The sequence below is a fragment of the Mesorhizobium sp. CNPSo 4689 genome (assembly GCF_057784325.1).
This window is the reverse complement of the sequence record NZ_JBWLUZ010000020.1, coordinates 1-96,379: the sequence shown is the minus strand read 5'-3', so window position 1 is coordinate 96,379 and position 96,379 is coordinate 1. Positions and strand designations below refer to the sequence as shown.

At 61.8% G+C, this 96,379-nt stretch carries 102 protein-coding genes, 3 tRNA genes and 5 pseudogenes; 61 read left to right on the top strand and 49 right to left on the bottom strand.

All coding sequences use genetic code 11. The features are described 5' to 3' along the window. From AC04SI_RS22565 to AC04SI_RS22555, 3 genes and pseudogenes are all read left to right on the top strand, one after another. A pseudogene (locus AC04SI_RS22565) lies at positions 1–203 on the top strand (hypothetical protein); the annotation flags it as partial. Positions 204–245: 42 nt separating this feature from the next. Beyond that, positions 246–545: a DUF1236 domain-containing protein gene (locus AC04SI_RS22560; RefSeq protein ID WP_488474928.1), complete on the top strand. Its 300-nt coding sequence runs from the start codon at positions 246–248 to the stop codon at positions 543–545. Between the two features lie 522 nt (positions 546–1,067). Beyond that, entirely contained in the window at positions 1,068–1,535 is a 468-nt protein-coding gene (locus AC04SI_RS22555; RefSeq protein WP_488474927.1) for a hypothetical protein, read from the top strand. Positions 1,536–1,676: 141 nt separating this feature from the next. On the opposite strand, the gene AC04SI_RS22550 is transcribed toward AC04SI_RS22555, so the two are convergent. The 3 genes and pseudogenes from AC04SI_RS22550 to AC04SI_RS22540 all read right to left on the bottom strand — a co-directional run bounded on the left by AC04SI_RS22550 (position 1,677) and on the right by AC04SI_RS22540 (position 3,022). Continuing rightward, on the bottom strand, positions 1,677–2,315 hold the full coding sequence (locus AC04SI_RS22550; protein ID WP_192177459.1) for an outer-membrane lipoprotein carrier protein LolA: 639 nt from the start codon (positions 2,313–2,315) through the stop codon (positions 1,677–1,679). Positions 2,316–2,370: 55 nt separating this feature from the next. After that, positions 2,371–2,590 (bottom strand): annotated as a pseudogene (locus AC04SI_RS22545) (hypothetical protein). A gap of 180 nt (positions 2,591–2,770) precedes the next feature. Further along, positions 2,771–3,022 (bottom strand): GlsB/YeaQ/YmgE family stress response membrane protein, encoded by a 252-nt coding sequence (locus AC04SI_RS22540; RefSeq protein ID WP_192177488.1) that lies wholly within the window; start codon positions 3,020–3,022, stop codon positions 2,771–2,773. A 343-nt stretch (positions 3,023–3,365) separates the two neighbouring features. Between AC04SI_RS22540 and AC04SI_RS22535 the strand changes: the two genes are divergently transcribed. After that, positions 3,366–4,229 carry a PRC-barrel domain-containing protein gene (locus AC04SI_RS22535; RefSeq protein WP_192177460.1) on the top strand — a complete coding sequence of 288 codons (864 nt, stop codon included), beginning with the start codon at positions 3,366–3,368 and terminating at the stop codon, positions 4,227–4,229. A gap of 638 nt (positions 4,230–4,867) precedes the next feature. On the opposite strand, the pseudogene AC04SI_RS22530 reads toward AC04SI_RS22535, so the two are convergent. Next, positions 4,868–5,367: pseudogene (locus AC04SI_RS22530) on the bottom strand (alpha-hydroxy-acid oxidizing protein). A gap of 17 nt (positions 5,368–5,384) precedes the next feature. On the opposite strand from AC04SI_RS22530, the gene AC04SI_RS22525 reads away from it, so the two are divergent. Together AC04SI_RS22525 and AC04SI_RS22520 are read left to right on the top strand one after the other, a co-directional pair. Further along, a complete protein-coding gene (locus AC04SI_RS22525; protein WP_488474926.1) occupies positions 5,385–5,606 on the top strand; it encodes a DUF768 domain-containing protein in 222 nt (73 codons plus the stop codon). Between the two features lie 266 nt (positions 5,607–5,872). Continuing rightward, positions 5,873–6,067: a hypothetical protein gene (locus tag AC04SI_RS22520; protein ID WP_488474925.1), complete on the top strand. Its 195-nt coding sequence runs from the start codon at positions 5,873–5,875 to the stop codon at positions 6,065–6,067. Between the two features lie 452 nt (positions 6,068–6,519). Here AC04SI_RS22520 and AC04SI_RS22515 read toward each other — a convergent pair whose 3' ends face one another. Both AC04SI_RS22515 and AC04SI_RS22510 read right to left on the bottom strand, forming a co-directional pair. After that, positions 6,520–6,663: a DUF1330 domain-containing protein gene (locus tag AC04SI_RS22515; protein ID WP_192177463.1), complete on the bottom strand. Its 144-nt coding sequence runs from the start codon at positions 6,661–6,663 to the stop codon at positions 6,520–6,522. A gap of 646 nt (positions 6,664–7,309) precedes the next feature. Then, positions 7,310–7,384 (bottom strand) — tRNA-Asn (locus AC04SI_RS22510). Positions 7,385–7,604: 220 nt separating this feature from the next. On the opposite strand from AC04SI_RS22510, the gene AC04SI_RS22505 reads away from it, so the two are divergent. The 9 genes from AC04SI_RS22505 to AC04SI_RS22465 all read left to right on the top strand — a co-directional run bounded on the left by AC04SI_RS22505 (position 7,605) and on the right by AC04SI_RS22465 (position 19,011). Further along, complete coding sequence (locus AC04SI_RS22505) at positions 7,605–7,862, top strand: hypothetical protein (RefSeq protein WP_192177464.1); 258 nt, start codon at positions 7,605–7,607, stop codon at positions 7,860–7,862. 137 nt (positions 7,863–7,999) lie between these two features. Continuing rightward, positions 8,000–8,073 (top strand) — tRNA-Cys (locus AC04SI_RS22500). Positions 8,074–8,181: 108 nt separating this feature from the next. Continuing rightward, positions 8,182–8,853, top strand: a complete 672-nt coding sequence (locus AC04SI_RS22495; RefSeq protein ID WP_404280632.1) for a protein-L-isoaspartate O-methyltransferase family protein — start codon at positions 8,182–8,184, stop codon at positions 8,851–8,853. 182 nt (positions 8,854–9,035) lie between these two features. Continuing rightward, positions 9,036–10,424 (top strand): TolC family outer membrane protein, encoded by a 1,389-nt coding sequence (locus tag AC04SI_RS22490; protein WP_404280633.1) that lies wholly within the window; start codon positions 9,036–9,038, stop codon positions 10,422–10,424. Between the two features lie 248 nt (positions 10,425–10,672). Beyond that, positions 10,673–11,521, top strand: coding sequence for a PopZ family protein (locus tag AC04SI_RS22485; protein ID WP_404280634.1), 849 nt, complete (start codon positions 10,673–10,675; stop codon positions 11,519–11,521). A 280-nt stretch (positions 11,522–11,801) separates the two neighbouring features. Further along, a complete protein-coding gene (locus tag AC04SI_RS22480) occupies positions 11,802–14,585 on the top strand; it encodes a valine--tRNA ligase (RefSeq protein WP_404280635.1) in 2,784 nt (927 codons plus the stop codon). 362 nt (positions 14,586–14,947) lie between these two features. Next, positions 14,948–16,186: an outer membrane protein transport protein gene (locus AC04SI_RS22475; RefSeq protein ID WP_404280636.1), complete on the top strand. Its 1,239-nt coding sequence runs from the start codon at positions 14,948–14,950 to the stop codon at positions 16,184–16,186. A gap of 289 nt (positions 16,187–16,475) precedes the next feature. Then, positions 16,476–18,200 carry a dihydroxy-acid dehydratase gene (gene ilvD / locus AC04SI_RS22470; RefSeq protein WP_404280637.1) on the top strand — a complete coding sequence of 575 codons (1,725 nt, stop codon included), beginning with the start codon at positions 16,476–16,478 and terminating at the stop codon, positions 18,198–18,200. Next, complete coding sequence (locus AC04SI_RS22465; RefSeq protein ID WP_404280638.1) at positions 18,187–19,011, top strand: tetratricopeptide repeat protein; 825 nt, start codon at positions 18,187–18,189, stop codon at positions 19,009–19,011. The genes ilvD and AC04SI_RS22465 overlap by 14 nt, the downstream gene beginning before the upstream one ends. A 46-nt stretch (positions 19,012–19,057) precedes the next feature. Here the strand turns inward: AC04SI_RS22465 and AC04SI_RS22460 are convergent, their stop codons facing one another. From AC04SI_RS22460 to erpA, 5 genes are all read right to left on the bottom strand, one after another. Beyond that, entirely contained in the window at positions 19,058–19,411 is a 354-nt protein-coding gene (locus AC04SI_RS22460) for a hypothetical protein (protein ID WP_404280639.1), read from the bottom strand. Positions 19,412–19,491: 80 nt separating this feature from the next. Next, the gene (gene xth, locus AC04SI_RS22455) at positions 19,492–20,286 is read right to left on the bottom strand and encodes an exodeoxyribonuclease III (RefSeq protein ID WP_404280641.1); all 795 of its coding nucleotides are present in this window, start codon (positions 20,284–20,286) and stop codon (positions 19,492–19,494) included. Between the two features lie 7 nt (positions 20,287–20,293). Further along, complete coding sequence (locus AC04SI_RS22450; protein WP_404280642.1) at positions 20,294–20,683, bottom strand: VOC family protein; 390 nt, start codon at positions 20,681–20,683, stop codon at positions 20,294–20,296. Then, positions 20,680–21,195 (bottom strand): hypothetical protein, encoded by a 516-nt coding sequence (locus AC04SI_RS22445; RefSeq protein ID WP_404280644.1) that lies wholly within the window; start codon positions 21,193–21,195, stop codon positions 20,680–20,682. The genes AC04SI_RS22450 and AC04SI_RS22445 overlap by 4 nt, the downstream gene beginning before the upstream one ends. Before the next feature lie 4 nt (positions 21,196–21,199). Beyond that, complete coding sequence (gene erpA / locus AC04SI_RS22440; RefSeq protein ID WP_404280646.1) at positions 21,200–21,547, bottom strand: iron-sulfur cluster insertion protein ErpA; 348 nt, start codon at positions 21,545–21,547, stop codon at positions 21,200–21,202. A gap of 76 nt (positions 21,548–21,623) precedes the next feature. On the opposite strand from erpA, the gene AC04SI_RS22435 reads away from it, so the two are divergent. The 13 genes from AC04SI_RS22435 (at position 21,624) to AC04SI_RS22375 (ending at position 37,582) form a co-directional block, all read left to right on the top strand. Beyond that, positions 21,624–22,838 carry a deoxyguanosinetriphosphate triphosphohydrolase gene (locus AC04SI_RS22435; protein ID WP_488474924.1) on the top strand — a complete coding sequence of 405 codons (1,215 nt, stop codon included), beginning with the start codon at positions 21,624–21,626 and terminating at the stop codon, positions 22,836–22,838. A gap of 62 nt (positions 22,839–22,900) precedes the next feature. Beyond that, on the top strand, positions 22,901–24,658 hold the full coding sequence (gene argS, locus AC04SI_RS22430) for an arginine--tRNA ligase (protein WP_488474923.1): 1,758 nt from the start codon (positions 22,901–22,903) through the stop codon (positions 24,656–24,658). 103 nt (positions 24,659–24,761) lie between these two features. Beyond that, complete coding sequence (locus tag AC04SI_RS22425) at positions 24,762–28,214, top strand: SPOR domain-containing protein (protein WP_488474922.1); 3,453 nt, start codon at positions 24,762–24,764, stop codon at positions 28,212–28,214. Positions 28,215–28,349: 135 nt separating this feature from the next. Continuing rightward, complete coding sequence (gene nagZ / locus AC04SI_RS22420; protein ID WP_488474921.1) at positions 28,350–29,369, top strand: beta-N-acetylhexosaminidase; 1,020 nt, start codon at positions 28,350–28,352, stop codon at positions 29,367–29,369. A 63-nt stretch (positions 29,370–29,432) separates the two neighbouring features. Next, positions 29,433–30,233: a segregation and condensation protein A gene (locus tag AC04SI_RS22415; protein ID WP_488474931.1), complete on the top strand. Its 801-nt coding sequence runs from the start codon at positions 29,433–29,435 to the stop codon at positions 30,231–30,233. Then, the gene (gene scpB, locus AC04SI_RS22410) at positions 30,230–30,985 is read left to right on the top strand and encodes an SMC-Scp complex subunit ScpB (RefSeq protein ID WP_488474920.1); all 756 of its coding nucleotides are present in this window, start codon (positions 30,230–30,232) and stop codon (positions 30,983–30,985) included. The genes AC04SI_RS22415 and scpB overlap by 4 nt, the downstream gene beginning before the upstream one ends. Positions 30,986–31,164: 179 nt before the next feature. Continuing rightward, complete coding sequence (locus AC04SI_RS22405; protein ID WP_006203465.1) at positions 31,165–31,386, top strand: twin-arginine translocase TatA/TatE family subunit; 222 nt, start codon at positions 31,165–31,167, stop codon at positions 31,384–31,386. Between the two features lie 85 nt (positions 31,387–31,471). Then, positions 31,472–32,152, top strand: coding sequence for a Sec-independent protein translocase protein TatB (gene tatB / locus AC04SI_RS22400; RefSeq protein ID WP_488474919.1), 681 nt, complete (start codon positions 31,472–31,474; stop codon positions 32,150–32,152). Beyond that, positions 32,149–33,024 carry a twin-arginine translocase subunit TatC gene (gene tatC / locus AC04SI_RS22395; protein ID WP_120018682.1) on the top strand — a complete coding sequence of 292 codons (876 nt, stop codon included), beginning with the start codon at positions 32,149–32,151 and terminating at the stop codon, positions 33,022–33,024. Before tatB ends, tatC begins: the two co-directional genes overlap by 4 nt. An 87-nt stretch (positions 33,025–33,111) precedes the next feature. Then, positions 33,112–34,416 (top strand): serine--tRNA ligase, encoded by a 1,305-nt coding sequence (serS, locus tag AC04SI_RS22390; RefSeq protein WP_404280660.1) that lies wholly within the window; start codon positions 33,112–33,114, stop codon positions 34,414–34,416. After that, positions 34,416–35,174, top strand: coding sequence for a 5'/3'-nucleotidase SurE (gene surE, locus AC04SI_RS22385; RefSeq protein ID WP_404280662.1), 759 nt, complete (start codon positions 34,416–34,418; stop codon positions 35,172–35,174). The genes serS and surE overlap by 1 nt, the downstream gene beginning before the upstream one ends. Continuing rightward, positions 35,171–35,824, top strand: coding sequence for a protein-L-isoaspartate(D-aspartate) O-methyltransferase (locus tag AC04SI_RS22380; RefSeq protein ID WP_488474918.1), 654 nt, complete (start codon positions 35,171–35,173; stop codon positions 35,822–35,824). Before surE ends, AC04SI_RS22380 begins: the two co-directional genes overlap by 4 nt. Positions 35,825–36,052: 228 nt before the next feature. Further along, the gene (locus tag AC04SI_RS22375) at positions 36,053–37,582 is read left to right on the top strand and encodes a peptidoglycan DD-metalloendopeptidase family protein (RefSeq protein WP_488474917.1); all 1,530 of its coding nucleotides are present in this window, start codon (positions 36,053–36,055) and stop codon (positions 37,580–37,582) included. Between the two features lie 144 nt (positions 37,583–37,726). On the opposite strand, the gene AC04SI_RS22370 is transcribed toward AC04SI_RS22375, so the two are convergent. Together AC04SI_RS22370 and AC04SI_RS22365 are read right to left on the bottom strand one after the other, a co-directional pair. Beyond that, positions 37,727–38,557, bottom strand: a complete 831-nt coding sequence (locus AC04SI_RS22370; protein ID WP_488474916.1) for an isocitrate lyase/PEP mutase family protein — start codon at positions 38,555–38,557, stop codon at positions 37,727–37,729. A 131-nt stretch (positions 38,558–38,688) separates the two neighbouring features. Continuing rightward, positions 38,689–39,564 carry an ATP-binding protein gene (locus AC04SI_RS22365; RefSeq protein WP_192177732.1) on the bottom strand — a complete coding sequence of 292 codons (876 nt, stop codon included), beginning with the start codon at positions 39,562–39,564 and terminating at the stop codon, positions 38,689–38,691. A 275-nt stretch (positions 39,565–39,839) separates the two neighbouring features. On the opposite strand from AC04SI_RS22365, the gene yajC reads away from it, so the two are divergent. From yajC to AC04SI_RS22335, 6 genes are all read left to right on the top strand, one after another. Continuing rightward, positions 39,840–40,175, top strand: coding sequence for a preprotein translocase subunit YajC (yajC, locus tag AC04SI_RS22360; RefSeq protein ID WP_120017843.1), 336 nt, complete (start codon positions 39,840–39,842; stop codon positions 40,173–40,175). Positions 40,176–40,226: 51 nt separating this feature from the next. After that, on the top strand, positions 40,227–42,779 hold the full coding sequence (gene secDF / locus AC04SI_RS22355; RefSeq protein WP_404280666.1) for a protein translocase subunit SecDF: 2,553 nt from the start codon (positions 40,227–40,229) through the stop codon (positions 42,777–42,779). A gap of 11 nt (positions 42,780–42,790) precedes the next feature. Beyond that, complete coding sequence (locus tag AC04SI_RS22350) at positions 42,791–43,180, top strand: Mth938-like domain-containing protein (RefSeq protein WP_006203476.1); 390 nt, start codon at positions 42,791–42,793, stop codon at positions 43,178–43,180. A gap of 26 nt (positions 43,181–43,206) precedes the next feature. Further along, positions 43,207–44,022, top strand: coding sequence for a phytoene/squalene synthase family protein (locus tag AC04SI_RS22345; protein ID WP_488474930.1), 816 nt, complete (start codon positions 43,207–43,209; stop codon positions 44,020–44,022). 81 nt (positions 44,023–44,103) lie between these two features. Beyond that, positions 44,104–44,538, top strand: a complete 435-nt coding sequence (locus AC04SI_RS22340) for a hypothetical protein (RefSeq protein WP_488474915.1) — start codon at positions 44,104–44,106, stop codon at positions 44,536–44,538. Then, positions 44,538–45,488: a sterol desaturase family protein gene (locus AC04SI_RS22335; protein ID WP_488474914.1), complete on the top strand. Its 951-nt coding sequence runs from the start codon at positions 44,538–44,540 to the stop codon at positions 45,486–45,488. The genes AC04SI_RS22340 and AC04SI_RS22335 overlap by 1 nt, the downstream gene beginning before the upstream one ends. On the opposite strand, the gene trmFO is transcribed toward AC04SI_RS22335, so the two are convergent. Then, on the bottom strand, positions 45,489–46,901 hold the full coding sequence (gene trmFO, locus AC04SI_RS22330; RefSeq protein ID WP_488474913.1) for a methylenetetrahydrofolate--tRNA-(uracil(54)-C(5))-methyltransferase (FADH(2)-oxidizing) TrmFO: 1,413 nt from the start codon (positions 46,899–46,901) through the stop codon (positions 45,489–45,491). Here trmFO and AC04SI_RS22325 point away from each other — a divergent pair. Next, on the top strand, positions 46,900–47,592 hold the full coding sequence (locus AC04SI_RS22325) for a hypothetical protein (RefSeq protein WP_488474929.1): 693 nt from the start codon (positions 46,900–46,902) through the stop codon (positions 47,590–47,592). The genes trmFO and AC04SI_RS22325 overlap by 2 nt on opposite strands. Before the next feature lie 354 nt (positions 47,593–47,946). On the opposite strand, the gene AC04SI_RS22320 is transcribed toward AC04SI_RS22325, so the two are convergent. Both AC04SI_RS22320 and AC04SI_RS22315 read right to left on the bottom strand, forming a co-directional pair. Next, entirely contained in the window at positions 47,947–48,087 is a 141-nt protein-coding gene (locus AC04SI_RS22320; RefSeq protein ID WP_258601318.1) for a DUF1127 domain-containing protein, read from the bottom strand. A gap of 49 nt (positions 48,088–48,136) precedes the next feature. Then, a complete protein-coding gene (locus AC04SI_RS22315) occupies positions 48,137–48,277 on the bottom strand; it encodes a DUF1127 domain-containing protein (RefSeq protein WP_006203483.1) in 141 nt (46 codons plus the stop codon). 235 nt (positions 48,278–48,512) lie between these two features. Here AC04SI_RS22315 and AC04SI_RS22310 point away from each other — a divergent pair, with 235 nt between their 5' ends. Further along, complete coding sequence (locus AC04SI_RS22310; RefSeq protein ID WP_404280675.1) at positions 48,513–49,631, top strand: DUF2157 domain-containing protein; 1,119 nt, start codon at positions 48,513–48,515, stop codon at positions 49,629–49,631. Next, entirely contained in the window at positions 49,628–50,212 is a 585-nt protein-coding gene (locus AC04SI_RS22305) for a GDYXXLXY domain-containing protein (RefSeq protein WP_488474912.1), read from the top strand. Before AC04SI_RS22310 ends, AC04SI_RS22305 begins: the two co-directional genes overlap by 4 nt. Before the next feature lie 180 nt (positions 50,213–50,392). On the opposite strand, the gene AC04SI_RS22300 is transcribed toward AC04SI_RS22305, so the two are convergent. Then, positions 50,393–50,477, bottom strand: a tRNA-Leu gene (locus AC04SI_RS22300). A gap of 332 nt (positions 50,478–50,809) precedes the next feature. Between AC04SI_RS22300 and tig the strand changes: the two genes are divergently transcribed. The 5 genes from tig (at position 50,810) to AC04SI_RS22275 (ending at position 55,656) form a co-directional block, all read left to right on the top strand. Continuing rightward, entirely contained in the window at positions 50,810–52,276 is a 1,467-nt protein-coding gene (gene tig, locus AC04SI_RS22295) for a trigger factor (protein WP_404280679.1), read from the top strand. 173 nt (positions 52,277–52,449) lie between these two features. Next, positions 52,450–52,971 (top strand): hypothetical protein, encoded by a 522-nt coding sequence (locus tag AC04SI_RS22290; RefSeq protein WP_404280681.1) that lies wholly within the window; start codon positions 52,450–52,452, stop codon positions 52,969–52,971. 175 nt (positions 52,972–53,146) lie between these two features. Further along, positions 53,147–53,527, top strand: coding sequence for a c-type cytochrome (locus AC04SI_RS22285; RefSeq protein WP_404280683.1), 381 nt, complete (start codon positions 53,147–53,149; stop codon positions 53,525–53,527). Positions 53,528–53,549: 22 nt separating this feature from the next. After that, a complete protein-coding gene (locus AC04SI_RS22280) occupies positions 53,550–54,485 on the top strand; it encodes a heme o synthase (RefSeq protein WP_404280685.1) in 936 nt (311 codons plus the stop codon). 352 nt (positions 54,486–54,837) lie between these two features. Continuing rightward, on the top strand, positions 54,838–55,656 hold the full coding sequence (locus AC04SI_RS22275) for a DUF2189 domain-containing protein (RefSeq protein WP_404280687.1): 819 nt from the start codon (positions 54,838–54,840) through the stop codon (positions 55,654–55,656). Positions 55,657–55,715: 59 nt separating this feature from the next. On the opposite strand, the gene AC04SI_RS22270 is transcribed toward AC04SI_RS22275, so the two are convergent. From AC04SI_RS22270 to AC04SI_RS22225, 10 genes and pseudogenes are all read right to left on the bottom strand, one after another. Next, on the bottom strand, positions 55,716–56,189 hold the full coding sequence (locus tag AC04SI_RS22270) for an aminoacyl-tRNA deacylase (protein ID WP_404280690.1): 474 nt from the start codon (positions 56,187–56,189) through the stop codon (positions 55,716–55,718). A gap of 181 nt (positions 56,190–56,370) precedes the next feature. Then, positions 56,371–56,775 (bottom strand): cytochrome C oxidase subunit IV family protein, encoded by a 405-nt coding sequence (locus AC04SI_RS22265; RefSeq protein ID WP_404280691.1) that lies wholly within the window; start codon positions 56,773–56,775, stop codon positions 56,371–56,373. Positions 56,776–56,784: 9 nt separating this feature from the next. Next, the gene (locus AC04SI_RS22260) at positions 56,785–57,507 is read right to left on the bottom strand and encodes a heme-copper oxidase subunit III family protein (protein WP_404280693.1); all 723 of its coding nucleotides are present in this window, start codon (positions 57,505–57,507) and stop codon (positions 56,785–56,787) included. Positions 57,508–57,519: 12 nt separating this feature from the next. Next, positions 57,520–58,224: a cytochrome c oxidase subunit 3 gene (locus tag AC04SI_RS22255; protein ID WP_404280695.1), complete on the bottom strand. Its 705-nt coding sequence runs from the start codon at positions 58,222–58,224 to the stop codon at positions 57,520–57,522. Continuing rightward, positions 58,221–59,990, bottom strand: coding sequence for a cytochrome c oxidase subunit I (ctaD, locus tag AC04SI_RS22250; RefSeq protein ID WP_404280697.1), 1,770 nt, complete (start codon positions 59,988–59,990; stop codon positions 58,221–58,223). The genes AC04SI_RS22255 and ctaD overlap by 4 nt, the downstream gene beginning before the upstream one ends. Before the next feature lie 20 nt (positions 59,991–60,010). Next, entirely contained in the window at positions 60,011–60,895 is an 885-nt protein-coding gene (gene coxB, locus AC04SI_RS22245; RefSeq protein ID WP_404280698.1) for a cytochrome c oxidase subunit II, read from the bottom strand. Between the two features lie 141 nt (positions 60,896–61,036). Beyond that, positions 61,037–61,345: pseudogene (gene radC / locus AC04SI_RS22240) on the bottom strand (RadC family protein); the annotation flags it as partial. 71 nt (positions 61,346–61,416) lie between these two features. Then, positions 61,417–62,634 (bottom strand): integrase, encoded by a 1,218-nt coding sequence (locus AC04SI_RS22235; RefSeq protein ID WP_488474911.1) that lies wholly within the window; start codon positions 62,632–62,634, stop codon positions 61,417–61,419. Continuing rightward, a complete protein-coding gene (locus AC04SI_RS22230) occupies positions 62,631–62,888 on the bottom strand; it encodes a hypothetical protein (RefSeq protein WP_488474910.1) in 258 nt (85 codons plus the stop codon). Before AC04SI_RS22230 ends, AC04SI_RS22235 begins: the two co-directional genes overlap by 4 nt. Before the next feature lie 91 nt (positions 62,889–62,979). Next, a complete protein-coding gene (locus tag AC04SI_RS22225) occupies positions 62,980–63,228 on the bottom strand; it encodes a hypothetical protein (protein WP_488474909.1) in 249 nt (82 codons plus the stop codon). Between the two features lie 41 nt (positions 63,229–63,269). Between AC04SI_RS22225 and AC04SI_RS22220 the strand changes: the two genes are divergently transcribed. From AC04SI_RS22220 to AC04SI_RS22205, 4 genes are all read left to right on the top strand, one after another. After that, positions 63,270–63,545 (top strand): transcriptional regulator, encoded by a 276-nt coding sequence (locus AC04SI_RS22220; protein ID WP_488474908.1) that lies wholly within the window; start codon positions 63,270–63,272, stop codon positions 63,543–63,545. A 117-nt stretch (positions 63,546–63,662) separates the two neighbouring features. Continuing rightward, positions 63,663–63,953, top strand: a complete 291-nt coding sequence (locus tag AC04SI_RS22215) for a hypothetical protein (RefSeq protein ID WP_488474907.1) — start codon at positions 63,663–63,665, stop codon at positions 63,951–63,953. Positions 63,954–64,208: 255 nt separating this feature from the next. After that, positions 64,209–64,460 carry a hypothetical protein gene (locus AC04SI_RS22210; RefSeq protein WP_488474906.1) on the top strand — a complete coding sequence of 84 codons (252 nt, stop codon included), beginning with the start codon at positions 64,209–64,211 and terminating at the stop codon, positions 64,458–64,460. 320 nt (positions 64,461–64,780) lie between these two features. Beyond that, positions 64,781–65,086 carry a hypothetical protein gene (locus AC04SI_RS22205; RefSeq protein WP_488474905.1) on the top strand — a complete coding sequence of 102 codons (306 nt, stop codon included), beginning with the start codon at positions 64,781–64,783 and terminating at the stop codon, positions 65,084–65,086. A 125-nt stretch (positions 65,087–65,211) separates the two neighbouring features. On the opposite strand, the gene AC04SI_RS22200 is transcribed toward AC04SI_RS22205, so the two are convergent. Beyond that, positions 65,212–65,457 carry a hypothetical protein gene (locus tag AC04SI_RS22200; protein WP_488474904.1) on the bottom strand — a complete coding sequence of 82 codons (246 nt, stop codon included), beginning with the start codon at positions 65,455–65,457 and terminating at the stop codon, positions 65,212–65,214. 172 nt (positions 65,458–65,629) lie between these two features. Between AC04SI_RS22200 and AC04SI_RS22195 the strand changes: the two genes are divergently transcribed. After that, positions 65,630–66,151 (top strand): hypothetical protein, encoded by a 522-nt coding sequence (locus AC04SI_RS22195; RefSeq protein ID WP_488474903.1) that lies wholly within the window; start codon positions 65,630–65,632, stop codon positions 66,149–66,151. Positions 66,152–66,776: 625 nt separating this feature from the next. Here AC04SI_RS22195 and AC04SI_RS22190 read toward each other — a convergent pair. Further along, positions 66,777–66,956, bottom strand: coding sequence for a hypothetical protein (locus tag AC04SI_RS22190; protein ID WP_488474902.1), 180 nt, complete (start codon positions 66,954–66,956; stop codon positions 66,777–66,779). 308 nt (positions 66,957–67,264) lie between these two features. Between AC04SI_RS22190 and AC04SI_RS22185 the strand changes: the two genes are divergently transcribed. Then, entirely contained in the window at positions 67,265–67,453 is a 189-nt protein-coding gene (locus AC04SI_RS22185) for a DUF1059 domain-containing protein (protein ID WP_488474901.1), read from the top strand. On the opposite strand, the gene AC04SI_RS22180 is transcribed toward AC04SI_RS22185, so the two are convergent. After that, a complete protein-coding gene (locus tag AC04SI_RS22180; RefSeq protein WP_488474900.1) occupies positions 67,443–68,093 on the bottom strand; it encodes a cation efflux transmembrane domain-containing protein in 651 nt (216 codons plus the stop codon). The genes AC04SI_RS22185 and AC04SI_RS22180 overlap by 11 nt on opposite strands. A gap of 577 nt (positions 68,094–68,670) precedes the next feature. Between AC04SI_RS22180 and AC04SI_RS22175 the strand changes: the two genes are divergently transcribed. Further along, positions 68,671–69,084, top strand: a complete 414-nt coding sequence (locus AC04SI_RS22175) for a hypothetical protein (protein ID WP_488474899.1) — start codon at positions 68,671–68,673, stop codon at positions 69,082–69,084. 261 nt (positions 69,085–69,345) lie between these two features. On the opposite strand, the gene AC04SI_RS22170 is transcribed toward AC04SI_RS22175, so the two are convergent. Then, positions 69,346–70,035 (bottom strand): hypothetical protein, encoded by a 690-nt coding sequence (locus AC04SI_RS22170; RefSeq protein WP_488474898.1) that lies wholly within the window; start codon positions 70,033–70,035, stop codon positions 69,346–69,348. A gap of 176 nt (positions 70,036–70,211) precedes the next feature. On the opposite strand from AC04SI_RS22170, the gene AC04SI_RS22165 reads away from it, so the two are divergent. The 3 genes from AC04SI_RS22165 to AC04SI_RS22155 all read left to right on the top strand — a co-directional run bounded on the left by AC04SI_RS22165 (position 70,212) and on the right by AC04SI_RS22155 (position 72,319). Next, positions 70,212–70,598, top strand: coding sequence for a hypothetical protein (locus AC04SI_RS22165; protein WP_488474897.1), 387 nt, complete (start codon positions 70,212–70,214; stop codon positions 70,596–70,598). Between the two features lie 198 nt (positions 70,599–70,796). Beyond that, on the top strand, positions 70,797–71,273 hold the full coding sequence (locus tag AC04SI_RS22160) for a hypothetical protein (RefSeq protein ID WP_488474896.1): 477 nt from the start codon (positions 70,797–70,799) through the stop codon (positions 71,271–71,273). Further along, positions 71,270–72,319: a serine/threonine-protein kinase gene (locus tag AC04SI_RS22155; protein WP_488474895.1), complete on the top strand. Its 1,050-nt coding sequence runs from the start codon at positions 71,270–71,272 to the stop codon at positions 72,317–72,319. The genes AC04SI_RS22160 and AC04SI_RS22155 overlap by 4 nt, the downstream gene beginning before the upstream one ends. A 324-nt stretch (positions 72,320–72,643) precedes the next feature. On the opposite strand, the gene AC04SI_RS22150 is transcribed toward AC04SI_RS22155, so the two are convergent. The 13 genes and pseudogenes from AC04SI_RS22150 to map all read right to left on the bottom strand — a co-directional run bounded on the left by AC04SI_RS22150 (position 72,644) and on the right by map (position 82,001). Continuing rightward, positions 72,644–72,937 carry a hypothetical protein gene (locus AC04SI_RS22150; RefSeq protein ID WP_488474894.1) on the bottom strand — a complete coding sequence of 98 codons (294 nt, stop codon included), beginning with the start codon at positions 72,935–72,937 and terminating at the stop codon, positions 72,644–72,646. Next, positions 72,937–73,272 carry a P27 family phage terminase small subunit gene (locus AC04SI_RS22145; protein ID WP_488474893.1) on the bottom strand — a complete coding sequence of 112 codons (336 nt, stop codon included), beginning with the start codon at positions 73,270–73,272 and terminating at the stop codon, positions 72,937–72,939. Before AC04SI_RS22145 ends, AC04SI_RS22150 begins: the two co-directional genes overlap by 1 nt. 120 nt (positions 73,273–73,392) lie before the next feature. Beyond that, entirely contained in the window at positions 73,393–73,863 is a 471-nt protein-coding gene (locus tag AC04SI_RS22140; protein WP_488474892.1) for an HK97 family phage prohead protease, read from the bottom strand. Next, positions 73,850–74,062 carry a hypothetical protein gene (locus AC04SI_RS22135; RefSeq protein ID WP_488474891.1) on the bottom strand — a complete coding sequence of 71 codons (213 nt, stop codon included), beginning with the start codon at positions 74,060–74,062 and terminating at the stop codon, positions 73,850–73,852. The genes AC04SI_RS22140 and AC04SI_RS22135 overlap by 14 nt, the downstream gene beginning before the upstream one ends. Then, complete coding sequence (locus AC04SI_RS22130) at positions 74,059–74,700, bottom strand: hypothetical protein (RefSeq protein WP_488474890.1); 642 nt, start codon at positions 74,698–74,700, stop codon at positions 74,059–74,061. The genes AC04SI_RS22135 and AC04SI_RS22130 overlap by 4 nt, the downstream gene beginning before the upstream one ends. Before the next feature lie 12 nt (positions 74,701–74,712). Further along, positions 74,713–75,261, bottom strand: a complete 549-nt coding sequence (locus AC04SI_RS22125; RefSeq protein WP_488474889.1) for a hypothetical protein — start codon at positions 75,259–75,261, stop codon at positions 74,713–74,715. Between the two features lie 229 nt (positions 75,262–75,490). Beyond that, a complete protein-coding gene (locus AC04SI_RS22120; RefSeq protein ID WP_488474888.1) occupies positions 75,491–76,561 on the bottom strand; it encodes a hypothetical protein in 1,071 nt (356 codons plus the stop codon). Between the two features lie 1,483 nt (positions 76,562–78,044). Then, entirely contained in the window at positions 78,045–78,296 is a 252-nt protein-coding gene (locus AC04SI_RS22115; protein WP_488474887.1) for a hypothetical protein, read from the bottom strand. Beyond that, entirely contained in the window at positions 78,296–79,462 is a 1,167-nt protein-coding gene (locus tag AC04SI_RS22110; RefSeq protein WP_488474886.1) for a hypothetical protein, read from the bottom strand. Before AC04SI_RS22110 ends, AC04SI_RS22115 begins: the two co-directional genes overlap by 1 nt. Further along, complete coding sequence (locus tag AC04SI_RS22105) at positions 79,449–79,691, bottom strand: hypothetical protein (protein WP_488474885.1); 243 nt, start codon at positions 79,689–79,691, stop codon at positions 79,449–79,451. Before AC04SI_RS22105 ends, AC04SI_RS22110 begins: the two co-directional genes overlap by 14 nt. A gap of 66 nt (positions 79,692–79,757) precedes the next feature. Continuing rightward, a pseudogene (locus AC04SI_RS22100) lies at positions 79,758–80,219 on the bottom strand (UPF0758 domain-containing protein); the annotation flags it as partial. 109 nt (positions 80,220–80,328) lie between these two features. Beyond that, a complete protein-coding gene (locus AC04SI_RS22095; protein WP_404281906.1) occupies positions 80,329–81,099 on the bottom strand; it encodes a TIGR01458 family HAD-type hydrolase in 771 nt (256 codons plus the stop codon). Between the two features lie 74 nt (positions 81,100–81,173). Beyond that, positions 81,174–82,001, bottom strand: a complete 828-nt coding sequence (gene map / locus AC04SI_RS22090; RefSeq protein ID WP_192177701.1) for a type I methionyl aminopeptidase — start codon at positions 81,999–82,001, stop codon at positions 81,174–81,176. A gap of 215 nt (positions 82,002–82,216) precedes the next feature. On the opposite strand from map, the gene AC04SI_RS22085 reads away from it, so the two are divergent. The 4 genes from AC04SI_RS22085 (at position 82,217) to AC04SI_RS22070 (ending at position 83,836) form a co-directional block, all read left to right on the top strand. Continuing rightward, a complete protein-coding gene (locus AC04SI_RS22085) occupies positions 82,217–82,609 on the top strand; it encodes a hypothetical protein (RefSeq protein WP_404281908.1) in 393 nt (130 codons plus the stop codon). Positions 82,610–82,724: 115 nt separating this feature from the next. Next, positions 82,725–82,961 (top strand): hypothetical protein, encoded by a 237-nt coding sequence (locus tag AC04SI_RS22080; RefSeq protein ID WP_404281910.1) that lies wholly within the window; start codon positions 82,725–82,727, stop codon positions 82,959–82,961. Positions 82,962–83,094: 133 nt separating this feature from the next. Then, positions 83,095–83,391, top strand: a complete 297-nt coding sequence (locus tag AC04SI_RS22075) for a DUF982 domain-containing protein (RefSeq protein WP_006201677.1) — start codon at positions 83,095–83,097, stop codon at positions 83,389–83,391. Between the two features lie 121 nt (positions 83,392–83,512). After that, complete coding sequence (locus AC04SI_RS22070; protein ID WP_488474884.1) at positions 83,513–83,836, top strand: DUF6074 family protein; 324 nt, start codon at positions 83,513–83,515, stop codon at positions 83,834–83,836. Between the two features lie 36 nt (positions 83,837–83,872). Here AC04SI_RS22070 and AC04SI_RS22065 read toward each other — a convergent pair whose 3' ends face one another. From AC04SI_RS22065 to AC04SI_RS22045, 5 genes are all read right to left on the bottom strand, one after another. Then, on the bottom strand, positions 83,873–85,414 hold the full coding sequence (locus AC04SI_RS22065) for an efflux transporter outer membrane subunit (protein WP_404281912.1): 1,542 nt from the start codon (positions 85,412–85,414) through the stop codon (positions 83,873–83,875). A gap of 130 nt (positions 85,415–85,544) precedes the next feature. Beyond that, entirely contained in the window at positions 85,545–88,667 is a 3,123-nt protein-coding gene (locus AC04SI_RS22060; protein WP_488474883.1) for an efflux RND transporter permease subunit, read from the bottom strand. Further along, positions 88,664–89,815 carry an efflux RND transporter periplasmic adaptor subunit gene (locus AC04SI_RS22055; RefSeq protein WP_404281915.1) on the bottom strand — a complete coding sequence of 384 codons (1,152 nt, stop codon included), beginning with the start codon at positions 89,813–89,815 and terminating at the stop codon, positions 88,664–88,666. Before AC04SI_RS22055 ends, AC04SI_RS22060 begins: the two co-directional genes overlap by 4 nt. Then, complete coding sequence (locus AC04SI_RS22050) at positions 89,796–89,987, bottom strand: hypothetical protein (RefSeq protein ID WP_404281917.1); 192 nt, start codon at positions 89,985–89,987, stop codon at positions 89,796–89,798. Before AC04SI_RS22050 ends, AC04SI_RS22055 begins: the two co-directional genes overlap by 20 nt. Before the next feature lie 126 nt (positions 89,988–90,113). Beyond that, complete coding sequence (locus AC04SI_RS22045) at positions 90,114–90,809, bottom strand: hypothetical protein (protein WP_404281919.1); 696 nt, start codon at positions 90,807–90,809, stop codon at positions 90,114–90,116. 212 nt (positions 90,810–91,021) lie between these two features. Here AC04SI_RS22045 and AC04SI_RS22040 point away from each other — a divergent pair, with 212 nt between their 5' ends. From AC04SI_RS22040 to AC04SI_RS22020, 5 genes are all read left to right on the top strand, one after another. Continuing rightward, positions 91,022–91,747: a response regulator gene (locus AC04SI_RS22040; protein ID WP_404281921.1), complete on the top strand. Its 726-nt coding sequence runs from the start codon at positions 91,022–91,024 to the stop codon at positions 91,745–91,747. Next, positions 91,744–92,991, top strand: coding sequence for an ATP-binding protein (locus tag AC04SI_RS22035; protein WP_404281923.1), 1,248 nt, complete (start codon positions 91,744–91,746; stop codon positions 92,989–92,991). Before AC04SI_RS22040 ends, AC04SI_RS22035 begins: the two co-directional genes overlap by 4 nt. A 125-nt stretch (positions 92,992–93,116) precedes the next feature. Beyond that, positions 93,117–93,410, top strand: a complete 294-nt coding sequence (locus tag AC04SI_RS22030) for a hypothetical protein (protein ID WP_404281925.1) — start codon at positions 93,117–93,119, stop codon at positions 93,408–93,410. 976 nt (positions 93,411–94,386) lie between these two features. Further along, positions 94,387–94,632, top strand: coding sequence for a hypothetical protein (locus AC04SI_RS22025; protein ID WP_404281928.1), 246 nt, complete (start codon positions 94,387–94,389; stop codon positions 94,630–94,632). An 860-nt stretch (positions 94,633–95,492) separates the two neighbouring features. Continuing rightward, positions 95,493–96,173, top strand: a complete 681-nt coding sequence (locus AC04SI_RS22020; protein WP_488474882.1) for a Crp/Fnr family transcriptional regulator — start codon at positions 95,493–95,495, stop codon at positions 96,171–96,173. Positions 96,174–96,379: the final 206 nt, after the last annotated feature.

Here is a 96,379-nt window from a genome sequence, read left to right as displayed (position 1 = left end):
TGGACTTCGGTCCGGCGCCCTATCGGACCATGGCCCATCGGGGGAACGAACCCATTGTGGCCTCGTTGTGCACCAGTGAAGTCGGCATGAGGAGCAAGGAAATGGACGATCGAGATAACAGCGTTATGGAGGCTGGATGGCTTCTTGCTGTCCCCGCTTCGCTTGCCCTTACCGTCCTTTTGGCTGGCCTCTTGCTGACGTAACCAGCCCAAGTTTTGGCTCACAGCCCAACACAGGAGAAAACTATGAGAATGCATCTTACCGCAGCTGCTGCAGGGTTTTTGCTGGTTGCCGGCATTGGTGCGGCCGCAGCCGACACTGTGGTCATCCAACCGGAACAGGAAACGGTCATTAGGGAATATGTGAAGAAACAGCCTCTGGCGTCAGTGAAGCTTCCTGGTGTGGAGCTCAACATCGGAACGGCTCTCCCCGATACGGTCGAGCTTCATGAAGTTCCCAATGTGAAATACCGGTACACTGTGATCGACAACCGCACAGTCGTCGTGGATCCGGACACCCGTACGGTCATCAAAGTCTACGACTGAACCAAGAGCTTCGGCTGAAGGCCCGCCGCACCGAAATGGGTGGCGGGCTTTCAAACAAAAGCAGGGACGTCGCAAATGAAAAAGGGCTACCAAAAGCCCACGCTTGTGAAGCGCGAGAAGCTCGGCGACTTGACGGTCAGATTGCTATTTCGGGCCGAAACTATGTCAGTGATTCTGAAATCGAGATGGCCCCTGTCGCGTCATCCATCTCATTGCCTGCCTTATATGACCCCTGGAATTTGCCCTTCAAGCACTGAACCGACTGAATTGCCGATAGCTGCTTCCAGCGGCCCAGCGGCCGGGGCTGCTGGGGGCGGGGTTCGGCCGCCGGGCCTAACCGGAAAACGGAGAGATGGTTCGCCTGCTGGCGAGGTATAGGCCGGCTCGCGCCGCTGCTCCCGGCAGCGGGCCGCTTCTTTCGGGCACGAGGCTGACATCAGCGACAAGTCGTCTGCGACTTTTTCTTTGTCGCCAATCTTGTCCGGTCTGGACGGTATGTGACGCAACGCTAATCTAATGCCAATGGCACGTTTTCTGTTGAGCCTCGTTTCGATTTTATTTTGCAGCACGCTTCTCCAAGCGCAAGCGTGGCAGCCTTTCGGCGTCAGGCAGTTTGGCTTTATATTCAATGTTCCCCCTGGCTTTGTCCTGACGCAGCGTTCGGACCAGGGCGCGGAATTTCGGGGCGAAAACGATGCCCTTCTTACCGTGTGGGGCACAAGGCTCGGCAAGCACAGTTTTCGCGCCGAGATCGAGCACCGCATGGTCGAGGATGAAAAGGACGGCTGGAAGCTGACCTATAGGCGCGTCATGCCTAGATGGGCCAGCTTCTCGGGTATCAAGGACGAACAGATCCGATATGTCCGCGCCATTGCGGTCTGCAACGACCGTGCCGCACTCTTTACCATCAATTACAGCAGCGACGAAAAAATCCAGTACGACCCGGTTGTGGTGCGTATGGTGCGATCCCTGAGGGCGGAAGGCTGCTGAAACCGTAAACAGCCCATCCATCTGGAACCCGGAGCGCAAGGTCATGGCGCTTTCCGCGGTCGCTTCGAAGCCACAGATCCACCACCTACGGACGCGATCTGCCAAGAACTCATATTGCGCCAGCGATTCAAAACTACGGCTTCAACGCGGCTTAGTGGTGTTGTACTCCCGGTTTGCCGCGTAATCGATAGTGAAGGTTCCCCCAGCAACGCGAACGCCCTGCTTCACGTTGAAAATAGTAACCGTTGTGGTCAGTCCTTTCTCGTCGGTAAGGCTCCATTTGCGTAAATCGAGCGTTTTCCTGTCGAACATCATAGAAATATTTGAATTGCCGAAGGCTGACTTGTCAGCTAGCTTAATAATTACGAGATCGCCTTGTTCTCTGATGCTTTTGAGGCGGCTGCCAGAGAAGTCGACCTTATTGTCGAGTAGCACCTTGAGCGGTGTCTTCGAGAGCGAATAAAGCCGCGATGTCTTAAGCTTCTTGTTATGAACGACCAGCGATTTGCCATCGGCAATTACGCTGAGCCCTGATTGGCCGGCATAGTTGAATCTGATCTTTCCCGGGCGTTGTAGAAAAAACCTGCCGCTAGACTTTTCCGCCTTCGGGCCGGACTGAACGAAGTCCCCGGACATGGATTTTACCGATGAGAAGTGATCGGCAATCGTCTGCGCTTCCATAGGTGCGGCCGAAAGCGAGGGCGAAAGTTCGACACTTGTCGCGACAGCGCTGACGAGGACCAGCCAAAAACCAAGCAGTCTTTTCGCCCTAGAGACCATACAATTATCCTTGCCTTGGGAAGACGTGTGATCTGCAAGAGATCACGCGTCGAAATCAATAGCCGTCCGGGCACCGTGCAATGTAAACGCGGCCATGACGATCGCGATACCTGCATTGGCCGGCCTCGCTGGCGTGCCCGATCACCGCACTGGCTATGCGCCGACTGCACCGCCAACAACAGCCCCTTGCACCGGATCGCCGGCCACTGCAGCTCCTATTGCTGGCCTTGTTCGGTGCGAGAGCATGCCCCGAGCGGGATGAGCAAGCTCAATATGAGAAGTGTTCTTTCATTAGTTCTCTCCTGAGGCCGTTATTAGCCGGAGAATAAATGCGCCACTGAGTTTTTCGATCCGATGATGCCAACTGCCATTCCGGGGGGCTGCCGAAGCGATTGGCTACTGAACCCTCGTCAATCCGAGGGTTCAGCTTGAGTGAGGTAACAGAAGTTCGCTGCTCAGCGTTTAATTAGTCGGGCCACTGCAATCAAAATACACGCGCCAATGAAGCCGGCGACCAGATAGCCGAGCCAGCCAGCCAACGATATGCCAAGCAGCCCAAGGAGGAGGTTGGCAACAATGGCGCCCACAATCCCCAATACGATGTTCATGAGCAGGCCCATGTTGCTTTTCATAAACATCTCGGCGAGCCATCCGGCGATACCGCCGATGATGATGGCAGCGATCCAACCGACGCCAGGATTCTCCATATTTTCCCCTTTGCTCGAACCGCAATTGGTTCGGCGGAGGAACGTTTCATAAGCCAACTAGGTTCCGCAGCAAGGTGCCGTCCGTCCTTGAAAAAACGCGCTATTGCGGCTGATCAATCGAAGGGATGTTGCCGGAGGCGTTTTGTAGGCGACAGAAACTCCGCTGTCGCGTGGGGTTGCTGTGCCAAAACTTGTTCGGGCCATCCAGCCGAAACACAACATTCCTCTGGAACTTCGGATCATACGGCCCGTTGTGACGTGGCAAAGATGCCGCGTTCAGCCACCCTTGCAATGGTTAAGCCGAACGCGGCGTGCATCAACGTAACGCACAAGGAAACGTATCATGATCCGCAAACTTTTGGCTACCACAGCAATGGCTACGCTTCTGACGTCTGGACTGTGGGTCACCGGCGCCATAGCCGAAGACGCTACCAAACCTGCCAGCGCTACTCAGACTGCAGCGCCGGCGTCCGTGGCTGACGGCAGCCTCGTCACCAAGATCATCGGTGCTGACGTCTATGACAGCGCCGCAGACAATGCCCAGAAGATCGGCGATGTAAAAGACATCGTGCTCTCCAAAGATGGCAACGCCAAGTATATCATCATCGGCGTAGGCGGGTTTTTGGGTATAGGCGAAAAGAACGTCGCCTATGATTTCAGCAAGGCCGAATGGGTCGAGAAGAAGGGTGACCGCTGGTTGGTCGCAAAGACCACCAAGGGAGACCTTGAGGCGCAGGCCGATTTTGACTTGAAGGCCTACGACACCGCATCGGCAACGAACACCAACGATGTCGCCGCTACCGCTGCAAACAACGAACCGGCGGCAGCCACTACCGACCAGACGGCCACCGCCGCCATCGACAAGTCTTCCCTGACCGAGATGCCGATGGACAAAATCAGCACCAAGGATTTCATCGGCACCACCGTCTACGGTGCAGATGATGCAAAAGTCGGAGAGATTGGAGACGTGGTCCTAGGCGACGACAAGAAGGTGGATGCCGTAGTCGTTGACGTCGGCGGGTTCCTCGGCATGGGCGAAAAAGAGGTGGCCGTAGGTTTGGAGAAATTGAAGTTCCTGTCCGACAAGGACGGAAACCGGTATCTCTACACCAATTTTACCAAAGCCCAGCTTGAAGCGCAGACTGCTTATGACAAGGGCACGTACGCCCAGAATCGCGACAAACAGCGGATCGTTATTGGTCAGTAACTCGAATAGCCCGCGCTGGCGGCACTGTGGGCCGGCGCGGGTCACACTCCTATGTTTTTCGATGAGCGATCTTTCGTGAGCAAGAGAGCGGCTGGCAAACATCATGGTTGGTAAACCAGCATCAGACGAGAGGGCGAGGTTTCGTCTAGGACGGGCGACTCGCGTGGCGGTGCCGCGGCACGAGTTAGACTTCATCTGCAAGGTCGGTCGCATAGAGAGGCGGTCTTTTCGGAACTGGTGTCTCGGCAGAAGCGCTAGTCGTTCACTCGGTTTGCGTTTCCCCGCCGCCCCCCGCCCAGCATTGAGCGCTTGAGCCTGTGCCATCGCTGGCAGCGGGCTTTCTGTGGCCAGCGCCGGAACATTAATGGCGGCTAATGTTCTCTCATCCGCAACAGACACATCGCCCTCCGGTGGCTGTTGAAGATCGGGCCTCCGATCGGCCCGCGTTCTCCGCAAGGGCCCGGGCTTTCTGCACCCTCGGCAACCAAAGCCCATCCGCCTCGTTATTTTTACCAGGATGGCTCCTGGCTACTCCAGACCAATGCGCCCGCTGGCTCGCGCCGGCGGGCTTTTTTCGTTTCAGGTTAGGGTCTGTTGAGATTCATCTCGAATGAATCACCGAGGAATAGGTTCGGGCTTCACCAGATTACCGACCGGTCGATCTCGCCGATGCGCGCCCGGCCGGTTAGCGCCATCGCCGCCGCGAAGTCCCGGTGAAGCAGGCTGACACAATGGGCTACGCCCTCAGCGCCAGCCGTCGCCAGTGCGTAGACATAGGGGCGGCCAATCATGACTGCGCTTGCCCCCAGGGAAATCGCTTTCCGCCGTCGAGGATGATGGGAATCCGCCCGGCCACCCGCTCCGCGATGGCAGGCAGGGCGTCGATGGTCGCCGGCAGGGTGTCGAGGTTACGCGAACCGTGGTTCGAGACGACGATGGCATCGGCACCGGTTCCGATCGCCTGCTCGGCGTCGTCAGGATCGAGTATGCCCTTCAGGATAAGTGGCAGGGTTGTCAGCGAACGCAGCCAGGCAATATCCGCCCAGATGCGGAAAAGCAGGGGATTGAAGGCGCAGAAATCGTGGAAGAGACCGGCACGGGTAGCGTCTATGAAGCGATCCTCGACGCCGTAGTTCACCACCACGGCCGGGCCTAATGAGCACACGCGCCGTCAACTTCCTGCACAAATGGATTTCCAACAATGTCCCCGAGACCGTCGCCGCCGACATCATCTCAGTCGCTGAATTGAGCCAGAAGCTATTTGCCGACGCCAAGGCGATCGGCATCGGCAGCGTCGAGATCGAGGAAGAGTTTGGAAGCGTCTACGAGGTGATCCTTGACGCGATCGTTCATCAAGAGGCCGGCTTGTTGGGCTAAGGTCTGCAGTGGCCAAATCCAATCGTTATGCAGCCCATCCGCTGCCTGGATAAACCGATCTCAAATTGGATGAGATCTGTAAGAGCGTACAGGAGCAACGCACCCATGCCCGCCGGACCTAACAGGCCCACCGACGTCCGCCCGCTTGGGTACGGGTTTTACCAATCATGGCGCAGCCACGTTCGGTATATCTTTTTTAATTGAAAGCCGATTGGCGGCGGTCATAAAAATTGACGTTTACCATTGCGTCTAAAGGGAGTGCTGCGATGGATGATGACGTGACGCTAAACGGCAAAATTTGCCCCTGTGTTGAAGTGGTCGAAGCCTGCGGCGAATGGTTCGTCCGGGTGGTCGAGGAAGACCAAGAATTATCCCGATCATTCGAGATTGAATCCTTCGCCTTGGCCTATGCTGAAGGCCAGCGACGGCGATTAGGGCTTGACGATTTCACGCGACTGTAAAGGGGGTGAGGTGGCCGGTGCAGGTTGGGGTAATTGAGGTTGGGGTAATTGGGGTTACCTGCACCGGCCATTTGCGGTTAGCGGCAAACACCCTCGAGTGCGTGGGAACAAAAATTCGCGTCCTTCGTTGAAAATGCTGGCCGTATGCCCTTGTGCCCCACCCCTTTCCGGCCCTGATAGGCCCGCTGCTGTCCCTCGGCAGCGGGCAATTTCGCCGGAACCAAACCACTGCGGCCCCGTTGTCAGTCCGACCGGAGGTTCCCCCCTTTAGCTCACCGGTTGACTGACTACTCCACCACCCCGTGGATAATTAAGGCCCGTTGCTCCCCGCAGCGGGCCTTCCTTTTTGCACCATGTGGTCGCTAGAAGCGCGAGATTGCCTGGCGGCTATACGCCTTCGACGATAACGGAATCGTAATTCGGGGCCGAAGAGCCGCGCGTATGCCGCAAGGCTAAGTACCCGCTGCCGCCGCGCGTGCCGCTTCGATGCTCTCGAACTCAATGACTACGATGCGGTTATGGAGCGTGCCTTCGATGGCTTCAGTCCGGCCGCCGTTCACCAGCAACGTGCCGCCGGCCTCCTGCCTAACTTTCACTGCCGCGTTCTAGTATTCTTCGAAACCGTCTGGATCGGTGACGTTGATACTCGCGACGATGTATGCCTTGGGCATTGCTCGCTCCCCGCCCGCGTGATTTTGGGCGAATTGTAGCATGGGCAGCACCAGCTACAACTAGGCGACGCGCAAGTCGCACGCAGGCCCATGGTGACGTCCCGCTGCCTTTAGCGCCAGACCGCGCCGGCGAGCATCGAGGCGGTTATCGCGGCGATGTAGGGTGGATGGCTGACGATCATCCCGACTGGAGCGGCTTGCCTGCTGACCAATACGCCGCTCGATCCGCGGGTTGTCGCCTAGACCTCCAGACGAAAAAAACCCGCTGCCGAGGGGAGGAGTGGCAGCGGGTTTGATTTCAAGCTCTGCCGCGGCCCGGGGGAGGATGCGTGGCTAGCTTGGCATCGGCCATGCCGTGGGGGAGGAGTAGATGGCCGATCGCTAACAAAGTACCGGCGGCAATGCGGCGCCGCAATTTGCACGAGGGTATTACTGCCCTAAGCGAAGGTGGCATATACAAGGCCCGTTCCGGCGTGGTTTTTCTTGTTGCCTAAAGCGGGGAGAAAAAGAGGGGAAGGCGGTCTGCGCGTTTTGTAAAATCTAACGAAAACAATGCGCTAGACAAGAAAGATGGCTCCCCGGGCCGGATTCGAACCAGCGACCAACCGGTTAACAGCCGGTTGCTCTACCACTGAGCTACCGGGGAACAGCGCTCTCATGTGAGTGGCGCAGCCTATAGCAAACCCGTTTCGCCTTTGCAAAGAAGCATTTCGTATTTTTTCCGGGCTTTTTTGCATGACGATTTCTGGCAATCGCCGGCGGGGGCCCTCATATGAGCGGTTCTGCTCACTGCCGTGGAGCGAAAAGGCGGTTGCGGCATTTACCGGCGGGTGTCTTTAATGATTGGAACTGGGTCTGGCTTCGACATGACTGCAGCAGGCGAACACGCACCGGCGCGGAAAATCACGGTCTTTGGCCGCGAATTCACCATGCCGCGCTCGCGCGCTCTCAGAATCGCCATCGGCGTCGTCCTGATCCTGGGCGGCATCCTCGGCTTCCTGCCTATCCTGGGCTTCTGGATGATTCCGATCGGATTGCTGGTGCTTTCCTATGAATTTGCGCTGGTGCGCCGCCACCGGCGCCGGCTTGTCGTGTGGTGGGAGCGCCGGCGCCGGCCGGATTGACCTGGCCGGCGGACCTTTCCAGATCAGCAGAAGGCGTATCGAGCCTCGACGAGGAAAGCGTCGGGAATGATGTGCGAGCGCTTGACGACTTTCTGCCGCCAACATATTGAGTCCGCTCGGAACGCCGGGAGCAACGAGGCCTCGTGGCGGAGTGGTTACGCAGAGGACTGCAAATCCTTGCACCCCGGTTCGATTCCGGGCGAGGCCTCCAGTTGCCTGGGCTCCCTTGGGAGCAGGGGTTCCGGTCGAATGAGCCGCAATCCTGGCGCGGCAAGCGCATTGGTTTTGGGCGCATTGGTTTGGGCGGATTGGTTGGAACATGAGCGCTGATTTCTCCGAACGACGCGTGAAGATGGTCGACGGCCAGATCCGCACCACGGACGTGACCAGCGCGCCGCTGCTCGATGCCATGCTTTCCGTGCCGCGCGAGGCCTTTGTCGGCGCGGACCAGCGCGATCTCGCCTATATCGACGGGGACATCCGCATTTCCGACGGCGCCAATGGCGGCGCGCGCTACCTGATGGAGCCTTCACCGCTCGCCAAGCTGCTGCAGTTGGCTGAGATCGGCGTTGGCGAATCGGTGCTCGATGTCGGCTGCGGCACCGGTTATTCGGCGGCGCTCCTGTCGCGGCTGGCACGCTCCGTGGTTGCGCTGGAAAGTGATCCGGCGCTGGCGGAAACCGCCAGATCGACGCTCTCGGCGCTGGGCTGCGACAACGTGACGGTAGTCACTGGGCCGCTGCCGCAAGGTCACGCCGCCAAGGCGCCTTATGACGTCATCTTCATCGGCGGCAGTGTCGAGGACGTGCCGGCCTCGCTGTTTGACCAGCTTTCCGAGGGCGGGCGTCTTGTCGCAGTCGAGGGGCAGGGCAATTCGGGCGTTGCCCGGCTGTTTTTCAAAACCGGGGGGGTTGTAACCGGAAGACGGGCCTTTAATGCGGCAATTAAGCCACTACCCGGATTTGAACGTATTCATGCGTTTGAATTCTGAGCGGTTTTGCCTTGCAGCGAAAGCGATGTCATGATCGCTTGCATTTGAACAATCGTTGCTGATTTGCATAACCGGGTATTTTGGGGGCAGTCGGCGGGGGAACGATAAAAGCGCGGCGCTGGCTGATCCTAGGAGAGGCTGGCGTGGCGCAGTTCCCGTGCAAAACGAATGAGGGATATCACGTGCCGTCCTTACGCAAGAGTGTTCTAGCCGCCATCCTGGTTTCCGCGACCGCGCTTTCGCCGCTGAGTGCTTCCGCCGAAACCATGACTGGCGCGCTTGCCAAGGCTTACCAGAACAATTCGCAGTTGAACTCCGCCCGTGCGGGCGTCCGCGTCACCGACGAGGGCGTGGCCATCGCCAAGTCGGGCTGGCGGCCGACCGTTAACGGTTCGGCTGATATCGACTATTCCAGCAGCCATATCGCCGGCACGAACCGGACCGCGCGCATAACCACCGGCAATTTCGGGGTCCAGATCAACCAGATGCTGTTCGACGGCTTCCAGACCAAGAACAATGTCGCGGCCGCAGAAGCGCAGGTTCGCGCTTCTGTCGAAAGCCTGCGCAACACCGAAGAGAACATCCTGTTCAACGCGGCAAGCGCATACATGGATGTGATCCGCGACCGTCAGGTGGCGGTGCTGACCGAGCAGAACCTGCAGTTCCTGACCGAGCAGGCGCGCGCGGCGCGCTCGCGCTTCGAGGTCGGCGAAGGTACGCGCACCGACGTCGCCCAGGCCGACGCTTCGCGTTCTTCGGCCGTGGCGCAGTTGAGTGCGGCCCGCGCGCAGGCGCTGGCCAGTGCCGCGACCTACCACCAGATCGTCGGCGACGAGCCGGGCAAGCTCAGGGCGGCATCGCCGCTGGGCAGGCTTTTGCCGTCGAGCCTCGACGCGGCGATCACCATCGCATCGGTTGAGCACCCGGCCATCCTTGCTACCCAGCACCTGGTCGACGCGGCGTCGTTTTCGGTGAAATCGCAAGAAGGCGCGCTGTTGCCGCAGCTTTCCGCCAATGCAGGCGTTTCCAGCGCCTATCGCAATACAGTTCCCGGTGTCCTGTCGTCGTCGGATGGTACAACCAATTCGGCCAGCATCGGCGCGACGCTCAGCATACCGATCTATTCGGGCGGCCGCACCTCGGCGCTGGTTCGCCAATCGAAGGAGTCGCTCAGCCAGGCCCGCATCGAAGTCGATGTCAGCCGCGACCAGGTGCGCCAGGCCGTGACATCGGCATGGACGCAGTACACCGCCGCGCAGCAAAGTGTCGCCGCCAACAGGGAGGTGATCGCCGCCGCGCAACTGGCGCTTAACGGCGTCATCGAGGAGCGCAATGTCGGCCAGCGCACCACGCTCGACGTGCTGAATGCGCAGAACGCCGTCATCAGTGCCAAGATCAACCTTGCCAGCTCCGAGCGCGACGTGGTGGTGGCAAGCTACGCCATCCTGTCGGCAATGGGCCGGCTGTCGGTCGAGCGCCTGGCGCTGAATGTGGTGAAGTACAAGCCGGAAGAGCACTACAACGCCGTCAAGGACAAGTGGATCGGCTTGCGCACGCCGGACGGCCGCTAACGGCATCACAACCCGGATTTGAGGAGCGCCGCGTATCCATGGGATGCGCGGCGCTTTTTCATTGTTGAGCCCCTGCTCAGCCCGCGGTCTTTTCAGTTGGGCGCTCGAGCTAATCTGTTGAAATCCAACATCTCCCCAGATTGGGGATTCTCGGATGACGATCCGTCGGCTACCCTGTGGCCATGATTCGAATCCGGCTTTGCCGGAACGGAAATCGAGAATAGGTCACAAGGGCGGCGGATGTGACGATGGCAACGGCAAGCAGCGCTCAGCGCGAACCTTCCATGGAAGAAATACTGGCTTCCATCAGAAGGATCATCGAAGACAGCGACACCGGTCGCAAGCAGCCCGGTGATGCCGGCGAGTTGCGACAGGATCTCCAGCCTGCGCCAGCCGCGCCGCCGGTGCCGGAAGTGGATGCGTTCCGCGCCGAGCTGCGCGCCGAAGCAGACACCAGGAAGCCGGTTTCGCTGGCTGAGGTGCAGGCACAGCTGGCGGCCGAGCCGGTCATAGCCCGCATGGAAACAGCCCGCATGGAAACGAAGGTGCGCCCGGAGGCGGCTCCGCCGGTCACGCCAAAGGCGCCCACGACGCTTGCCGAAGTGAGCGCCAGCATCGCCGCCGAGCCGAGTTCGGCCGAGCCGGCGGCTGCCGCCGAAACCAGCGATGCCATCGTAGCCGACTGGCGGCGCGAAATCGCGGCCGTGGGCGAAACGGCGAAGGCTGCGGGTACGGCCAGACCGGACAAGGTCGAGGCGCGGACGTTTGATGCCGCACCGGAGGTCGAGATCGCCGAAGACGAACTCGCAGATGAACCTTTTTTCGAACCTGCCGCTTCCAGCGGCGGCATGGCCCGCCAGTCCGATGCCGTTGCCGCCCGTCCAGCGATCCTTTCGGAACATGCGGGCCGTCAGGTCGCCGCCGCCTTCGGCGAACTTTCCGATGCCTTTGCCAGCCGCAGCAAGAAGACCTTCGACGAGATGGCCGAGGACATGCTGCGGCCGATGCTGCAGGACTGGCTGGACAACAATCTGCCGACGCTGGTCGAGCGGCTGGTGCGCGAGGAAATCGAGCGCGTAGCGCGCGGCGCGCAATAGCGTTGTAGACCGATCTCCGGATCAAGGCGCCGCCCTCGGGCGGCGCTTTTTTTTCGAGGGTTCTCCGCGATCGAGCGATTGAGACGGTGTATCGAAAAGCCGCGCCGACAACGATGCTGACGATCGCGGGACGCAGTCAGATCATCTTCGCGAGTTGCCTTGAGTTGCTCAGCCACTATCTATTGGTCGTCGCCGTCTGTCAGTTGCCCGCGGTTGACTTGCCAACTGCCTTCCGATTTACACCGGACCCAGCAAATCCCGACAGCCCGGACCTCTTTCCATGCTTGAAAAAACCTACGACGCCAAAACCGTCGAGCCGAAGATCGCCAAAATCTGGGAAGAGGCCGACGCCTTTCGCGCCGGCGCAGGCGCGGAGGAGGGGGCGGATGCCTTCACCATCGTCATCCCGCCGCCAAACGTCACCGGCTCGCTGCATATGGGCCACGCGCTCAACAACACGCTGCAGGACATATTGGTGCGCTTCGAGCGCATGCGCGGCAAGAACGTGCTGTGGCAGCCCGGCATGGACCATGCCGGCATCGCCACGCAGATGGTGGTCGAGCGCCAGCTGATGGAAAAGCAGATCCACCGCCGCGATCTTTCGCGCGAGGACTTCATCGAGAAGGTTTGGGAGTGGAAGGCCGAATCCGGTGGCGCGATCTTCAACCAGCTGAAGCGGCTCGGCGCCTCTGCCGACTGGTCGCGCGAACGCTTCACCATGGACGAGGGCCTGTCCAAGGCGGTGCTCGAAGTGTTCGTGACGCTCTACAAGGAAGGGCTAATCTACAAGGACAAGCGCCTTGTGAACTGGGATCCGAAGCTGCTTACGGCGATTTCCGACCTCGAAGTTGAGCAGCAGGAGGTCAACGGCAACCTCTGGCATTTCCGTTATCCGATCGAGGGCGAGGCGTTCGATCCGGAAAACCCGATGACCTTCATCACCGTGGCGACGACGCGTCCGGAGACCATGCTTGGCGACACGGCAGTGGCAGTGCATCCGGACGACGAGCGCTTCCGGCACCTGGTCGGGAAAAATGTCGTGCTGCCAATCGTCGGCCGCAAGATACCGGTGGTGGCGGACGAGTATTCCGATCCGGAAAAGGGCTCGGGCGCGGTCAAGATCACGCCGGCGCATGATTTCAATGACTTCGAGGTCGGCAGGCGCCACAAGCTGCCAGCGATCAACATCCTGACCGCCGAGGCGGCTGTTACGCTCAAGGATAATGAGGATTTCCTCGCTGGCCTCGACGTGACGCCGGAGCGCCAGGCCGTCTGGGACGAACTCGACGGCCTCGACCGTTTCGTCGCGCGCAAGAAGGTCGTCGAACTGATAGAGGCCGGCGGCTTCCTCGACAAGATCGAGCCGCACCGCCACACCGTGCCACATGGCGACCGCGGCGGCGTGCCGATCGAGCCGTTCCTGACCGAGCAGTGGTATGCAAACGCCGCCGAACTCGCCAAGCCGGCGATCGCTTCGGTGCGCGAGGGGCGGACCAATTTCGTGCCCAAGAACTGGGAGAAGACCTATTTCGACTGGATGGAGAACATCCAGCCCTGGTGCATTTCGCGCCAGCTGTGGTGGGGCCATCAGATCCCAGCCTGGTACGGGCCGGACGGGCGCGTCTTCGTCGAGAAGACCGAGGAGGAAGCGCTCGCCTCGGCCATCGAATATTATCTGGCGCTGGAAGGGCCGTGGAAGGCCTGGGTCGAGGACAAGCTCGAGAACTTTAAGCCGGGCGAGATCCTGACCCGCGACGAGGATGTGCTCGACACCTGGTTTTCCTCGGCGCTGTGGCCGTTCTCGACGCTGGGCTGGCCCGATCAGACGCCGGAGCTCAAGACCTACTACCAGACCGACGTGCTGGTGACCGGCTTCGATATCATCTTCTTCTGGGTCGCCCGCATGATGATGATGGGCCTGCATTTCATGGATGAGGAGCCGTTCCACACGGTCTATGTGCATGCGCTGGTGCGCGACAAGAACGGGCAGAAGATGTCGAAGTCGAAAGGCAACGTCATCGATCCGCTCGACCTCATCGACGAGTATGGCGCCGATGCGCTGCGCTTCACCTTGACGGTGATGGCGGCGCAAGGCCGCGACGTGAAGCTCGATCCGGCCCGCATTGCCGGCTACCGCAACTTCGGCACCAAGCTGTGGAACGCGACCCGCTTTGCCGAGATGAACGAGGTCGCGCGCAATGACGATTTCTGGCTGAACGACGCCAAGCTGGCGGTCAACCGCTGGATCCTGACCGAGCTGACGCGTGCCGCGCGTGAGGTCACCGATGGCATCGCCTCATACCGCTTCAACGAGGCGGCGGGCGCTGCCTATCGCTTCGTCTGGAACCTGTTCTGCGACTGGTACCTGGAGCTGCTGAAGCCGGTGTTCATGGGCACAGACGAGGCCGCCAAGGCCGAGAGCCGGGCCTGCGTCGCCTTCGTGCTCGACGAGATCTACAAGCTCCTGCATCCGATGATGCCGTTCATGACCGAGGAACTGTGGGCCGAGACCGCGGGCGAGGGCAAGGAACGCGGCTCGCTACTTTGCCACGCCGCCTGGCCGTCGCCGGACTTCGAGGACGTGGCCGCGGCCGCCGACATCAACTGGCTGGTCGATCTCGTCTCGGGCATCCGCTCTGTGCGTTCGGAGATGAATGTGCCGCCGGCGGCGATCGCGCCGCTGGTGGTGGTCGGCGCCCGTGAGGAAACGCACCAGAGGCTCGACCGCCATGCCTCCGCCATCCAGCGGCTGGCACGGGTCGGTGACATTTCGCTGCAGGATGCCGCCCCCAAGGGCTCGGCGCAGATCGTGCTCAACGAGGCGACGATCTGCCTGCCGCTTGGCAACCTGATCGACCTGACCGCCGAGGCGGCGCGGCTGCAGAAGGAACTGGCCAAGGTGACCGAGGAGATCGCCCGCCTGCACAAGAAGCTGTCCAACGACAGATTCGTTGCCAGTGCACCGGTCGAGATCGTGGAAGCCGAGCGTGAAAAACTCGCCGAATATCGCGAGGCGCAGGAGAAGCTTTCGGTGGCCCTGACGCGGGTGCGCGACGCCGGCTGAGCGGGCAGATTCGTGACCTGCCGGAACGGCCTTGGCCGGCCGTTCCGCTGCCTTAAAAACAGGCATTCCGCTACGTTAATGTTGACGTAAACGGAATGTTTTAGCCCCATTGTTGCCATAATGTAACAATGGAGCCAAACACCCGCAAAACCACCTGTTTTTGGTCTTTTGGGGCCGATTTTCCAAATTTTTTCGATCGATTTGCGTCGGTGAGGCCATTTTAGGCCCATGCCGTAACGTCCACCACTTTGTCGAAAATGCGCTTGGCAAGGGTGTACATGTACGCCCCGCGAATTCGTTGTTGCGCCGTTAACCCGAATTGGTTCTAGCTTGCTGCACCAGTATTTTCGGGGAGGGAATTCATGAACTATTTGCGTCTCAAAGCACTGCTGGGGGCAGGGTGCTTGTCGATGGCTTTGATCGGCTCGGCGCACGCCGGCGGCTTGGAGCGTGGCGGCTACGACATCGATCTTCTATTCGATCCGGCGCCGTTCGCCTCGGAAGCGGAAGCGACCTTCGTGATGCCGGACCGCAAGGTCAAGAACGCGGTGGATACTGACCCCTTTGACGGCAACGTGACGGCTCTGGGCAGCAGCACGAAGGAAAGCGTGGACTATTGGGTGCCGCGCATCGGCGTCAAGGCCGAGGTCGTCAAGGGCGTCGATTGCATGGTCGACTATTCGCAGCCCTGGGGCGCGCACACAAATCCGGGTCTCTGGGCAGGCGCCCAGTCCAACATGGAAACCGACATCAAGAGCGACAACTACGCTGCGACCTGCTCCTACAAGATGGACGCTGGTAAAGGTCAGCTTCGCTTTATCGGCGGTGTATTCTACCAGAAGATCTACGGCTTCAAGGAAAGCCTTGTGTCGCCGCTGGTGCCCGATTTCGGCGGCACGGGCCGCGTCGATCTGTCGACCACGGGCTGGGGTTGGCGCGCCGGCCTCGCTTACGAGATTCCCGAAATCGCGCTGCGTGCAAGCCTTGTCTACAATTCGAAAGTTAAGCTCGACAACATCTCAGGTACGCTGGACCTGACGAACGTTGGTGGGGCCGTTATTCCGATCTACGGCTCAACACAGTATATGCCGGATGTGGTGGAGTTGAAATTGCAGTCGGGCATCGCGCCTGGCTGGCTCGCTTTCGGTTCGCTCAAGTGGGTCAACTGGAGTGTGCTGCAAAGCGTTCCGATCTGTCCGGTAGGTTTTCCCGCATCGACATGCTTTACGGGCAATGCTGTTTCTGGTTCGTCCCAGGTTACCTCGCTCGACCTGATGTACCGCGATGGCTGGACGGTCACGGGCGGTGTCGGCCACAAGTTCAATGATCAGTGGAGCGCTGCCGGCCAGCTTTCCTGGGATCGCGGCACTTCGCACGGCTACGGTTCGCAGACCGATACCTGGACGGTGGGTGGTGGCGTTGCCTACACGCCGACAGCGAACGTCGAAATTCGTCTGGCCGGCGCGATCGGTGTGCTGACCAGCGGCCATTCGGGGACGGTGGCTGGCGAGAACGGCTATGTAGCCGGCACGGACGTCAGCTATGATTTCGGCAACGATCTGGTCACGGCAATTTCGGGTGGTGTCAAGATCAAGTTCTAAGTCACTGAAAATTCGACTAAAAGGCCGGGCATCGCCCGGCCTTTTCGTTTGAAGAGGTGACGCTGGACAGTGCCGGCAAGCGCCTGCGTTGCAAATGCGCCGCACCATCGCCGCCTCCTGCGATTGTGACGTTTTAGCAACAGTTTATGAACAACCCCCGCGCTACAGTTCCGCTCAGAGGCATTGCCCATTTCCCGCCATAAACCCGGCGCACCTCGAATATGTCTCGGGACACGCGCCAAAAGGCTCGGCGATGGGGCAGGCCGCGCCGCCCGCGGCAAGGACGAGTATGGACGCCAAGGTAATCTCCAAGGCCAAGCTTCCCAGTCGCCACGTGACCGTCGGTCCGGAGCGTGCGCCGCATCGTTCCTATCTCTACGCGATGGGATTGTCGGCCGCCGAGATCGCGCAGCCGCTGGTCGGCGTCGCCTCTTGCTGGAACGAGGCGGCGCCCTGCAACATCTCGCTGATGCGCCAGGCGCAGGTGGTCAAGAAGGGCGTGGCGGCCGCCAGCGGCACGCCGCGCGAATTCTGCACCATCACCGTCACCGACGGCATCGCCATGGGCCACCAGGGCATGAAGTCGTCGCTGGTGTCGCGCGAGGTCATTGCCGATTCCGTCGAACTCACCATGCGCGGCCATTGCTACGATGCACTGGTCGGCCTCGCCGGCTGCGACAAGTCGCTGCCCGGCATGATGATGGCCATGGTGCGGCTCAACGTGCCGTCGATCTTCATCTATGGCGGCTCGATCCTGCCCGGCAGCTATCGCGGCCGGCAGATCACCGTGCAGGATGTTTTCGAGGCCGTCGGCCAGCATTCGGTCGGCGCGATCAGTGACGCAGAGCTTCTCGAGATCGAACAGGTTGCCTGTCCTTCGGCTGGCTCCTGCGGCGCCCAGTTCACCGCCAACACCATGGCCACCGTCGCCGAGGCGATCGGCTTGGCACTGCCCTATTCCTGCGGCGCGCCGGCGCCTTACGAGATGCGCGACCGCTTCAATTTCGCCTCCGGCGAAAAGATCGTGGAGCTGATCGCCAAAAACATCCGGCCGCGCGACATCGTCACGCTGAAGGCGCTGGAGAACGCGGCGACCGTGGTGTCTGCCACCGGCGGTTCGACCAATGCGGCGCTACACCTGCCGGCGATCGCGCATGAGGCCGGGATCAAGTTCGACCTGTTCGACGTCGCCGCGATCTTCGAGAAGACGCCCTATATCGCCGACCTCAAGCCGGGCGGCAAATATGTCGCCAAGGACATGTTCGAGGCCGGCGGCATTCCGCTCTTGATGAAGACGCTGCTCGACCACGGCTATCTGCATGGCGATTGCCTGACGGTGACTGGCCGCACTTTGGCCGAAAATATGCAGCATGTTGCCTGGAATGACAGCCAGGATGTGGTCCGTCCCGCCAACCGGCCAATCACCCAGACGGGCGGTGTTGTGGGCTTGAAGGGCAACCTTGCCCCCGAAGGCGCGATCGTGAAGGTCGCGGGCATGTCGGAACTGAAATTCTCGGGTCCGGCGCGTTGCTTCGATTCGGAAGAGGAGTGCTTCGAAGCGGTCACGCAGCGCAATTACAAGGAAGGCGAGGTTCTCGTCATCCGCTACGAGGGGCCGCGCGGCGGTCCGGGCATGCGCGAGATGCTGTCGACGACGGCGGCTCTCTACGGCCAGGGCATGGGCGGCAAGGTGGCCCTGATCACCGACGGACGCTTTTCGGGCGCGACGCGTGGCTTCTGCATCGGCCATGTCGGGCCGGAAGCGGCCGTGGGCGGACCGATCGGGTTGCTGAAGGACGGCGACGTGATCTCGATCGATGCGGTCAACGGCACGATCGAGGTCGATCTGTCCGATGCGGAACTGGAGACGAGGGCGAAGAGTTGGAAGGCGCGCACGACCGACTATCAGTCGGGCGCGATCTGGAAGTATGCGCAGACGGTTGGGTCGGCTCGCGACGGCGCGGTCACCCATCCCGGCGGTGCGAAAGAAACACATTGCTATGCGGATATCTGAGGTGTTGAGGTCGTCTGTCTTTTCGGCACTGGTCGCGGTAGCGACCTTGGGCGCCGTGGGCCAGGCCATGGCCTTCGACGACAAGGTGTTCGACGACAAGACCGGCGTGAAGCCGCAATCCAGCCCATGGGCGGTGTTCCAGTTCGGCTTCTCCGCCTACAAGAGCGGCCACAAGGAGCAGGCGGTCGAGGCCTATAAGTACGCTGCCGAGAACGGCCAGATCGGCGCCACCTGGAAGCTCGCACGCATGTATGCCGAGGGCGACGGCGTGACGCGCGACGACTATGCGGCCTTCAAGTTCTTCTCAGAGATCGTCGACCAGGATGTCGAGCCGGGCTCGCCCGAGGAAAGCTACGTGTCGGACGCCCTGGTGGCGCTGGGCGACTATTTGCGGAAAGGCATTCCCGGCAGCCCGGTCGAGGAAAACGAAATAGCGGCGCAGGAATATTACATGCGCGCGGCCGCCAATTACCGCAATCCGAACGCCCAGTTCGAGATGGGCCAGATGTTCCTGAAAGGCGAGGGCGGCGTCAAGGCAAGCGTCAAGCAGGCCGGACGCTGGTTCCAGCTCGCCGCCGAAAAAGGCCATGCCGGCGCCCAGGCGACGCTCGGCAACCTCCTGTTCCAGAGCGGCAAGATCGTGCGTGGGCTGGCGATGATGACGGCCGCGCTTGAACGCGCGGCACCGGCCGACCAGCCTTGGATCCGCAACATGCAGGAAGAGGCGTTTGCCGCGGCCGGTGAGGCCGACCGCCGGACGGCCATCTCGCTGGCCGACGACATCCTCACCAAGGGCGGCGGCGACCAGTAAGCGGGCTGCCGCTGGTCCAGGACGTCCACTTCTCACTCGCTGGAAATCAGTTCTCGGTCGGTTCCGCCGGCACCATGCTTGGCGCTGGTGTCGAGATCGACGTGGGGTGCAGCGGCGGCTTGGTTGCCGGGCAATCGTCGTGGATCTTGGTCCACGAGGTGTTGTTGAGCACCATCTCGCAGCGTGCAAGGTGGCTCTTCTCACCCAGCGTCAGGCAAGCGACCTGGCCGACCTGGAACGATTTTCCATTGGCAAGGCATTCAGGGGCGGCAAAAGCCGGCGTGGCGCTTGCCATCGCAAGCGCGGCTATTGCCATCGCAAGCGTGGCGTTTGCCATCGCAATCCCGCAGGCGATCGGACAGAGAACGGATCGGATAGTCATGGGAACCCCGGCCACCATGATGATTTCGCATCAAACGCGCGATTTGTGGCGATAAGAGGTCCGCTTGGGTCGTGCTTGCCGGCGCCCGGCCGGACCGCTCAGGCCGGCTGCAGCGCCAGATCGATCGCCACCGGCACATGGTCGGATGGCTTTTCCCAGGCGCGCACGTGTTTCTCGATCGAGGCTGAGGAGAAACGATTGGCAGCTTCGGGCGACAGGAGCAGATGGTCGATGCGGATGCCGTTGTTCTTCTGCCAGGCGCCGGCCTGATAATCCCAGAAGGTGTAGGCATCGCCAGAGTCGGTGACCGCACGTACTGCTTCGGTGAAGCCGAGGTTCTTCAGCCGGCGGAAGGCCTGCCGGGTCTCGGGCTGGAACAGCGCGTCGCCCAGCCAGTTTTCCGGGAATTTTGCGTCGATCGGCTCAGGGATGACGTTGTAGTCTCCGGCGAGCACCAGCGCCTCTTCCAGCAAAAGCCGCTGCTCGGCCCAGCGCTCCAGCCGCGCCATCCAGGACAGCTTGTAGGGAAACTTCTTCTCGTCATCGATCGGATTGCCGTTCGGCAGATAGAGCGAGGCAACGCGCAAGGCGCCCTTGTCGGTCGAGAACACACCTTCGATGAAACGCGCCTGCTCGTCCGCATCGTCGCCCGGCAGGCCCCTGACAACCTCGTCGAAGCGCAGCTTCGACAGGATGGCGACGCCGTTGAAACCCTTCTGGCCATGGGTCTCGACATTGTAGCCCAGCGCCTCGATCTCGGCGCGCGGGAACTGTTCGTCGACGGTCTTGATCTCCTGCAGGCAGACGATGTCGGGCGCACTTTCCGTGAGCCAATGGGTGAGGTTGCCGATGCGGGCGCGAACGCCGTTGATATTCCAGGTGACGATTTTCATGGCAGCCTCAGGAATCCGGCGGAAGACGTTCGACAAGGCCGATCGTATTGCCTGCCGGGTCCTTTAGAAAGGCCATCCATTCGCTTTCCCCTGCCGGCCCGAACTGGCCCTCCGTATCGCGATGGACGAGCGCCGGCGGCGCGGTGAAGGGGATGCCTGATACCTTTGCCTCGGCGTGGAAGGCTTCGAGGCCCGCTATGTCGAGATAGACAATCCCTGCCGGCACGCCATCGGTGAAGAACAGGCGCACGTCGCCGGCCATGATGAAGGCGATGCCGGGTGGATCGTAGCGGGCGTGAACGCTCATGCCAAGCACGTCGCGCCAGAAGGCGAGCGTGGTGTCGAGGTCGCGCCCGGCCGAGAGCGCGACCTGACGGACCGCGCCGACGCCGCTCATTCTATGGCTCCGGGAAGCAGGCTCTCGCCATTGTCCGAGAGTATCTGTTCGATCTCATCCCTGAGATGTGTGGCCTGTTCGCGCGTGGTGCGTTCGTCCATCCAGTCGCAAGCGTCGTAGAGGCTGCCGAGCCAGTGCGGATAGTCGTATTTTTCCTCGACGGGAGAGACCATGCGGCAGATTTGGAGCGGTTCGATGTCGCTATGGAGGTAGGTGCGGAGGCGTCGCAGGAAAACCTTGCGCGCTATTTCCCTGGCTTCTGCGGATGCGTCGTTGAAATCGGGAAACCGTCGCGCGACCAGCAACTTCAGGTGGTCGTGCGCCTTCCCGAGAGCCAAAGCGTTTCTCGGGTTGCACCGAACCAGTTGGAGGTAGTCGCTGTCGTCGGCATAGATCGGGGGCGCCGCATGGCGGCCAGCCCAACCGACAATATCGGCATCGGAAATGGCTTCCATCTCGCGAGCGACGAGGACCGTAATTGGATCCTCATGGCCCTCGAGAAACGGCTTCATATCTTCAAATGCTGAAGCTCGTGCCGCAGCCGCAGGAGGCGACCGCGTTCGGGTTCCTGATCTGGAACGACTGGCCCATCAGGTCGTCGACGAAATCGATCACCGAGCCGCCCATATAGACCAGCGACAGATCGTCGATCAGCACGGTGGCGCCGTCCTTCTCGATGGCAACGTCGTCGTCGTTGCGGATGTCGACCAGGTCGAACTTGTAGGAAAAGCCGGAGCAGCCGCCGCCTTCGACGGACACACGCAACGCCGTCTTGCCGGCTTCGCCCGAAACGATCTTGGCGATCCGCCTGGCAGCGGCGTCGGTCATCTCGACTTTCATGGCAGTCTTGGCATCCGCGCCCATGGGCGTCACCTTGCTTTCGGTTTCACATGATAGGTATGAAGCGGGAAGGGGCAAGTCAACTGCGGCGGCATCAGCCATGACAAATGAGCTTGGCGACATCGGCTTCGGATATCGGCCGCGCGCGGTCTATGCCAGCGATCCGGCACAGTCGCGCGGGCGGCTGTTCGACGAGGTCGAGAGCCCGACCCGCACGCCGTTCCAGCGCGACCGCGACCGCATCATACATTCGACGGCCTTTCGTCGGCTGAAGCACAAGACGCAGGTATTCGTTGCCCATGAAGGCGACCATTACCGCACAAGGCTGACGCATTCGATCGAGGTGGCGCAGATCGCGCGGGCGCTCGCGCGGGCGCTGCGCGGCGACGAGGACCTCGCCGAGGCGGTGGCGCTGGTGCATGATTTCGGCCACACGCCCTTCGGCCACACGGGCGAGGAGGCGCTCAACGAGAAGATGGCCGCCTGGGGCGGCTTCGACCACAATGCGCAGTCGCTGCGCGTGGTGACGCGGCTCGAGCGGCGCTATGCCGAATTCGACGGGCTGAACCTGACCTGGGAAACGCTGGAAGGGCTGGTCAAGCACAATGGCCCGCTGACGGATGCCAAGGGGCAGGGCCTCAAGGGCCTGGTGCCGCAAGCGATCCGCGACTATTCGGAGTTGCATGACTTGGAACTCGACCGCTTCGCCGGCATCGAGGCGCAATGCGCGGCGATTGCCGACGACATTGCTTACAACACCCATGACATCGACGATGGCCTGAGATCGGGCTTCCTGACGCTGGACATGCTGGAAGACGTAACCCTGCCGGGCTCGATCCTGAAAAGCGTACGCGCGCGCTACCCGGCGCTCGATGATGTGCGCACCGGGCACGAGCTGATGCGCCGGCAGATCACCATGATGGTCGAGGACGTGATTGCCTCCACCACCGCCAATCTCAAGCGCCTGAAGCCGGAAAGCGCTGATGCGGTGCGGGCGGCGGGAGAGACGATGGTGACGTTCTCGGCCGATATGGCGGCGACCGAGAAGGGACTGAAGGCCTTCCTCTATAAGCATCTCTACCGCCACAGCGAGGTGATGCGCGTGCGTGGCGACGCCGAACAGATCGTCAGGGACCTGTTCGACGTCTATTTCGCCGACCCGCGTGCCATGCCCGATGGCTGGCGCGAAGGGCTCGATAGGGCGCAGGACCGCATCAAGGCGCGCAGCGTCGCCGATTTCCTGGCGGGCATGACCGACACCTATGCCTTGAAGGAACACCGCCGTTTGTTTGACCATACGCCGGATTTAAGCTAGGGCGGGCGCGATTTTGCCGGCCAACGAGCCGGTCACCCCGCAAAGCCGCCAGAGCCATACCCATGAACATCTTCGCCGATTTCACCGCGCGAATCATCAAAGCTGTCGAAGCGCTTGATTTGAAAGACAAGGAGGGCGCATCGCCCGACCTGTCGCGTATCGCCGTCGAGCCGCCGCGCGACCCCAGCCATGGCGATCTCGCGACCAATGCGGCGATGGTGCTGGCGAAGCCCACCGGGCAGAACCCGCGCGCGCTGGCCGAAAGACTGGCCGAGGCGCTGCGCACCGATGCCGACGTCTCGGCTGCCGACGTCGCCGGTCCCGGCTTCGTCAATCTCCGGCTCAAGGACGGATTCTGGCAGGCGCATCTCACGGCCTTGCTTGGCGAAGGCCGTAATTATGGCCGCTCGACCATCGGCGGCAACAGGAAGGCCAATGTCGAGTATGTCTCGGCCAACCCGACCGGCCCGATGCATGTCGGCCACTGCCGCGGCGCCGTTGTCGGCGACACGCTGGCTAATCTGATGGCCTTCGCCGGCTACGACGTGACCAAGGAATATGTCATCAACGATGCCGGCTCGCAGATCGACGTGCTCGGCCGTTCGGTCTTCATGCGCTACCGCGAAGCGCTGGGCGACGATATTGGCGAGATACCGGCCGGTCTCTATCCCGGCGACTACCTGGTGCCGGTCGGTCAGGCGCTGGTAGCGGAATTCGGCCGCAAGCTACTGCAGATGCCGGAGGACGAGGCGCTGGCCATCGTCAAGGACCGCACGATCGACGCCATGATGGCGATGATCCGCTCGGATCTGGCGTTGCTCAACGTGCATCACGACGTGTTCTTCTCCGAGCGCACGCTGCATGCCGACAATGCCAGGAAGATCCGCGCGGCGATCAGCGATCTGACGCTGAAGGGGCATATCTACAAGGGCAAACTGCCGCCGCCCAAGGGCGAGAAGCCGGACGACTGGGAAGACCGCGAGCAGACGCTGTTCCGCTCGACCGCGGTCGGCGACGACATGGACCGGGCGCTGGTCAAGTCCGACGGCTCGTTCACCTATTTCGCCGCCGACGTCGCCTACCTCAAGGACAAGGTCGACCGCGGCTTCGTCGACCTGATCTACGTGCTCGGCGCCGACCATGGCGGCTACGTCAAGCGGCTCGAAGCGCTGGCGCGCGCGGTTGCCGGCGACGAGGTCAAGCTCACCGTGCTGCTGTGTCAGCTGGTGAAGCTGTTCCGCGACGGCGAACCGGTGCGCATGTCGAAGCGGTCGGGCGATTTCGTGACGCTGCGCGAAGTGGTGGAGGAGGTCGGCCGCGACCCGATCCGCTTCATGATGCTCTACCGCAAGAACGATGCACCGCTCGATTTTGATTTCGCCAAGGTGACCGAGCAGTCCAAGGACAATCCGGTGTTCTACGTGCAGTACGCCTCGGCGCGCTGCCATTCGGTCTTCCGGCAGGCGAGCGAGCAGCTGGGCGAGGCCAATTTCGACCGCAACCGGCTGGCCGCGGCAGTGGCGTCGCTGACCGACGAGGGCGAAATCGGCCTGATCCGGAAGCTGGCTGAATATCCCCGACTAATCGAATCCGCGGCCCTTGCGCTGGAGCCGCACAGGCTGGCATTCTACCTCTACGATCTGGCGTCCAGCTTCCATGGACATTGGAACCGGGGCACTGACAATCCCGACTTACGTTTTGTTAAGGTTAACGACCGACAATTGACGTATGCCAGACTAGGGCTGGTGCAGGCTGTATCGGACGTCTTGACGTCCGGCCTAACGATTATTGGGGCTGATGCGCCCACGGAAATGCGTTAGGTTTGACTAAAAAACCTGTCACCTTTTGCCCACATTGCGCTGGTATGGGCCAACCCTGCGCGACGTCCATGGCGTCCGAATGTGTGCGAGTTCGGGAACAATAATGGCAGACAGAACCCAGCTGAGAACAGCCGACCATAACGACATCGCTGACGATGATCCGTTCGCGGAACTGACCCGGATCATGGGTTTCGACCCGCGCCAGCCGGTAAAGCCGCAGGCGCCTGCAGCAGCGCCGAAGGCTGCTCCGGCCGACCAGCTTGCCGAAGAGGGCGATTTCGATATCGACCTCGAGAAGGAGCTGATGGGCGAATTCGGCGCCGATGAGGCCGCCGCGCAGCGCCAGGAGCCGGCTTTCGAATCTGTTGCCGCCAGGATGAACGACGAGCTTGCGGCATCGCTCGAACAGGATTTCGTATTCGACGACCCGGCGGATCACTTTGCGCCCGTCGCCGAGGTTGCCGCGCCGCAGGTCGAGGCTGCCTTCGGTGATGATTTCGATCAGGCGGTCGCTAGCTCGCTGGAAGACGTGTCGCCGCTCGACGACGACAGGCCGACGGACGCCGAGCTTGCCGCTTCGCTCGATCAGGAATTCCAGCTCGACGATCATCCCACGACCGACACGGCCGAACATGAAGCAGAGCACGCCGCCGCGGAGCAGGTCGCGCCGGCGGTCGAAGCCGCATTCGATGACGATTTGGACAATGCCGTATCCCTGTTGCTTGAGGACGAGCTGACACTCGACGATCACGCGCCGTTCGACGATGAAGTGCCGGCGGAAGATCATCACGCAACTGCTGCCGCTGTCGAACATCCGGCGCCGGTCCAGATTGCCGAGGAAGCCGACCGCCAGATTCCCGAAGCGGAGTTTTCCGACCATTTCGACGAGGCGATGGCCGATGTCGATATGGATATTGCCGACGTCGATATGGATTTCGATGTCCGTGCCGAAGAACCGACCGAAATCGATGAGCCTCTGGCTGTCGAAGCGCCTGTCGAGGCTGTCGAAGCATCTGTCGAAGCGGCTTATGTCGCCGAAGCCGACAATGACGATGTTCCTAAGCTTGCCGCGCGGGACGCGTTTGACGACGATTTCGACCTCGGCATCGACGAGGGGCCGGCCGAGACGGCCGAAGAGCAGGTTGCCGAAAGCGCCGCCGCGGAGCCGACGGCGCCCGCCGCGGTTGCGGCCGAGCCGGCAAAACCGGTTGCCGCAGACGATCGGAGCCTGGAAGACGAACTGAACGCGCTGCTTGGCGCCATGACCGCGCGGCCGGTTCCCGTCGCCGCGAAGGAGCCCGAGCCGGTTCAACAGCCAGCAGTCGTGGCGGAAACGGCCGCTGCCCAGCAGGCCGATCCCATCGAAGAACTCGATTGGGATCTTGACGAACATGAGCCTGCAGAGACGCAGCAGCATCATGAGGCGGCCCAGGCTGCCAACGCCGATCTCGACATTGATCTCGCCGGCGAGCTCGATGGTGAGGATTTCAGGGCTGAGACTGTGGCAGCTGCCGACGTCGCGTTCGACGACGAGGCGTTCGATGCCGCCTTTGCCAAGGGTATCAACCTTGGCCACGAATCGGACCGTGGTCACGATGTATCGGACCCTGGTCACGATGAATCGGACCGTGGTCACGATGAAGCGGGACGCACCGCTGTCGGGGAAGGTTTTGCCCATTCGGCGGACTGGATGCGCTCGACGCCGCCAGAACCGGCCCGTTCGTGGAGCCGGGTGACTCCGGTCGCCGCGCCTCCGGTGCAGGCCTCGTTCTCGGCCCAGCCTATGGCCTCGGCGCCACCTGTTGCTTCAGCGCCGGCTTCCGCCACGCCCGCGTACCAGCAGGAGCCGGTCGAAGAGGTCGCCGCCCAAGTCGAGCCCGAGCCGGTGCGGCACGAACAGCCTCGCTATGACGAGATGCCCGATGTCGAGACGGTCGATGTGCCGGAGCGCGTCGTCGCGCTGGCCGACGACCTCGATATTCCCGAGCTCAATTTCGAGGAAGATCAGCCGGCTGCGTCCGCCTATGACGACCTCGAAGCCGAATTCGCCGGTCTGCTGACCGAGATGAACGCCCCCGAGGTGGCCGCGACGCCGGCGCGCAGCACGGCCTATGAAGACGACACCTACAGTGCCGGGTTCAAGCCGGGCTATGACCGCGACGAGGCACCCGCCTATGCGGCGAAGCCGGCCGAAGTGCTTGCCGCGACGGCGACCGCTTCCCACGCTGCTGCCGCGAGCAGCTTCGACATGGACAATCTGCCCGGCAGCAAGCCGGTTTCGCAGGCTGACGACTTCGCCGTCGACGAGCTCGACTACGATCCTGAACTGGACGAGGCGATGTCGGTGCCCGGTCTGGCCGAGCGCGAGGCTGCAAAGCCGCGCAGTCGCGGCCTGATGGTCGCCGCGATCGTCGGCGCGGTGGCGATCGCCGGTGGCCTCGGCGCCTTTGCCTTGTCGCTCGGCGGCAAGGGCGGCAGCGAAGCGCCCGTGATCGTCAAGGCCGACAACGCGCCGATCAAGGTCAAGCCGGAAAACCCGGGCGGCGCCGTGGTGCCGAACCAGGACAACAAGGTCTATGACGCGGTGGCCAAGGGCACCAAGCCGGCTGAGCCTGTGCAGGAGAAGCTGGTCACCAACACCGAAGAGCCGGTGGACGTGAAAGCCAAGGAGCCGGAAAGCCGCGTCGTCGATCTTTCACCCGACGATACCGATGCCGCTCCCGGCGCGGATGCAGCGGGTAATGCCCCCGCGGTCGCGATGCCAGGCGTGGATACGTCCGGGAATGCCGATGCCGCGCCGGCGCCGAAATCCGAGGACCGCATCGCGCAGGTTCTTCAGGAGGCCGACAAGGGTACCAACCCGGAAGTCGCCGCCGTTGCGCCGCGCAAGGTCAGGACCATGATGGTCAAGCCCGACGGCTCGCTGGTTCCGCGTGAGGATCCGGCGCAGGCGGCGCCGCAGGTTGCCGCAGCCGAGCCGACCGATCCAGCACCGCAACTTGTCGCTCCGGCGGTGCAGTCCGACGCGGAGCAGACCGGCACCGTGGCGCCCGCGACCGATCAGGCAAGCGATCAGCCGACCGATCAGGCTGCTACCGATCAGGCCGAGACCGCCAAGCCGCTCGAGTCGGCGGCAGCCCCCACGCCGAAGGCCGAAGCCAAGGCCCAGTCCGCCAGCGCGCAATCGGCGAATACGTCGGCCACGGTTCCCGTGCCGCCGCAGCGCCCGTCCGATCAGCCGGTCGACGTGGTCGGCGAGGTCAAGCCCGACCAGGTCGCCTCCATATCGCCGACCGCAGCAGCGACAGGCGGTGGTTCGTGGTCGATGCAGATCGCTTCGCAGCCGACGGTCGAGAGCGCCCAGTCGACCTATCAGGACCTGCAGCGCCGCTATGGCAGCGTGCTTTCCGGCCGCACCGCCAACATCGTCAAGGCCGAGATCGCCGGCAAGGGAACCTTCTACCGGGTTCGCGTTCCGGCGCAGTCGCGCAACGATGCGATCAATCTGTGCACCAGCTACAAGGCGGCCGGCGGCAACTGCTTCGTGTCGCGCTGATCAGTTGAAACCACACGAAAACCGGCGCAGCCGAATGGCCGCGCCGGTTTTTTTCATGTGGAAGCTCCCGGGCATTCCGAGGCGGGCGATCCGGGATGATTCCCTTTGTCCGCATGTAGCTCTAAGCTTGTTGTCATGACCGAATCAAAATCCATGATCCTCGGCTGTGCCGGGAAATCGCTGACCCCAGACGAAATCCGCTTCTACCGCGGCGAGCGGCCCTGGGGTTTCATCCTGTTTGCCCGCAACATCGGCGAGCCCGAACAGATCCGCGATCTGGTCGCCTCGATGCGCGACTGCATCGGGCGTCCGGACGCGCCGGTGTTCATCGACCAGGAAGGCGGCCGGGTGCAGCGCCTGCGGCCGCCGCTGGCGCCGAACTATCCGGCCGGCGGCGCGCTTGGCGCACTGTGGCGGAACGACCGTGACGCGGGCACGCGCGCAGCCTGGCTGATGGCGCGGCTGCATGCTTTCGATCTGCTCCGCCTCGGCATCACCGCCGACTGCCTGCCGGTGCTCGACGTGCCGATCGAGGGCGCCAGCGACGTCATCGGCGCGCGCGCCTATGGCAAGGAGCCAGGCGCCGTCATCGAGCTTGGCCGCGCGGCCGCCGAAGGCCTGATGTCGGGCGGTGTGCTGCCGGTGATGAAGCACATTCCCGGGCACGGGCGGGCCTTTGCCGACACGCATTTCGAACTGCCGACCGTCGATACGCCCATGGACGAGTTGCGGCGGCATGATTTCGCCCCGTTCAAGGCGCTCAACCATCTGCCGATGGCGATGACGGCGCATGTCGTCTACAGCGCCATCGATCCGAGCAATCCGGCGACGACCTCGGGCAAGGTCGTCAACGACATTATCCGCGGCGACATCGGCTTCGACGGGCTGTTGATGAGCGACGACACCTCGATGAAGGCACTTTCTGGGGATTTCCCGACAAAGGCGGCCGCGATCCTTGCGGCGGGCTGCGATCTCGTCCTTCACTGCAATGGTGTTTTCGAAGAGATGTCCGGCATTGCATCGCGGACGACGGGGCTTCAAGGCAAGTCGCTTGCGCGCGCGGAGCGGGCACTGACCTATATAAAGGACCGCGACGCGGCCGAAGAAACCGCGATACGCGCCGAGTTTGCCACCTATTTCGACGCGGTGGCCTGAGCAGAGGAAGAGACAAAGGCAGTGGCGGAAACATTGGACAGCAAGGCCGCGAAGGCCGCACCGATGGACCGTCTGTGGGCCGAGAACGACGCTTCCCGGCTGACCGGCGATCCGTCGCTGGTCGTCGACGTTGCCGGCTTCGAAGGCCCGCTCGATCTGCTTCTGCATCTGGCGCGCAACCAGAAGGTCGACCTGGCGCGCATCTCGATCCTGGCGCTGGCCGAGCAATATCTGGCCTTCGTCGAGAAGGTGAGGGCGCTGCGGCTCGAGCTTGCCGCCGACTATCTGGTGATGGCGGCATGGCTTGCCTTCCTCAAGTCGAAGCTTCTGATCCCCAAGCAGCCGGGCGAGGAAGGCGAAAGCGGCGAGGAACTGGCGGCGGTGCTGCAGTTCCGGCTGAAGCGGCTGGAAGCCATGCGCGACGCCTCGGCGAGGCTGGTCAACCGCAACCGGCTCGGCCGCGACGTGTTTGCGCGCGGCATGCCGGAAATGGTCATCATCGAGAAGCGCAACGCCTATTCGGCCTCGCTCTACGATCTCTTGACCGCCTATGCGCAGCAGCGCCAGAAGCAGGCGATCAACAATGTGACGATCGCCAGGCGCGGCGTGTGGTCACTCAAGGACGCGCGCGACATCCTGATCAGACTGGTCGGGACGCTGCGTGACTGGACCGCGCTGGACTCCTTCCTGATCGAGTATCTGTCCACCCCGGAAGATCGGCGCACGGCGGTCGCCAGTTCGTTTGCCGCGACGCTCGAACTGGTGCGTGAAGGCAAGATGGAGATGCGGCAGGACCAGGTGTTCGCGCCGCTCTATCTGCGCGGCCGCGCGCAAGGCATCAAGGCAGTCGAGGTGGTAACATGAGCGAACGCGCCAACGCTTCGGTCATTCCGTTCAAGGTCGACGACGAGACCGAGGAAGGCGCCGTCGAGCAGGGGACGGTCGAGAACCCGGCCGAGCGACTGCTTCTGTCGGAAGCCGTGCGCATGGCCGAGGCGATCATCTTCGCCAGCGCCCAGCCGGTCAGCGAAAAACAACTGGCCGCGCGCCTGCCGGACGGCATCAGCATTGCCGCGGCGATGGCCGATCTGCAGCAGATCTACGCCAAGCGCGGCGTCAATCTGGTGCGCGTCGGCGATGCCTGGGCCTTCCGCACCGCCGGCGACCTCGCCTTCCTGATGAGCCGCGATACCGTTCAGCAGAGGAAGCTTTCGCGCGCGGCGCTCGAAGTGTTGGCGATCATCGCCTACCACCAGCCGGTGACGCGCGCCGAGATAGAAGACATCAGAGGCGTCGAAACGTCAAAGGGCACGCTGGACATGCTGATGGAGACGGAGTGGGTGCGGATGCGCGGCCGGCGCAAGACGCCCGGCCGTCCCGTCACCTACGGCACCACCGAGAGCTTCCTCGACCATTTCGCGCTGGAGGAGATCCGCGATCTTCCCGGCATGGAGGAACTGAAGGGCGCCGGGCTGCTTTCCACCCGTATGCCGTCGAATTTCTCGGTGCCGCTGCCGCCGGCGGACCCGGATGCGCTGACCGAGGACGAGGATCCGCTGACCGACATCGACCTCGAGGAACTCGGCCTGCTGACGCCGCGCGTCACGGAAGATTGACCGCAAGCCGCTGTCAAAAGCCGCTTTCCGCCTGTAGATGCGCCGATTGGTAGCGGGCCGCACCGCCGAAAATGCGTGACATCCGGCGCGCCTTCATAAACTTTGTCGCGGTTCTGTTTGAATCCCAACGCGAATGCGCATAGATCATCGCCAGGGAAAACGTTCGAGAGAGATTTGCAATGGGTTCATTTTCGATTTGGCACTGGCTGATCGTGCTGGTGATCGTGCTGCTGGTGTTCGGCCGCGGCAAGATTCCCGAGCTGATGGGCGACATGGCCAAGGGCATCAAGAGCTTCAAGAAGGGCATGGCCGACGACGAAGTCGCCGACGACAAGCGCACCGTCGAGCACCGGGCCGACGAAACCGTTTCGGCGGCGAAGGAAAAAGCCAGCAAGAGCTGAGCCCAAGGTTGTTGCTTTGTGCATGTCGTTGTCCCAAAACCGCGTCGCACTTTTGAGCGACATGCATTAGTCGGAACAGATTGCCATGTTTGAAGTCGGCTGGACCGAGATGCTGGTGATCGCGATCGTCATGATCGTGGTCGTCGGGCCGAAGGATTTGCCCAATATGCTGCGCACTTTCGGCCGCACGACGGCAAAGCTGCGCGCCATGGCCGCCGACTTCCAGAAGCAGTTCAACGAGGCGCTGAAGGAAGCCGAACTCGACGACGTGAAGAAGTCGGTCGATTCCCTTCGGGGCCTCAACCCGGCGGCCGAGATCCGCAAGCAGCTCAACCCGTTCGAGCAGGCGGCAGCCGATGTCCGCGCCGGCGTCGACGCGGCAATGAAGCCGAAGCCGTCCGTCGATCCTGCAACGCCGGTGGCGGAGACGCCGCAGGCCGCCGAGCCGCTGAAGAACGGCGCCACGGTGATGCCCGGTGTCAACGGACCGGAAACGGTGCCGGCCGCTCCGATCTTTCCGGCGATGACCGACGATGCGGTGGTGACACCTGCAGTGGCTGCAACGCCAGCGCCGCAAAAGGCGCCGGTGAAGAAGGCGGCGGCATCGAAGCAAGCCAAGGCTCCGGCGGCCAAGGCAGCACCGGCAAAGCCAGCGCTTGCAAAAGTTACCAAGCCTGCAGCCGCCAAGACGGCGACAAAGGCTGAGCCGAAGCCTGCGCCGGCGAAAAAGCCGGCGGCCAAGAAGACGGCGGGAGCCGCCAAGTGAGCGTTTCGGATACGGAAAAGGACGAGATCGAAAAGTCGTCGGCTCCGCTGATGGAGCATCTGATCGAGTTGCGCCGGCGGCTGATCTGGTCGATCGGCGGCTTCTTCATCGCCTTCCTCGTTTGCTTCTTCTTCGCCAAGCGGCTGTTCAACCTTCTGGTCGTCCCGTTCAAATGGGCGACGCAATGGGCGGGGCTCGACCCGCACAAGGTCGAGCTGATCTACACGGCGCCGCAGGAATTCTTCTTCACCCAGGTCAAGCTCGCCATGTTTGGCGGCATGGTCATCGCCTTTCCACTGATCGCCACGCAGATCTACAAATTCATCGCGCCCGGCCTCTACAAGAACGAGCGCAACGCCTTCCTGCCGTTCCTGATCGCCTCGCCGATCCTGTTCCTGATGGGCGCGTCGCTGGTCTATTTCTTCTTCACGCCGATGGTGATGTGGTTCTTCCTCGCCATGCAGCAGGCCGGCACCGACGACCAGGTACAGATATCGCTGTTGCCGAAAGTGTCGGAATATCTCAGCCTGATCATGACGCTGATCTTCTCCTTCGGCCTGGTGTTCCAGCTGCCGGTGGTGACCAGCCTGATGACACGCGTCGGCATGCTGTCGTCCAAGGCGTTGGTCGAGAAGCGCAGATGGGCGATCGTCATCGCGTTCGTGGTAGCGGCCGTGCTGACGCCGCCGGATCCGATGAGCCAGATCGGCCTCGCCATTCCGACCATCCTGCTCTACGAGGTCGCCATCTGGTCGGCGCGGCTGATCGAACGCAGCAAGGAACGGGACCGCCTGGCGCGCGAGAAACAGGACGCCGCGGCGGAAGTGGCGGAGAAGGCGGCGGACGCGTCCTCGACGCAGGCTCCCTCCTAGGCTTCCGGAAAAAGACGCCAAGCCCGATCTTGCATCGATCAAGGATGCGGTTTACGCCCACGAGCCTAGCTCAGGAGCGTTCAGACCATGCTTGACATCAAATGGATTCGCGACAACCCGAAGACCCTTGTCGAGGCGCTGGTGAAGCGCTCGTGGTCGGGTGATGACGCGCAATCCACCGTCGATGACCTGATCGCCAGGGATGAGGCGCGGCGCGAGCATCTGACAGAACTGCAGACCAGGCAGGAACGCCGCAACGCCGCCTCGAAAGAGATCGGCAATGCCATGCGTTCGGGCGACGCGGCGCTTGCCGAAAAGCTGAAGGCCGAGGTCGGCGAGATCAAGGCCTTCATCCAGAATGGCGAGGCACGCGAACGCGAACTCGACAAGGCGCTGAACGATGTGTTGGCGGTGCTGCCCAATGTGCCGCTCGACGACGTGCCGGTCGGCAAGGACGAGCACGACAATGTCGTCAAGCGCACTGTCGGCAAGGTGCCGACGCGGCCGAACTGGGTGAAGGAGCATTTCGAGATCGGCGAAGCGCTCGGCATGATGGATTTCGAACGGGCAGCAAAGCTGTCGGGTTCGCGCTTCACGGTGCTGAAGAGCGGGCTGGCGCGCATGGAGCGTGCGCTCGGCCAGTTCATGCTCGACCTGCACACGACCGAGCACGGCTATGAGGAAGTGATCCCGCCGCTGATGGTGCGCGACGAGGTTCTCTATGGCACCGGGCAGCTGCCGAAATTTGAGGATGACCTGTTCTTTACGCCGCACGGAGACGGCAGGCTGGGCTTGATCCCCACCGCCGAAGTCCCGCTCACCAACCTCGTACGCGAGGACATAACCGCGCATGAAAAACTGCCGCTGCGCTATACGGCGCTGACGCCGTGCTTCCGTTCAGAAGCAGGCTCGGCTGGGCGTGATACGCGCGGCATGCTGCGGCAGCACCAGTTCTACAAGGTTGAGCTGGTGTCGATCACCGATCAGGAGTCAGCAAACGCCGAGCATGAGCGGATGACCGCGTGCGCCGAGGAGGTGCTGAAGCGGCTCGGCCTGCCGTTCCGCACCATGACGCTGTGCACCGGCGATATGGGTTTTGGCGCGCGCAAGACTTACGACATCGAGGTCTGGCTGCCCGGCCAGAACGCCTATCGCGAAATCTCGTCCTGCTCGGTCTGCGGCGATTTCCAGGCCAGGCGCATGGACGCGCGCTACAAGGACAGGGACGGCAAGGGCAACCGCTTCGTCCACACGCTGAACGGCTCGGGCACCGCCGTCGGCCGCGCTCTTATTGCTGTCATCGAGAACTACCAGAATGAGGATGGCAGCGTAACCATTCCTGAAGCGCTTCGGCCTTACATGGGCGGTCTGGCAAAGATCGAATCGAAATAATGCGCATCCTGCTCACCAATGACGACGGCATCCATGCCGAGGGCCTGGCGTCGCTCGAGCGCATTGCCCGCACGCTGTCGGACGATGTCTGGGTGGTGGCGCCGGAGCAGGACCAGTCCGGCTACGCGCATTCGCTGTCGATCTCGGAGCCGCTGCGGCTGCGCAAGATCGGCGAAAAGCACTTTGCCGTGCGCGGCACGCCGACCGATTGCGTCATCATGGGCGTGAAGAAGATCCTGCCGGGAGCGCCGGACCTGATCCTGTCCGGCGTCAATTCGGGCGCCAACATCGCTGACGACGTCACCTATTCCGGCACCGTCGCCGGGGCCATGGAAGGCGCGCTGCTTGGCATCCGCTCGATCGCGCTCAGCCAGGCCTACTCCTATGTCGGCGAGGATCGCGTCGTTCCCTACGAGACCACCGAGACGCTGGCGCCGGCGCTCCTCAACAAGCTTGTCGCCTTGCCTCTGCCGGATGGCGTGCTGCTCAACGTCAATTTTCCGAATTGCCTTCCCGAAGAAGTCGCCGGCACCGTCGTGACCTCGCAAGGCAAGCTCGTGCACAGCCTGTGGGTCGACGAGCGCCGTGACGGACGCGGCCTGCCTTACTACTGGCTGCGCTTCGGCCGCGAGCCGGTCGAAGGCAAGAAGGGCACCGATCTCTACGCCATGCGCAACCGGCTGGTGTCGGTGACGCCGCTGCAGCTCGATCTCACCGCCCACGAAATCCGCGACCAACTGACCAAGGCACTTTCATGACCCTGCCACTCGACGACCGCGAAGGTTTTGCCGCCTTCCTGCTGCGCTTGCGCGGCCGGGGCGCGGTGCCGAAGGCATTGATCGCGGCTTTCGAGGCGACGCCGCGGCGCGGCTTCCTCTCCGGACAGTTTCATTCCATCGCTTGGTCGGACGGCATGCTGCCGATCGAGTGCGGCGAGGCGATCGAGGGCGCTGACCTCCAGGCCGCAGTGATCGCGGCTTTGGCCATCGAGCCGGGCAACCGGGTGCTCGAGATCGGCACCGGATCGGGCTACACGGCAGCGGTGATGTCGCGGCTGGCAGCGCGCATCGTCACCATCGACCGCTACAAGACGCTGACCGAGCAGGCCAGGCAGCGCTTCGAGGCGCTCGCCATCGGCAATGTCGTTGCCCGGCAGGCGGACGGTTCCAATGGATTGGCCAATGAGGGACCGTTCGATCGCATCGTCGCCTGGGCGGCCTTCGACAGCCTGCCACGCTTCCTGCTCGACCAACTGTCGAGCGGCGGCATCGTCATCACGCCGATCGGCCCGGAAGAGGGTGAGCAGGTGGTAGCCAAGCTGACCAAGGTCGGCAGCCGTTTCGAGCGCGAGGACATCGGCATCGTGCGGCTGCAGCCGATACTGCGCAGCGTCGCCGCCGTCATTTGATTCCCCGGCGCATCGCGCTCTCGGGAGACCGAAGCCTGTCGTTTCGTCATCCTAGGGTCTTCGCGACGGAGCTTCGCTCTAGGAGGGCTGACGGAAATCTCGACAGGCTCGACGCCTGCTCTAATATTTTAAGAAAATTTTCGCCAGATTCTAAGGGGTTAACCGGCCAGTAACATTAACGCGCTTTAATCATGCCTAGTTTGTACCGGGTCTGTGCGGGTTAGTGCGATGCAATTCAGTGTTTTGAAGGCAAACGGACGCAATCTGGCGCGTGGCTGCGCCGTCCTCATGATTGCAGGCGCCGCCGCGGGATGCAGTTCCCAGGTGGCGCGATTCAACGGTGTCGACGACGTCTTCACCTCCTCGACCAACAACCAGCGCGCCATCATCGACAAACAGGACGCCGCCCAGCCTTATCCGGGCGATGTCGCGGCATCTCCCGCACCGGTCGATGGTAGCCACACCCAGTCGGTCAGCCGCTCCAGCCTGGAACCGGTCTCGGTGCAGCAGTTGCCGCCGGTCTCGCAGCCCGCCCCGGCACTGTCGCCCGCCGCAAAGCCGGTGCGCACCGCCTCGGCCCCGGTGCTGGCGCCTCCCGCCACGCATGTCGACAGGACGACCACCGGCACTGTCGCCCCGGCGGCAAAGCCGTTCAAGGACGCGCAGCCCGATGCGCCGAAAATGGCGACGGCGGGCGGTACGCCGCATGCAACCGAGATCGTGGTCAGGGACGGCGAGACGATTTCCGGCCTGGCGCAGCGCTATAAGGTGCCGGCCGATGCGATCATGAAGGTCAACGGGCTGAGCGCGACCAAGGGATTGAAGACGGGCCAGAAGCTGGTCATCCCGGCCTATGCCTATTCAAGCAAAGCGACGCAGTCGAAAGTTGCCGACACCAAGCCGGCGAACAGCCCCAAGCCGCCGGCTACCGCGCCGGAGAAGCTCGCCGTGCTGCCGCAGCAGCCGAAACTCAAGGACGGCAAGTCCGCCGCGCAGGTCGACGCATCGGCCGCCGCGAGTGACCCGAAGAACGCCAAGCCTGCAACGCAGGTGGCCGCGGCCAAGCCGGCAGGCGCCGGCGGCATCTACACGGTCCAGCAAGGCGACTCGCTGTCTGCCATTGCCAGGAAGACCGGCGTCAGCGTGACCGCGCTCAAGCAGGCGAACGGCATGCAGGACGGCCTGCTCAAGATCGGCCAGACGCTGAAGGTTCCGGCCGGCGGGACAGTGACAGTCGCCGCCGCCAAGCCGGTCAAGGTCGACCCGGTGACGACCGCGACCACGCAGCCGGCGGCCAAGCCGACCGAAACGCTGGCGTCCTACACGCCGCCGAAGAAGGATGCCAAGGTCATCCAGCAGGCCGAGGATGACGACGCGGTGGCGCCGAATGCAACGGGCATCGGCAAGATGCGCTGGCCGGTGCGCGGCCGCGTGATCTCCAGCTTCGGTTCCGGCAAGGACGGCGTCGACATCGCGGTTCCCGAGGGCACGCCAGTCAAGGCGGCCGAGAACGGCGTCGTCATCTATGCCGGCGACGGGCTTAAGGAATTCGGCAACACTGTCCTGGTGCGCCACGAAAACGGGCTGGTCACCGTCTACGGCCATGCCAGCTCGATCGAGGTGCAGCGCGGCCAGAAGGTTAAGCGCGGCCAGGAGATCGCGCTGTCCGGCATGAGCGGCACCACCGACTCGCCGAAGCTGCACTTCGAAGTGCGCAAGAACTCGGCCCCGGTCGATCCGTCGGGCTATCTGGAATAGAACAATAAACGATTGCGGGCCGTCTGACCTCCAGTCCGGCTTGCCGGCTCAGCCCGCTCCGCAAGGGGCGGGCTTTTTCAGTGGCAGACGGCATCGGAGCCGCATTGGGCAAAACGCAGTTTCGCGACAGATCCTCGGCGACTCTCAAGCCTTCGTCGATCCGGTGAAGAAGCCCTCCAGTTCGGCGAAGCCCATGGCTTGTTCGGAAAACCGGAAGGTGCCTGCCGATCTCATCTCGCGCGCGGCGCGGACGAAGCTGCCGAAGGCGAGCCTCGCCAGCGCTGAGCCGACACTGATGCGCTTGACTCCGGCGTCCGCCAGTTCGGCCACGCCAAACGTCGCGCCCGGCATGCCCATCACGACATTGACCGGTTTCGTCACGGCGCCGCAGACGGTGCGGATCATGCCGAGGTCATGCGGGCCGGGCGCATAGAGCACATCGGCTCCCGCCTTCTCGAAAGCCTGCAATCTCAAAACGGTGTCATCCAGATCGGGGCGCCCCCACAGGAAGTTCTCGCAGCGCGCCGTCAGGACGAAATCATCCGACAGTGCGCGACGCGCCTGCGCCGCAGCCTCGATCCGCTCGACGGCGAGCTCAAAGCCGTAGATCGGATCCTCGCGTCTGCCAGTATGATCTTCGAGGGAACATCCGGCCAGGCCAATGCTGGCAGCGGCCTGGATCGTCTCGACGGCACTTTGCGGACTGTCGCCGAAGCCTTTTTCGAGATCGGCCGAGACAGGTAGCGGTGTCGCCGCCACGATGGCCCGGCAATGGCTTAGAGTGTCCTCTCGCGACACCTGCCCCTCGGCGACGCCAAGGGAGAACGCCATGCCGGCGCTGGTGGTGGCGAGGGCACGAAAACCCATGGCTGCCAGAATCCGTGCCGTGCCGATATCCCAGGGATTGGGAATGACGAACGCGCCCGGTTCCTCATGAAGCCTGCGAAACACTGCGCCCTTGCTTTCCAATTGCATCCCCTTCAGCCTTCGAGTCGCCGGAGCCTGATGGAAAATGGCACAAGACCTGGAACAAATAAAGAACATTGGTGCAGCCTCAGGCGCTTGTGACAGCCTGGCCGCCTGCCTTCGGTTTCGGATAACCGTCACTAGTCCTTGAGCGGCTTGCCGAGCCGGCCGGCCAGGTCCTGGGTGAATTGCCAGGCGACGCGGCCCGAGCGGCTGCCGCGCGTGGTTGCCCATTCCAGCGCTTCGGCGCGCAGCGTGTCGGGATCGATTGTCAGCCCATGATGGCGGACATAGCCGTCGATCATGTCGAGATATTCGTCCTGCGAGCATTTGTGGAAGCCGAGCCAGAGGCCGAAACGATCGGAGAGCGAGACCTTTTCCTCGACCGCTTCGGACGGGTTGATGGCGGTGGAACGCTCATTGTCGATCATGTCGCGCGGCAACAGATGCCGCCGATTTGACGTCGCATAGAAGATGACATTGGCCGGGCGGCCCTCGACGCCGCCTTCGAGCGCCGCCTTCAGCGACTTGTAGGACGTGTCGTCATGATCGAACGACAAGTCGTCGCAAAACAGGATGACGCGGAAAGGCGCCGCCTTCAGCAGGCCCATCAGCTTGGGCAGCGTGTCGATGTCTTCGCGGTGGATCTCGATGAGCTTCAGCGGCAGGTCGGACTTGGCTTTGGCGTTGATCTCGGCATGCACCGCCTTGACCAGCGAGGACTTGCCCATTCCGCGCGCGCCCCACAGCAGCACGTTGTTGGCGGCAAAGCCGGCGGCGAAGCGCTCGGTGTTGTCGACAAGGATGTCGCGCACGCGGTCGACGCCACGGATCAGGCCGATGTCGACGCGATTGACCTTGCGCACCGGCTCCAGATAGCCGGGATCGGCCTGCCAGACGAAGCAATCTGCGGCGGCAATATCCGTCTGCGGCACCGGCGGCGGGGCGAGGCGGGCGACCGCCTCGATCAGGCGGTCGAGCTTCCGGTTCAGGGCGTCAATGGTGCTGTCGGTCATGTCTGGTCTTTTTGTTCTGGCTTCAGGGAGCATGCAGAGCACAAAATCCACTCTTTCGCGGCGGGATAAGAACCGGTTCCAACCTTCTGTCGGAGCATGATCTTTTCCAGAAGTCGCGTCCGGCTTTCGGCGACCATGCTCTAACACGGGGCCAACGGCCGGAAAAGCGGCGGATTTGCCCGCTAGCGCAGTTGCATTGGGAACTTTACCGACTATATTCCGGCCAAATTTCGCGGGGCCGCCTTGTGGCGGTTTTCATCATCCAGGAGTTCTTGATGTTCGTTACACCGGCATACGCCCAGGGCGTCGGCGCCTCGCCAGACATGTTCATCAGCATTTTGCCGTTTGTCCTGATTTTCGTGATCATGTATTTTCTAATCATCCGGCCGCAGCGCACGCAGCTGAAGAAGCGCCAGGAAATGCTCGCGGCGGTGCGCCGCGGCGATACGGTCGTGACCGGCGGCGGTTTCGTCGGCAAGGTGACCAAGGTGATCGACGATAACGAGCTCGAGATCGACCTCGGCGGCACCAAGGTGACCGCATTGCGTTCGACGATCGCCGACGTGCGCGTCAAGGGCGAGCCGGTGGCGAACCAGAACGCCAAGAAATAATCCAATTCCAGGCGGAACGCTGCCGCTTGTACGCCTGAACGGACGACAGACATGCTCTATTTCTCGCGCCTGAAGATGATCCTGATCTGGCTGGCCGTGGCCGCCACCGTGGTCCTCGCCGCGCCCAATCTGTTCCCTGCCAGCACATTGGCCAAGCTGCCCGACTGGGTGCCGAAGCGGCAGATGACGCTCGGCCTCGATCTGCAGGGTGGCTCGCACATCCTGCTCAGGATGGATCCGAACGATCTGATCAAGGACAGGCTGCAGACGACACGTGACGAGATCAGGACGCTGCTGCGCGACGCCAAGGTCGGCTATACCGGCCTGTCCGGATCGGGCCGCACCGTGCAGGTCCGCATCTCCGATCCCGCTCAGATCGATGCCGCCAAGACGGCGCTGAAGCCATTGACCACTCCGGTGGCGGCGGGTCTGTTCACCGGCGGCTCCGTCCAGGAGATGACGCTGGATGACTCCGAGCCCGGCCTGCTCAAATTCTCGGTCACCGACGCCGGCATCAAATACCGCACGTCGACGGCGCTGACGCAGTCGATCGAGGTCGTCGAGCGCCGCGTCAACGAACTCGGCACGACGGAGCCGATCGTCCAGCGGCAAGGCGACGACCGCATCCTGGTCCAGGTGCCGGGCCTGCAGGATCCGCAGCGGCTGAAGGAAATCCTCGGCCAGACCGCCAAGCTGACCTTCCAGTTGGTCGACCAGTCGATGCCGGTGCAGGATGCGCTCAACGGCCGTCCGCCGGCTGGCTCCACGGTCCTCTATTCGCAGGACGATCCGCCGGTTCCCTATCTGATCGAGAACCGCGTCATCGTCTCAGGTGAGAACCTGGCCGATGCGCAAGCGACGTTCAACTCCCAGACCAACGAGCCGGTGGTTTCGTTCACCTTCGATTCCAAGGGCGCGTCGCGCTTCGGCCAGGCGACATCCCAGAATGTCGGCAAGCCGTTTGCCATTGTCCTCGACAATCAGGTGATCTCGGCGCCAGTGATCCGTGAGCCGATCCTGGGCGGTTCCGGACAGATTTCCGGCAATTTCACGGCCCAAAGCGCCAACGATCTGGCAGTGCTGCTGCGCGCCGGCGCGCTGCCGGCGACACTGACCGTAATCGAAGAGCGCACCGTCGGTCCGGGCCTCGGTCAGGATTCCATCCATGCCGGCAAGGTTGCCGGTATCATCGGTTCGATCCTGGTGGTGGCGTTCATGTTCGTCGCCTATGGCTTCCTCGGCTTCCTCGCCAACATCGCGCTGGCCGTGCATGTGGCGATGATCATCGCGCTGTTGTCGTTGCTAGGCGCCACACTGACCTTGCCTGGCATCGCCGGCATCGTGCTGACCATCGGCATGGCAGTCGATTCCAACGTTCTCATCTATGAGCGCATTCGCGAGGAGCGACGAAGCGGCCGCTCGGTGATCCAGGCGATCGACACCGGTTTCACCAAGGCTCTGGCGACCATCGTCGATTCGAACGTCACGGCGCTGATCGCGACTGTGGTGCTGTTCTGGATCGGCACCGGACCGGTGAAAGGGTTTGCCATCACCTTCGCCATCGGCATTCTGACCACTGTCTTCACCGCCTTCACCTTCACCCGGCTGCTGGTGTCGATCTGGCTTCGCCGCGCCCGCCCGAAGGAATTGCCGCGGGCACCGGTGACCTTCGTTCCGCCCGGCACGAAAATACCGTTCATGGGCATCCGCCGCTGGACGTTCGCGCTGTCGACGGTGCTGTCGATCCTGTCTGTCGTGCTGTTCATGACCGTCGACATCAATTACGGCATCGACTTCAAGGGCGGCTCGCTGATCGAGGTGCAGGCCAAGAATGGCAACGCCGATCTTGCCGATATCCGGGGCAGGCTGACGGAGCTGAACATCGGCGAGGTGCAGGTGCAGCAGTTCGGCGAGCCGACCGACGTGCTTATACGCGTCGGCACGCAGGACGGCGGCGAGAACGCCGAACAGACGGTTATCGACAAGGTGCGTGGCGAACTGCAGGACCAGTATGATTTCCGCCGCGTCGAAGTGGTGGGGCCGACTGTCTCCGGCGAACTCGCCAAGCAGGGCACCATCGCGATGCTTGTCGCGCTGTTCGGCATCCTGATCTATGTCTGGTTCCGCTTCGAATGGCAGTTCGCGGTCGGCGCCATCATTGCCACCGTGCACGATATCGTCATGACACTTGGCTTCTTCGTCATCACCGGTCTCGAGTTTAACCAGTCGTCGCTGGCGGCGATCCTGACCATCATCGGCTATTCGTTGAACGATACGATCGTCGTTTATGACCGTGTCCGCGAGGATCTGCGAAAATACAAGAAGATGCCGTTGCCGCATTTGTTGAACAACGCCATCAACGAGACGCTGTCGAGAACGACGCTGACAGCGGTGACGACGATCCTGGCGCTTCTGGCGCTGGTGCTGTTCGGCGGCGAGGTGATCCGGTCGTTCACGCTGGCGATGCTGTTCGGCGTGGTCTTCGGCACCTATTCGTCGATCTTCATCGCCGCGCCGCTGCTGATCCTGTTCAAGTTGCGGCCGCAGGCCGCGACCGCCGACGAGGAGAAGCCGGTGAACGGCGGCAAAGCCGTGGCGACCTGACGGCCACGCCAGTGGCCAAGGGGATCGTAATCCGCGAGGCGCATTTCCCTGGCCGGGCGCCGATCGAGGCCTATGGCAATGGCGGCTTCCGCTTCGCCGATATGTCGCATCGTGGCTCGCTGCTGTGCCTGCCGTCCGGCATCCATGGCTGGGAGCCGGCCGATCCGCTGGCGCTGACGGCGGCTGATTTCGACAAGCTCCTGGCCGAGGCCGGCAAGGTCGAGATCCTGCTGGTCGGCACCGGCAAGGATCTGAGGCCACTGCCGGCAGCCCTGCGCGCGGCGCTGAAGGAGGCCGGTATTTCGGCGGACCCGATGTCGACGGGGGCTGCCGTGCGGACCTACAATGTGCTTTTGGCCGAGGAGCGCGCCGTAGCCGCAGCGCTCATCGCCGTCGACTGACCGTGTCCGATACCGCCAAAATCGTCATGGACGCGGTGCGCGCCGCCGACCATGACCGCTATGTCAGTGCGCTCTACGCGCCGGCGGACAGGCGCGACGCGCTGTTTTCGCTCTATGCCTTCAATGCCGAGATCGCTGGTGTCCGCGACCGCATCCACGAGCCGCTTCCCGGCGAAGTGCGGCTGCAATGGTGGCGCGACGTCATCGCCGCTGAGGGCGAAGTCACCGGCAACCCGCTCGCCGATGCGCTGAAGGCGACGATTTCCGCCCACCGCTTGCCGAAATCCGCCTTCGACAACATGCTCGAAGCGCGCATTTTCGATCTCTACGACGATCCGATGCCGTCGCGTACCGACCTCGAAGGCTATTGCGGCGAGACGGCAGCGGCGCTGATTCAGTTCGCGGCGATGGTGCTCTATCCGGTTGAGGCGCCGCGTTTTGCAGAACTCGCGGGCCGGGCCGGCTGTGCGCAGGCAATGACCGGTCTTTTGCTGCTGTTGCCATTGCATCGCAAGCGTGGGCAGTGCTTCGTGCCGATGGATGTGCTTGCGGCGGCGGGCTCCTCGCCGGAAGAGTTCGTCAAAGGCGACGGCGGTCCCGGCGCGCAACGCGCCGTGGCAGCGATGATCGCGCTGGCGCGCGAGCATCTTGCGGCTTTCGAACAGGGCGCTCAGGCCTTGCCGGCGTCGCTGCGCCCGGCCTTCCTGCCGCTTGCCCTGACACGCACCTATCTCGACAGGATGGAAAGGCACTCACCGCTCGATGGCGTGGTGCGGCTGCCAGCCTTGCGCCGGCACTGGCTGCTGCTGCGCCGTGCCTCGAAAGGCTGGCCGCCCCTTTGACGTAAACGTCAATCATGGTAGGACTCCCGCCGGGTCGAAACCGAGTGCGAAAACATCCGCCGGCCTGGAGGAGATCGCTTCATGAGCCTGCCTGTGCTGGTCGCACTTGTCGTCTTCGGCATTGCGCTGTCGGTCGCGGCCGTGCATTTCACGGGCGGCACAAAGACAGCGACGCTCGCCGGTGCCGATCAGGCATTGAGCCGTTTCGCGGAGGACTTTCCCGATGAAGTGGCGACGTTGGTTCGGCTGACGGCGGACGCCAGGACGGGGTTTCTCGATCTTGGGAATGGGCGCACCGGCATCGTCCACAGCATCGGCGACTGCTTTTTGACCCGCATCGTCACAGCCAGCGACATTGTTGCCCTGGATGTCGACGACAGCGGCGCCATCCTGCTCAAGCTCGCAGACTTCACCTGGGAGGGCGGCCGCTTTGCCTTCGCCGACAGAACTGATGCCAAGAGCGTCGCAGCGGCGCTTGGGCTGGACAATCCGGGGCTGGCCAGGGAGGCCGCGTGATGGACGACTACAATTTCCCGCAGGTCACCCAGCTTGCCATTCCGTTCTTCGTCGGCGCGATCCTGATCGAATTGTGGCTGGTGCGCACCGGCCGCGCCAAGGGATCGTTCGAGACGCACGATACGTTGACCAGTTTGATGATGGGGACAGGCAATGTCGTTGCCGGGCTGCTGCTCGGCGTCGTCTCCTATTGGGCGCTGCTGTGGCTCTGGCAATTCCGGTTCTTCAATCTGGGCTTGTCGGCCTGGGTCTTTTTGGCGGCCTTCCTGCTCGATGATCTGCGCTACTATGTCTACCACCGCATCGCGCACCGGGTGCGCTGGGTGTGGGCCGAACACGTCAACCACCATTCCAGCCAGCACTACAATCTGTCGACCGCACTCAGGCAGAGCTGGACCGGCCTGTTTACCTTCATGTTCGTGCTGCAGGCGCCGCTGGTGCTGCTCGGCTTCCATCCGGCGGTCATCGCCTTCACCTTCGGCTTCAACCTCGTCTGGCAGTTCTGGATCCACACCGAGGCGATCGGCAAGATGTGGGGCTGGTTCGAGTTTATCTTCAACACGCCCTCGCATCACCGCGTCCATCACGCCACCAATCCGCGCTATCTCGACGCTAACTTTGCCGGCACGCTGATCGTCTGGGATCGCATGTTCGGCACCTTCGTCGAGGAACTGGAAGAGGACCGGCCGCGCTACGGCATCGTCAAGAACATCGGCACCTTCAATCCGCTGAAAGTGGCTTTTCACGAGTGGATCGGCATGTTCGCGGATGCCTTCGCGCCGGGGCTGACACGGCGCCAGCGTCTCAATTATCTGATCAAGCCACCGGGCTGGAGCCATGACGGTTCGCGCGAGACGTCGGAGAGTTTGAAGGCCGCCTATGTCAGGCGAAACCCTGGTGAGGCGGGCAAGCCGGGCCTGCCGGCAGCGGGTGTCGAACCGGCTGAGTAGCTACTCCGCCGCTTCGGCCGCCCGCGCAGGCAAGCCCAGCCATTCCCTGCAGTCTGCCACTGCGCGCGACGTCACGGCGCGCCGCTTGGCGACGGTCTTGTCCTTGCCGCGCAGGCGTTTGCCCTCGGCTTTCGGCGCTTCCACCGGCGGAAACAGCCCGAAATTGACGTTCATCGGCTGGAAGGAGCGTTTTCCGGGCTCATCGTCGGAAACGATATGGCCGCCGGTGATGTGGTTGAGCAGCGCGCCGAATGCAGTGGTCAGCGGCGGCAGCGATGGCTGATGGCCGAGCCTTTCGGCGGCAGCGAAGCGTCCTGCCAGCAGACCGATCGCGGCGCTCTCGACGTAGCCTTCGCAGCCGGTGATCTGGCCGGCGAAGCGCAGGCCGGGCCGCGACTTCAGTTGCAGCGATTGATCGAGCAGGGTCGGCGAATTGATGTAGGTGTTGCGGTGCAGGCCGCCCAACCGGGCGAAGTCGGCGTTTTCCAGGCCGGGAATGGTGCGAAACACGCGCACCTGCTCGGCATGCTTCAGCTTGGTCTGGAAACCGACCATGTTGTAGAGCGTGCCCAGCGCATTGTCCTGCCGCAACTGCACCACGGCATGGGCTTTTACCGTCGGATTGTGGGCATTGGTCAGCCCCATCGGCTTCATCGGTCCGTAGCGCAGGGTCTCGACGCCGCGCTCGGCCATCACCTCGATCGGCAGGCAGCCGTCGAAATAGGGCGTGCCTTCCCATTGTTTGAATTCGGTTTTCTGGCCCTCGACCAGCGCCTGCACGAAGGCCAGATACTGCTCCTTGTCCAGGGGACAGTTGATGTAGTCCTTGCCGGTGCCGCCGGGGCCGACCTTGTCGTAGCGCGACTGGAACCAGCAGATGTCCATGTCGATCGTGTCGAAATGCACGATCGGCGCGATAGCGTCGAAGAAGGCCAGCGCGTCGGCGCCGGTCGCCTCGGCAATCGACTGGGCAAGCCCAGGTGCGGTCAACGGGCCGGTGGCGATGATCGCCTGGTCCCAGTCCGCCGGCGGCAGGCCCGGCACTTCCTCGCGCTGGATGGTTATCAGCGGATGCGCCTCGAGCTTCCTGGTCACGGCCTCGGAAAATCCGTCGCGATCGACGGCGAGCGCGCCACCCGCGGGCACCTGGTTGGCGTCGCCGGCGCTCATGATCAGCGAGCCGGCCAACCGCATTTCGGCATGCAGCAGACCGACGGCGTTGTTTTCGGCATCGTCGGAGCGGAAGGAATTGGAGCAGACAAGCTCGGCCAGCCCGTCGGTCTTGTGCGCATCGGTGCCGCGAACCGGGCGCATTTCATGCAGCACGACCGGCACGCCGGCTTGCGCCGCTTGCCACGCCGCTTCGGAACCGGCGAGGCCGCCGCCGATGATGTGAATGGGATTTTTGCTCATGAGCGCCGGAATAATCGCTTGTAGCTGCGATTGCAATTACACGCTGTTGCCGCTTGGCGCCGCAATTGTCTACGATCGGGGAATGGACGGGAGTCTCGGGTTCTTTGCCAGAGCGACATTTATGGCAGTCGCGATCGCCATGGGCGGATCAACGGCCGCCGGCGAACTGGCCGCGACGGCTTCCAAGCGGATCCCGATATGCCACGGCTACAGTTGCAACTATCGCACGATACTCGCGCTTGGCCCCGCTGACGGCGCGCGTTTCCGCGCTATCCTGCGTGCGGGTGCAGGCTCGGCCCAAGCCGAGCGTTCCGCAATTTCGAAGGCTGTGCGCTATTTCGAGCAGCGCATTTTGCGGGCCACCGGCGTTCGCGATCTGCCGCAGTCGCAATTCGGTGCATCGCGCATCAGGGGCCAGATGGATTGTGTCGACGAATCGACCAATACGCATGCGCTGCTGGTCTATCTTGCCGAGCGAAGATTGCTCAGGTTTCACAAGGTAGAGGGCAATGCCTCGCGAGGCCTGTTTGTCGACGGGCGCTATCCCCATTGGACGGCGGTGATCAGCGACCGCGGCGGCACCGAATGGGTGGTGGATTCCTGGTATGCGGCGATGGGCGGCGCGCCGGACATTTTTCCGCTGAGCCGGTGGAAGGAGCAGGGCGTGCTGCAAAGTGGTGCGCTGGACTGACGACAGGGACGTCCCGCCAAAACGGCTTTCGGAGTACCTGAAAAACAACAACACCCGCCGGGGGAGGAGGTCCGGCGGGTGTCGTTTTGGTGGTCGATCCTCGGGAGGAGGTGAAGATCGACCGTATTCGTCATCGCCGGGGAGGAGGTCGGCTTTGACGAAATTCTTTTCGCCTGAAGACGAAATCTCTTTCGCTTCGTGAAAGGGGGGCGAAACCCTTTTAGGGAAACAACGCCCGCCGCGGGAGGAGGTGCGGCGGGCGCCGTTTTGGTGGTCAACCCTCGGGAGGAGGTGAAGGCTGACCGTATCCGTCAGGGTCGGGGAGGAGGTCGACCCTGGCGAAATTCCTTAACTTCAGAGCGCCTTGCGGGCGACGTGCTTGATCTCGTCGCGGATGATGCCGAGATCATGGAGCTGGCGGTTCGAAAGGCGACCCAGCTCGTTAACGGTGTCGCGGTAAACGCGCCAGTTACGATAGTTACGGATCAGGTTCATTGTCGTTCTCTTTTCAAACTGGTTCGGACCATTTGCGGCCCGAAGAGGATTAGACCGCCTTGCGGGCGACGTAGTGGATGTCGCTGCGGCCGATGCCGAGGTCGTTCAGTTCACGGTTCGACAGGCGGCTCAGCTCGGACACGGTGTTCCGGTAGCGGCGCCAGTTGCGATAGTTGCGGATCAGGTTCATGGTAGTCTCGTTTCGTCTTTCTTTCGGATCATTCCGTCTTTCTGTATGCCGTTAAGATAGGTGGGGTCATATCGATTTAAAAGCGCTATCGCTGCATGGCAGCAATGCAAATTGTGCAATGCACCATTAACGCGCGTTCACCTCTTGAACACAAACAAACCCGAATCGGAAAATGCCGTAGCGTCAACGGCTTGGCCGGCTCGGCTGAAAAAAAGACCAAGCTGGGGGAAAAGACATGGCGAGCTATGCGTCGCGGGCCAAATCGGACATTGCGAGATGGCTCGAGGCTGGGCTGATCGACGGGCTGACGGCCGATGCGCTGAGGCGCGACGTCGAAGCCAATGAACGGAAGTCGCTGAGCTTCGGTTCGATCCTGGCGATGATGGCGGCCATGTTGTTTGGCGCCGCCATCCTGATCTTCGTCGCCGCCAACTGGGAGGCCATTCCGCGGCTGGCGCGGGTCGCCGCACTCTTCGCCATCATCCTTGCCGGATATGTCGGTGGTGCGCTGCTGAAGACCCGCGACCACGCGGCGATCGGTGAGGCATTCTGGATCATCGCGGCGGCGGCGTTCGGCGGGTCGATCGCGCTGATCGGCCAGATGTACCATCTGACCGGCGACGAGGCGTCGGCGCTGATCACCTGGGGTGCCGGCACGGCGCTGGCGGCGGTGGCATTGCGCTCGAACCCGCTGACCGTCGCTTCCGTCGGCATCGCCGATGCCTGGCTGTTCGTCAAAGGATTCGACTATTTCAAGCGTACGGAATTTCCGCATTTCTTCGTCGTCATGGCCATCGTGCTGTTCGCCATTTCGTTCTGGACCCGCAGTCAGGCGGCGCGGCACCTGATCATCCTGTCGGTCCTCTGCTATCTCGTGCTGTTCGTGATTGACTATGACACGCTGCAGGTCGCCATCCCGTTGGCGATCGTCTCGGCGCTGCTCTTTGCAGTGGCGGTCTTTGCCGCCGAGCCCGTCGACCGGATTGTCCAACTCGGCGGCCGGTTGCCCTTGCACGCCTTGATCGGCTTCCTCACAGGACTGGCGATGCTCCAGATGGAGCTCGCCGGCGATGCCAGCTACAACAGCGGCTTCGCCATTGCCTCGGCGGTTGCACTGGCGGGTATCGTCGCGGCGATCATGCTGGGCGGCCGCGAGAGCCGAGGCCTGCGCTGGGTTGCCTATGCCGGCTTCGCCTTCGAACTCGCCATCATCTATGTGGTGATGCTGCAGTCGATGCTCGACACCGCAGGCTTCTTCCTGGCCGCTGCCGTGCTTCTCGGCATCCTGGCGCTTGTCATCATCCGCATCGAGAAACGCATGAAGGCGCCGCGCGCCGAAGGAATGGCAGCGTGATGACCGGGAAAAGACTAATCATCTCGGCGCTGGTGCTGGCGCTCGTCCAGATCGGCTTTTTGAGCTGGATCATCGCCGGTAGGGCAGCGATCCTGCGCGACGGCAAGGAAGTGCTCTTGAAGGTCGAGCCGATCGATCCGCGCGACCTCTTGCGCGGCGACTATATTCGCCTTGGCTACGAGATATCGCGTATTCCGGTGAAAATGATCGCCGACATCCCCGCCGACAAACTCTCGAGCGACGACACCTCGATCGTGGTCAGGCTGAAAAAGGGCGCCGACGGCTATTGGCAGCCGACAGCGGCCTGGTTTGGCCAGGCGCCGACGGCTGCCGCCTCCGATGAAGCCGATATTGTCGGACATGTTGGCGAGGGTTGGAGTTTGCGCGAAGAGGGAGGCTCGATCGCGCCGGACTACGGCATAGAGCGCTTCTATCTGCCGGAAGGCGAGGGCATAGCAATCCAGAACGACATGCGGGTGCGGCCTTTCGCCGTCCGGGTCGCAATCGCTGCCAACGGCACTCCGCAGATCAAGGCGCTGATGGACGGCGACAAGACGTTGTTCGAGGAACCGCTTTATTAGACACGGCCAGTCGCGCCGCATGCTCGTCGCTCTTCGCCAGTCTCCGTGACCGTTCGTCTGGAACTCGAGTGAAGTATGACAATTGAACTGACGGCGCCGGCACGACATCAATGTCGACACTGTTTTGCGCGTCGCCTAGTCGTAGGGGGGTTTTCATTTGGCGAGCCAATGCTCTGTTTTTGGTGCGGATGAAGGGACTCGAACCCCCACGCCTTTCGGCACTGGAACCTAAATCCAGGGCGTCTACCAATTCCGCCACATCCGCGTCGCCCGGCAATCCCATGTAGCCATCATTCTGTCAATGTCAGAGCCAAAATGTCGGTCAAACACGGAAACGCGAAGAGAGTTGAAAATTAGCCTCGCCTGTGACAAAAGGCGTGTCGAATGTGACGGGATGCGACGATCCGCTTCTGCAGAATGTGATAAGAAGTAGGAAAAACAAAGACTTATTCACATTTTGGAGCGCAGTTTGGGAGGATTTGACCACGGTCAAATCGCCAGGTTCCGTACCAAAAGCCATTTCCGGCAGGATTATACCGGCAGGCTGTGAACGGCAGAGGCCGTGGCAGTCTCATTGGTGAAAACAAAGGTTTTACGATGCAGGTCACCGAAACGCTCAACTCCGGTCTCAAGCGCGAGATCAAGATCACCGTGCCGGCCGGTGACATGGAAGCCAAGTTGATGGCGCGGCTGTCGGACGCCCGCAACAAGGTTCGCATCAACGGCTTCCGTCCCGGCAAGGTGCCGGTGCAGCACCTGCGCAAGGTCTACGGCAAGTCGTTCATGGCCGAGGTGGTCAACGAGATCCTCAATGATTCGACCCGTTCGATCATCACCGGGCGCGGCGAAAAGGCCGCCATGCAGCCCGAAGTGATCATGACCGAGGACGAGAAAGAGGCCGAGAAGATCCTGGCCGGCGGTGCCGACTTCGAGTTCCGCCTCAACTACGAGATCATCCCGGCGATCGAGATCAAGGATTTCTCCGACATCAAGGTGACGCGCCAGGTGTTCGACGTTCCGGACACCGAGATCGACGAGCAGGTCAAGCGCATCGCCGAATCGGCACGCAGCTACGAGCCGAAAACCGGCAAGGCCGCCGAGGGCGACCGCGTCAGCATTGACTATGTCGGCAAGATCGGCGGCGAGGCCTTCGCTGGCGGCGCCGGCAACGACCAGCCGCTGGTGCTCGGCTCCAAGGAATTCATCCCGGGCTTCGAGGACCAGCTGATCGGCGCCAAGGCCGGCGACGCGAAGCTCGTCACCGTGACCTTCCCCGAGAATTACCAGGCGGCGCATCTGGCCGGCAAGGAAGCCACCTTCGACGTCACCGTCAAGGAAGTGGCCCAGCCCGGCGCGCTGGAGATCAATGACGAGACGGCCAAGAACCTCGGCCTGGAATCGCTGGAGCGCCTGCGCGAAGTGGTGCGCGGCCAGATCGAGAACCAGTTCGGTTCGATGACGCGCCAGAAGGTCAAGCGCCAGTTGCTCGATCAGCTAGATGCTTCCTATTCGTTCGAGGCGCCCTCGAAGCTGGTCGAGGCCGAGTTCAACAACATCTGGAGCCAGGTCAATCGCGATCTCGAAGCCGCCGGCCGCACCTTCGCCGACGAAGAGACGACGGAAGAAGAGGCGCGCGCCGAGTATATGCGGCTTGCCGAGCGCCGGGTGCGCCTCGGCCTGGTCCTGGCCGAGATCGGCGAGAAGGCCGGCGTCACGGTTTCGGACGAGGAATTGCAGCGCGGCCTGTTCGAGCAGGTGCGCCGCTATCCGGCGAACCAGCAGCAGGAAGCCTTCGAATTCTACCGCAGCAACCCCGAGGCGCTGAACACGCTGCGTGCGCCGATGTTCGAGGAGAAGGTCGTCGACCATCTGCTCGGCCAGATCTCGGTGACCGACGTCAAGGTCAGCAAGGAAGAGCTGATGGCCGACGACGAGGAGGCCGAGACGGCCAAGGCCAAGCCGGCGAAGAAGGCCGCTGCAAAGAAGGCTGAGCCGGCCGCCGACGCGGAAGAGCCCAAGAAGAAGGCCGCGCCGAAGAAAAAGGCGGCCAAGGACGCCGAGTAGTTCGGCACGCCGATCAAATCGCGAAAGGCCGCCTTCGGGCGGCCTTTTTCGTTGTTGCGCCCTGTGGCCACGGCGCAACAGGGGCGCCCTCGAATGGTGGCATCCGGCTGGCGATAGGAAACCTTGATCATTATCTGCGCTTCTGTTGCAAACCGTGGGTGTTGGAGGCATCGTTGAGGCTGTTCGTCGAAATCGGCGGCGTGGTGGCTGCGGCGCTCGTTCTTCTTGCTTCGCTGTGCGACACGGCCGAGGCCGGCCTCGACAACTGGCGTTTCGACACCGGCGGCGACGGCGTGGCGACCGCCTCGCTCCATGCCAGCAACAAGCTCATCACCGGCGGCGGCGCGCTCAGCTACAGCCCGGTCCTGACCATTGCCTGTCGAGCCAGCGGTGAACCGCGCTGGAGCGAATGGCTGCAGCTCAACGATGCCGTCTCGGCCAGCCGCAAGATCACCATGTCGATCACGCTCGACGATGGCGGCAAATTCGATGAAAGCTGGTCCGTCGGCACGCGCGGCAGGATGCTGGTCAGGGACGGCGCCGACGGTGTGAAGCGGCTGGTGTCGGCAAACCGGCTCCTGCTTTCCTGGCGGTTCGGCCTGCTGGCGGGGAGGGGCGAGGCCGACTTCGACCTTGCCGGGCTTGGCGAGGCGGTCGACCAGATTGCCGGGATATGCAACACCGATCCGCCTTGACCGTGTATCCCCAACCATTGATTGAGTTCTCTACCTGCTGGGAAGATTCCGTGGTATGTAGGTGCCGCAATTCCACAGGGGGGACGCGGATACTCCGCTCCGCCGAACTAGGTGCATGCCGGCGAAAGAACTGGCACGCGCAGATCGTCGGAGGACGATCAGGGAGGAAATGCTAATGCGCGCAGTCGGGTTTCTAGTCGTGGTTTTCGTCGCAACCTTCTTCGCAAGCCAGTCGCAGGCACAGGACGTCGCGGCGGGCGAGAAAGTCTTCACGAAATGCAAGGCCTGCCACGTCGCGGACGAGGACAAGAACAAGATTGGTCCGTCGTTGCACGGCGTGATTGGCCGCACTGCCGGCACGCATCCGGACTTCAAATACTCCGAAGCCATGGTCGCGGCCGGCACATCCGGCGTCAAATGGGACGAACCGACGCTGGCGGCCTACCTTCACGATCCCAAGGCTCTGGTCAAAGGCACCAAGATGGCGTTCCCCGGCCTCAAGAAGGACGAGGAGGTCGCCAACGTCATCGCCTATCTGAAGCAATTCTCCCCGTAACCCCGATCTTTCACCGGCAGACATGTCGACCCGGGAAAGCCACATCGAGGATACCGGCATCCACCTCTCGGAAGCGACGGCCGGGGATTTCTTCGCGCTTTTGAAACCACGCGTCATGGCGCTTGCCGTTTTCACCGCTTTCGTCGGCCTGATGGTGGCGCCGGTCATGATGAACCCGGTCATCGCGGTGATCGCAATAAGCGCCATCGCGGTTGGAGCCGGCGCCGCCGGGGCGCTCAACATGTGGTACGACGCGGATATCGATGCGTTGATGTCGCGCACCGCAAAGCGGCCGGTGCCGTCCGGCCGTGTTAGGCCAGGCGAAGCGCTTGGCTTCGGCCTGGTGCTTTCGGCGCTGTCGGTCATAACGCTCGGCGTGCTGGTGGGATGGCTTGCCGCGTCGCTGCTGGCCTTCACCATCTTCTTCTATGTCGTGATCTATACGATGTGGCTGAAACGCTCGACGCCGCAGAACATCGTCATAGGCGGCGCCGCGGGCGCACTTCCTCCTGTCATCGGCTGGGCGGCGGCCACCGGCGCCGTCGGCATCGAAAGCCTGATCCTGTTCCTGATCATCTTCCTCTGGACGCCGCCGCATTTCTGGGCGCTCGCGCTGTTCAAAGTCGGCGACTACGCCGCCGCGGGCATACCCATGATGCCGAACGTTGCCGGCGAAGCGTCGACGCGAAAGCAGATCTTCGTCTATTCGCTCGTTCTGGCGCCGATCGGCGTGCTGCCGTGGCCCTTCGGTTTCGCCAGCCTTTATTTCGGGATCGCTTCGGCCGCATTGGGCGCCGGCTTCATCTGGCAGGCGTGGAAGGTTCTGGCGGCTCCCGGCCAGGAGATGAGGCCCGCCAAGACGCTATTTGCCTATTCGATCCTCTATCTCTTTGCGATCTTCGCGATGCTGCTTGCCGACACGATCGCGACGCGCGCGCTTGTTTCAGCCGGCGGTTGACGGCACGAGCGGTAGTGCCGGTCGGGCACTTGCTGCATGAAGATCGTGCATTCGGCTCACGTCACATCGGCAGAGCGCAGAATCCCAGCAGCAACAGAATCACTATGCCGAGGCCCAGTATGAGAACAGTCCTTGTGTCCATGACATGACCTTCACCGTTCACCGGCATAGAATATCGAAGAAGAGCCTCCAGAGCTAGCGTGGCCGTCCCAGCCATCTTCAACAAAGGGCGACAAATCCCCTGTAGGAGAGTATGTTGTTTGCGGTGCAGGTTGCGGTTCGCGTGGCCAGTCACGCTGAACGATGCACCGTGAAACCGCGACCTTACCGGACCTGGTCTGGAGGAACGGGCATGACAAGTTTTCACGTGATAGCAGGCGCCAGCGAAACGCTGGAACATACCAAGATTCGAAAAATCGGTGTTTCCGACCTTTTTGATGCGCTCAGGCGTGGCGTCGATGATTTCATGATCAAACCGTCGCACATCGTTTTTCTCTGCCTGATCTATCCGCTGGTGGGCGTCGTGCTCGCCGCCTGGACATCGGGCGCCAATGCGTTGCCGCTGCTGTTTCCGCTGGTGTCCGGCTTTGCGCTCATCGGCCCGTTCGCGGCGATCGGCCTCTATGAGATCAGCCGCAGGCGGGAAGCCGGGCTCGATACTTCGTGGAGACACGCCTTCGAGGTCAGGAATTCTCCGGCGCTGCCGGCCATCGCGGCGGTCGGGATCATGCTGTTTTCGATCTTCATCGCCTGGCTTTTGACCGCGCAGCTGTTCTACCAACAGCTGTTCGGCCCGGCGCCGCCTGAATCGATATCCAGCTTCATCAACGAAATATTCGCCACCGGACGCGGCTGGACGCTGATCATCCTGGGGCACGCCATCGGCTTCGCGTTTGCCGTGGTCGTGTTGTGCACAACGGTGGTTGCTTTCCCGCTGCTGCTCGACCGTGACGTCGGCGCCTACGAAGCCATCCACACCTCGGTTCGCGTGGTGCTGGCCAACCCGATCGTCATGGCTGTGTGGGGGCTGATTGTCGCCGTCGCGCTGATCATCGGCTCGCTGCCGGTGTTTGCGGGGCTGGCCGTCGTGCTGCCGGTCCTTGGCCATGCCACCTGGCATGTCTATCGCAAGGTGGTGGATTCGTCGCCGCCTGCCAGACCTGCCGATTGAGGACGTCCCGCCAGCCAGCACCGGCGAGAAGGCCGGTGCTGGCTGGCGGGCGATAGCTTTCAGTAAGCCGGATGGCTGAAGCGGGCTTGGCGTGCGTCCACGGTCAGGTCGCGGAAATCCTTGCCGCTGACATGCACCAGCGTCCTGTGGTCGCCGCCCTCGAAATAGACATCGTCGGCGGCACCAAGGCTCTCATCGACGATGACGGGCACATCGTAGGCCGCGCCGATCGGCGGAACGGCGCCGATGTCGCAATCGGCGAAAAGCGAAACCACCTCGTCTTCGGAGGCGAGACCAAGACGCCTGTCCATGACGTCCTGCAACGCGCCGAGTTCGATCCTGTGGGTGCTTGGAACCACGGCCAGCGCATAGCCAAGTTCGTGGTGAACGACCACCGATTTGGCCATGATGCTGCCCGGCACATGCGCAGCTATGGCGGACTGCCTGGTTGTGGATGTGCGGTGATGCGCGACGGTGTCGTAGGAAATTCCCTTGCCGTCGATATAGTCCTTCAGTCTGTTGGCGATCGTCATCTTGGGCCTCCCTTGCCGGAGTTCGCGATGCGCGCGGGGAACGAGAGCAGTCATTCTCCCGATATCGCTTCCGATACCTGGAAAATGGACCAGCCGCCGGTTGTTTCAAGGTAACCGGACGGCAAGCAGCATCCGCGCACAACTGAAGTCGCGGCTGCTGGATCTCACCGAGCTCTAGATTTCAGGGTCCGGCTCCGAAAAACGTCACCCGGGTGAGAAGCGTGTAGTCGGCTTCGAGGACCATCATGGCCACGAACACCAGCACCAGTATCGGCGGCAGGATGATCGCATAGGCCAGCGCCAGCCGTTCCCAGGCCATATGCATGAAGACGGCGACGATCAGCCCTGCCTTGAGCATCATGAAGATCAGGATCAGCGACCATCTGAGATAGCCGTGAAGGCCAAAATAATCGACCATGTAGGAGCAGGCGCTGAGGACGAACAGCCACGCCCAGACCACCAGATAGAGCTTGATCGGGTGTTCCTGATGGACCTCGGCAGGGGCAACGCCGGCAGCGGCTGCGCCATGCGCATGCCCCGCGTTCAGGTGGTGTTGTCCGAGGCCGTTTGCGGTTGCTTCAGCCATATTTTCCTCTCACCAAAGATAGAAGAAAGCGAAAATGAACACCCAGACCAGGTCGACGAAGTGCCAGTAGAGTCCCATGATCTCGACGCTCTCGTAGTGACCCTTGCGGCTGGTGAAGAAGCCGGGCCGTCCTATGTCATAGTCGCCGCGCCAGACCTTGCGCGCCACGATGATCAGGAAGATCACCCCGATCGTCACATGCGTGCCGTGGAAGCCGGTGATCATAAAAAAGGTCGAGCCGAACTGCGCTGCGCCCCACGGATTGCCCCAGGGCCGGACCCCTTCGGTGATCAGCTTGGTCCATTCGAAGGCTTGCATGCCGACAAAGGTCGCGCCCAACAGCGCGGTCAGAAGCATCAGGATTGCGGTTTTGCGACGGTCGCGGCGATAGCCGAAATTGACCGCCATGGCCATCGTCCCGCTGCTCGAGATCAGCACGAAGGTCATGATGGCGATCAGGATCAGCGGAACATTCGAGCCGCCTATGTGCAGCGCAAAGACCTCGCTCGGATTGGGCCACGGCACACGCGTCGACATGCGCGCGGTCATGTAGGAGAGCAGGAAGCAGCCGAAGATGAAGGTGTCGCTGAGCAGGAAGATCCACATCATGGCCTTGCCCCAGGACACATTCTTGAACGCCCGCTGATCCGAGGACCAGTCGGCGGCAATGCCTTGCCAGCCCGCAGGCCGGGGCTCCGTTTGGCCGATATGCGTCAGTGTCGTTTCTGCCATCTGCTTGATCCCTTAGGTCAGCAATTGTCGGCAAATGTCGATGAACGTGGCGGCCCAGCCGGCCAGCAGCGCGAAGATGGCGAGCCAGACGAAAAGCAGGAAATGCCAGTACATGGCGCACAGTTCGACGCCGAGGCGCAGCCGCTCCGGCCGGGCTCCGTTCCAGGCGCCCGCGGTCGTTCTACCGAGACCGACCAGCCCTCCCAGTATATGCAGGCCATGCATGCCGGTTATCAGGTAGAAAAAGCTGTTGGCCGGATTGGAGCTCAGCAGATAGCCGTCGGTGCTCAGTTCCCGCCATGCCACGAGCTGCCCGACAAGGAAGGCGAGCGCCGTGATCCCGGCGGTGACGAGGCCGAGCTTGACCGTGTCCAGTTGACCTCTGCGGGCCGCGACCGAGGCGCATTGCAGCGCGACGCTGCTGAGCACCAGCACGCCGGTGTTGAGCCAGAGCAGGCGCGGCAGCGGCAGCGGCTGCCAGTCCGACAGCGCCATGCGCATGAAGTAGGCGCTGGTGAACAGTGCAAACAGACAGCCGACAACGGCGAGGAAGACACCGAGGCCGATCTTTGCCGTCGGCAGCGCCGAGCGGTCGAGGGCGACAAAATCCCCGGCCATGCTTTGCTCCAGCCATGGCTTCGACATCAGCCTTTGATGGGAAAGCCACCATCCGACAAAGCCGACGACCACGAGCAGGAAGACCAGGATGACGCTCATGCCGGCTCCTTGGAGGTGCCGAAGGAGCCCGGCACGTTCTGCGGAATGAAATCCTCTTTGGCGCCCGGCACACTGTAATCATAGGCCCAGCGATAGACGATCGGCAGGTCCTTGCCGAAATTGCCGTGGACCGGCGGTGTTTCGGATGTCTGCCATTCCAGCGTCGTTGCGCGCCAGGGATTGCCGCCGGCCTCGCGGCCATGGCGGATGCTCCAGATCAGGTTGAACAGGAACACCAACTGAGCAAAGCCGACGATAAAGGCCATGATGCTGATGAACGAGTTCAGGTGGTGGGCCGATTCCGTCATTATCGTCATGTCGGTCAGTTCGGCGTAGCGCCGTGGCAGGCCCACCAGGCCAAGATAGTGCATGGGGAAGAAAATCAGATAAGCGCCGAGGAACGTGACCCAGAAATGGAACTGGCCGAGCGCCTCGTTCAGCATCCGACCGGTGACCTTCGGGTACCAGTGGTAGATCGCGCCGAAAATCACGAGGATCGGGGCGACGCCCATGACCATATGGAAATGGGCGACGACAAACATCGTGTCCGACAATGGAACGTCGACGACGACGTTGCCGAGAAACAGGCCGGTCAACCCGCCATTGACGAAGGTGACGATGAAGGCCAGGGCAAAGAGCATCGGTATGGTGAGATGGATGTCGCCGCGCCACAGTGTCAGCACCCAATTGTAGACCTTGATGGCGGTCGGCACGGCGATGATCAATGTCGTGGTGGCGAAGAAGAACCCGAAATAAGGGTGCATGCCGCTGACATACATGTGGTGCGCCCAGACCACGAAGCTCAGCGCGCCGATGCCGACGATCGCCCAGACCATCATCCGGTAGCCGAAGATGTTCTTGCGCGCATGGGTACTGATCAGGTCGGACACTATGCCGAAGGCCGGCAGTGCAACGATGTAGACCTCGGGGTGACCGAAGAACCAGAACAGATGCTGGAACAGGATCGGGCTGCCGCCGCTATGCTGCAGCTGTTCGCCCATCTCGACGATCGCCGGCATGAAGAAGGAGGTGCCGAGCGCACGGTCGAACAACATCATCACGCAGGCGACGAACAGCGCCGGGAAGGCGAGCAGCGCCATGACGGTGGCGGTGAAGATGCCCCAGACCGTCAGTGGCAGGCGCATCAGCGTCATGCCGCGCGTGCGGGCCTGCAGCACCGTCACGACATAGTTCAGGCCGCCCATGGTGAAGCCGATGATGAACAGGATCAGCGAGACCAGCATCAGGATGATGCCCCAGTCCTGGCCGCCTGGCGTGCCGGTCATGATGGCTTGCGGCGGGTAAAGCGTCCAGCCGGCACCCGTCGGTCCGCCCGGCGCAAAGAAACTCGATACCAGAACCAGAACGGCGAGCAGGTAAATCCAGTAGCTCAGCATGTTGACATAGGGAAAAACCATGTCGCGAGCGCCGACCATCAGCGGGATCAGGTAATTGCCGAAGCCGCCCAGGAAGAGCGCCGTGAGCAGGTAGATCACCATGATCATGCCGTGCATGGTGATGAACTGGTAATAGGCTTCCGGGGTGATGAAGTCGAAGGTGCCGGGGAAGCCAAGCTGCAGCCGCATCAGCCACGACAGCACCAGCGCCACCATGCCGATTGCCGTCGCTGTCGCCGAATACTGGATGGCGATGACCTTGGCGTCCTGTGAGAAAACGTACTTCGTCCACCAGCTGTGCGGGTGGTAAAGCTCCATTTCCCCGACTTCGGCAGGCGGGACTGCATCTGCAGGCGTGATATCGACCATAGGAACACCTCCGTGTCCTTTCAGCGGGCCTCGACCGTTTCGAGCTTTGCCGAAATCTTCGAACCCGGCGCGACGGTTCCTGCCGGCGCCGGATCTGCCGATCCTGTCTGCTGGGGCGCCGACAATTGCGCGAAAGTCTGCTGCTCGCCGAGCCAGGCGACATAATCTTCCTGCGTATCGACCATGACTACGCCATTCATCAAAGGATGCCCTTGGCCGCAAAGCTCGGCGCACAGGACCTGGAAGGTTCCAGTCCTGGTCGGGGTGAACCAGAAATAGGTGACCGAGCCGGGGATCATGTCCATCTTGGCGCGGAATTCCGGTACGTAGAAATCATGCAGCACATCGATCGAGCGCAACAGCATCTTGACAGGCTTGCCGACCGGCAGGTGCAGATCGGCCGCCTCGACCACGACATCATCCTGGCCATTGGGATCGCTGGCGATGACGCCGAGCGGATTTTCAGCGCTGACGTTGCTGGTGTCGGATGTGCCGAGCTTGCCGTCCTTGCCGGGCAGGCGGAAGCTCCACTGCCATTGCTGACCGACGACTTCGACCTCGGTCGCGTCGCTAGGAACGTTAACGAAACGGCTCCAGACGAACAGGCCGGGGACGAGCAGGGCCGTCACCCCGACCGCGGTGACGATCGTCAGCCACGATTCGAGCCGCTTGTTCTCGGGCTCGTAAGCTGCGCGGTTGCCTTCCCGATGACGGAAGCGGAACACGCAATAGGCCATGAATAGAACGACGGCGGCGAAGACGACGCCGGTGATCCAGAAAGTTATGATGATGGTGTGGTCGATGTAGTCCCAGTTCGAGGCAATCGGCGTCCACCACCATGGGCTCAGCAAGTGGAACAAGACTGAGCCCACAACGACTAAAACGAGTACAAGCGCTACGGCCATGTCCCGTTCCTCCCGGCATTCCAGGGGCGCGAAGCCGTCCGGGGAAATGCCACGGGCATCATAGCTTGATTTGCGATCGAAATTCTAGAGCCGGTTGTGGATGAGGCGAAAATGTCGACTTTGCCGCGTCCAGTCTCGGGATCAAATCAGCAGCAGGCCCTTCATCGAGGCGTTGCCTTTCTTGCCGATGATGATGTGGTCGTGGACGGCGATGCCGAGCGGTTTGGCGGTGTCGATGATCAGCTTGGTCATCTCGATGTCGGCGCGCGACGGCGTCGGGTCGCCCGACGGGTGGTTGTGCACCAGGATGATGGCGCTGGCCGAGAGTTCCAGTGCTCGCTTGACCACCTCGCGCGGATAGACCGGCGTGTGGTCGACGGTGCCGATCTGTTGCACCTCGTCGGCGATCAGCACGTTCTTCTTGTCGAGGAAGAGGATGCGGATGTGTTTCCCCCTATCAGTTTGTAATTAATAATCAATGGCTTGCGGGAGACGTCCCTCAAACGTCCCCCGCGCGTCCCTTACGGCGTGTTCTTGTTCCGTTTATCCATGCGCAACTGCGCGACACGGTTGGTCTGTTCGAGTGTGCCGCGGTTGTACCGAGCACTGGTCTGACGGTTCAAATGTCCCGCAGATTTCATGACGTCGGTTTCCGTTGCGCCGAGATCGTAAGCCTCGGTAATGGCGCCAGCACGCGCGTCCATATTCCAAACATTCTTCGGCAGGCCAGCCTTGTCCGCTATTTTGCGCCACCGTTCGGTGAACTTGCGATGCTTGTATGGCTCGCCGGTCGTCTCAGCCAGGATCATTGGGCCGACGCGCTTCTCTAGCGGCACGCGGGCGATTTCTTCCAATGCCATAGGATGAAGTTTGAGGTCATGCTCTACGGCAAAGCCGGTCTTCGTGTGCGTTTTGCGCAGGACCATATCGGCTCCGATGTCCGACCAGACCATTCCGTTGGCCCATCGTGTGTCACGATGCAGTATTCCGCCTGTGGCGTCCTGCACCGGCTCCCATTCACCGATTACGTCCTTCTGACGCATGGTCAGTTCGAACTGCAAGACAGTAGCCAACGCGATTGATGGCCAGCCCTCAGCGTGAGCCGTCTGGCGTACTGCCTCGACGTGTTCTGCGGTCATCACGGACTTGCGCGCTGGCGGGGTGGAGAAACGGATCTTGGATAGGATCGTGTCTGCCCGAAAGCAGTCATCATAGCCAAGCGTGACGCCGTAGCTAACGAGTTGTCGAACCGAGTCCATACAGTGCTTTGCGCGCCACGGTCGGGCAGTGGGATTTGGTTCCTTCTCGGTTGGCGCCTTTGGTTCGCCCCATTGGCGGTGCCAGCGCTTGAAATCGGGTCCAAGTAGTTTGCCTACATGTCGGGTGCCGACGGTGCTCTCGATGATGACGAGGCATTTGGTGACGTTCTCGCGGCTATTCCACTTCATCGAACGATAGGGGGAATCCTCGTTGGCCTGGAAAAGACGTGACAGACTCGTCAACGAGCCATCAAAGCTTGGGGCTGCGTGCCCATCGCGGGTCGCCCACTCAAGCATCTGAGCTTGGAGAAGGTGGCAGCGGGCAGACAGGTGCTCCCGACCCTCTAGGGTTTCAGGGTAATGGAGGCGAATGCTCGACGGTCGAAATCCGCGCCTTGCGAGATCGCCACGGGCTTCCCAATATTCGCGTACTGTGCCGTCTTTGTTGCGCTTTCGCTTCAGGCCAGGGAAGTCACTCACGACCAGTTCTCCACGCCGTCAACGGATGTCGGAAGGTTAGATTGGTGCAGCCCGTGGCGTCTGTCTAGAAAAGCGCGGACGGCTGGCCAATAGCGATAACCCGTGATGGGGTCGACGCGGGGCAAGCCCTCACGCTCCCATACCGCCGCAATGGCTGCCCACTGGATCTTAGATTGGGGACCGAGCACGCGCTGCGCGATAGTCGCCTCGGAAAGATACAGTGGTGAATTATCGTTAGCAGCGGTGCGGCTCATCCTGATCTCCTCAGCGCACGCGTGAACGCCCAGCGGGCGGTAGAAAAGAACCCCGCCGGAGCGGGGTTTGTCGTTTGCGATGCGGGAAGCGTTAGGCGTTCCAGAGCTTGTCCTCGGCTAGCGCCATAGCCTCAACTTCTTCGTCAGCCACAGGAACCAACGCGTCGCCCATAATCATTATGTCCCAATCGTCTCGCAGGCGACGGATTCCGTAAATCTCACATCCCTTGCTCGTGACCGTTCTGAGGAGCACCATTGATAGGTGCGGGTGATCCTTGTGAGAAACAATCTGCCCGATTGCGAATTTTCCCGCTTCCGCATTAACTGTTGCCTGATTCACGTCCCAAACCCCTGTTGATTGTTTGTAGCGATTCCGCTACAATGTACCAACATTACGCCTCGCTCCATGAACGTCAAGTGAAATCACAAATGCATCCAGTTCAATGCAAAATGGCTCGAGCAGCTATCGGCTGGGGTGTGCGTGAATTAGCCAAGTCGGCTGGCGTGGCTACTAATACGATCACGCGTTTCGAGCGCGGCGAGGAGCTATTGCCACGGACACTTGATGCTATCCGCGCCGCCCTCGAGGCGGCCGGCGTCATCTTCCTCGCTGAGGGCGAGACGATCAGCGGCGGGCCAGGCGTGAGGCTGCGGTGAATGACGACCGCCACGCGGTATCTGGCGACGTCGACGAGGCGGCATCTGCGCTTTGACGAAGGCGATTGACTCCCCTCCCGCCCACGCGCCTGATAAAGGTTTTAGGGGGAGCGACAGATGTATAAGAATGCGGAAGACTGGTATGAGCGCTTTAAGGCTGCCGGTGGCCGCGGGCGCGTTGACATCGAGAAGATATGGTTCAGCGAAAGCGGACTTTTGGCGCCCCAAGCAAAAGCTCTCATCGAGGAATTGACGGGGCCGGACAATGTACAGAAGCGACTCGAAGTCGTCGCATACATTCAGGCGCGCCACGCCGGTTTCGTTTGGTTGGGCCGATTTCTAGATCAGGACGACCTCACACCACGAGGCCAGCAAGCGGCGCCTGCCACGACGGAGGCGCCGGAGTGAGGCTGCGGAAGACCGCGGATGGCGGAGAGGTCGGAAATGGCTAACCGGCTTTGGACCTTCTGCAGGTAGAAGGCGCGCCCCAGTTACCAAGCCAGAACGCGCCGTGACAGCGAAGCGTCGCAATCGGTTCTGCCGAAAACCAGCACGCCCGATCCAGCATGCCAGTTTGCAGGATAGATCGTTTATCCCCTAGCAAGCAACTCGACTTCCTCTAGCCCTCAGCGCATTGTTTGCGACGGGAACGGGGAGGGGAATATGGGGATACTAATTGCAATCGTCGGAGTGCTGGAAATCTTGGCCGGAATCTCATTTTTCGGAGCTGCCACGTCGGCAATCCATGAAATCCTGGCAACCGCAGCTTTCGGCTTCGGTACTGTGACCTTCGCACTTGGGATTATCGTCGGGAAGCTTGGCGATCTGTCGCGTGTCACTGCCACAGATGGCGGAAGGCAGGTCGATATGAGCAAGTGGTCAAAAGCGGATCGCGAGCGGCATACGCAACAATGATGCGACGGTGATCTCTCTGCATCGCCGCGATCACCGCCTCAATGCTTGCCGGCGCGGTCTGGCGCTACAGGCAGCGCGACATAATCGGAATGGCCGCTTGCCTGCTCGTGGCCGACATGGGCGCCTACTTGTTGTTTTGCTGAAATGGCCCGCTGCCGGGGAAGGCAGCGGGCCTGGCTCAAGGCTTGGCCGGAGAGGGTATGGGGCACAAGGGCATCCGGCCAACATTTCCAACGAAGGATGCTATTCTTTGTTCCCGCGCCTTTCGCATATATTAGCAATCTCTTGACTAAGGCTTCGCTCGCTCCAGAATCGTCCGCATGGCGACGGGAAAAATTGGCATTGGAGATCTGGTGGCGGTCACAGCCACCGTGCGAAGGCGGGTCGATGAGGACACCGTTAGCGTCTCGATTCCCTCCTACGATTTCCCACACTCGATCCGTGATTCTTCAAAGGTCAAGCGCGGCCAGCAGATCGAGCTTACCGGCGAAGTCACGCGGGTTGACGAGGATAGCGTCACGATCGCCCTGGGACCGCTGGTGACGGTCGCCATCGATAAGGTGCGGCTGGTCGAGAAATATCGGCCGCCGACACGCAAGAAGACTCTGCGGGACATGGTAGATTAGCCTTGCCATAGGAAGCCCGCGCCACGGAGGGACCGATAAGCGCGGGCCCGCTGATGTTTGCCCACCAGCCGTGCGACGGAGCCAAGCAGCGGCATCCGAAGCATCAAATCAACTATCCGAGACGGCTAATGTTCCGTCGGGGTGGACCGCACCGGCCCTGTCCCATTCCACCGGATGAACGGCGCATCCTTACCGGTGATCTGCACTATCGATTTCAATAGCGCCTCATGCGCCGCTCGGAGCGCTCGGTAGTGATCGCTCGTAGGCGATAGAAGCGGCAGCACGATGCTCTTATGCAGTCGTTCTGCTTCCGCGAGATAGCGCTCGATTTCAACCCGTGAAAGCTGCTTTGAAAGTTTGGTCCTGGCCATGGTAGCGATCTCCGTTGAAGGGGTCGCCGCAACGGAGGATTATATTCCTCGTCTGGATCTCGATGGCAAGGGCTATTCGGACAGCCAGACTACAATCGCTTAGAGGATCGTCCAGGTATGGCTTTCCGCTTAGTTGTCGCCATACTGATCGGCGGCTTTGGAGGGACGGCCCATGCTCAGTTCACCCTTTCGTTATGAATCCGACTTCACCGATGATGAGTACCGAGTACTCGGCAGGCTTATGATGCGCTGGTCGCACACAGAACACATAATCGGGAACTGCCTAAAGGTTATCATGCGCTTGTCTGACGACGAAGCCATTCTCCTGGTTTTCCCCTTATCGACCGATAAGCGCATCAATTTCTTACGGCAGCTTTCAAAACTCAATCCGATGCCGGCGGACGCCGAACTGGCTTTTCAGGAGTTCTGTTGGGCTTGGAATAAACTTCAGCAAATACGCAACATGGTTGCACATGGGATAGCCGATAACAAAACCGGATCCATTAGCTTCCATTCGCGCAAGCTGAACAAAAACTGGAGCAAATCCGACGTTCTTTCGTCGGAGGAGTTGACCAATTTTGCCGCTCACGCAGTCCTATCATTTAGATTTGCACTTGGTCTGAAAGGGCAGCCCGGCGAGCGCCATCCATTGCCAAATAGACCTTCCTTGCCATCGTTTCTGGACGCACTCTGACTTCAATTCGTTGATCCTGCATGCCGCGCCATCATGGCGAGCAGCCGCGAAATCTACTGCGCCGCAGATGGCCACTACTTTGGGCAAGTTAGGGTTTCAGACGAAAACCCCACCAACGCACTTTCAGCACTCGGCATAAGGGAGAGCACCAGCGGCCTTGGCAAGGTCAGGTACTTCGACGTCCAATCCAGCCCGCGGCGCGTGAAGATGCGCACGCACCGCAGCGCAGATAGAAGCGGGATTGGCCACTGACTTTACTCGTTACAAACGGCGCGCCGTGAATGGCCCGCGCCCATTTGGCAGTGCGGGCGCGAGCCGACCAAGGTGCATCCCTTAGCCGGCAGCCGGGAAGTGAGGGCGACCTAGCTGCCGTAGGTTAACAGGCCGTATCGGAGGAAGTTCCGAGCGCAAACGAAAAAACCGCCGGCTATTTGTAAAAAAAGGCGCCGGCTTACCGGAAGGTTTTAGAGGCTCGGCCAGCCGGCGCCGCCACTGAGCCCCGCCGGTCAGGCCCGGCGCCATGGCCCACCCGGCTCGGTTGCCGGGCCGCTGCGACCTAGCGCAGCTTGTCAGGCGTCACGGCGTTATTACTGATCTTGATGGCGGCTGCGTGATGGCCGGGGCTTTACGTCCAGAGACGCGTTTCAAGCCCGAGCCGAGCCTGTTCGCTATGAGCGAAGGCTTTGGCATCTGTCCGGGAACGGAAGCCCTTGATGCTTACCGCGCCGTCCTCGACGACGCGCACATAGTACCTATTTCCAAGTTCCTCGATCTCGACCGAAGTCTTCCACGGCTGCGTGTTCATCAAATTTGCCCCCTGGTGCAGAAAACGTCATCACCGGGGAAAATGTTCTAACCCGCCCGCTGTTGCAAGGGTGGCGGGCCTTTACGCTTTTGATCTAGCTCGGCTTCCTGTTAATCCAGCCGACTGGGGAAACAGACCTGTGCAGCCGCCAACGGCTGGGAAAGCGGTCTTTCACGACATGTTCACTATATTAGTGCGCGCTCATGAAGCGCAGGTATACTCACGGTTGCGGGTCAGTTTGAAATCCCGTTGACAAAACTCGCGTTCGCTCGCTCTCCTATAGCGTTCTCTAATATACGGAGGCAGCGATGCCATACACGTATCGATGCAGGGATTATCCGGGGAATGAGAGCTGTCCGGCGAGCTTCACTGCGGAGACTGCTTCGGAGGTCATGAAGCATGTGGAGCTTCACGGCGAGGTCGCCCACGGCGAAGACCCCAAGCAATGGTCGCAAGAGGATCGGGCCCAAGTCCAGAAGCTGATTGTCACCAGCTAGGCGCGCTTCTTATGGCGCGAGACGTATTCAATTCACCAAGCGATTGCCTGATGACGGCAACGGCCCCTTGAAGCGCCAGCGCGGCCATGATCCCTGCGACAGCGATGTCAGGCCAGCCGGAGCCGGTTCCAAAGACACCAGCGGCGGCAAGCAGGACGGCAAGGTTGCCGAGAACATCGTTGCGGGTGCAAATCCACGCGGAACGCATGTTCGCGTCACCGCCTCGATATGCCCAAAGCAGGCCGAATGAAGCGGCATTGGCTAGCAAGGCGGCAAGGCCAATCGTGCCCATGGTGAAAGCGCCGGGCAACGTGCCGTGAGCCGTATTCCAGATCGCAATGCCGATGACCCAGGCTGCGAACAGCCCCATCGTTGCGCCTTTGACCAGCGCAGCGGACGCCCGATAGCGAAGCGCCATGCCGACCACAAAGAGGCTGATTGCGTAGTTGCCGGCGTCACCAAGGAAGTCTAGCGCATCGGCCTGTAGCGAGACAGAGCCGGCTGCTACGCCCGCGCCGATCTCGATTGCGAACATTGCGGCATTAATCGCCAAGACAAGCCAGAGCGCCCGCCTGTAGCCTGCATAAACCTTTTGCTCCTCGGCTTCGTTATGATGATGTCCGCAACACGCTGCGCCCATGGGACTTGTTCCCTGCTTTCTGCTTAAGCATATAGGGGTTTGGGCCGATATGCGAAATGCGTATTGCATTCCGTTCCACCAGAGCCCCGCCAGCGAGCGTTTCCGCTGGCCGCTCTTATCAGGCGCAAAAAGCCCGCGCCAAGGAGCTCAATGGCGCGGGCCGGCCGATGTTCAACCACCAGCCTATGCCCCAGACGCCTTTGCTGCCGCCGGCATCCGGAGCAGGATTCAACCAGTAGAACCCGCTAATGTTCCATAGAGACAAAGCTAACGTCTAGGCAGGCGCCAGGACACGTTCTTGCTGGCCGCTGCCGAAGCGCCCCGCGCGGCCTGGCGATATCCGTGCGATGAACCCTTGACTGTCCGCACGGGTTAGATACTTTTTGCTGCGTGCCTTGAGAGAACCGGCGCCGGGCACCTTAGATCAGCCGCGTGATAACCGACGATGGGGGAGCCCTTACGTCGTAGACAACGAGCAGCACGGCTGCCCAACACAACTCCTTGAACATCAACTGGCTCGCGGACCGCTCATGCACCTCTGCTGTGGGCGTGCGGTTCCAAACGATATGGAGAAGTCATGCAGGTTCAGCGGGAAATGCAAAGACAGAACGGATACTGGTGGGCGATCAGCCTGCACCCAGAAGACGACGGCCAGCCCGAAGTCATCGATGTACAAGGCAAAGAGGCGTCACGTATGTGCGACGACTGGCCCTACCATATCGGCGAATTCGACATGCTCCAGCATGTTGATACCAGCGGCTGGCCGCAGAGGGGGAAGCTAACGGAAAACGAATTGCTCGATCCGGATTATGCGGTCGATCCGGCCACTGTCCACGAAGGCTATTGGTGGGCTATCCACTCGGAAGATTTCCAGCCTCTAATCGTCCGTGTCGGAAAGGATGCTGTTGTCTATCGGCTCGACGGTGAGGACCGGCTCAACGACTTCGAATTCCTAATGCCAATCGACACAAGCGGCTGGCCGAAAGAATAAGGAAATGCGAAAAGCAGTAGCCGGCCTAATTGTCCTGATCGTTGTTTCGATTGGCGCGCTGATCGCGACGTCGAGCGGCGTTCTCTATCATGAGGAGAAGAGCCCAACGGGCGCATCCACCTGCCACTATTTCATGGGGATAGGGACATACACGACGCCAAGTTATTCCGTGGATGGCTGCCCGCGATTTATCATCGTTGATCGGTAGGGCGGTTCAGAGCGGCGCGAACGACGCCAGCGCCAGGACGACGCCAGAGGCGTTCAATGGAACGATATCGCTGCGACGACTTCAAAGCCTGCCGTCGATGTGGCCTGCACGTTGTAAGTGCTTGTCGGACCAACGCCGGAAATGTGTCCGCAGCCATTGCGCATGTTGGCCAGGGTGCCGCTTGACTGGCCTTCCGCGTCCAACGTCACGCCGGTGAATGACATAGCGCCCGTGGACGGCTCAACACCGCCCGCCGCAGCAACGACGCAACCGGCAGATGCAACCGTCAAAGTGCTGATGGTCGGATCGTTGCCAGTCGCGGTCTTGATGTCGTCGTGGGTGTTCGCCGTGTAACCGGTGATCGTGTAGACATCCATCACCGAGCGGGAGTGCGCAGCAGACCAATCGACGGCGATCGTGATATTGCCGCCCGTCGATATCTCTCGATAGGCGATGCCGGTCTGCGTGCCTTCGTTCACGCCATCATTGATGCCTGCCTGGCCAGCGAGCGTGCCATTTGTGCCATCGATGCTGACGGAGACGATCGTTCGCTGCGCGGCAGCAGCCCGCACGCTGTGGGCACAAACGACGACGATCTTATTGCCCGCCGCTCCGACGTTGACGACTTCGGTTTGAGGATCGACGCCGCCGCCGGTGACGCCACCATCCAAGCGCCCGATGAAGGTGACGGTCGGCCCGGTTGGCGGTGGCGGCGCGAAGCGACCAGATTGAACAATCATCATGGTGTGAGTGCCTTTCAGCGTTCAAAAAATTGCGATGGAAAGGGGGATTTAGGCGGCGTCCGCGATATCCCGGCCGAGGCGATTTGTGGGGGATCCTTAAAAGCCCCTCGCGGGGCGGTTGTGGATATCAGTCTGGGCCTATTGCCTATCGTGCCGGCAGGCGCACTCTCGCCGCCATGGTGGCGGAGCTTGTTGAACTGGCGTTGTTAGAGCAGTCATTTGACGAACACGACGGCATGCATCGACCGTTCCACGATCGCGTGACTGACGCCGCGGAGAAAACCGAAGGCTCGGTTCTGTTCGATGTCCGGGTCGACGGCGATATCTACGTTCAGCGGATGGCTGCGATTGGATTTGGCGAAACCGGCACGGCGGTGATCGTGATGGACAAAAGCGGGCAGCTTAGATGCGCATCGACAAACGGAGACACCGTCCCTTTGGTAGCTGCGTTGGCTGCCTGGGATGCGTCTCCGCTGCGTGAGCAAGCGAAGGTCGATCACAGCGAAACGGCTGCGATCCTACTAGCGAAACTTCGCGAAACGGGTCAACTCGCCCGTCACTAGCCGCGGTGCGTAAGGCATGCGGCTGCGATCCGGTCGCGGCAGTGCAAGTTATTCATAAGTAATCAATCCCTTTCGGATTAGACGGTGACTCTTACACGCGACCGTGTTGTTGGGCTTGCTAATCGCCGCGTGTGCGGAATAATTGGGAATCAACCCGATAGCGAGTATCGGGAAAAGCAAAACAGGGGCGGGGTTCGGATGTCAGAGCGCTGGTTAGGCGTCACCGTTGGTGGCGACAAAGTCACCATGGTCGATGTACAGGTGGCCGACGACCATGAACTTCCCTTGACGATCCATGCCGACGTTACCGTGAGACTTCCGAAAGGTAGTCGCCCGACTGGTTATGCGTCGGTGGCCCAAGAGATCTCAGACTACGCGCGAGAGAAGGGCATAGCTCGCGCGGTGGTGAAGGGAAGCGCGGTGAGCCAGCAAGGTAGGCCAACACTGGCCCATCTTGAGGCCGCAGAATTGAGAGGCGTTGTGCTGTCCGCTTTGTCTGGCGTGTGCGAGACTGAGACTGTTGCTAAGGCAAGTATCAGCCGGACTTTCGGCGATCGGAAGGCCGATGAATATATTGCTGATGGTGTCTTTTGGGATGAACACTTCCAAGGAAACGAGCTAAGGGCTGGAAGCCGAGAAGCAGCCTTCTGCATCCTGGCAAAGTGCAGAAAATGACTGATCTGCGCTCCACCTTGGTAATTGAAGGTGAAATCGGGCACGGACATTTCGGCCGCGTCCACCTCGGGCACGACGGAATCCGAGAGCAGTTGGCCGTTAAGGTTCTTCAGCAACTGCCGAACGAAACTCCGGATAAATGGAACAAGCGCAAAGAAGGCTTACTTCGTGAAGGAGCAAGCCTTGAGAAGGCGCGGCACGCTAACGTTGTCGAGGTATACTACCTAACCGAAGCGAAGGATGCTGATGCGGTCCACTTGGTCATGGAGCACTGCGAAGGCGGCTCGCTTGAATCTGGTTACCAAGCCGGCCCGATGGACTCTGATCGCGTCCTCAAGATCGCTCGCGAAATTTGCCTTGGGCTCGCATCCTTACACGACCGCGGCATGATCCACAGAGACATCAAGCCGGGAAATATTCTCCTTGGTAAGCGCAACGTCGCTAAGTTGGGTGACTTTGGATTCGTGACCGACGAAATCGTCGAAGGCTATGCGGCTGGCGGCGGATATCGGGACCATCTGGCACCGGAATTCTATTCCGACCGAGTATCGAGCGTGAGGACGGATTTATGGGCCGTAGGCGTCACCCTGTACCGGTTACTTCATGGCCACCCGTGGTACTCACGTAGTCCCGCACCGCGCACCGTAGTGCCAGATGGTGGGTACGCCAGCCGATTGAAGTGGTTGCCTCACGTCGGGAAAGGTTGGCGTCGATTGATTAGGTCGTTGCTCAACGACGATCCTCACTCACGACCGGAGAACGCTCGGGCGGTCCTTCGGGCGCTCTCACAGATCGAAAAAACTGGTTGGTCGTGCACGATTGGCAACACAACCAGTTGGGCCAAACGGGCCACCGATCGCCGGATCGAAGTCATCATCGAACGGCATTCCGAACGGTTGTGGTCTTGGAGCGCTATCAGCTATCCGATAGGAGATGGCAGAAAGCGGACGCTCTCATCAAATTCTGGTATCGGACCTGGTCAGGCAGAAAAAGAACTTCGCCGGTTTTTCGAAGACGACGCTGAAAAGTCTGGCGGAAGAACATAATCGCCGTCAGCGGTCAAGAGAAACGAAGCCCCGATCGAAAGCGCGTTGCGAGCCGCCTGTCTGCGTTCCCCGCTGCACGACTTACAGTACGGCGGCGGGTCGAAGTCTGCAGTTGTCACCTTCCCAAGGCTGCGTCCGCATTTATGGCAACGGCATCGCCTGAAAACTTGGCTGAGCATAGAATCATCCCCTTAAGCAGAGGAACATATCAAGAACCCCTTACCAGTCAATTAAGTCCTTTTTCGTGCTACTGCTAGCTTATCCCCAACCGCTGTGCCGCCTCGCCGATCTAGCGTAAGGGCGCAATCTCCGTGTCGGTTCTTCCTAGCGCGACCCGGCACGACGGCGCCTCACTTCAGGAGGACCGAATTCCCGTTCCGCCCATATCGGACGTTCTGGTGGTCGGAAACCGATGTGGAATTCCGCCATGAAGTCGAGTACGTCATGGCCGATGCGGCGCCAGGTTTCCTCTGCAAGTTCGCGCGGGACATGATGGCGGTCTTCAACAATGCCAGCCTGGACTAACTCCTCAAAATAATCGGCGCCGCTCATGAAATACATAAGCCATGCTTTGGCCTCGTCTGGGCGGGCTCTCGCAGCTTTTCGTCTGATTGGCATCAGGCGCGACTCCCATAATCACGGGTGCGCGGAGCGCGCGGAGCATCCGTAGTGTCCAGATCTAGACCTAGTTCACGCACCCCGCGCATGAACGCAACGCGCGCGTCACGCTCGATGGCGACTGCGGGGTGTGCCTTCTTAGTTCCGAAGCGGTCTGTGATGACGATGCCGTCCGCTTTGAGAATCATGCGTGCTTCCTCGCCGCGGTCGTGCGCTTCGGCTGCCTTAACAAGTATCTTGAAATGGTAGGTCTCGAGATCGAAGTCTGCGATAATTCCGGCTACCCATTTGCGCGTTGCCGCGTCCAGGTGGGCCGGAATCTTGTGTTCCGACATGGTGTTTCTCGCTGTTTGAATGGAAAACCAGAACGATTCGGGGCAAGCCGCATGCCCACAGTGGGGGCACGGCGGTACGGGCTAAAGTCGATCGGCGCGAGTCGATGACCCCTCCGGGGGTCATACCGCCTGCTTCATCCTGCTTAGGATGCCGATCGTTGTTTGATGCGCGCCGCGGTCAACGATTGAAACCTCTAGGAGGCGAGCTGCCGTTACGATGCGGAGCGGGATATCGCCTGTTCTATCCCATTGCTCACCCGTTGCCTTGAATGAGATCGACCACGCCCTCAGCGAGCCATGCCGGGCGGCAAGGAGAAGGTCGTCGCCGTCCGGTACGCCTTCTGTGTCGACTTCAACCCAAAGCCCTGTGTCCGTGGCGCTGAGACGGAATGCATCGCCAAGCCTAGTTAGGCTCCGGCTGCGATCATGGTTCTTGCAGAGCGGTAGGTCTGCTGGCCACGTTAGAGAGCCTTGATGAAACACCTCATCGAAGCAAGACCGCACTGCAGATGGCACGCCCCACTGAAGCGCATAGCCACATACGGTGCGGCTGCCTGGCAATGGCGGCCTGCCGCTTTCAGTGAACCACACGCTTGGCCAACTCCGCCGCCAACTTGGCCCTTGTCTTGGCTGCAGGTGATTTGCTGCGGCGCTCCTTAAGTATCTTGGCCACGGCCAAAGGATCCGCAGGCAGCATTTCGGTGCGACCGTTCACCTTCGTGGCGCGCAGTTCTTTGTCGCTCGTGGTCTCGCGCCCGCGTACCGCTTTCTCGATCGTCAGTTTGGTCATTTGAGATCCTTTGGAATTATAGCTTTATCGATGAGTCCTGCGTCTGCGGCGTCCGCCAGCCAAGCTCCAACTCGGTTTGTCGGGTCTTTGGGCGCGCCAAGCATCCTCGCCGGAGCGGGTGGCAGTAGGCCGGTCCAAACGATGTCTCCTGCGTCAAGCGCCGACGTAATCTCATAGAGCGCCGCATTGGCGCCATGCGCCTGAATCAGCGCGTCAGCCAGTTTGCGGACGCGTGCTAGGTATTCATCCTTGGCGCTGGCGCAGATGACTTTGGATGCCTCATGCCGCGCACGCTGTAGGCGCTCCGTGGCAATGGCGAGGGCCTGCCTAGTGTCGTGTCGGATGGCATTGATCTCTGTAAGTCGGGCGCGGAGGCCTTCCGAAAGCGGATCGGGTGTTTCGTCGGCTGCGTCCCCCAATAGGTCGGCGACGCGAGCATTGATGGCCTGGTGCGGTGTAGCAGCAGCGCGAGTCGAGAGCCGAGTCAGTAATTCGGATTCTTCGTTGTCGAGTTTGGCACTCGATGAACGCAAACTCGCGCACAGTTCGGCCAGCTTTTCGTAGTTGGGATCGGCCTCCCGGAGGCTGAAGGACAAGCTCGCCACCTGCTGAGCTTTGGGCTTCTTGAAAATTTCCATAAATGGTTCCTTTTAAAATCGAACAGCGCGTTCGAGGCGCTGATATCTGTCGACGGTGCGGCGCCTGCCGAGGCGAACAGGTGGTGCGTTGGCGATAGCAATTGCGAATTCGGTGAAAAGGCCGGCGCTTAAAGTGGCGGTTCGTTCGAATGCGGGCCGAGGCCTCGCGATTGGGGACGCGTAGGTATCCACGTGGACACCATGATCGCTGGCCCTGTAAGTCAGCACCGCCCCCGGCGAACTCAGGTCTAGACGAAGTTCGAGAAGATCGTCGGGTTTGGCGACGAATTCGGCCAAGGTGTCGCAGAGCGACCTGCCGCCCTGTGACGGTTTCATGTCGGCAACGACCGATACGAAAGTCGGGTCGGACGTCGCGGGGCTACCGAGCATGACGGAGAGCAGCACAAGAGCGACGTCGTGGCTCGTTGCCTGGCTTGGGACGCCCTGGGTGGCTGGAAGTAGTTCCCTGCCTCGCAGCCTATCCGCATGCCAACGCGTAGTGCCGTCGGGGATACGCATTACTGCGTCGGTAATAGCGCAGAGTTGTTTGGCCGTAGCCATCGGTTCTCCTCCAAGAAAATGTGGAAAGTTGGCTCAATAAAAACGCTACCCCGCCAGCCAGCCTTTCGAGCGGCGGCGGGGTCGATCGACGCACTGCCGGCAGCGGCGATGCGGATTTGGAATGGGTTGCCGGCGCGCTGGCGACGCAATCCGGCGAGCGCCGACCTGGGGGACGGCGCTAACTAATGTTTCTAATAAGATACATTTTTCCGTCAGCCTAGACTGGATACTAAGCGGCCAGTTTTTGCGGTATTTTGTTGTTATCGTTGTCGGCACCCGGCTTATGTTGCAATTCGGCGACTGTGATAAGCATATCCAGCGCACGGTCGATAATGGTTGCTCCGTATTTCTGCGCGCTCGATTCTGTGAACCCTCGTGCGATTCCGATATCCTTTGCCGTGGCGTCGGTAATGGCCAAGTCAAGAATAGCCGCCATTGCGCCCAACGAGGCGCGCACGCGGCTTTCTTCGGCCATGCGTGCCAGTTCCCGCGCGGCGTTCGATTTCGCGTTCCACGCCCCCGTCTCAGAACCATGCGCATCGTTACGGCAGTGAGTGACGCCGCCCGTCCACTGCTTGCCGCCGACAAGCCCCGGTTGGAACATGGTGGTAGGTGGCAATGCTCCCTTCGTGTCGATGGTGTTTTTGATTGCAGCGGCAAGCACTGCTCTCGCATCTTCGACGCCGGGAAGCGGGTCGTAGTACGTGCCGTTTCCTCCCGCACCTTCAGATGAGACTGGCACGCGCTCAAGTCCAACTGCATCACCGGGAAGCGGTGTCGCGTTGGGCAGGCGTAGGTATCGCCAGACATTCGCATTGGTACGCTTAGGCGCCAGTTTGCTTCCCTGCGACTGTGCGGGTCGCTCGATCGGCTTTAGCGGCTCGCCCTTGGCGGTCCTGCCCCATTCAACAAGTTCGTTGCCATTGAATCGCAGATCGCCAAACTTGATGTGAGCCGCGACTGGAGGGTTCTGCAGCACGACTTCCGGTTTGGCTTCGCTCGGCTCGTAGATCCGGACCCTCTTGCCCGTATGGTGCCAACGCTCCTTGCCCGTTACCTGCCACCCTATGGCTCCGAGGAGGGCAGGCTCTGTCGGTCGGATTTCCATGCCTTCTTCGGTGTTCGTTTCGTCCTCGCCAACCGTGCCGCCAAGCATACCGGCAGGCTGTGTTAGGTCTCGCCAGTACTGCAGCGCCTTAACCCGATACAGCTTGCCGGAATGGACCAGCCGTTCAAACGTCGGCCAAGCGAGCACAGGTGCCGGTTCGCGTGCGTAGGACGCGCCATCAATATTGATCATGTTGGGAAGTTCCCCAGGTTAAAGAAACCGGCCGCCGGGCCGGTAAGTGCCGAACCGCAAAGTGCGGGACCGGTAATTGCGCTGGAACCATCTCCCTATTGCTAGGGTTGTCTCGATTGAAGGGAGGACCACATGCTTAGATTCTTACTCGGCCTCGGCGCGCTCTATGCGGTATTCCAAATTGGCAGGGAATACGGCCGTACAGAGGCGGAAGTCATGCTGTTGCCGCCGCCAGTTGACTATGAGAGACGTCCTCCGAAAAGAACCGAGGCTGAGCCGTCCTGACGTTATCATTCGCAGGCCTAAGGTCCGGACGGATTCGATAGAATTCAGGCCAACTAAGCGTACGGATTTGCACCGTCTCGGCGCCAACGGCGATAGTTCGGGATATTGTCATCTGGTGTCTTTGGGGAAGGGCGCCTCGGGCGCGGGTTCCGGCGAGGCCGGTCGTCATCATCGCCAAAGCGGCGAAGGTCTTTCACAACTCAACCTATAGGCGTTTTCGCCTTGCTTGTCAAGATTTTGAGATGGTGATAAGCGATTACTCTATATATGGTGGCTTCTCTATTTTCGAAATTACCTGCAATTCCGCAATGAGATGACTATGGCAGACAACTCGCCGCCCGAGGGGCAACGCTTTTCACAAGTGTATCTGGTGAGGACTGACCTTCTGCCTGATAGCATTCGAATGCGGAGGCGACTGGCGCTGCTCCTTTTTGAACGGGGGCCGAGCGACCTGTATTCCTTAATGAATCGGGAATTAGGCACAAATCTGCCAAGCAACGGGTCAAGAATCCAATCGTATTGGCCCCGTGTATTCCAAATGGACATTGAACTTCGAGACGTCTTAGATTCTGTTACGCTAATATATAGATATTTGAGTAATCCCCAAACTCGCGGCGACTTTATCTCGGAAGCAAGGCGAATTTTTGCGGAGGAGCAAGTTCGATATCGAATTGACAGCAAGGGAGGCGTTCACTTTGCTCTTGATGCTGATTTCGAACGGACGCGAGTGTCGACGATCGCCGAGTTGGGGTCTGCCAGATATCAAGGTGTACTTAGCTTATTCGAGGATGCGTATTTGGCGCTCGATCAAACTCCACCTGACGGGAAAGCAGGGATCAGATCCGCATTCTTTGCGGCGGAAAGTCTATTCAGGCTAATTTTTCCCGACGCGCATCAACTGAGCGGCGGTGAGGTAAAGAAGCATTTGAGCCCCTTGCTCGATAAATTGTACCATGATCAGAAGCCGGCCATTCACCTAGCGCACAAGCAGTTAGCCTCCCTTAGAGAGTGGATCGACGGTGCCCACTTCTATCGTCACGAGCCTGGCACGGAGGAGCCAGCCCAGCCGCCACTCGATTTGGCGATCTACACTATCTCCCAATCTGGAGGTCACCTTAGGTGGCTCGCCGCAGTCGATAGGAAGTCGAAATAGGCTAGACTGGACCCATTCGGTTTTCTCTCCGCTGAGATACGCGGCTCATGCTGCTTTCCCCCTCCAGACAACGTCGCGGAGTGACGGGATAACCTCCCCGTCCTCCATTTCCACCATCACAACGAAACTCAGATTTTCGTTGTCCGCCTGCGTAAAGGTAACGCCAACCACCTCAACCTCGTCGCCATCTTCGTCCTGCGCTTTGAATGAAGTGATCGGCATCATGACACGGGCGTCCGCAGGTTCGCGTTCGGCCAGGACGTCGCGCATGATTTCCTCGAACTCTTGAGGTTCCATCAAGCGGCCTCCTGCCAAGGCAGATGGCGGGTCACCGACTCATCGTCATCGCCCCGAATGAGGTTGTCATTGGCGGCGTCAGGGTAGCGGTGCCACCGATAAGTTTCGGTGCCATCCTTTGCCGTATGCAGGTCAAGCAGGACGCGCTTGAACTCGAAGTCGGAATCGTTGCTGACGTTGAGATCGCGCTTCAAGTTGGCGTAGTCGTCGCCGTGCAACCGAATGGTGCTGCTGGCCGGCTCGTCTCCCTCTCGGTCGAGCCATCGAAGCGAGACGTCTATCGGGCCGAAGCCACCATCCCACAGGATTTCCTCGATTTCGACGTCTCGTCTCGTCGCGCCTGCCTGCTTGCGCGGCATTTTGACTTTGCCAGGCCTTGCCTTGTATTTTGCCGGGGGATCTTCATCGTAGCGTTTTTCGCGTAGCCACCTGTCGAGATACATACGGTCCACACCGTCGCCAGCCGCAGCTTTCCAATCGTTGGCAGAGGAGATGAGGTCGGCAATCGGCAAGCTCAGTTTCCGGAATTCTACCTCGGCGGCAGCACTGTTTTTGCGGACGCCATATGCTCGATACAACCTCTGAAACTCTTCGGCCGGAACCGCCGCGGTGGCCGCAAGGCCGTCCGCGTGCGGCGCCAACGGCGCGGCTGAATCATTAATATCATCCTTCCCTGTACCCTGGTCTAGTGACCGGGTCAGGGTGGATGGGTCTTCGTTCAGAAAATCCCGAACGCTATTATCCGTAGCGTTCGGAGATTCCCGAACATCTGCGTTCGGAGAATTCAGAACGCTAGCGTCGTCAGCCGTAGTGTTCGGAGATTTCTGAACGCTACAAACCAAATCCCAAGCCGGGACGTAACGGCTGGCACGCCGCCCGCTGCCTTTTTCCTGGTGGAGATAGCCCCATGATACGAGATCCGTGAGGGCGCCGTGCACGTCGCCGGCATACAGACCTTTGCCTGCAGGATCTCGATCCTTGATGGTGGTTACTACATGACGGACGCTCGCCAGGGCGTTGCCGTACGTGCTGTGATACCAGTCGAGAATGAAGCCAAACACGAGGCTGTGCTTCCTGGTGGCTCGCTTGTCGTATGGGAGGCTCATAAGGAGCTTGAGCTTGGCCTCAAGGCTTTCTGGCTTCGGGAGGTGTTTAGCGTTCGACATGAGCTGCTGCCCCCAACGCCGCGGCTGCCGCCTGGCTGATTTGTTCGGCGAACTTCGGAAGGAAGGTTACAGCGTGTTTGCCGCAAGCTTGAGGTGCGACCGTGCGCAACTTGCCTTCAGTGTTTCGGCGGAGAATGAGATTGTAAATCCGTAAGTGCCCGCCAATCTCCAGATCGAAATAGGCAAGCGTCTTGGGTCCGGCTGCTGGCCGGATTGCAATGATGTTCAACGTAATGTTCCTGATTTCGTCGCGTCCGGACTAGGGACGCGGATCAATAAAACCAATGACTTGTCACAGGATGCGGAACTGCTCGCGGTTCTCGAAGGCCATGGCTGAGCGGCAATAGTCGAGAAGCTGGGTCCAGTTGGACAGGACCTCGCGGCCGCGGATTTCGCTGCGCGCCATGCGCTGCGCGGCGGCAGTAATCACCTTCAGATCGACTGCCACCGATGGGCCAATGCCCTTCACCTCCTGAAGCAGCGCCACCGGCGCGCCAAGCACCTCGGCCAGCGTGCCGAAGCGCGAAAGCAGCGCCTTGGCGATCGGCTTGGTGTCGACGCGTGGGATCAGGCGAAAGAGCAGGAGTTCGAGAAGCTCGTAGTCGGGCAGGGCGTCGGGCCCAGCCGCCGTGAACCGTTCACGCAGGCGGTCGCGATGGCCGTGATAGTGCGGCTTTTCCACCGCCGCGGCCTTCGCCGGCGGTTCGCTCCACCGCTCGGAGAAGTATCCCCGCTCGTCGTCGCCGTTTTTCCCCATCGAACGCCCATATCCGACTGACCGGAACAGACAGTAGAGCATGATTCTAAAAGGGGAAACCGGCTCGCGATGGTTTTCAAAAGAGCCGCCAGACGCCGATCCCCCGCAGTCAGTCTCGGCGCGCAATGATCCAGTCGGCTGCCGCCGCGAGATCGGCGAAGGTTTCGGTCGGGCGCGGGTCAAAGCGTTTTTCGTCGCCTTGCCGGTATTTGCCCGTCCGCACCAGCAATGCGCTCGAAATTCCGGCGCGCAGGGCGCCAGCTATATCGGCCTCGGCGTCGTCGCCGACCATGATCGCCTGATCCGGCGGACAGTTCATGCTTGCCAGAGCCGACAGAAAGAATGCCGGCGACGGCTTGCCGAGAACGGTTGCGCGTTTCAGGGAGGCATATTCCAATGCCGTGACGAACGGCCCTGCATCGAGGCTGAGCGCACCGTCGGCATCCCGAAACGCCCGGTTGGTGGCGAGGGCCAGCAGTTCGGCCCCCGCGTTCAACTCGCGGAACGCATCATTCAGGACCGTATAGGTGAAGGCCTCGCCGGCATCGCCGACGATGACGGCGCGCTTGTCGCGAACCGGCAATTCGAAAAAGTCCGGCTCAAGGCCGGGATGAACCAACAGATATGGCGCACGACCATTGCGAAGAAGCCATTCGCGCGCCGCGTGCGCCGGCGTGAAAACATCCGCTTTGGTGACGGTCAGTCCCAGCGCTTCCAGATGTTGGAGGACCGTCTGTTTCGACGAACGTGTCGTATTGCTTACGAAGCGCACGGCCAGGCCGGCCTGGCGCAAACGCGCAACGGCTTCCACCCCGCCTGGTATGGCGGTCTCGCCATCATAGATGACGCCTGCGAGATCGAGCAGCACGCCTCGGGTCATCGCCTCAGCATGGCGAGAAGTTCGCCCTGCGTCAAAGCCGGGCGGATGTCAGTCAGGCTTTTGGGCGATATTCATCAGCCCGGCAGGCCGGGGCGGTCGAGTTTTTTCGGCGACAACGTGAAGATCTCGCAACCGGTCTCGGTGACGCCGATCGTGTGCTCGTACTGAGCCGACAGCGAGCGGTCGCGTGTTACGGCCGTCCAGCCGTCCGACAGCACTTTTACGTGCGGGCGGCCGAGATTGATCATCGGCTCGACGGTGAAGATCATGCCCGGCCGCATTTCTACGCCTTCATTGGCGCTGCCATAGTGCAGGATGTTGGGCGCGTCGTGGAACAACTGGCCGACGCCGTGGCCGCAGAAATCGCGCACCACCGAGCAGCGCTCTGCCTCGGCATAGGTCTGGATGGCGGCGCCGATGGCGCCGGTGCGGGCGCCCGGCCTGATCGCCGCTATGCCCCGCATCAGGCATTCATGGGTGACCTCGAGCAGCCGTTCGGCCGCGCGCTTGATGGTGCCGACCGGATACATGCGCGAAGAATCGCCATGCCAGCCGTCGAGGATATAGGTGACATCGATGTTGACGATGTCGCCGTCCTTCAACGGCTTGTTGTCGGGGATGCCATGGCAGACGACGTGGTTGATCGAGGTGCAGGACGATTTGGTGTAGCCGCGATAGTTGAGCGTCGCCGGCAACGCGCCGTGGTCCATGCCAAATTCGAAGACGAAGCGGTCGATTGTCTCCGTGGTGACGCCTGGCTCGACCATCGGCACCAGTTCGTCGAGGCAGCGCGCGGTGAGGTCGCAGGCCTTGCGCATGCCGGCAAAACCCTCTTCGCCATAGAGGCGTATCTGGCCGGTGTTCCTGAGCGGTGCCGTGGCGGCGTCGAGATAGGTGACCATTCTTGTCCGTCTGTCGATTGGGTGGCTCCAAAAATGAGCCGGCGCGAAAATCTCCCCAGATTTGGCACCGGAAGCCGCAAGGTTCAAGGAGGAACTGCCGGCGGCAGGCGTAGCCTGGCGATATTCTTGCCTTTATGGACCCCAGACTGTCTGGCTGCTCCGCTTTCCTTTTGCGGCCCTGTGGGTTAGGCAACATTCGGAGACCCGTGCCCCTGATGGCGTCCAAGCGCGCAACATCATTTCTGTCGCCGATCAGGGCCGCCTGCTCGGGCCTGATGGCGCTGCTGTTGCTGTCGCTGTTATGCCTGGCCCAGTCGGACGCGACGGCTTCCAGGAAGGTCGCGTCGAGCGGCGCCGCTATCAGCGCGGCCAGGCAGGGCGACGCGGTGGCGCTGCTGCGCGTCACCGGCAAGATGAAGGCGGCCGAAATCCGGGCCGCCCGGCCGCTGCCGGCCAAGTTCGTTGGCGGTGACGCGAACACCCTTCTGCCGGAGGCCGGGTTCCTTCCGCTCGATCAACTCTCTTCGGCCTGGGCAGTGCTCGTATCAGCGACCGTGCCTGCGCCGCGCAAGAGAGCCAACCAGCCGCGCGCGCCGCCTTCAGCATAACTGGCGGTCGCGGACCGCGCGTTTCGACCCCATTCATAGCCATTTCGCGTCGTGACCCGTGCGGCGGCCCAGGCCGTGCACCGGCCGCGCGGCGCGTCATTTCCGGAGCCTCCAGATGCAACGTATCAAAACCTTCAAAACCCTCTCGCGTGCCGTTTCGGCCGCCTTGTTTCTCTCGGTGCAGGCGCTGATTTGCATCGGCACCGTCTATTGGGCGATCGCCGAAACGCTTGGCATGACAGGAACGGCGGCGCTGGTCTTCGCGGCGATCTTTGCGGTGCCGACATTCTATGTCCTGACGGTCGTTGTTCGCATGGCCTATGACGCCGAAACCGACCCGGCAAACCAATGAGCCCGCGGTTCGGCCGGGCTTCTTGCGGCTATCGACCGCACTGACGACACATTCCTGCGCCAGAAGCCGGCCAGAGCAACCTTTCACGACGACCGGCGTTGCCGCACGGTGATGCCGGTTCGGGAGAGATGGAATGGACAGATTGCAATTCGAGGTGCCGGTGCGCATTGCGCCCGCGCCCGGCTTGCCGGTCGAGGAAATCTACAGCGTCGAACAGGCGCTCGATTTCCTGCAGAATTGGCCGGCGCGTCGGCAGGGCAAGATCCATGAGGCCGCCTTCAACGCCTGCTTCGGCGCGACGGTGGACGTGGTCAAGACCGAGGACGCCTGCCGGGCGTTCATGACGTTCTGCCGCGTCAGCGGCCTGCTGGCCAAGGACATGATGGTTCCCGGCAAGCGCGGCGGCGAGGCGAGGGGACTGAGGATCTAGGCCGGGCAATTGGCGCTCCAGTCGTCCGTCTGCTGCGATTGCCTCGACTTCGCGGTCCCTTCGCAAATTGAACGATGGACCTCGCCGTTAAGGTTCTGTTTCCAACCTCGCAGCTAGGCCTGTGACCGTAGAGCAGCGTGTGATTCGTTGCGTCAGTGTCGTGGTCCAGAAGATGTCGTCAGCAAACGTGCGAGCCTTTCCAATAGACCGGCAGATGGTCCTGGTTCGCGATGTTGCCGCCAAGCTCGGCAATTTGCATGGCGACACGGCCACATCCTTCTGGAAGGCCACCGCGCGCGAACTCCTCGACCTTGCGATGGGGTCCGGCCGCGATGCCGCTTCCGCCAGCAACGAGGTGCGCCGATTTTTCGCTGCTGTGCAAAAAGAGATGCATGTGCTGACAAGTGAGGCCACTGCTCTGCCTGCGAGATCGTCACCAATCTGAATTGTCCAATTTGCTCTGCTGGCCGAAGCAGATTGGCTATCCCTGGATGTCCCTGTTCTTCGCTGCCAGCCGCGGGCCGGTCTTGGCGTCGACGATTTCGGGTCTGGCGCTGTCGATCGCGCCGTCCCAGCCGCCGCCGAGCGCCTTGTTGAGCGCGATATAGTCGGTGGCGATCAGGACACGGCTTTGCAGAAGAGCGTCCTCGGCCGAATAGAGCGAGCGCTCGGCGTCCAGCACATCGAGGAGACTGGTCTCGCCGGATTTGTAGAGCGTCCGCTCGAGACTCGCCGCGTCGCCGTAGGATTTCGCGGAAGAGGCTAACTTGCCGTTCCTGATGCGCTCCTGCGTCAGCGAAACGCTGGCGTTTTCGACGTCTTCGAGCGCCGTCAGGACTGAGGCTTTGTAGGCGATGAAATATTGGTCGCGCTGGGCCTCGGCGACTTCGACGGCGGCCTGCAGCTTGCCGGCGTTGAACAGCGGCACGCTGAGCGTTGGCCCGAAGGACCAGCCGATGGTGGAGTTCTTGCCGAGATCGCCGAGCTTGAAGGCGGAGGTGTCGATGTCGCCGGTCAGGCTGACGCTCGGATAGCGCGCCGCCTCGGCCTGGCCGATCCTGGCGGTGTACTCGGCATATTGCCGTTCCGCCATGCGCACATCCGGCCGCGAGAGCAGGATATCGGCGGGAACGCCTGTCGGGATGGGCAGGCGCGGTGAGGGTATCGGCGCGCTGTGCTTCAATCGCTCGGTCAGCGCGGCCGGCGGCCGGCCGGTGAGCACCGAAAGGCGGTGTACCGCTTCGGCATAGCTCGCCTCCAGTGTCGGGACGTCGGCCTCGGTGCTGCTCGCCTGTCCCTTCGCCTTGGCAACATCGGCCGCCGTCGCCGTGCCGGCTTCGGCCATGGTGCGGGTGAGCTCCGCCGTCTGCGTCTGCGACGCGGCCGCGCGGCGGGCGAGTTGAGCACGCGCCTGATAGCCGCGCGCCTGGGTGTAATTGGAGGCGACATCGCCGACCAGGGTCAGCAGCGTCGAGCGCAGTTCCTCTTGGGCGGCATCCAGCCCGTAGCGGGCGGCCTCGACGCTCCTGCGGTTGGCGCCGAACAGGTCCAGTTCCCAGCTGGCGTCGAAGCCGGACTGGAACTGGCTGTACGCATCGCTGGCGGTTCCGCCCGAAGTGGTCGCGGCCGTCTTGTTGCGCGTGGTGGATCCGGAGCTGTCTGCGGACGGGAACAATGTCGCGGCGCTCTGGCGGTAGCTGGCACGGGCCTCGTGAATCCTGGCCTTGGCGGTGGCGACGTCGAGATTGCCGGCGACGGCTTCTTCGACAAGCGCGTCCAACTCGGGGTCACGCAGCCGCTGCCACCATTTCGACAATTGCGCCGGTTTGACGGGTGCGGTCTTCTTCTGGCTGCTCCAAGCCGCTGGCATCGCGAGAAAGGGCTTCTGATAGTCCGGGCCGACGACGCAGCCGGCCAGTGTGGTCGCTGCCAGCGCCACGGCGCTCACCTGCCTCCAGGTCGACCGACTGGCCGGCGCCGAGCTTCGGCCGGTCGTCCGGCTCTTGGAGTCCTTACGCGTCATACTCTTACCCTCAACTAGGATTGGTCGTGGCCCCTGCCTTGCATCCGTCGATACGGCCGGGGCATTCGTGAGGCCGCTGTCGGGCGACAACGAAGCCATGATTGGGCGGGCTGCCTTGATTGATGTCCAGTCAGCTTGCGGTGTTGGCGTCCGCTACCTGTCGGTCGGCGTCGGATCGCTCCACCAGCAGCTTGCCGAGATGGCGGGCGAAGAAGCGCTGGATGTCGTCCATGAAGGTGTAGACCACCGGGACATAGACGAGGCTGAGCACCGTCGAGGACAGCAGTCCGCCGACCACGGCGATGGCCATCGGCGCGCGTGTCTCGGCGTCGGCGCCGATGCCGAGCGCGATCGGCAGCATGCCGGCGCCCATGGCGATCGAGGTCATGACGATCGGCCGGGCGCGCTTGCGGGCGGCGTCTAGCAGCGCCTCGAAGCGGCTGAGGCCGCGCTCCTTCTCGGCGACCAAAGCGTATTCGACGAGCAGGATCGAGTTCTTGGCCGCGATGCCCATCAGCATCAAAAGGCCGATCAGCGACGTCACGCCAAGCGCATTGCCGGTGATGAGCAGGAAGCCGAGCGCGCCGCCGATCGACAGCGGCAGCGCGACGAGGATGGTCACCGGCTGCACGAAGCTGCGGAACAAAAGGACAAGCGTCAGGTACATCAGCAGGATGCCGGCGGCGATCGCCGTGGCAAAGCCCGAGAACAGCTCCTGCATGCGGGCGGCGTCGCCGCGCGCCAGCTCGTGCACCCCGGCCGGCAGGTTCTGCATGACTGGCAAGGCGCCGATCGCCGTGGTCGCCTGGCCAAGGGTGAGGCCGGAAAGATCCGCCTCGATGGTCGCGCTGCGGCTGCGGTCGACCCGCGTGATGCTGTTCGGGCCGGCGTTGAAGCCGATATCGGCCACGGCGCCGAGCGGCACGGTGCCCTTGCTGCCGGTCAGCGGCAGCATTGCGAGCTTGGCCGGATCGTCGATGGCGCCGTCGGGCAGAGTGACGACGATCGACACCTGGCGGTCGCCGAGATTGAATTTCGCCAGGCTGGTGTCGGTGTCGCCGATGGTGGCGATCTTGACCGTCGCGGCGATCTCGGTCGGCGTGATGCCGAGTTCAGCCGCCTTGGCGCTGTCGGGACGCACGATGAGCTCCGGTTTGGTCGTGGCGGCGGTCGAGGTCGGGTTGATCAGGCCGGGGACCGATTTCATCTGGTCGATCAGCGCGTCGCTTACCTTCTCAAGTGCGGTGCCATCGTCGCCGACCAGGGTGATCGACACTTTGGCGCCGGAAGAACCGTCGGCGCCGAACTGGATGCGGGCGCCCGCAATGTCGTTGAGCTTGGGCGAGGCTTCGGCCTCGAATTCCTGCTGGCTGACCGTGCGTTCTGCGCGCGGCTTGAGGTTGACGGTGACGGTGGCGGTGCGCACCTCGGCCGAGCTCGAGCCCTGGTTCGGCCCGCCGCCCGAGGCAGCAGCCGTGCCGATGGTGGCAAAGATGCTGTCGACGGCCGGCTCGTCCTTGAGCCGCTTGGTGATGTTTTGCACGACGGCCGTCGTCTGTTCGATCGTCGAGCCCGGCTGCAGTTCGACGGACATCATCGAGCGGCTGCGATCGGTCGCCGCCATGAATTCGGTCGGCAGTTTCGTTGCCAGCGCCATCGAGCCAGCGAAGAAGGCAATGCCGGCGAACAGTGTGATCCAACGGTGGTCGAGCGCCTTGCGCAACAGCCACAGATAGCTCGGCACCCAGGCCGGCGTATCCTCCTCGCTATGGCCGCCGGCACGCACCAGATAGGCGCCCATCAGCGGTGTGAGCATGCGCGCTACCAGCAGCGAGAACAGCACCGAGACGCAGACGGCGATGGCGAAGCTCAGGAAGAACTTTCCGGGAATGCCGGGCATGAAGGCCACCGGCAGGAACACGGCGACGATGGTCGCTGTGGTCGCCACCACGGCAAGCCCGATCTCGTCGGCCGCCTCGATCGCCGCCTGGTAAGCGCTGGCGCCGGTCTGGCGCATATGGCGCACGATATTCTCGATCTCGACGATGGCGTCATCGACGAGGATACCGACCACCAGCGACAGGGCAAGCAGAGTGATGTTGCTGAGCGAGATGTCGAAGGCCGCCATCACGGCAAAGGTCGGGATCAGCGACAGCGGCATGGCGACCGCCGACACCAGCGTCGCCCTGATATCGCGCAGGAACAGCCAGACGACGCCGACCGCGAGCAGGGCGCCCATCCACAACGCCTCGAGCGCTGCATCGTAGCTTTCCTGCACGAAGCCGGACGAGGAGGTGACCTCGGTGAATTTCGCCGCGGTGGACTTGGCACCCATTTCGGCGATCGTGGCGCGCGCGGCCTTGACGACGTCGATCTCGCTGGAACCGACCGACCTGTAGACGTTGAAGGCCACGACCTGCCTGCCGTCGAGATAGGCCGCTTGGCGCGGCTTTTCCCAGCTGTCGACCACGGTGCCGAGATCGGAGAGCTTGACATCGCCGGCGCCTGAAAGCGCGATGCGGGTATCGGCCAGCGCCTCGACGCTCGTGGCACTGGCCAGCGTGCGCACGGACTGTTCCTGGCCGCCGATGGCGGTGCGGCCGCCTGGCTGGTTGACGTTGTTGGAGGCGAGCGTCTGGCTGACTTCGCCGGCGCTGATGCCGAGTGCCGCCAGGCGATCCGGATCGAGCTCGACGCGGATGACGCGGTCGACGCCGCCCGAGCGGGTGATCTTGGAGACGCCGTCGACGCCGAGCAGGGCCTTGGCGACATCGTTGTCGATATACCAGCTCAACGCATCGGGCGACATGGACGGCGCCTCGACCACATAGGTCAGCACCGAATTGCCCGTCGCGTTGACCTTGGCCACCACCGGTGTCTGGGCCGCAGCCGGCAGGCTGGACTGCACTTCGGATACAGCGTTGCGGACGTCGTTGGTGGCGGTCTCAGGGTCGGTGCCGAGGGTGAACTCGACCGTGGTGACGGAAGAACCCTCGCTGATCGAGGTCGAGACGTCGTCGACGCCTTCGAGCGTCGCCACGGCATTTTCGACCACGCGCGCGACCTGCACCTCCATCTCGCTCGGCGCGGCACCCGGCTGCGCAACCGTCACCGTGACCGTCGGCAAGTCGATGTCGGGCATGTTGTTGGTGCGCAACTGCATGAAGCCGTAGAGGCCGGCAATCGTCAGCGAGAGGAACAATACGATGGTCGGAACCGGGTTGCGGATCGACCAGGAGGAAATGGCGTTCATTGGGCTGTCTCCGTCGAGGGCGCGGAGGCGTCGGCCTCGGCAGAGGCGATGCGAACCAGATTGCCGTCGCTGAGGAAGCCGGCGCCGGCGACGACGACGCTGTCGCCTGCCGACAGGCCGCTCTCGATGGCGACGCGGCCGTTCTGGCGTGCGCCGGTTGCGACGGAGCGCGCGCTGACCTTGCCTGCGCCATCGACGACGAAAACCGCCGGCTGGCCGTCATGCCAGACGAGGGCCGCCTCGGCGACGCTGAGCTGCTGCGAGGCAGCGGTGGCTATCGACACGCGGGCAAACATGCCGGGCTTCAGGCCGGAGCCTTCGCCGAGGCCGACATAAACGGTGGCAAGCCGCGTGGTCGAATTGACCGTCTCGGCAATGGAGGAAACGCTGCCGGCAAAGGCGCGGCCGGAAGCGTCGGTGACGCTCGCCGACTTGCCAACCGAGATCGCCGCCAGGTCCTTTTCGGGGACGAGGACGCCGACCTCCAGCCTGCCGTCGCGGATGATCTTCATCAACTCGGTGCCGGCCTGGATGATCGAGCCGGCGACAGCGGGCTTGCTGGAGACGATGCCGTCGAAGGGGGCGCGGATGGTCGTCCGGTCGAGTTCGGCCTGCAATCTCTCTGCAGCGGCCTCGGCCTGTTCGACTTGCGCCTGGCCGGTCTTGACGGCGGTTGCTTTCTCTTCCGCGGTCTCGGCGCTGACAGCGTTGCTGGCCAGCAGCTTGTTGGCGCGGGCAGCGGCGGAGACTGCCGAGTCCAGCGTCGCTTGGGCTTGCGCGACCTCGGCCTTCTGCTCGGCGAGCTGGGCCTTGAGCAGCGAGGCGTCGAGGCGCGCGACGACATCGCCCGCCTTGACGTGGTCGCCCTCGGCAACCAGGACATCGGTCAGGCGCAAGCCGCTCTCTTCCGCGCCGATCGTTGCTTCCTGCCAGGCAGCGACCGTGCCGGTGGCGCTGACGGAAGATTTGATGGCATCGGAACGGACCGTCTCGACGGAAACGGTCAGCGTGGCGGCCTGAACCGGCGCGGCCGTTTGCGCAGCGGGTTCGGCCGAGCCGCGGCCATAGGCGTTGAGCACCGCGACAACGCCGGCTGCGACCAAAACGGCCACAAGGAGAAGATGGCTCTTACGCAATTTTCTGGTCATGATCTTTGGTGCTCAAACGTATGGAAATTGGAAGCGACAGGCGGTAGGCGGCGAAGCTCAACCGGACCGCGCCCTTCAGCGTGTCGGCCGGCAGGGTCGGCGGCATGGCGCGAGCGAAATGACCGATCGGCAGGGACGGCGGACCCATCGCCGCGATCAGCCGCAGCATCATCAAGGCTTCCCACATTGTCGTGCTTTCGTTGCTCGATGACGGCCGGGCAAACCGGCCGCCATTTTGGGACAAAAGAGACCGGCCGGCCCGCGAACGGGTGGTCAACGGGCCGGCCGGCGCAACCGGTCAGAGTTGCGAGCCATTCTCGGGCGGCGGGAGCTGCCTGCCATGGTCAGGAAGACCGCCGGGACCGGCTGCGGCATCCGGCGGGCTGCCCCAGGGACCGAGGGGTGGTCTGTGTGGCCGTTCCGCCGAAGCGAGGATTTCGAGCTGTTCGGGCGTCAGCTTGGCGCGGAGCGCGGTAATTGCACCCTTCAGCTTGCCGGCCGAAACCGCACGTTTGGTGATGTCGTCGGCGAGGCTTTCCTGACGGGCGAACGGGTCGCGCGGTGCCTGAGCGGCGCTGCCATCGGGGCCGGGCTTTCCGGCGTCGGGGCCGCGTCCACCGGAGCCGCCCGGACCATGATCAGGCAACGGTGGCGTCAGTGTCTCCTGCAGCGCACTGGTGTAGTCGCGCCAGGCGTCGAGCTGCTCGGCCCGAATGCCAATCTTGGTTTCAAGCGCCGAAAGCCGGGCTGCCAGCATGAATTCCGGCGGCGGTCCCATGCGCTGTGCGCCGAAGCGCAGCGGGCCAAAACCTTCCGGCCGGTGCCGCGTCGGTCCATGCGGACCGGGTTGCATCGGACCCTGGTCCGGGCTGTCCTGCATGGCCACTATTGGCGGTTCGTCGCCCGAGGGGGCGCCAGGGTCGGCTTGCTGCGCCAGCGCCGGATGAATGGCGGCGACCGAGAAGAGGCCGAGGGCAAAAAGTCTGCTTCGCATGATGTTTTCCTTTCCCACATGCTTCGGATGGCTGGAGGATAGGAGGCGTCTTTTGCCGCTTTGCTTCGGCGCGTTGCCGAAGGTTTCCACAAAAGGGAGATTTGTTTCCGAATGTTTCTGTTCGCCGGCCGGAAACATTCGGTTGCAATTTTCCATGCCGCTCGCCTGCGGCTCTCCCTATAATCAAGAGCGAACAGGCAACCGGGCGAAGAATGCAGGCACAATCCCATATCCTAGTCGTCGACGATGACCGCGAGATCAGGACGCTTCTCGGGCGCTATCTCGACGGCCAGGGCTTTCGCGTCTCAGTGGCGGCCGACCGGCGCGAATGCGAACAGAAGCTCGGCACGGGCCAGTTCGACCTGATCGTGCTTGACGTCATGCTGCCCGACGGCTCTGGGCTCGATATCTGCCGCGCCTTGCGCGACCGCAAGCCGCATATTCCGGTGATCCTGCTGACGGCGCTGAAGGAAGATGTCGACCGCATCATCGGGCTGGAGCTTGGCGCCGACGACTATCTCGGCAAGCCGTTCAATCCGCGCGAACTCACTGCCCGCATTCGCGCCGTGCTGCGGCGCTCGGCGCCGGAAGAGGCCGCCCCGCCGCGCGTGCGCGTCTACCAATTCGCCGGCTACAGGCTGGAACCGGACACGCGCAAGGTGACGGATGCCGAGGGCGCGCTCATCGACCTCACCGGCGCCGAGTTCGACCTGCTGCAGGTCTTCCTCGACCGTCCCGGACGGCTCTTATCGCGCGACCAGCTTCTCGACCTGACGCAAGGCCGCGAGCGCGATCCGCTCGACCGCTCCGTCGACGTGCTGATGAGCCGGCTGCGGCGCAAGTTTGGCGACACCGGCGAAGGGCCTCTGTTCAAAACGGTGCGCAATGGCGGCTACCAGCTCACCGCCCGCGTCGAGACGGCGGAGGCCGAGGCATGAAGTCGCTGCGCCGGCGCCTGATCATCCTGCTGGTCGTCTCGATCGTCGGCGTTGTCGGCCTTGCAACGATCGTCGCCATCAAGGTGCTTGGCGGGCCGTCGCCCGAGTTGAGCATGGGGCCGGTGGCTCGTCAGATCCAGTTGATGGTGCAACTGGTCCCGGGCCACGTGCCGGGCGCCGGCGACGCGCCGGTCAATCTCAGCGATCAGCCCGCCGATGGCGTCGAGGACCAAAGGCACACCCGTGTGCTCAACCACATCATGCACGAGTTGGGCCTTGATGTTTCGGCCGTCGTCAGCCGCAATGTCGGCAGACCCGGCATGGTCGCTTCGGTCGCGCTGCCCGACAATCGCTGGATGATCGTCGATGTCCCCGATTTCGGGCCACCGCGAGATGCCTGGTTCGTGCTCTCGGGCTGGATCACGCTGATCGTACTGGGCGCTACCGCCGTGTCGGTCTATTTCACCGCCGTGCTGGTGCGGCCGCTGGAGATGCTCGAGACCGCGGTCAGCAAGATCGGCTCGGACGGCGTTTTAGCGGCGGTGCCTGAGGAAGGGTCGGCCGAGGTCAGGGCGACCGCGCATGCGCTCAACCAGCTTTCCGCCAGGCTGAAGACGGCGATGGAAAGCCGCATGCGGCTGGTCGCCGCCGCCGGGCACGACCTCAGAACACCGATGACGCGGATGCGGCTGCGGGCCGAATTCCTCGACGACGATCGCGACAAGTGGCTTCACGATCTCGACGAGCTCGACCGCATCGCCGACAGCGCGATCCGGCTGGTGCGCGAGGAGGTGAACCAGGATGCGGTGGAGCCGGTGGAGCTCGACAGGCTGGTCCGTGATATCGAAACCGAGATGATTTCGGCCGGCCATGCGGTCTCGATCGACCATCTCGACAAGGTGTCGGTCAAAGCCGGCGCCCTCGGGCTGCGCCGCGCGCTGCGAAATCTAATCGTCAACGCCGCGACGCACGGCAAAAGCTGCACCATTGCGCTCACCGGGCAGGGTGGCCGGGCCGTTCTCACCATCGCCGATCGCGGGCCCGGCATTCCGCCGGACCTCCTGAACAAGGCGTTCGAGCCGTTTTTCCGGGTCGATCCGGCCCGCGCGCAATCTATCCCCGGCGCGGGGCTGGGCCTCGCGATCGCCAAGGAGATCATCGAGCGCTACGGCGGCACGATCCGGCTGGAGAACCGGCAGGGCGGAGGGCTGCTGCAGACGGTGGTGTTTGGCGCGGTTTCCTAATGGACCGGAGCCGTTCAAGCCCTGCCAAATCGAGACGATCTCGGCCTCGCTCGCTGCATCGTGACAGCGCGACCGTTGCGGGCCTGCGAATTTTGGCAGTACAACGTTTTTGCGAGGATGCCACCATGACCATACGCGGGACCATGCTTTGCGCGGCAGCGATAGTGATTGCGGCTACAAATTTCGCAAACGCTCGGCCCGACACGCGAAAGATGACCTGCGCGCAGACCCAGGCGTTGATCCAGAGCCAGCATGCGACAGTGCTGAGCACCGGACTGAATACCTATGATCGCTATGTCCGCCATTTCGGCAATGACTGCGATGCTCCTTACGTGCCGATGGTTGACTATGTCCCGACCGGTGACGGTCAGTGCATGGTTTATCGGTGCGAACAGCCGGCGCCAATGGTTCCGTTTTGATCGGAGGCAGTGCCGCTTTCCCGGCTTTCACGGAATCTCAGACATGGGCCGACGCTGCTCACTTGACCTGCTCGATCTCCGGAGCTGGCGTCTGGTCAATCACTGGAGCCGGCGTGCAAGCTTGCCCCTTGCATGCCTCGACAGGATCCTCGGCCGGCGGCAGGCAATTTTGTCCTTCGCAATGAACTGGCGGCCGCTCTGGCGCTGCTTCGTCGCTCGGCGGAGCAGGCTGATCCTCAGCGCGAACGGCCGCTGGTCCTACCAGGCCCATCATGGCCGTGCACAAGAGCGCTATGCGAAGCAAGTTCATTTCCGCCTCCGCGGCTGACAGCAAGCAGAACTTTACGCTCTCGATCTGAGGCCGACATCCTATCACCCGCGAACGACGTTAACAGCGCGTTTCCGCCCAAGGAATGCGCTCGGCCTTCACGCCCTGGGAGGATGCCATGGCCGATGGTGGAATGAACGTCACGAGGTTCGAATCCAAGTCCCACAACAACCCGGATGAAATTCGGGCGCCCGACAAGACACGTGTCGAAGTGGTCCGGCTTCCCGGCTTCACGATCGGGCGACTCAATATGGAGCCCGGGTTGAAATGGCCCGAGTGCGTGAAGCCTGTCGTCAAGACGGACAGTTGTCAGGTGTCGCATGTCGGCTACGTCGTATCCGGAACCTTGACCGTCAGATTGAATGACGGGACCCCAGAAAACGTTCGGGCAGGGCATGTCCTATACAATTCCGCCCGGCCACGACGCCTGGGTGGAAGGCAACGAACGCTTCGTGTGCATCGAAGTCATGAGCGCCGAGCAGTACGCCAAACCGGCATAGGGCAGGCGCAGAGCTGCAGGCTAGGCTGCAACGGGGTGGCGGGTGTTGCCGCGCCGCGCGTCACCGTTCGCCTTGGCGGACCATTTGCAAGGTCAGTCTCGCAACAGCCAGCACGGATATCATTGAGCCGTCACCAGAGGAGGTCTCAATGGTTTCCGCGATTGCAAGTCAACATCGGCATGTTCCGGAAAATCAACTGAAAGCGGCAAAGCCGGAAACAGGTGAAGGATTTGCGCCGGGCAACAGCGCAGACAGCGTGGGACATCGCGCCAAGGCGATGGTTGCCGAAGCCGGCGACACGGATCCTGGTGCGCAAGGCCGCGCGGCATCGACGATCGCCAGGATGGACATCACAGTTTTGACGCCGCCACCCGAAGAAGCACCAGCGGAGTAGGCTGAAGGACCGCCACTGACTAGACGTGGCACCGACTGGAGCTTGGGATGGCGCGTCACGATGGAAGAGATTCTGGAGCGACGAAGGCGCTGCACTTTCCCAAGCTCAACGTGACCTTCTGGTTTGACGGGTCGGAAATGGTTGGGCTCACTGCAAGAGATCCGGAAGGATGAAGAACGGCCTTCAGCGCGCGCTTACGCGGCGCGCGCAGGCCGGTCCGGGGCCGCGCATATAGTGGAGTTCTGGCCGGTAACGCGGTGCAACGAATTCGCGAACGTCTGATGCCAACCGAGTGATCAAGGCCCACCGCTCCATGACACATTCTCTGCAATACGCCGCTGCAGTAGGCTGTTCATTTCCGATTTTTGTCTGGGCTATCCACAGTCTCGCGGTCATCGAAGCGCTCCCTATGACCTTGTGACGGCCGGCGGACATGATGGCAAAATCCGCGACGTCGATGCCGATGCGATCTCTGCTGATTGACTGCTTGAACAAAAGACCGAGTCGGATTGGGTCGCAGTCAGAAATCCCCAAGAGGTCTCGGACAACCAAAGGGCTGCTCCCAGGGTCGCGGCCAAGAATGCTGCGGGAAGGCCGAACAGAAGCTTACGCGACATCATTGTCCCAACCTCACATGCCGGTATCGAAATGGAACAGCGCCTTTGCGCCCGGCATGTCTGAAATCAGAGGGAGCAAGAACCGTGCCACGCGTACCCGCGCACGACAGCTGTCAGGTGTCGCACGTCGCTACGTCGTATCCGGGACCTTGACCGTCAGATTGGATTCAGCGAAGCGGGCTGCCGTCCTCTATTTTCCCGCGACCTGCGTTAAAATATCACGTACCGATCTGGAGACGCGTCGTGGCCAAGGCCAGCAAGCGCCCATTCAACGTCAACGTCTTCCTCAACACCGTGGACGGCGGAAGGACTGTAGCGACCTATCTCAAGAATGAGACTGTCTATTCGCAGGGCGACCCCGCGGATTCCGTCTTCTACATCCAGAAGGGCAAGGTCAAGGTCAGCATCCTATCGGAGCAGGGCAAGGAAGCGATCGTCGCTCTCCACGGCAGCGGGGACTTCTTCGGCGAAGGCTGCTTGTCCGGCCAGCCGCTACGCCTGGCTACAGTCTCTGCGATGGTGGACAGCGTCGTCATGCGGCTTGATAAAGCATCGATCACGCGGGTGCTCAAAGAGGAACCGAAGTTCTCTGAGGTATTCATGTCATACTTGCTGGCCAGGAACGCCCGCGTCGAAGAGGACTTGGTGGACCAGCTTTTCAATTCGAGCGAGAAGCGCCTGGCGAGGTTGCTCCTGCTGATGGCAAACTTTGGCAAGGAGGGAGGCCCGCAGCCCGTCATTGCGAAGATAAGCCAAGAGACGCTGGCTGAGATGGTCGGCACCACGAGATCTCGCGTGAGCACCTTCATGAACAAGTTCCGCAAGCTCGGGTTCATTAAGTACAACGGAGATTTGGAGGTTCACAACTCTCTGCTGAATGTGGTCCTCCACGACAATCCTCACCTCAGGGGCAGGGACCTTTGAGGAACCTGTTCTGTATGGAACAGCCAAGCCACTTGCACTCGTGCTAGGTTCTCACGTCGGTTCCGCCCCCCCGGACCGGCCCTACAACCGTGAGACCATCTCGGTGCGGCAACTGCACGACTGCCTGCAGAGTCCCAGTTGTGTGCGTCAGCAAGATGGCTCGGCGTTGTCGGTGACTTCGGCGCGTCCGTCCCAGCCCACCCAAC

Excerpts from the sequence above, each read along its gene's own strand:
- AC04SI_RS22560 (WP_488474928.1), top strand. The coding sequence starts at position 246 with ATGAGAATGCATCTTACCGCAGCTGCTGCAGGGTTTTTGCTGGTTGCC.
- AC04SI_RS22555 (WP_488474927.1), top strand. The coding sequence starts at position 1,068 with ATGGCACGTTTTCTGTTGAGCCTCGTTTCGATTTTATTTTGCAGCACG.
- AC04SI_RS22550 (WP_192177459.1), bottom strand. The coding sequence starts at position 2,315 with ATGGTCTCTAGGGCGAAAAGACTGCTTGGTTTTTGGCTGGTCCTCGTC.
- AC04SI_RS22540 (WP_192177488.1), bottom strand. The coding sequence starts at position 3,022 with ATGGAGAATCCTGGCGTCGGTTGGATCGCTGCCATCATCATCGGCGGT.
- AC04SI_RS22535 (WP_192177460.1), top strand. The coding sequence starts at position 3,366 with ATGATCCGCAAACTTTTGGCTACCACAGCAATGGCTACGCTTCTGACG.
- AC04SI_RS22525 (WP_488474926.1), top strand. The coding sequence starts at position 5,385 with ATGAGCACACGCGCCGTCAACTTCCTGCACAAATGGATTTCCAACAAT.
- AC04SI_RS22520 (WP_488474925.1), top strand. The coding sequence starts at position 5,873 with ATGGATGATGACGTGACGCTAAACGGCAAAATTTGCCCCTGTGTTGAA.
- AC04SI_RS22505 (WP_192177464.1), top strand. The coding sequence starts at position 7,605 with ATGACTGCAGCAGGCGAACACGCACCGGCGCGGAAAATCACGGTCTTT.
- AC04SI_RS22495 (WP_404280632.1), top strand. The coding sequence starts at position 8,182 with ATGAGCGCTGATTTCTCCGAACGACGCGTGAAGATGGTCGACGGCCAG.
- AC04SI_RS22485 (WP_404280634.1), top strand. The coding sequence starts at position 10,673 with ATGGCAACGGCAAGCAGCGCTCAGCGCGAACCTTCCATGGAAGAAATA.
- AC04SI_RS22480 (WP_404280635.1), top strand. The coding sequence starts at position 11,802 with ATGCTTGAAAAAACCTACGACGCCAAAACCGTCGAGCCGAAGATCGCC.
- AC04SI_RS22475 (WP_404280636.1), top strand. The coding sequence starts at position 14,948 with ATGAACTATTTGCGTCTCAAAGCACTGCTGGGGGCAGGGTGCTTGTCG.
- ilvD (WP_404280637.1), top strand. The coding sequence starts at position 16,476 with ATGGACGCCAAGGTAATCTCCAAGGCCAAGCTTCCCAGTCGCCACGTG.
- AC04SI_RS22465 (WP_404280638.1), top strand. The coding sequence starts at position 18,187 with ATGCGGATATCTGAGGTGTTGAGGTCGTCTGTCTTTTCGGCACTGGTC.
- AC04SI_RS22460 (WP_404280639.1), bottom strand. The coding sequence starts at position 19,411 with ATGGTGGCCGGGGTTCCCATGACTATCCGATCCGTTCTCTGTCCGATC.
- xth (WP_404280641.1), bottom strand. The coding sequence starts at position 20,286 with ATGAAAATCGTCACCTGGAATATCAACGGCGTTCGCGCCCGCATCGGC.
- AC04SI_RS22450 (WP_404280642.1), bottom strand. The coding sequence starts at position 20,683 with ATGAGCGGCGTCGGCGCGGTCCGTCAGGTCGCGCTCTCGGCCGGGCGC.
- AC04SI_RS22445 (WP_404280644.1), bottom strand. The coding sequence starts at position 21,195 with ATGAAGCCGTTTCTCGAGGGCCATGAGGATCCAATTACGGTCCTCGTC.
- erpA (WP_404280646.1), bottom strand. The coding sequence starts at position 21,547 with ATGGGCGCGGATGCCAAGACTGCCATGAAAGTCGAGATGACCGACGCC.
- AC04SI_RS22435 (WP_488474924.1), top strand. The coding sequence starts at position 21,624 with ATGACAAATGAGCTTGGCGACATCGGCTTCGGATATCGGCCGCGCGCG.
- argS (WP_488474923.1), top strand. The coding sequence starts at position 22,901 with ATGAACATCTTCGCCGATTTCACCGCGCGAATCATCAAAGCTGTCGAA.
- AC04SI_RS22425 (WP_488474922.1), top strand. The coding sequence starts at position 24,762 with ATGGCAGACAGAACCCAGCTGAGAACAGCCGACCATAACGACATCGCT.
- nagZ (WP_488474921.1), top strand. The coding sequence starts at position 28,350 with ATGACCGAATCAAAATCCATGATCCTCGGCTGTGCCGGGAAATCGCTG.
- AC04SI_RS22415 (WP_488474931.1), top strand. The coding sequence starts at position 29,433 with ATGGACCGTCTGTGGGCCGAGAACGACGCTTCCCGGCTGACCGGCGAT.
- scpB (WP_488474920.1), top strand. The coding sequence starts at position 30,230 with ATGAGCGAACGCGCCAACGCTTCGGTCATTCCGTTCAAGGTCGACGAC.
- AC04SI_RS22405 (WP_006203465.1), top strand. The coding sequence starts at position 31,165 with ATGGGTTCATTTTCGATTTGGCACTGGCTGATCGTGCTGGTGATCGTG.
- tatB (WP_488474919.1), top strand. The coding sequence starts at position 31,472 with ATGTTTGAAGTCGGCTGGACCGAGATGCTGGTGATCGCGATCGTCATG.
- serS (WP_404280660.1), top strand. The coding sequence starts at position 33,112 with ATGCTTGACATCAAATGGATTCGCGACAACCCGAAGACCCTTGTCGAG.
- surE (WP_404280662.1), top strand. The coding sequence starts at position 34,416 with ATGCGCATCCTGCTCACCAATGACGACGGCATCCATGCCGAGGGCCTG.
- AC04SI_RS22380 (WP_488474918.1), top strand. The coding sequence starts at position 35,171 with ATGACCCTGCCACTCGACGACCGCGAAGGTTTTGCCGCCTTCCTGCTG.
- AC04SI_RS22375 (WP_488474917.1), top strand. The coding sequence starts at position 36,053 with ATGCAATTCAGTGTTTTGAAGGCAAACGGACGCAATCTGGCGCGTGGC.
- AC04SI_RS22370 (WP_488474916.1), bottom strand. The coding sequence starts at position 38,557 with ATGCAATTGGAAAGCAAGGGCGCAGTGTTTCGCAGGCTTCATGAGGAA.
- AC04SI_RS22365 (WP_192177732.1), bottom strand. The coding sequence starts at position 39,564 with ATGACCGACAGCACCATTGACGCCCTGAACCGGAAGCTCGACCGCCTG.
- yajC (WP_120017843.1), top strand. The coding sequence starts at position 39,840 with ATGTTCGTTACACCGGCATACGCCCAGGGCGTCGGCGCCTCGCCAGAC.
- secDF (WP_404280666.1), top strand. The coding sequence starts at position 40,227 with ATGCTCTATTTCTCGCGCCTGAAGATGATCCTGATCTGGCTGGCCGTG.
- AC04SI_RS22345 (WP_488474930.1), top strand. The coding sequence starts at position 43,207 with ATGGACGCGGTGCGCGCCGCCGACCATGACCGCTATGTCAGTGCGCTC.
- AC04SI_RS22340 (WP_488474915.1), top strand. The coding sequence starts at position 44,104 with ATGAGCCTGCCTGTGCTGGTCGCACTTGTCGTCTTCGGCATTGCGCTG.
- AC04SI_RS22335 (WP_488474914.1), top strand. The coding sequence starts at position 44,538 with ATGGACGACTACAATTTCCCGCAGGTCACCCAGCTTGCCATTCCGTTC.
- AC04SI_RS22325 (WP_488474929.1), top strand. The coding sequence starts at position 46,900 with ATGAGCGCCGGAATAATCGCTTGTAGCTGCGATTGCAATTACACGCTG.
- trmFO (WP_488474913.1), bottom strand. The coding sequence starts at position 46,901 with ATGAGCAAAAATCCCATTCACATCATCGGCGGCGGCCTCGCCGGTTCC.
- AC04SI_RS22320 (WP_258601318.1), bottom strand. The coding sequence starts at position 48,087 with ATGAACCTGATCCGTAACTATCGTAACTGGCGCGTTTACCGCGACACC.
- AC04SI_RS22315 (WP_006203483.1), bottom strand. The coding sequence starts at position 48,277 with ATGAACCTGATCCGCAACTATCGCAACTGGCGCCGCTACCGGAACACC.
- AC04SI_RS22310 (WP_404280675.1), top strand. The coding sequence starts at position 48,513 with ATGGCGAGCTATGCGTCGCGGGCCAAATCGGACATTGCGAGATGGCTC.
- tig (WP_404280679.1), top strand. The coding sequence starts at position 50,810 with ATGCAGGTCACCGAAACGCTCAACTCCGGTCTCAAGCGCGAGATCAAG.
- AC04SI_RS22285 (WP_404280683.1), top strand. The coding sequence starts at position 53,147 with ATGCGCGCAGTCGGGTTTCTAGTCGTGGTTTTCGTCGCAACCTTCTTC.
- AC04SI_RS22280 (WP_404280685.1), top strand. The coding sequence starts at position 53,550 with ATGTCGACCCGGGAAAGCCACATCGAGGATACCGGCATCCACCTCTCG.
- AC04SI_RS22275 (WP_404280687.1), top strand. The coding sequence starts at position 54,838 with ATGACAAGTTTTCACGTGATAGCAGGCGCCAGCGAAACGCTGGAACAT.
- AC04SI_RS22270 (WP_404280690.1), bottom strand. The coding sequence starts at position 56,189 with ATGACGATCGCCAACAGACTGAAGGACTATATCGACGGCAAGGGAATT.
- AC04SI_RS22265 (WP_404280691.1), bottom strand. The coding sequence starts at position 56,775 with ATGGCTGAAGCAACCGCAAACGGCCTCGGACAACACCACCTGAACGCG.
- AC04SI_RS22260 (WP_404280693.1), bottom strand. The coding sequence starts at position 57,507 with ATGGCAGAAACGACACTGACGCATATCGGCCAAACGGAGCCCCGGCCT.
- AC04SI_RS22255 (WP_404280695.1), bottom strand. The coding sequence starts at position 58,224 with ATGAGCGTCATCCTGGTCTTCCTGCTCGTGGTCGTCGGCTTTGTCGGA.
- ctaD (WP_404280697.1), bottom strand. The coding sequence starts at position 59,990 with ATGGTCGATATCACGCCTGCAGATGCAGTCCCGCCTGCCGAAGTCGGG.
- coxB (WP_404280698.1), bottom strand. The coding sequence starts at position 60,895 with ATGGCCGTAGCGCTTGTACTCGTTTTAGTCGTTGTGGGCTCAGTCTTG.
- AC04SI_RS22230 (WP_488474910.1), bottom strand. The coding sequence starts at position 62,888 with ATGAGCCGCACCGCTGCTAACGATAATTCACCACTGTATCTTTCCGAG.
- AC04SI_RS22220 (WP_488474908.1), top strand. The coding sequence starts at position 63,270 with ATGTACCAACATTACGCCTCGCTCCATGAACGTCAAGTGAAATCACAA.
- AC04SI_RS22215 (WP_488474907.1), top strand. The coding sequence starts at position 63,663 with ATGTATAAGAATGCGGAAGACTGGTATGAGCGCTTTAAGGCTGCCGGT.
- AC04SI_RS22210 (WP_488474906.1), top strand. The coding sequence starts at position 64,209 with ATGGGGATACTAATTGCAATCGTCGGAGTGCTGGAAATCTTGGCCGGA.
- AC04SI_RS22205 (WP_488474905.1), top strand. The coding sequence starts at position 64,781 with ATGGCGACGGGAAAAATTGGCATTGGAGATCTGGTGGCGGTCACAGCC.
- AC04SI_RS22200 (WP_488474904.1), bottom strand. The coding sequence starts at position 65,457 with ATGGCCAGGACCAAACTTTCAAAGCAGCTTTCACGGGTTGAAATCGAG.
- AC04SI_RS22195 (WP_488474903.1), top strand. The coding sequence starts at position 65,630 with ATGCTCAGTTCACCCTTTCGTTATGAATCCGACTTCACCGATGATGAG.
- AC04SI_RS22190 (WP_488474902.1), bottom strand. The coding sequence starts at position 66,956 with ATGAACACGCAGCCGTGGAAGACTTCGGTCGAGATCGAGGAACTTGGA.
- AC04SI_RS22185 (WP_488474901.1), top strand. The coding sequence starts at position 67,265 with ATGCCATACACGTATCGATGCAGGGATTATCCGGGGAATGAGAGCTGT.
- AC04SI_RS22180 (WP_488474900.1), bottom strand. The coding sequence starts at position 68,093 with ATGGGCGCAGCGTGTTGCGGACATCATCATAACGAAGCCGAGGAGCAA.
- AC04SI_RS22175 (WP_488474899.1), top strand. The coding sequence starts at position 68,671 with ATGCAGGTTCAGCGGGAAATGCAAAGACAGAACGGATACTGGTGGGCG.
- AC04SI_RS22170 (WP_488474898.1), bottom strand. The coding sequence starts at position 70,035 with ATGATGATTGTTCAATCTGGTCGCTTCGCGCCGCCACCGCCAACCGGG.
- AC04SI_RS22165 (WP_488474897.1), top strand. The coding sequence starts at position 70,212 with ATGGTGGCGGAGCTTGTTGAACTGGCGTTGTTAGAGCAGTCATTTGAC.
- AC04SI_RS22160 (WP_488474896.1), top strand. The coding sequence starts at position 70,797 with ATGTCAGAGCGCTGGTTAGGCGTCACCGTTGGTGGCGACAAAGTCACC.
- AC04SI_RS22155 (WP_488474895.1), top strand. The coding sequence starts at position 71,270 with ATGACTGATCTGCGCTCCACCTTGGTAATTGAAGGTGAAATCGGGCAC.
- AC04SI_RS22150 (WP_488474894.1), bottom strand. The coding sequence starts at position 72,937 with ATGCCAATCAGACGAAAAGCTGCGAGAGCCCGCCCAGACGAGGCCAAA.
- AC04SI_RS22145 (WP_488474893.1), bottom strand. The coding sequence starts at position 73,272 with ATGTCGGAACACAAGATTCCGGCCCACCTGGACGCGGCAACGCGCAAA.
- AC04SI_RS22135 (WP_488474891.1), bottom strand. The coding sequence starts at position 74,062 with ATGACCAAACTGACGATCGAGAAAGCGGTACGCGGGCGCGAGACCACG.
- AC04SI_RS22130 (WP_488474890.1), bottom strand. The coding sequence starts at position 74,700 with ATGGAAATTTTCAAGAAGCCCAAAGCTCAGCAGGTGGCGAGCTTGTCC.
- AC04SI_RS22125 (WP_488474889.1), bottom strand. The coding sequence starts at position 75,261 with ATGGCTACGGCCAAACAACTCTGCGCTATTACCGACGCAGTAATGCGT.
- AC04SI_RS22120 (WP_488474888.1), bottom strand. The coding sequence starts at position 76,561 with ATGATCAATATTGATGGCGCGTCCTACGCACGCGAACCGGCACCTGTG.
- AC04SI_RS22115 (WP_488474887.1), bottom strand. The coding sequence starts at position 78,296 with ATGGAACCTCAAGAGTTCGAGGAAATCATGCGCGACGTCCTGGCCGAA.
- AC04SI_RS22110 (WP_488474886.1), bottom strand. The coding sequence starts at position 79,462 with ATGTCGAACGCTAAACACCTCCCGAAGCCAGAAAGCCTTGAGGCCAAG.
- AC04SI_RS22095 (WP_404281906.1), bottom strand. The coding sequence starts at position 81,099 with ATGACCCGAGGCGTGCTGCTCGATCTCGCAGGCGTCATCTATGATGGC.
- map (WP_192177701.1), bottom strand. The coding sequence starts at position 82,001 with ATGGTCACCTATCTCGACGCCGCCACGGCACCGCTCAGGAACACCGGC.
- AC04SI_RS22085 (WP_404281908.1), top strand. The coding sequence starts at position 82,217 with ATGGCGTCCAAGCGCGCAACATCATTTCTGTCGCCGATCAGGGCCGCC.
- AC04SI_RS22080 (WP_404281910.1), top strand. The coding sequence starts at position 82,725 with ATGCAACGTATCAAAACCTTCAAAACCCTCTCGCGTGCCGTTTCGGCC.
- AC04SI_RS22075 (WP_006201677.1), top strand. The coding sequence starts at position 83,095 with ATGGACAGATTGCAATTCGAGGTGCCGGTGCGCATTGCGCCCGCGCCC.
- AC04SI_RS22065 (WP_404281912.1), bottom strand. The coding sequence starts at position 85,414 with ATGACGCGTAAGGACTCCAAGAGCCGGACGACCGGCCGAAGCTCGGCG.
- AC04SI_RS22060 (WP_488474883.1), bottom strand. The coding sequence starts at position 88,667 with ATGAACGCCATTTCCTCCTGGTCGATCCGCAACCCGGTTCCGACCATC.
- AC04SI_RS22055 (WP_404281915.1), bottom strand. The coding sequence starts at position 89,815 with ATGACCAGAAAATTGCGTAAGAGCCATCTTCTCCTTGTGGCCGTTTTG.
- AC04SI_RS22050 (WP_404281917.1), bottom strand. The coding sequence starts at position 89,987 with ATGATGCTGCGGCTGATCGCGGCGATGGGTCCGCCGTCCCTGCCGATC.
- AC04SI_RS22045 (WP_404281919.1), bottom strand. The coding sequence starts at position 90,809 with ATGCGAAGCAGACTTTTTGCCCTCGGCCTCTTCTCGGTCGCCGCCATT.
- AC04SI_RS22040 (WP_404281921.1), top strand. The coding sequence starts at position 91,022 with ATGCAGGCACAATCCCATATCCTAGTCGTCGACGATGACCGCGAGATC.
- AC04SI_RS22035 (WP_404281923.1), top strand. The coding sequence starts at position 91,744 with ATGAAGTCGCTGCGCCGGCGCCTGATCATCCTGCTGGTCGTCTCGATC.
- AC04SI_RS22030 (WP_404281925.1), top strand. The coding sequence starts at position 93,117 with ATGACCATACGCGGGACCATGCTTTGCGCGGCAGCGATAGTGATTGCG.
- AC04SI_RS22025 (WP_404281928.1), top strand. The coding sequence starts at position 94,387 with ATGGTTTCCGCGATTGCAAGTCAACATCGGCATGTTCCGGAAAATCAA.